General features: G+C 35.7%; 98 protein-coding genes, 9 tRNA genes, 2 rRNA genes and 2 riboswitches (1 of these 111 running past the window's edge). Of the genes, 64 read left to right on the top strand and 45 right to left on the bottom strand.

Annotated features, from left to right (window positions below; genetic code table 11):
* From FHP05_RS10460 to FHP05_RS10475, 4 genes are all read left to right on the top strand, one after another.
* Positions 1-101, top strand: a 23S ribosomal RNA gene (locus FHP05_RS10460); the annotation flags it as partial.
* A 99-nt stretch (positions 102-200) separates the two neighbouring features.
* A 5S ribosomal RNA gene (gene rrf, locus FHP05_RS10465) occupies positions 201-316 on the top strand.
* 80 nt (positions 317-396) lie between these two features.
* Positions 397-471: transfer RNA gene (locus FHP05_RS10470), tRNA-Asn, on the top strand.
* A gap of 7 nt (positions 472-478) precedes the next feature.
* Positions 479-551 (top strand) — tRNA-Thr (locus FHP05_RS10475).
* 212 nt (positions 552-763) lie between these two features.
* On the opposite strand, the gene FHP05_RS10480 is transcribed toward FHP05_RS10475, so the two are convergent.
* The 7 genes from FHP05_RS10480 to selD all read right to left on the bottom strand — a co-directional run bounded on the left by FHP05_RS10480 (position 764) and on the right by selD (position 6636).
* Positions 764-928 carry a tyrosine-type recombinase/integrase gene (locus FHP05_RS10480; RefSeq protein ID WP_147668236.1) on the bottom strand — a complete coding sequence of 55 codons (165 nt, stop codon included), beginning with the start codon at positions 926-928 and terminating at the stop codon, positions 764-766.
* A gap of 12 nt (positions 929-940) precedes the next feature.
* Entirely contained in the window at positions 941-1294 is a 354-nt protein-coding gene (locus FHP05_RS10485; RefSeq protein ID WP_147668019.1) for a DUF2178 domain-containing protein, read from the bottom strand.
* Positions 1284-1523: a helix-turn-helix transcriptional regulator gene (locus FHP05_RS10490; RefSeq protein WP_147668021.1), complete on the bottom strand. Its 240-nt coding sequence runs from the start codon at positions 1521-1523 to the stop codon at positions 1284-1286. Before FHP05_RS10490 ends, FHP05_RS10485 begins: the two co-directional genes overlap by 11 nt.
* A gap of 534 nt (positions 1524-2057) precedes the next feature.
* Positions 2058-3296, bottom strand: coding sequence for an MFS transporter (locus tag FHP05_RS10495; RefSeq protein ID WP_230973990.1), 1239 nt, complete (start codon positions 3294-3296; stop codon positions 2058-2060).
* 472 nt (positions 3297-3768) lie between these two features.
* Positions 3769-4302, bottom strand: coding sequence for a CueP family metal-binding protein (locus tag FHP05_RS10500; RefSeq protein ID WP_147668025.1), 534 nt, complete (start codon positions 4300-4302; stop codon positions 3769-3771).
* A gap of 219 nt (positions 4303-4521) precedes the next feature.
* A complete protein-coding gene (locus FHP05_RS15380; protein WP_191126322.1) occupies positions 4522-4677 on the bottom strand; it encodes a hypothetical protein in 156 nt (51 codons plus the stop codon).
* Between the two features lie 909 nt (positions 4678-5586).
* Positions 5587-6636, bottom strand: coding sequence for a selenide, water dikinase SelD (gene selD / locus FHP05_RS10505; RefSeq protein WP_191126323.1), 1050 nt, complete (start codon positions 6634-6636; stop codon positions 5587-5589).
* A 98-nt stretch (positions 6637-6734) separates the two neighbouring features.
* Here selD and selA point away from each other — a divergent pair, with 98 nt between their 5' ends.
* The gene (gene selA, locus FHP05_RS10510; protein ID WP_147668029.1) at positions 6735-8135 is read left to right on the top strand and encodes an L-seryl-tRNA(Sec) selenium transferase; all 1401 of its coding nucleotides are present in this window, start codon (positions 6735-6737) and stop codon (positions 8133-8135) included.
* A 33-nt stretch (positions 8136-8168) separates the two neighbouring features.
* Here selA and FHP05_RS10515 read toward each other — a convergent pair.
* Positions 8169-8265 (bottom strand) — tRNA-Sec (locus FHP05_RS10515).
* A gap of 68 nt (positions 8266-8333) precedes the next feature.
* Here FHP05_RS10515 and selB point away from each other — a divergent pair.
* Entirely contained in the window at positions 8334-10202 is a 1869-nt protein-coding gene (gene selB / locus FHP05_RS10520; RefSeq protein ID WP_230973985.1) for a selenocysteine-specific translation elongation factor, read from the top strand.
* 210 nt (positions 10203-10412) lie between these two features.
* Here selB and FHP05_RS10525 read toward each other — a convergent pair whose 3' ends face one another.
* From FHP05_RS10525 to FHP05_RS10535, 3 genes are all read right to left on the bottom strand, one after another.
* On the bottom strand, positions 10413-11393 hold the full coding sequence (locus FHP05_RS10525; RefSeq protein ID WP_147668031.1) for a lactate/malate family dehydrogenase: 981 nt from the start codon (positions 11391-11393) through the stop codon (positions 10413-10415).
* A gap of 408 nt (positions 11394-11801) precedes the next feature.
* Positions 11802-14822: an efflux RND transporter permease subunit gene (locus FHP05_RS10530; RefSeq protein ID WP_191126324.1), complete on the bottom strand. Its 3021-nt coding sequence runs from the start codon at positions 14820-14822 to the stop codon at positions 11802-11804.
* Positions 14823-15126: 304 nt separating this feature from the next.
* Positions 15127-17202 (bottom strand): catalase, encoded by a 2076-nt coding sequence (locus tag FHP05_RS10535; protein ID WP_147668035.1) that lies wholly within the window; start codon positions 17200-17202, stop codon positions 15127-15129.
* 320 nt (positions 17203-17522) lie between these two features.
* Between FHP05_RS10535 and FHP05_RS10540 the strand changes: the two genes are divergently transcribed.
* Positions 17523-19238 (top strand): methyl-accepting chemotaxis protein, encoded by a 1716-nt coding sequence (locus FHP05_RS10540; RefSeq protein WP_191126325.1) that lies wholly within the window; start codon positions 17523-17525, stop codon positions 19236-19238.
* Positions 19239-19289: 51 nt separating this feature from the next.
* Here the strand turns inward: FHP05_RS10540 and FHP05_RS10545 are convergent, their stop codons facing one another.
* The 4 genes from FHP05_RS10545 to exaC (FHP05_RS10560) all read right to left on the bottom strand — a co-directional run bounded on the left by FHP05_RS10545 (position 19290) and on the right by exaC (FHP05_RS10560) (position 23930).
* The gene (locus FHP05_RS10545; RefSeq protein WP_147668039.1) at positions 19290-19952 is read right to left on the bottom strand and encodes a LiaF transmembrane domain-containing protein; all 663 of its coding nucleotides are present in this window, start codon (positions 19950-19952) and stop codon (positions 19290-19292) included.
* A gap of 201 nt (positions 19953-20153) precedes the next feature.
* The gene (exaC, locus tag FHP05_RS10550; protein WP_147668041.1) at positions 20154-21674 is read right to left on the bottom strand and encodes an acetaldehyde dehydrogenase ExaC; all 1521 of its coding nucleotides are present in this window, start codon (positions 21672-21674) and stop codon (positions 20154-20156) included.
* 351 nt (positions 21675-22025) lie between these two features.
* Complete coding sequence (locus FHP05_RS10555) at positions 22026-22388, bottom strand: DUF779 domain-containing protein (RefSeq protein ID WP_147668043.1); 363 nt, start codon at positions 22386-22388, stop codon at positions 22026-22028.
* Positions 22389-22409: 21 nt separating this feature from the next.
* Positions 22410-23930 (bottom strand): acetaldehyde dehydrogenase ExaC, encoded by a 1521-nt coding sequence (gene exaC, locus FHP05_RS10560; RefSeq protein WP_147668045.1) that lies wholly within the window; start codon positions 23928-23930, stop codon positions 22410-22412.
* A gap of 531 nt (positions 23931-24461) precedes the next feature.
* Between exaC (FHP05_RS10560) and FHP05_RS10565 the strand changes: the two genes are divergently transcribed.
* The 8 genes from FHP05_RS10565 to FHP05_RS10600 all read left to right on the top strand — a co-directional run bounded on the left by FHP05_RS10565 (position 24462) and on the right by FHP05_RS10600 (position 37865).
* On the top strand, positions 24462-24818 hold the full coding sequence (locus FHP05_RS10565) for a cupin (RefSeq protein WP_147668047.1): 357 nt from the start codon (positions 24462-24464) through the stop codon (positions 24816-24818).
* Positions 24819-24885: 67 nt separating this feature from the next.
* A riboswitch (TPP riboswitch) is annotated at positions 24886-24986 on the top strand.
* 148 nt (positions 24987-25134) lie between these two features.
* Positions 25135-25824, top strand: a complete 690-nt coding sequence (gene tenA / locus FHP05_RS10570; RefSeq protein WP_147668049.1) for a thiaminase II — start codon at positions 25135-25137, stop codon at positions 25822-25824.
* A 556-nt stretch (positions 25825-26380) separates the two neighbouring features.
* Positions 26381-26998 (top strand): YitT family protein, encoded by a 618-nt coding sequence (locus FHP05_RS10575; RefSeq protein ID WP_147668051.1) that lies wholly within the window; start codon positions 26381-26383, stop codon positions 26996-26998.
* A 266-nt stretch (positions 26999-27264) separates the two neighbouring features.
* Positions 27265-28227, top strand: coding sequence for a sulfonate ABC transporter substrate-binding protein (locus FHP05_RS10580; protein ID WP_147668053.1), 963 nt, complete (start codon positions 27265-27267; stop codon positions 28225-28227).
* Between the two features lie 15 nt (positions 28228-28242).
* On the top strand, positions 28243-29007 hold the full coding sequence (gene ssuC / locus FHP05_RS10585; protein ID WP_230973986.1) for an aliphatic sulfonate ABC transporter permease SsuC: 765 nt from the start codon (positions 28243-28245) through the stop codon (positions 29005-29007).
* An 18-nt stretch (positions 29008-29025) separates the two neighbouring features.
* Positions 29026-29808, top strand: coding sequence for an ATP-binding cassette domain-containing protein (locus tag FHP05_RS10590; RefSeq protein ID WP_147668055.1), 783 nt, complete (start codon positions 29026-29028; stop codon positions 29806-29808).
* Positions 29809-30130: 322 nt separating this feature from the next.
* Entirely contained in the window at positions 30131-32161 is a 2031-nt protein-coding gene (locus tag FHP05_RS15590) for a methyl-accepting chemotaxis protein (protein ID WP_147668057.1), read from the top strand.
* A gap of 808 nt (positions 32162-32969) precedes the next feature.
* Positions 32970-37865: a S8 family serine peptidase gene (locus FHP05_RS10600; protein ID WP_147668059.1), complete on the top strand. Its 4896-nt coding sequence runs from the start codon at positions 32970-32972 to the stop codon at positions 37863-37865.
* A 137-nt stretch (positions 37866-38002) separates the two neighbouring features.
* On the opposite strand, the gene FHP05_RS10605 is transcribed toward FHP05_RS10600, so the two are convergent.
* On the bottom strand, positions 38003-38848 hold the full coding sequence (locus FHP05_RS10605) for an MBL fold metallo-hydrolase (protein WP_147668061.1): 846 nt from the start codon (positions 38846-38848) through the stop codon (positions 38003-38005).
* 365 nt (positions 38849-39213) lie between these two features.
* Here FHP05_RS10605 and FHP05_RS10610 point away from each other — a divergent pair, with 365 nt between their 5' ends.
* Positions 39214-39543, top strand: a complete 330-nt coding sequence (locus tag FHP05_RS10610; RefSeq protein ID WP_147668063.1) for a YolD-like family protein — start codon at positions 39214-39216, stop codon at positions 39541-39543.
* 66 nt (positions 39544-39609) lie between these two features.
* Here FHP05_RS10610 and fabI read toward each other — a convergent pair whose 3' ends face one another.
* On the bottom strand, positions 39610-40383 hold the full coding sequence (fabI, locus tag FHP05_RS10615; protein ID WP_147668065.1) for an enoyl-ACP reductase FabI: 774 nt from the start codon (positions 40381-40383) through the stop codon (positions 39610-39612).
* Positions 40384-40732: 349 nt separating this feature from the next.
* Here fabI and FHP05_RS10620 point away from each other — a divergent pair.
* From FHP05_RS10620 to rocF, 10 genes are all read left to right on the top strand, one after another.
* Positions 40733-40807: transfer RNA gene (locus tag FHP05_RS10620), tRNA-Glu, on the top strand.
* Position 40808: 1 nt separating this feature from the next.
* Positions 40809-40884, top strand: a tRNA-Thr gene (locus FHP05_RS10625).
* A 49-nt stretch (positions 40885-40933) separates the two neighbouring features.
* Positions 40934-41018 (top strand) — tRNA-Tyr (locus FHP05_RS10630).
* An 11-nt stretch (positions 41019-41029) separates the two neighbouring features.
* A tRNA-Gln gene (locus FHP05_RS10635) sits at positions 41030-41102 on the top strand.
* Between the two features lie 291 nt (positions 41103-41393).
* A tRNA-Lys gene (locus tag FHP05_RS10640) sits at positions 41394-41466 on the top strand.
* Between the two features lie 272 nt (positions 41467-41738).
* Positions 41739-43028 carry a hydroxymethylglutaryl-CoA reductase, degradative gene (locus FHP05_RS10645; protein ID WP_147668067.1) on the top strand — a complete coding sequence of 430 codons (1290 nt, stop codon included), beginning with the start codon at positions 41739-41741 and terminating at the stop codon, positions 43026-43028.
* On the top strand, positions 43025-43987 hold the full coding sequence (mvk, locus tag FHP05_RS10650) for a mevalonate kinase (RefSeq protein WP_147668069.1): 963 nt from the start codon (positions 43025-43027) through the stop codon (positions 43985-43987). Before FHP05_RS10645 ends, mvk begins: the two co-directional genes overlap by 4 nt.
* 78 nt (positions 43988-44065) lie before the next feature.
* Entirely contained in the window at positions 44066-45043 is a 978-nt protein-coding gene (gene mvaD, locus FHP05_RS10655) for a diphosphomevalonate decarboxylase (RefSeq protein ID WP_147668071.1), read from the top strand.
* Positions 45044-45056: 13 nt separating this feature from the next.
* A complete protein-coding gene (locus tag FHP05_RS10660) occupies positions 45057-46157 on the top strand; it encodes a phosphomevalonate kinase (protein WP_147668073.1) in 1101 nt (366 codons plus the stop codon).
* Positions 46158-46302: 145 nt separating this feature from the next.
* Positions 46303-47205, top strand: a complete 903-nt coding sequence (rocF, locus tag FHP05_RS10665) for an arginase (RefSeq protein ID WP_147668075.1) — start codon at positions 46303-46305, stop codon at positions 47203-47205.
* Between the two features lie 65 nt (positions 47206-47270).
* Here the strand turns inward: rocF and FHP05_RS10670 are convergent, their stop codons facing one another.
* A complete protein-coding gene (locus FHP05_RS10670) occupies positions 47271-47444 on the bottom strand; it encodes an aspartyl-phosphate phosphatase Spo0E family protein (protein WP_147668077.1) in 174 nt (57 codons plus the stop codon).
* 275 nt (positions 47445-47719) lie between these two features.
* Here FHP05_RS10670 and sigW point away from each other — a divergent pair, with 275 nt between their 5' ends.
* From sigW to FHP05_RS10725, 11 genes are all read left to right on the top strand, one after another.
* The gene (sigW, locus tag FHP05_RS10675; protein WP_147668079.1) at positions 47720-48283 is read left to right on the top strand and encodes an RNA polymerase sigma factor SigW; all 564 of its coding nucleotides are present in this window, start codon (positions 47720-47722) and stop codon (positions 48281-48283) included.
* Between the two features lie 13 nt (positions 48284-48296).
* Positions 48297-48950 (top strand): zf-HC2 domain-containing protein, encoded by a 654-nt coding sequence (locus FHP05_RS10680; RefSeq protein WP_147668081.1) that lies wholly within the window; start codon positions 48297-48299, stop codon positions 48948-48950.
* Between the two features lie 381 nt (positions 48951-49331).
* Positions 49332-50156 (top strand): diadenylate cyclase CdaA, encoded by an 825-nt coding sequence (gene cdaA / locus FHP05_RS10685; protein ID WP_147668083.1) that lies wholly within the window; start codon positions 49332-49334, stop codon positions 50154-50156.
* Complete coding sequence (locus tag FHP05_RS10690; protein WP_147668085.1) at positions 50149-51369, top strand: CdaR family protein; 1221 nt, start codon at positions 50149-50151, stop codon at positions 51367-51369. The genes cdaA and FHP05_RS10690 overlap by 8 nt, the downstream gene beginning before the upstream one ends.
* A 76-nt stretch (positions 51370-51445) precedes the next feature.
* Positions 51446-52792 carry a phosphoglucosamine mutase gene (gene glmM / locus FHP05_RS10695; protein WP_147668087.1) on the top strand — a complete coding sequence of 449 codons (1347 nt, stop codon included), beginning with the start codon at positions 51446-51448 and terminating at the stop codon, positions 52790-52792.
* Between the two features lie 98 nt (positions 52793-52890).
* The gene (locus FHP05_RS10700) at positions 52891-53565 is read left to right on the top strand and encodes a response regulator transcription factor (RefSeq protein ID WP_147668089.1); all 675 of its coding nucleotides are present in this window, start codon (positions 52891-52893) and stop codon (positions 53563-53565) included.
* 9 nt (positions 53566-53574) lie between these two features.
* Positions 53575-54954 (top strand): sensor histidine kinase, encoded by a 1380-nt coding sequence (locus FHP05_RS10705; protein WP_147668091.1) that lies wholly within the window; start codon positions 53575-53577, stop codon positions 54952-54954.
* Positions 54955-55067: 113 nt separating this feature from the next.
* Positions 55068-56582 carry a spore germination protein gene (locus FHP05_RS10710; protein WP_191126326.1) on the top strand — a complete coding sequence of 505 codons (1515 nt, stop codon included), beginning with the start codon at positions 55068-55070 and terminating at the stop codon, positions 56580-56582.
* A 19-nt stretch (positions 56583-56601) separates the two neighbouring features.
* On the top strand, positions 56602-57792 hold the full coding sequence (locus tag FHP05_RS10715) for a Ger(x)C family spore germination protein (protein ID WP_147668095.1): 1191 nt from the start codon (positions 56602-56604) through the stop codon (positions 57790-57792).
* Position 57793: 1 nt separating this feature from the next.
* Entirely contained in the window at positions 57794-58024 is a 231-nt protein-coding gene (locus tag FHP05_RS10720; protein WP_147668096.1) for a hypothetical protein, read from the top strand.
* 12 nt (positions 58025-58036) lie between these two features.
* Entirely contained in the window at positions 58037-59140 is a 1104-nt protein-coding gene (locus FHP05_RS10725; RefSeq protein WP_147668098.1) for a GerAB/ArcD/ProY family transporter, read from the top strand.
* A gap of 63 nt (positions 59141-59203) precedes the next feature.
* On the opposite strand, the gene FHP05_RS10730 is transcribed toward FHP05_RS10725, so the two are convergent.
* Complete coding sequence (locus FHP05_RS10730; protein WP_147668100.1) at positions 59204-60784, bottom strand: peptide chain release factor 3; 1581 nt, start codon at positions 60782-60784, stop codon at positions 59204-59206.
* Positions 60785-61097: 313 nt separating this feature from the next.
* On the opposite strand from FHP05_RS10730, the gene FHP05_RS10735 reads away from it, so the two are divergent.
* From FHP05_RS10735 to FHP05_RS10760, 6 genes are all read left to right on the top strand, one after another.
* Entirely contained in the window at positions 61098-61769 is a 672-nt protein-coding gene (locus FHP05_RS10735) for a peroxiredoxin (RefSeq protein WP_147668102.1), read from the top strand.
* A gap of 12 nt (positions 61770-61781) precedes the next feature.
* Positions 61782-61982, top strand: a complete 201-nt coding sequence (locus tag FHP05_RS10740; RefSeq protein ID WP_147668104.1) for a hypothetical protein — start codon at positions 61782-61784, stop codon at positions 61980-61982.
* A gap of 185 nt (positions 61983-62167) precedes the next feature.
* On the top strand, positions 62168-62569 hold the full coding sequence (locus FHP05_RS10745) for an NUDIX hydrolase (protein WP_147668106.1): 402 nt from the start codon (positions 62168-62170) through the stop codon (positions 62567-62569).
* Positions 62570-62672: 103 nt separating this feature from the next.
* A complete protein-coding gene (pabB, locus tag FHP05_RS10750) occupies positions 62673-64433 on the top strand; it encodes an aminodeoxychorismate synthase component I (RefSeq protein ID WP_147668108.1) in 1761 nt (586 codons plus the stop codon).
* A gap of 159 nt (positions 64434-64592) precedes the next feature.
* Positions 64593-65123 (top strand): GrpB family protein, encoded by a 531-nt coding sequence (locus tag FHP05_RS10755; RefSeq protein WP_147668110.1) that lies wholly within the window; start codon positions 64593-64595, stop codon positions 65121-65123.
* A gap of 88 nt (positions 65124-65211) precedes the next feature.
* Positions 65212-65895, top strand: a complete 684-nt coding sequence (locus tag FHP05_RS10760) for an RluA family pseudouridine synthase (RefSeq protein ID WP_147668112.1) — start codon at positions 65212-65214, stop codon at positions 65893-65895.
* A 58-nt stretch (positions 65896-65953) separates the two neighbouring features.
* Here FHP05_RS10760 and FHP05_RS10765 read toward each other — a convergent pair whose 3' ends face one another.
* The 3 genes from FHP05_RS10765 to FHP05_RS10775 form a co-directional block, all read right to left on the bottom strand.
* Positions 65954-66844, bottom strand: a complete 891-nt coding sequence (locus FHP05_RS10765; protein WP_147668114.1) for a putative RNA methyltransferase — start codon at positions 66842-66844, stop codon at positions 65954-65956.
* A gap of 60 nt (positions 66845-66904) precedes the next feature.
* A complete protein-coding gene (locus FHP05_RS10770) occupies positions 66905-68650 on the bottom strand; it encodes an ABC transporter ATP-binding protein (protein WP_191126327.1) in 1746 nt (581 codons plus the stop codon).
* A gap of 440 nt (positions 68651-69090) precedes the next feature.
* Positions 69091-71268 carry an MMPL family transporter gene (locus FHP05_RS10775; RefSeq protein WP_147668116.1) on the bottom strand — a complete coding sequence of 726 codons (2178 nt, stop codon included), beginning with the start codon at positions 71266-71268 and terminating at the stop codon, positions 69091-69093.
* A 239-nt stretch (positions 71269-71507) separates the two neighbouring features.
* Here FHP05_RS10775 and FHP05_RS10780 point away from each other — a divergent pair, with 239 nt between their 5' ends.
* From FHP05_RS10780 to FHP05_RS10790, 3 genes are all read left to right on the top strand, one after another.
* Positions 71508-72269, top strand: a complete 762-nt coding sequence (locus FHP05_RS10780; protein WP_147668118.1) for an arginase family protein — start codon at positions 71508-71510, stop codon at positions 72267-72269.
* 223 nt (positions 72270-72492) lie between these two features.
* Complete coding sequence (locus FHP05_RS10785) at positions 72493-73752, top strand: cytochrome P450 (RefSeq protein WP_147668120.1); 1260 nt, start codon at positions 72493-72495, stop codon at positions 73750-73752.
* Between the two features lie 236 nt (positions 73753-73988).
* On the top strand, positions 73989-75404 hold the full coding sequence (locus FHP05_RS10790) for a LysM peptidoglycan-binding domain-containing protein (RefSeq protein ID WP_147668121.1): 1416 nt from the start codon (positions 73989-73991) through the stop codon (positions 75402-75404).
* A gap of 41 nt (positions 75405-75445) precedes the next feature.
* Here the strand turns inward: FHP05_RS10790 and FHP05_RS10795 are convergent, their stop codons facing one another.
* Positions 75446-75901, bottom strand: a complete 456-nt coding sequence (locus FHP05_RS10795) for a YaiI/YqxD family protein (protein WP_147668123.1) — start codon at positions 75899-75901, stop codon at positions 75446-75448.
* 170 nt (positions 75902-76071) lie between these two features.
* Between FHP05_RS10795 and FHP05_RS10800 the strand changes: the two genes are divergently transcribed.
* The gene (locus FHP05_RS10800; RefSeq protein WP_407923437.1) at positions 76072-78708 is read left to right on the top strand and encodes a calcium-translocating P-type ATPase, PMCA-type; all 2637 of its coding nucleotides are present in this window, start codon (positions 76072-76074) and stop codon (positions 78706-78708) included.
* Positions 78709-78765: 57 nt separating this feature from the next.
* Here the strand turns inward: FHP05_RS10800 and thrB are convergent, their stop codons facing one another.
* Genes thrB through FHP05_RS10815 form a run of 3 tightly spaced genes read right to left on the bottom strand, consistent with a single transcriptional unit; the run spans position 78766 to position 82012 of the window.
* Entirely contained in the window at positions 78766-79656 is an 891-nt protein-coding gene (gene thrB, locus FHP05_RS10805) for a homoserine kinase (protein ID WP_147668127.1), read from the bottom strand.
* Positions 79653-80714 carry a threonine synthase gene (thrC, locus tag FHP05_RS10810; protein ID WP_147668129.1) on the bottom strand — a complete coding sequence of 354 codons (1062 nt, stop codon included), beginning with the start codon at positions 80712-80714 and terminating at the stop codon, positions 79653-79655. The genes thrB and thrC overlap by 4 nt, the downstream gene beginning before the upstream one ends.
* The gene (locus FHP05_RS10815) at positions 80711-82012 is read right to left on the bottom strand and encodes a homoserine dehydrogenase (RefSeq protein ID WP_147668131.1); all 1302 of its coding nucleotides are present in this window, start codon (positions 82010-82012) and stop codon (positions 80711-80713) included. Before FHP05_RS10815 ends, thrC begins: the two co-directional genes overlap by 4 nt.
* Before the next feature lie 395 nt (positions 82013-82407).
* Here FHP05_RS10815 and FHP05_RS10820 point away from each other — a divergent pair, with 395 nt between their 5' ends.
* The 3 genes from FHP05_RS10820 to FHP05_RS10830 all read left to right on the top strand — a co-directional run bounded on the left by FHP05_RS10820 (position 82408) and on the right by FHP05_RS10830 (position 84636).
* On the top strand, positions 82408-82860 hold the full coding sequence (locus FHP05_RS10820; RefSeq protein ID WP_147668133.1) for a DUF2512 family protein: 453 nt from the start codon (positions 82408-82410) through the stop codon (positions 82858-82860).
* Between the two features lie 242 nt (positions 82861-83102).
* Entirely contained in the window at positions 83103-83957 is an 855-nt protein-coding gene (locus FHP05_RS10825) for a sensor histidine kinase (protein WP_147668135.1), read from the top strand.
* A gap of 22 nt (positions 83958-83979) precedes the next feature.
* A complete protein-coding gene (locus tag FHP05_RS10830; protein ID WP_230973987.1) occupies positions 83980-84636 on the top strand; it encodes a response regulator in 657 nt (218 codons plus the stop codon).
* 42 nt (positions 84637-84678) lie between these two features.
* Here the strand turns inward: FHP05_RS10830 and FHP05_RS10835 are convergent, their stop codons facing one another.
* The 7 genes from FHP05_RS10835 to FHP05_RS10865 all read right to left on the bottom strand — a co-directional run bounded on the left by FHP05_RS10835 (position 84679) and on the right by FHP05_RS10865 (position 91516).
* On the bottom strand, positions 84679-85389 hold the full coding sequence (locus FHP05_RS10835; protein WP_230973988.1) for an ABC transporter ATP-binding protein: 711 nt from the start codon (positions 85387-85389) through the stop codon (positions 84679-84681).
* Positions 85382-86203, bottom strand: coding sequence for an ABC transporter permease (locus tag FHP05_RS10840; protein ID WP_147668138.1), 822 nt, complete (start codon positions 86201-86203; stop codon positions 85382-85384). Before FHP05_RS10840 ends, FHP05_RS10835 begins: the two co-directional genes overlap by 8 nt.
* A gap of 100 nt (positions 86204-86303) precedes the next feature.
* The gene (locus tag FHP05_RS10845; RefSeq protein WP_147668140.1) at positions 86304-86888 is read right to left on the bottom strand and encodes a nitrous oxide reductase accessory protein NosL; all 585 of its coding nucleotides are present in this window, start codon (positions 86886-86888) and stop codon (positions 86304-86306) included.
* Positions 86885-88183, bottom strand: a complete 1299-nt coding sequence (locus FHP05_RS10850; RefSeq protein WP_147668142.1) for a right-handed parallel beta-helix repeat-containing protein — start codon at positions 88181-88183, stop codon at positions 86885-86887. The genes FHP05_RS10845 and FHP05_RS10850 overlap by 4 nt, the downstream gene beginning before the upstream one ends.
* 206 nt (positions 88184-88389) lie before the next feature.
* Positions 88390-89649 (bottom strand): ATP-binding protein, encoded by a 1260-nt coding sequence (locus tag FHP05_RS10855; protein WP_147668143.1) that lies wholly within the window; start codon positions 89647-89649, stop codon positions 88390-88392.
* Positions 89650-89855: 206 nt separating this feature from the next.
* Positions 89856-91088, bottom strand: coding sequence for an MFS transporter (locus tag FHP05_RS10860; RefSeq protein ID WP_147668145.1), 1233 nt, complete (start codon positions 91086-91088; stop codon positions 89856-89858).
* Positions 91089-91093: 5 nt separating this feature from the next.
* Positions 91094-91516, bottom strand: coding sequence for a MarR family winged helix-turn-helix transcriptional regulator (locus FHP05_RS10865; RefSeq protein WP_147668147.1), 423 nt, complete (start codon positions 91514-91516; stop codon positions 91094-91096).
* 150 nt (positions 91517-91666) lie between these two features.
* On the opposite strand from FHP05_RS10865, the gene FHP05_RS10870 reads away from it, so the two are divergent.
* A complete protein-coding gene (locus FHP05_RS10870; protein WP_147668246.1) occupies positions 91667-92716 on the top strand; it encodes a DUF3900 domain-containing protein in 1050 nt (349 codons plus the stop codon).
* A 47-nt stretch (positions 92717-92763) separates the two neighbouring features.
* Here FHP05_RS10870 and FHP05_RS10875 read toward each other — a convergent pair whose 3' ends face one another.
* Both FHP05_RS10875 and FHP05_RS10880 read right to left on the bottom strand, forming a co-directional pair.
* The gene (locus FHP05_RS10875) at positions 92764-93918 is read right to left on the bottom strand and encodes an AI-2E family transporter (protein WP_147668149.1); all 1155 of its coding nucleotides are present in this window, start codon (positions 93916-93918) and stop codon (positions 92764-92766) included.
* Positions 93919-94048: 130 nt separating this feature from the next.
* Positions 94049-95215, bottom strand: a complete 1167-nt coding sequence (locus tag FHP05_RS10880; protein ID WP_147668151.1) for an MFS transporter — start codon at positions 95213-95215, stop codon at positions 94049-94051.
* Between the two features lie 316 nt (positions 95216-95531).
* Between FHP05_RS10880 and FHP05_RS10885 the strand changes: the two genes are divergently transcribed.
* Positions 95532-96320 (top strand): squalene/phytoene synthase family protein, encoded by a 789-nt coding sequence (locus tag FHP05_RS10885; protein WP_230973992.1) that lies wholly within the window; start codon positions 95532-95534, stop codon positions 96318-96320.
* 141 nt (positions 96321-96461) lie between these two features.
* Here the strand turns inward: FHP05_RS10885 and FHP05_RS10890 are convergent, their stop codons facing one another.
* The 8 genes from FHP05_RS10890 to thiW all read right to left on the bottom strand — a co-directional run bounded on the left by FHP05_RS10890 (position 96462) and on the right by thiW (position 104396).
* Positions 96462-96905 carry a hypothetical protein gene (locus tag FHP05_RS10890; protein ID WP_147668155.1) on the bottom strand — a complete coding sequence of 148 codons (444 nt, stop codon included), beginning with the start codon at positions 96903-96905 and terminating at the stop codon, positions 96462-96464.
* Between the two features lie 180 nt (positions 96906-97085).
* Positions 97086-97904: a GNAT family N-acetyltransferase gene (locus FHP05_RS10895; protein ID WP_191126328.1), complete on the bottom strand. Its 819-nt coding sequence runs from the start codon at positions 97902-97904 to the stop codon at positions 97086-97088.
* A 395-nt stretch (positions 97905-98299) separates the two neighbouring features.
* Positions 98300-99577 carry an isocitrate lyase gene (gene aceA / locus FHP05_RS10900; protein WP_147668159.1) on the bottom strand — a complete coding sequence of 426 codons (1278 nt, stop codon included), beginning with the start codon at positions 99575-99577 and terminating at the stop codon, positions 98300-98302.
* Positions 99577-101184, bottom strand: coding sequence for a malate synthase A (gene aceB, locus FHP05_RS10905; RefSeq protein WP_147668161.1), 1608 nt, complete (start codon positions 101182-101184; stop codon positions 99577-99579). Before aceB ends, aceA begins: the two co-directional genes overlap by 1 nt.
* Before the next feature lie 486 nt (positions 101185-101670).
* Entirely contained in the window at positions 101671-102291 is a 621-nt protein-coding gene (thiE, locus tag FHP05_RS10910) for a thiamine phosphate synthase (RefSeq protein ID WP_147668163.1), read from the bottom strand.
* An 8-nt stretch (positions 102292-102299) separates the two neighbouring features.
* Positions 102300-103067, bottom strand: coding sequence for a hydroxyethylthiazole kinase (gene thiM / locus FHP05_RS10915; protein ID WP_147668164.1), 768 nt, complete (start codon positions 103065-103067; stop codon positions 102300-102302).
* A complete protein-coding gene (thiD, locus tag FHP05_RS10920) occupies positions 103064-103870 on the bottom strand; it encodes a bifunctional hydroxymethylpyrimidine kinase/phosphomethylpyrimidine kinase (RefSeq protein ID WP_147668166.1) in 807 nt (268 codons plus the stop codon). Before thiD ends, thiM begins: the two co-directional genes overlap by 4 nt.
* Before the next feature lie 19 nt (positions 103871-103889).
* Entirely contained in the window at positions 103890-104396 is a 507-nt protein-coding gene (gene thiW / locus FHP05_RS10925) for an energy coupling factor transporter S component ThiW (protein WP_147668168.1), read from the bottom strand.
* 87 nt (positions 104397-104483) lie between these two features.
* A riboswitch (TPP riboswitch) is annotated at positions 104484-104596 on the bottom strand.
* A 325-nt stretch (positions 104597-104921) separates the two neighbouring features.
* On the opposite strand from thiW, the gene FHP05_RS10930 reads away from it, so the two are divergent.
* The 8 genes from FHP05_RS10930 (at position 104922) to panC (ending at position 111864) form a co-directional block, all read left to right on the top strand.
* Positions 104922-105959: a LytTR family transcriptional regulator DNA-binding domain-containing protein gene (locus FHP05_RS10930; RefSeq protein ID WP_147668170.1), complete on the top strand. Its 1038-nt coding sequence runs from the start codon at positions 104922-104924 to the stop codon at positions 105957-105959.
* Between the two features lie 110 nt (positions 105960-106069).
* Positions 106070-106918 carry an ABC transporter ATP-binding protein gene (locus FHP05_RS10935; RefSeq protein ID WP_147668172.1) on the top strand — a complete coding sequence of 283 codons (849 nt, stop codon included), beginning with the start codon at positions 106070-106072 and terminating at the stop codon, positions 106916-106918.
* A complete protein-coding gene (locus FHP05_RS10940; RefSeq protein ID WP_147668173.1) occupies positions 106915-107628 on the top strand; it encodes an ABC transporter permease in 714 nt (237 codons plus the stop codon). Before FHP05_RS10935 ends, FHP05_RS10940 begins: the two co-directional genes overlap by 4 nt.
* Before the next feature lie 183 nt (positions 107629-107811).
* Entirely contained in the window at positions 107812-108555 is a 744-nt protein-coding gene (locus tag FHP05_RS10945) for a MerR family transcriptional regulator (protein ID WP_147668175.1), read from the top strand.
* A gap of 39 nt (positions 108556-108594) precedes the next feature.
* Complete coding sequence (locus tag FHP05_RS10950; protein ID WP_147668177.1) at positions 108595-109233, top strand: hypothetical protein; 639 nt, start codon at positions 108595-108597, stop codon at positions 109231-109233.
* Positions 109234-109341: 108 nt separating this feature from the next.
* Entirely contained in the window at positions 109342-110217 is an 876-nt protein-coding gene (locus tag FHP05_RS10955) for a Rossmann-like and DUF2520 domain-containing protein (RefSeq protein ID WP_191126329.1), read from the top strand.
* Positions 110177-111004, top strand: coding sequence for a 3-methyl-2-oxobutanoate hydroxymethyltransferase (gene panB, locus FHP05_RS10960; RefSeq protein WP_147668181.1), 828 nt, complete (start codon positions 110177-110179; stop codon positions 111002-111004). The genes FHP05_RS10955 and panB overlap by 41 nt, the downstream gene beginning before the upstream one ends.
* 14 nt (positions 111005-111018) lie before the next feature.
* A complete protein-coding gene (gene panC / locus FHP05_RS10965; protein ID WP_147668183.1) occupies positions 111019-111864 on the top strand; it encodes a pantoate--beta-alanine ligase in 846 nt (281 codons plus the stop codon).
* A gap of 65 nt (positions 111865-111929) precedes the next feature.
* On the opposite strand, the gene FHP05_RS10970 is transcribed toward panC, so the two are convergent.
* Positions 111930-112002, bottom strand: a tRNA-Ala gene (locus FHP05_RS10970).
* A gap of 223 nt (positions 112003-112225) precedes the next feature.
* Between FHP05_RS10970 and FHP05_RS10975 the strand changes: the two genes are divergently transcribed.
* Positions 112226-112615 carry a hypothetical protein gene (locus FHP05_RS10975; RefSeq protein WP_147668185.1) on the top strand — a complete coding sequence of 130 codons (390 nt, stop codon included), beginning with the start codon at positions 112226-112228 and terminating at the stop codon, positions 112613-112615.
* Positions 112616-112619: 4 nt separating this feature from the next.
* On the opposite strand, the gene FHP05_RS10980 is transcribed toward FHP05_RS10975, so the two are convergent.
* Positions 112620-113657: a YeiH family protein gene (locus tag FHP05_RS10980; protein ID WP_147668187.1), complete on the bottom strand. Its 1038-nt coding sequence runs from the start codon at positions 113655-113657 to the stop codon at positions 112620-112622.
* Positions 113658-113769: 112 nt separating this feature from the next.
* Between FHP05_RS10980 and FHP05_RS10985 the strand changes: the two genes are divergently transcribed.
* From FHP05_RS10985 to panF, 3 genes are all read left to right on the top strand, one after another.
* Positions 113770-114666 (top strand): LysR family transcriptional regulator, encoded by an 897-nt coding sequence (locus tag FHP05_RS10985; RefSeq protein ID WP_147668189.1) that lies wholly within the window; start codon positions 113770-113772, stop codon positions 114664-114666.
* Positions 114667-114765: 99 nt separating this feature from the next.
* The gene (locus tag FHP05_RS10990) at positions 114766-115044 is read left to right on the top strand and encodes a YhdT family protein (RefSeq protein WP_147668191.1); all 279 of its coding nucleotides are present in this window, start codon (positions 114766-114768) and stop codon (positions 115042-115044) included.
* Positions 115041-115343, top strand: partial view of a sodium/pantothenate symporter gene (panF, locus tag FHP05_RS10995; RefSeq protein WP_147668193.1) — the beginning only. The gene runs 1140 nt beyond the window's last position; the window shows 303 of its 1443 coding nt (coding positions 1-303); the start codon lies at positions 115041-115043; the stop codon falls past the right edge of the window. The genes FHP05_RS10990 and panF overlap by 4 nt, the downstream gene beginning before the upstream one ends.

Here is a 115343-nt window from a genome sequence, read left to right on the forward strand (position 1 = left end):
GTGAGTAAGATCCCTCAGAGACGATGAGGTTGATAGGTCCGAGGTGGAAGCGTGGTGACACGTGGAGCTGACGGATACTAATTGATCGAGGACTTGACTAGATACATTGTTATTGATAAATGGTACATTTCTTATTTGGTTTTCAAGGTATAATTCTTAAAAACCTTATAGTTAAATAAGTATTTACACAGACAAATTTGTCTGGTGACGACAGCGAAGAGGCCACACCTGTTCCCATACCGAACACAGAAGTTAAGCTCTTCAGCGCCGATGGTAGTTGGGGCATAGCCCCTGCAAGAGTAGGACGTTGCCGGGCATTTTTATTTGATTTTACATAAAACGTATGATAGTATATCTTTATACAATGATTCAAAAGAATAATTTCATTTCTATGATTCCACAGTAGCTCAGTGGTAGAGCAATCGGCTGTTAACCGATTGGTCGTAGGTTCGAATCCTACCTGTGGAGCCATTTTTATGCTTCCATAGCTCAGCAGGTAGAGCGCTTCCATGGTAAGGAAGAGGTCGCAGGTTCAAATCCTGTTGGAAGCTTATTGATGGAAGGCTTGTATCCCAAGGGGTACAGGCTTTTTTGTTTGTTTAAAATTATTATAATATAGCTTATTTTGTTGTCCTATTGTTGTCCAATTTAAAACAAAAGAAAAAACACCATATAAATATGATGTTTGAAATCGTTTGTCGGCGAACGATTTAATTTTTCCGACGTTGAAAATTTTATATATAATCTTCATCTAACATATCAGCTATTTTTTGATCTGCTTCTTCCAGGTAATACCGTATATATTCATGGTGGCTTTTATATTGGCATGTCCTAAACGTTTTGAAATGGAATGGATGTTTGCATCTTTATTAATTAAATAAGTTGCAGCAGTATGCCGTAAATCGTGAAAACGCACCTTTTCCTGTATATCAGTCTTTAATTAAGAAAAATCCTTTTTATATTGAACAGCTAGGTATATTCCTGAAGCGATAAATGCAATCCCATATTTAAATAAGAAGAAAATTTGCCACATATACTCTTTCGGGAAGATCAGGTCGCAAAATATTATTCCGAATAACATAATGACGAGACTTTTTGATTCTATTTGTTTTGTTCTTTCGTCAGCTTCGCCTATTTTTCTTAGAAATCCAAACAGTAGAATCAATCCAACTAAAAGCAATACAAAACCACTACCAAGAAGCATATTCCAATTACCAGGTGATGCTTCTGCCCAAGTTTTTAAAGGATCAAAGATAGCACTTGATATTTTGGATGAGAAAGATTCATTTTTCATTTAGATCATTTCCTTTCTTATAAGTAAAAATATCGTTCACATCTACGTTAAAGAAGTCAGCTATTCGAAAAGCTAAAATAAGAGAAGGAGAGTAATTATTTTTTTCCATAACATATATGGTTTGTTTAGATACTCCTACAGCATCAGCTAAGTCCTTTTGAGACAGCCTTTTTAAAACTCGATGTTCATAGACTTTATTTTCAATATAGTCCCTATTCCTTTTTTTCAAGATTAGCACCTTCCTTTTAAACTACACTTATATATTAAATTAATATTTGATAAAAGTAAAGTAAACTTATACAAAATAAATAATAAATTAGATTAGACCCTGAATTATTAGAATCTAATTTTATTTCTTTCGCTCATGTTACTTGGTTCATTTAATATTTACACAATTATTCAGACATGACCCTTTTCCTTCTGTATATACAATAATAGATAAACTTTTATTGATTACATGTAACTGCTCCCTGTTTTAGTTTGAGTGACGAGACAGTGGCGACTTCTTGGTTATAAGCCGCTATTTTTATCTATAAATGCCGACATTTTGACGGCAAATACGGTATTATTAAGTTTCTTTGTCAAAAGACGTTGATGACGAATGAAAGAAGCAACGCCGAATTATCAGCATTGCTCTTCATAGTTTGTCGGTTTTGTATTTTTATATCGTTTTCTGATTTTTATTTCCTTCGAACAGGAAGCCAAATTTCACTATAAGCATAATCTTTTTTATTCTCATCCATTTATGCATGGAGATTTTTTCTTAATTCGCCTGTCTTTCTTTCATCCGCCTCCAAATAATGATAGCAATTAATAAGATTGCCAAATATGTTCCGAGAAAGCCGAGCATTGCATAACTGGAATAGGCCACAATGATACCAGATAATAAACTACCAGCGGTTCCACCTAAGGCAACCCAAACATCAACAGATCCTTGTGTTTTTGCACGGATCCGCATATTTGTTGAATCCACGATAATCGCCGTTCCACTAATTAATCCGAAGTTCCAACCAATACCTAATAAGATGAGGGCAAATGCCATCCAAAATAGAGACTCGCCTGGTGCAAAAGCTGCCATTAATCCAGAAATTGCTAGTGTTATACCAGAAGCGACGACCATGACATGACGACCGATTGTATCAACTAATCGACCTGTCAAAATAGAAGGTAAGTACATTGCTGCAATATGTAACCCGATAACAATACCGACTGCTGTTAAGCCAGTACCATGTTCCTGCATATGAATGGGCGTCATTGTCATAATTGCGACCATCACAACATGTGAAAGCACAAGTACAAGTGCACCTACAATAATTCCGACGCGGTTGATTGCGGATTGTCCCCCTTGATTTGCTTCTTGTACCATATTATTTGTCTGTTTTTCTTGTTCCTCAGCAATTGCCTTCGCTACTAAAAATGGATCTGGTCGTAAATAAATGAATAATGTCAGACCAGCTAAAATGTATGCTGCTGCCGCTAATATAAACGGCCCTGCTAATGGAGGAATACCAATTGCCACTGCGACATTTCCCATAGGTGTTATTAGATTGGGACCTGCCACTGCTCCTAGCGTTGTTGAAACCATGGCGATACTTACTGCTGTTGCTCGTTGTTTTTCACTTGCCAAATCAGCACCTGCATATCTTGCCTGTAAATTAGTAGAGGTACCGGCTCCATAGACAAATAATGCAAAAAAGAGGAGCCAAATATTGTTGATAGCAGCTGCAACGATGACACCAATTGCTCCTATCCCACCAGCAATAAAACCTAAAGACAATCCTTGGCGCCGACCAAAATGCTGTGAAAGTCGTCCTACTAAGAATGCGGATAAAGCAGATCCAAGTGTAAATAAAGCGGCTGGGAGTCCTGCATAACTTGTCGTCCCTAACATGTCTTGGGCAATTAATGCACCAACGGTAATTCCTGCCGCAAGCCCAGCTCCACCAAAGATTTGTGATATCACTACAACAATCAGTGTCCGTTTATATAATTTTTCTTGCATTTCTGTAGAATGTATATATTTCGCAAACGTTGGCGAACTATTTCCACGCACCATAATCTCCCCCAACAATTCAATGAAGTTATATAACCAATTTATCCTATTTCAACATAGAATCATATGTATTTGCTTACTATATGGGGATTACTTTCATTTTTGATGATAGTTCATCTCTACCATACGGAACCCGGGGGATGGAGTCATTTTTTGATATTGAAAAGTGTAATTACCACGACTCAGCGCATGATTTTGGACCAGAAGATAATAAACATGTTATTGAAGATTCCTTTTTTCTTTTTGTATGTACGAATCTTCCTTTTACTTAAATGAGCCTTTTCACCTAAACAATTCGTACGAATCACCGATAAATAAAGATGGATTATAGAGGCCCTTTGAGTACATTAGTAATGTTTAAGTTAATAGGTAATTTCCTTCATAAGAAAAGCACCTATTTTAAGGTGCTTGTTCGTTCTATCTATGATAATTGCATTGTCGTAATACATGTGCCATCGTCTTGAAAAGTAGAGATTTCTGATTCCACTTCTTTTCCTTCATGTGTGATTTTTACACGAAAAGCTTTATCACGTGGGAGCCATAAATCAATAAATCCGTTTTCAAGGGATTGCTTCGTTTCATCAAGTACGATATTTCCTTCTGTGTCTTCAATATAAATATCAAAGTCTTGATTAATCATTTCTCCCTGACAACCTGTTAAGCTATGATTTGTGCATGGATGGGTTTCATTGACAAAAGGAGCAATGGAAACAAAAAACTCATCCTCAGGCAATTCATAAACTGTCTCTTTTTCTTTATCATCTGTCACAATAAGTTGTGTGGAAGTGATAGAAGCCGATTCGTCCTCGATATTCCCTACACTATAATCATGCACTAATTCTTTAATATCTTTTACATCATTGTCTTTTGCTGTGGATTCTTCGTTGGTATTACCATTACAACCGATTAACAAAACAGAGGCTATTAAAGCAATGATAGCCATTTTTAATTTCATAAAAATCAACTCCATTTTATATTTCTAATTTGTATTATACCATTACTTTTCGAAAAAATATTTAATTAGTAAAATCCAACATCTATATATAAAAAATATAATCATTTGACGAGCTTGATAGAGAATCAGTAGAATATTTTTTTGTTTTTTTCAATACAAAAAAGCTGCACAAAAAAATGTGCAGCTTTAACAAATAACATGTTCACGCAGAGGTTAGACTTATACTAGTTTATATTCACCAAAACCGAATACGCTTTTTACAAAATCTAACTTAGAGTTTTCGAAATATGTTGCTTGACCTTTGTCAACAGCAAACTTTATACCATCAACTTCTGTAACGGAATCATTAGGGTTCGTTGACTCTACCAGAGCCAATTGTAGTCTTGGGCCCCCTCATCCAAAACCCATATTAATGCGAATGTAAGATTCTTTCATTTCTGGTGACAGATCTTTTAATTCTTCTTTAATTCGTTCGATTGCTGCTTCTGTAACTTGAATCATCAAATATACCACCTTTCTGTTATGAATTAATTGTATTTGTTTTTCGTATTAAGAGCATATTTATGATGTTATAGTGTATGAATCATCATCGTATTTATGATTTAGTCTTTTCCCATAGCAACAGTCTTATCCTTGTGAAAAATGTCTTATAGGAATAACTTTGAAATTAAAATGACGACTCCTACCAGGAGCCAAATAAGTACCCCAGGTCATATCGGAGGAAATTTCCTTTGCGAGGGGTCCTTCTTATTAATCCCTCATCCTCCATTAAGATTACAATCTTTTTTATTCTCTTCCACCTTCATCACGCTCCTAATACACCATATTCCTAGATAAAGATAATACATATAGGGCTATGAGTATTATAAGATGTAAAAAAATATTGGTCAACTAATTGATTCCCAAATTTTATTCATTCCCATTTTTCGCATAAAACCTGGAATCGGTCATGATTAACTTTTTTTGTCCCCGTTTTCCCTACGAAACATGGAAATGGTTATGATTAACTTATATTCGTTCCCACTTTCACGCAAAATCTTGGAAACAGTCACGAATAGCAGTTATTCATTCCCATTTTTCGTATAAAATCTGGAAATGGTTATGATTAACTTATATTCGTTCCTACTTTCACGCAAAATCTTGGAAATAGGAACGAATAGCAGTTATTTGTTCCCGTTTTTATAAAAAATCATGAATACGGGCACTTAGCATATTCATCTTTCACTTTAGTCAGTCATAAAGATGATTCAATCGCAATTCTAGTGATCAAAGGTGTAAAGGGAGTTATTCGTTGACATAGATTGCTTTTTCTTTCTTCTTAATTACTTCTCCGATTATACTTGCCTGGATAGAATGTTGCTTTCTAAGATGGTGAATAAATGCATCTGCTTCTTGCTTTGGTAAACTTATCAGTAATCCACCAGATGTTATCGCGTCGCATAAGATAACTTGCTCGACAACTGAGATGTTTTCTCCATATTCAACAACATCTTCTAACCAACGATGATTTTCCCATGAACCTGCGGGGATGACCTTTTCTTCAGCAAGTTCTTTCGTTCCAGGCAAAATTGGGATATGTTTATGATCAATAACGAAGCTGACATCGCTCTCTCTTGCCATTTCATATGCGTGTCCGAGTAGTCCGAACCCAGTTATATCTGTTACAGCGTTTGGGTGGAATTTTTTCAAGCTTTCGGCAGCATATTTATTTAATGTACACATGACTTCTGTAACTTGGTCAATTATTTCCTTTGGTAGAAGACCTCGTTTTATTGCTGTAGTGAGAATTCCGACTCCGATAGGCTTTGTTAGTAAAAGGGTATCACCAGGTTGTGCACCACTATTTTTAAAAAATTCATTTGGATGAACAATACCTGTGACAGAGAGGCCGAATTTAGGTTCACGGTCATCGATAGAATGACCACCAACTACATGTGCACCTGCTTCTTTCACTTTATCACTGGAGCCTTGTAAAATCTTTGCTAATACATCAGGGCCAAGTTCATTAATCGGATATGCGACAATATTTAACACGGTTTTGGGCGATCCTCCCATGGCATACACATCACTTAGTGAATTGGCAGCCGCAATTTGGCCAAATTTGTAAGGATCATCTACTATAGGGGTAAAAAAATCAACAGTTTGTATCAGCGCGATGTCATCTGTCAGTTTATACACACTGCCATCATCCGCATGATCTAACCCAACAATTAAGTTAGGGTCACTACTTTCTTTAGGTAAATAACGCAAAACTTGCGCTAGGTCTCGTGGACCGATTTTGCATCCTCATCCAGCTTTTGTAGACAACGCTGTTAGTTTAAGTTGATCTGCCATAATGATACCCCCCTTTGTATAATAAAAATAAATATGTCATAATAAAAGTATAGTTTGTCTGATTGAAAAAAGCGAATAAACGAATTTGGATGGTGTACATGATGAACATACTTCGCCATTTACCAGCTATTCATCAATTAAAAGCACATGCACGTTTTTCTCAAATAGCTTTAAAACTACAAATTTCTGAAGATGTGCTTACTGAATGGCTGCATGAACAAGTGGACATGATTAGAAATAAAATAAGAAACAAGGAATTAACGGATGAAACATTAGATAGAAATAAATTAATGGAGCTTATTATGGATGAGCTTGAGAAAAAAGCACTTAGACTTTATGAAGATAATTTACAGAGGGTAATCAATGCCACTGGTGTTGTTTTACATACGAATCTTGGCAGGGCACGTTTGAGTAAACAGGCGATCAATCAGATTACCAATATAGCTTCTTCCTATTCTACCCTTGAGTATAATTTGTCAACTGGTAAACGGGGATCAAGACATGATATTGTAGAGGATTACTTGAAACAAATAACAGGTGCTGAAGCAGCGATGGTTGTAAATAATAATGCGGCTGCTGTCTATTTAGTTCTAAAAGCGATTGCTACTGATAAGGAGGTTATTGTTTCTAGAGGGGAGCTCATTGAAATTGGTGGTTCTTTTCGAATTTCTGAAGTTATGGAAGAAAGTGGAGCAACATTAGTAGAGGTAGGAACAACCAATAAGACGTATGCAAGTGACTTTGAAAAGGCAATAACAGAAGATACAGCATTACTAATGAAAGTTCACAAGAGTAATTTTTCATTAGTTGGATTTACGAAAGATGTGGATACAGATGATTTGGTTGAGATAGCAAGGAAACAACATATCCCTATTTATGAAGATCTCGGTAGTGGGACATTATTTAATTTTAAAAATGAGCAAATCGGCACAGAACCAACTGTTCAGGAGAAAATAAAAACAGGGATTGACATTATTTCTTTTAGTGGGGATAAACTACTCGGAGGACCGCAAGCAGGGGTCATTGTAGGGAAAAAATGCTTTATTGACAAAATGAAGAAAGATCAGCTTGCAAGAGTTCTACGAGTCGATAAATTCACCTTGGCTGGACTGGAAGGAACATTAAAATCCTATTTAAAAGGCCAAGAAAAACAGGAGATTCCGACTGTTCGTGATATTATAGAACCGCGTGAATCTGTATTAGAAAAGGCAAATGTGTTTATAGAAAAGATGAGATCGAGTGATACAGGTTTTGTCTTTTCTATAGATCTTGGTAAGTCCAAAGTTGGTGGTGGAACGATGCCTGATGTAGAGATTGATACTTATGTGGTGAAAGTAAAACATAATCAATATACAAGTGCGGAACTAGCTGAAAAACTGCGATATTATAAAATACCTATCATTGTTAGAGTGAAGAACGAAGAAGTAATACTTGATTTTAGGACGGTTCATGGTGATGAATTGGATGTAGTCATAGAGGCATTTTTGCAAATGCAATAAGAAAGGGAAGGTTATACCACTTTTTAATAGAATTGGCGGGATCGTGTGGGAATCGAACCCACCGAAGACGACACGCGCCTCCCAGTTGGTTTTGAAGACCAAGGAGAACACCAGTACCTCATCCGACCCCGTGTAAGTATAAAAAGTGCTAAAACTATTATATAACTATATTAACTTTTTAAGCAAGAGGTGAGCTTTTTGAGTAATTATTTCACCATAGGAATGGCAGGACATATTGATCATGGAAAGACGGCTTTAACAAAAGCATTAACAGGAATACAAACAGATCGATTAAAAGAAGAAAAAGAAAGAAATATCTCAATAGAGCCTGGATTTGCTCCATTTATTCAGGAAGATGAACTTGAAGTATCCATTATTGATGTACCAGGACATGAAAATTTTATCCGACAAATGATTGCAGGTGTGGCTGGGATTGATATGGTACTACTGGTTATTGCAGCAGATGAGGGAATCATGCCACAAACAAAGGAACACTTGGATATCCTTACATTATTAGGAATTAAAAATGGATTTGTCATCATTACAAAAGTCAATCAAGCTGAACAAGAATTGCTTGAAATTGTTCTAGATGATGTTAAAGAAAATATAAAACAAACCTTCCTAGAAGATGCTCCGGTTTATTTTGTGGATAGTCTATCTATGAAAGGTATCCCTGAATTAAAAGCCGCTTTACGAGAGAAGTTGCTAAATATCACCAAAGAGGAAAAAATAGCTTCCTTTCGTTTACCTATTGATCAAGTTTTTACTGTGAAAGGTCAAGGAGTTGTCGTGCGTGGCACAATTTATGATGGAGAGGTAAGACAAGGAGAGCGTTTAAAACTACTACCAATTAATAAGGAAGTACGTGTGAGACAAATTCAGAGGCATCATAAACAAAAAACGGTTGCTTCAGAAGGTCAGCGTACAGCAATCAATCTAGGGGGAATTTCTTATGAAGAAGTTTCCAGAGGTGATGTTCTCGTAGCGGATGACTTTTTTTCTGTTTCTGATCGGATCGATATAGTGTTTAATCCATTAAAAGATGTGAAATATAAAATAAAACAGCGACAGCCAGTTAAAATCCATATTGGAACAGCAGAGGTTATGGGGAAAATTATTTTTTTCGATCGGAATGAAATTAATATAGGAGAATCTGGAGAAATACTTTGTCAACTTCAATTGAGTGAAGAAGTTGTTGTAACTAGGGGGGATCGGTTTATTGTAAGAAGACCGACTCCAATTGAAACCCTTGGTGGTGGCTGGGTGATTGAGCCAAATGCGACAAAACATCGCTTCGGAAAACAAACGATGGAACAGCTATCCCTTAAAAAAGAAGGATCAGCGAAGGACCGGATTCTGTCCTTGATAAAGGAAAGTGCTATGTTAACCCATGCTGAAATATTAAAACAAGCTGCAATTTCTGAAAAGGAATTAATGGAAGTTAAAGACAATTTATTGGAAGTGGATAGAGAAATCTATACCCTTCCTTCTGTATTTAAGCATGTGAAGGATAAAATAACTCTTTTAATAGAGAACTTTCATAAACAATTTCCAATGCGTACTGGAATAAATAAGGCGGGAATTCTATCTGAATTAAATCAGTATCCTGTAAAGTTAATTGAATTCACTTTAGAAGAATTAGGAAATAAAGAATTGATTAAGAATACCGACCAATATATTTCATTGTATGATGTAACACCTTCACTGCCATCCGAATGGAAGAAGCGACTAGAACAGGTGGAGAAGGAATTAATTATGCAAGGTACAGAAACGGAAAAATGGGCTGACCTGATGAATAAGCATAAAATTCCTTCAGATATTCAACATGAATTTTATTATTTTTTAATTAACACACAAAGAGCACATATATTTGATGATGATAGACTTATATCCAAAACAGCAACAAATCAAGCTGTTAGAAAGCTAGAAGAGCATACCAGTTTTGAGGATTTCAACCTGCAAACTGCAAGAGAGGTTTTACAATTGACTCGGAAAAATTTAGTTCCTTTACTGGAATTATTTGATACTTTGGGATATACAAATAGAGTAGGAAATTCTAGAACTTGAATGAAGAAAGAATAGGATAGTTTCCATACTATAAGATGGCTAGATTGCACTGTCATTTAGTAAATCGCATGAAAAGGAAAAATTAAAAATAACAAAAACCAACTTTCCAAAGGTGGCGACCCCCAAAAGTTAGTTTTTCAACTCTAACTTTTGGGTCAGGTCCAAATCAAGCAAGTTGGTTTTTGTATTTTGGTTAAGAAAAGCTAGGCTCTACTTTATATATCCTTTTCCGGTTTCAGCAACTTTCATCGTTTCCTGAATATACTTTGCTGATTTATGTAGTAGTTCTAATTCTCTCTCATCTAATTCTATTTCCAGTTGTTTCTCTACACCATTTCGTCCAATAATGCATGGCATGCTCAAAGCGACATCTCCATGATAGCCGTATTGTCCTTGTAAGGTGGTGGAGACAGGGTGAACACTCTTTTCATTAAGTAGGACGGCTTTCGTTAACGTGATTGCCGATTGGGCGACACCAGCATTTGTCCAGCCTTTTCCGTTTAAGACATCATAAGCAGATTTCACTACTTTTTGACCAAATTTTTCCCTATCTAAAGGTTCCTTTCCTACAAAAATGCTGTCTAATTCTTCTTCGCCAAAACCTTGCACATTTAACCGGCTAAAAACTGGAAAAGCAGTAAGTCCATGTTCGCCCATCATATATCCGGTTACACTTTTAGGGTCGATATTGTAATTATTAGCGACAACATGACGTAAACGTGCTGAATCTAACATCGTTCCTGTTCCGAAGATGTGTCCTCTTGGATAATTAAATTCATTTTCTGCAATATAAACTACAGTATCTAATGGATTTGTAATGAAAATGATAATCGCTTCTTTAGTGTATTCAGTAATGCCCTCCATCACTTCACGAACTACTTTCCCATTTTCCATTGCAAGCATGGCCCGATCTGGGGTTTCGTTGTCTTCTGTCTTTATTATACTCGGTCCTGCTGCACAAATAATCACATCAGCATCTGCACAATCCGCATAATCTCCTGCGTATACATCAATATTCGTCATATAGGGAAGGGCGGTGGCATGTGCCTGGTCTAAAGCCTCACCAAATGCAATGTCTTTATCCTTATCAATTACGACAATTTCTGAAAAAAGCCCAATCTTCATGGCATCAGCTAATACGTAAGAGCCAACATGTCCAACTCCGATAACAGCTAATTTGTTTGTTTTCATTTCTTTTCCTCCATTCATTTATCATGCAATATTTTTACGAATACTTCCTCTAAAGTAACACTCAGCTTGTAAATATGTATGAATAAGCTCTATTGAGGTAAGATTTTACCTGAGCATCTTATTTATATATTTTATCATAATAGATGGACTATTCGATAATGTGGATATCTATACTATCTCTTTAAGAAAGATATTTAACGGAATTAAGCAAAGTAAAGGTGATAGATAAGAAGGAAAAAATTGGATAAGAAGAATTGGTCCGTTTTAATAGGTGCTACCGAAAAAGTAAAGTCTCGATAAAGTAAAAAAAGGTTGGCAAATGAGTGGGAATCGTTAATTGACGTCATTTTCATTCAACAAAAAAGTGACACCCCCATGAATGTCACTTTTTAATCTGCCTTATCTATTTTAAGCAGGTTGTTGGCTGTCTTTCTTCCTTTTTCCTTTAGGTTTTCTAGAGAACAACCGGAATACAGCTGGAATTAGTATAAGTGTAATCAATGTTGAAAACAATAAGCCTGAGATAATAACGGTTGCTAGTGGTGCCTGGTAATTAGCTGATTGTCCGGATGCTAGTGCTAATGGGAGCATTCCCCCAGCTGTTGTGAATGTTGTCATGAAAATCGGACGAATTCTATCTTTGCCAGCACCTAGCAATGCCTCTGTAGTTGATTTTCCTTTAATTCGTAATTGGTTGGCGCGATCAATTAACAAAATAGCATTGTTTAACACAATTCCAACTAACATAATAATTCCCATTCCAGACATCATATTTAATTCCATTTGCGTAAGGAATAGTCCCAAAATGACCCCGATTAATGTTACTGGAATAATCGCCATAACGATCAAGGGTTGACCAAAATGGTTAAATTGGACAGCCATGACGAAGTATACTAAAAGTATGGAGAGGATAAAAACAAAGCTTAGATCCATCATTAGATCCTGTTGCTCTTCTAAATCTCCTCCTAGACTGATGGTATATCCTGCTTCTGTATCGATGTCTTTTATTGTATTTTGTACTTCACGGTTGATGGCTCCTAAATCTTTTCCTTCTGTATCAGCAAGTACAGATATATATCGCTTTCCATTTTGATGTGAAATGGTTTCTGGTACTTTTTCAGTGTCAAGTGTAATGAATGAAGCAAGTTTCTTTTCACCATCGGTTGTTGGTATTTTCAAATCAAGTACAGACTTTTTACTGTCTATTTTCTCTTTCCACATGGCAAGCATTGGAATTTTTTCATTTTGCTCTGTTGTTAGTTCACCAAGTGGTATTTCTGTAAATGCAATATCAAGCCGGTATTTGACATCTGTTGGGTTTAGCCCTGCCTCTTCTATGGCATCGATTTCTAGTGAAAGGTATTCCACATTGGACAATTGATCCATATCTGTATTGATACCAACAATGCCCTCTATTTCTTCTAATTTTTCCGTCGCTTGATCTGAAAGCTCTTTAAGCTTAGTAAAGTCTTCACCATTAATTTGTAATTGGACAGGATATTGCGACTGGCCATTCATGATACTTTGTACAGAGAGAATGGGTTCGTGTTTTTCTAATGCTCGTAATTTTTGCATGATTTTATCGGTTACTTTTTCTTGTTCTTGGTGGATATCTTCTCCTTTTGTCATCTTGATAATGGCAATAAAAAAGTCGCCTTGGTCTAAGAGATAATTGGTGTCAACATCTTTAATTGTTTGTAGTTCTTTATTAATCTTTTTGGCAAGTTCCTCCTTTTCTTTACTCGGAATATGATCCAATTCAATCATGATTTCGGTATAGCGTTGGAACATTTCCGGCATGGTGTTCATTGGAATTTTCGCCACGAGTGCAATCGAAATACCAAAAAGAACAACAAATACGCTAATCAATGCCAGGGAACGTCTTTTTTTCTCAATAATCCAACCGACTGTTTTTTCGTAAATATCCAGCAGCCAGTTTCCTATCTTACTTTCCTTTTCTTTACGCTTTCGTACTTTCATAAACTTCTCGGCAAGGGTAGGAATTAGTGTAAAAGCGACTATAACCGAGCTAATTAATGTGATAGCGACTGTCATGGATAAGATGATTATATATTTTCCTATATCGCCACCGATAAGTCCGATGGGTACAAAGACGACGATTGTCGTGAGCATGGAAGCGATGATTGCAGTTGCTACTTCTTTTGATCCAGTCAGAACAGCATCTACACTAGGTAACCCATCTTTTTTCTTGCGGAAAATGGATTCTAATATAACGATGGAAGCATCTACCATCATTCCAATTCCTAGCCCAAGTCCGATTAATGTTAACATATTTAAACTATAATCTAAGAGCCAGATAGAGAGAATAGTTAGTAAAATGGATGTTGGTATGGATAAACCGATGATGAATGTTGCTCTAAAGTTTTGTAACATCAGTAATAAAACGGCAATTGCAATGGCCCCACCAATCAATATATTCATCGATACATCATCTATCGCATGTTTTACGAAGTCACCATGTGCAAGGAGCTCATTTATTGAAAAGTCACTATTATGTCCACTAGCACGTATTGCATCAATCTCCTTACGCACCGCATTTGCCATGTCAATTTGATTGACATTCGATGCCCTTCCAATTTGGATAAAAACAAAATCCTTCTTCCCGTCTTTCCATACGAAAGTTTTGTCTTGAGTTTCGTTCCGTGTGATATCTGCAATTTTCTCTAAATGTATTTCTCCAGATTCAGTTGGGATGTTTAGTTGTTTTAAATCATCGATATTTGTAAGTGGTGTCTGCCATCTCAGCGATGGGCTTGTTGCTTCTGATTTCAGTTCCCCAAGTGTGATATCTGTGTTCATTTGTTGGATAAGTTCGGTTACTTGAGTCATATGTAACCCGTGTTTATTCATTTCCTTTTGTTTGAAGTTAATATCTATGGAGGGTTGTATCATACCAGTAAGTTCTACTTGATCTACTTCTGGAAGTTCTTCTAGGCGGGGTTTTATGATTTCTTTAGCAAAAGTGGACATTTCCTTCATATCGCCACCAGAAATATCAAGAAAAAATTCATACTCCGATTCTCCACCCAATTGAGCTACATACGTATTGGTAATATCGGGTATACCACTGGCAAAGGCATTCGCTAGAGTATCTATTTCTCTTGTCAATTCACCCCCACGATTACGTTCAAATGTTACGATAATGGTACTTGCTCCAGGGCTTGTTGTGGAGTCTGTTTTCTTTACTCCTTTTATTCCATCAATTCTTTGTTCTAATGGGGTGGTGACTTCTTTTTCTACCTCAAGAGAATTCATATCTCCTGCATCTAATGTAACAATTGCCATGTCAAGCCCTACACTTGGGTTCAGTTCTTTATCTAATTTAGATAAGGCATATCCCCCAAGTACCATAATGATGATCATCGTCAAAATAATCATTACTTTTCTTTTTAAAATGAATTTCAGCAATGCAGTAATCATCCTCTCTAAAATTAGTAATCAGGTCAATTGTATGTACGTTCTCGTATAACATTCCAAGATTTAAAAAATACTGAATCAAATTATATGATGTGTAAACAAGAGGGAGTATATATGGTGTAGTGGAAGTTCTAAGGAATTATAAAACGTATCATTACCAGACCTATTTTACTTACGTGTAAAGTTTATATAGGTTTCAATTTTAGTGAAAATATATATTTTTCAAAAAATTATACCCATTAATATAAAAAAGTCGTCTGATTTACTCAGACAACTTTTTGAAAATCTCATGATTTTATCGTCTGTCCCAAAAGCGTTGCTGGGCAATGGCCTTGACAAACTCTTTCCCAAAGTTTGGGTTGTTTTTGGCAAAAACCACTCCGGCTAAGTTGTTTGCATCAGATGGTTGGATATACAAATCAGCTGTTGTTGCAATACCAATTGGTTTATAGTGTTTATATGCCTCATTTAGGAAATTTAGGATATTAGAGCGGATTTTTCCTTCGCTTTCTGGACCTCCTCCAACAATATAGATGGAGTCATACAAGACTGGATAAGTCGAAATAAATGGTGTATCAACTTTGAGTTTTGTACCATCTGTTCCTGTGACCGTCCCCATATTTTCACTGATGATGTCCATAAAAACACCGTAGTGTTCTAATGTCTCTAGTGCATTTTTAACCTCTTGACCATTAAAACCGTCACCAATTAAGACAGCGACTTTTTGTGTATATGCATAATGTGGTGTGTTATGTGGATTAAGGGATGGGGAGCTTGCGGTTACTGGAACATTTGCTTTGGTTGGTGGTTTTACTCCTATGCTTTTGGCGATGGCTGTTGCCATTTCTTTATCCACATTGGCAAACATATCGACAACTTGCTGGCGTACAGATTTACTTTTTACATATCCAAGATGAAAATTAAATGTCTCTACAATAAGCTGTTTTTCAACAGGTGGCATACTATTCCAGAAAAGCCTTGGCTGTGAAAAGAAGTCAAAGAACGATTCACCTGGGCGCTCCCTTGTGATATGCCCATCTACTTCTTCAGGATAATGCGCATAACCACCTTTTTCTGGTGGTGTCTCTGAAGGTGTATTGTTTGCTAAAGAGTTTTTATGATAGTTAACGGAATCTACATCAATTCGATATTTGGAATAACTGTCTCTTAGATTATAGTTCGTTTCTACAATTGGCTTATTAACCGGTATTTCATTAATATTTCCTGTACCAAGTCGGTGATAATCTGTATCTCGATAGGCAAATGATCTACCTTGTAAGACGGGGTCATTTGTAAAGCCGATTCCTGGGACAACGGTTGATGGATCAAAGGAAGCCTGCTCTTCTTCAGCAAAATGATTATCGACCAATCTATTCAATGTCATTTTACCGATGATTTCCACTGGTATAACTTCTTCTGGCCACAGCTTTGTATCATCTAAAATATCAAAGTCATACTTGAATTCATCTTCTTCTTCAATTAGTTGCACACCTAATTCATATTCTGGATAAGCCCCCTTCCTAATTGCCTCATGTAAGTCACGTCGGTGGAAGTCTGGATCAACCCCTCCGATAATATTTGCTTCGTCTAATAATAATGAATGGACACCAAGTACAGGCTTCCATACAAATCGAACAAAAGTTGATTTACCTTGCTCATTAAGAAAACGGAATGTATTGACTGGCCAAGCTTCCATCATTCGCCAGCTTTTTGGCCGGCCGCGACTGGACATTAGCCACATAATAAAATGCGCAATTTCTTGGTTATTGGCGACATAATCCCATGCATTATCATGTGCAACAGTAGCTTGCGGGACAGCTGTTCTCGGATTTGGCTTCACTGCATGCACAAAATCGGCAAATTTCATTGCATCCATAACAGAGAAGACAGCAAAGGAAAGTGCCAGCATGTCATAATTTCCTTCTTGTGTGTAAAATTTAGTTGCGAAACCACGTATATCGATAGCCGTATCCTTAGATCCCTTACTTCCGATGAAGTTGGAAAATCGAACGAATACAGGTGTTTTGGTACCAGGTTCCTGCAAAAAATGAGCTCTTGTGACATGATTCATAGATTTATATAATTCAAATTCCCCATATGCCCCGTCGCCTCTTGCATGAACTACCTTTTCGGGTATTCTCTCTCGATTAAAATGTGATTGCTTTTTATAAAAATGAAAATCCTGAAATAATGCTGGCCCTCGCCTTCCTGCTCGTAACGACCATCGATCATTGGAAATTTTCATTCCAGCATCACTGGTCATTTTCTCGCCAGGGCCCGTGTTTTTTTCATAGTATTTTTCTAACTGCTCCTCTTTCTCATCTTCATTAATATTCTTTTGATGTCTCGACGATGATTTATCTTTATCCATATAATCACCCATCCTAGTTGTTTTTTAAACTCCATTTATATACTTATGATTGATTTAGGAATTTAGAACATTATGTTTCAAAAAATGGATGATGGTACACATTTCTTCTTGAAAATAATATAGGAAGGGAAAAATAAACTTGTTATAAAATAATGAACAACTATTATAAGTCCCGTCCTTTTTTAGGATAGACCTAAAAGGTAGTCATTTACACCCATATGATATTTGTTTATCTGGGTATAAAGTGTTATATTTACTCATATGTATTTATTTATATTGAGCGAATAGTTCTAAATTTTTTAAAAGAAAGGATACAGATAATGGCTAGGAAAAATGCAATTACATTCAGATTAGGTATGATTATTATGGGAATTCTTCTATTCTGTATTATCATTATCTTTTTCTCGATGTATAGGGCAAATTACAAAGAAATTTCTAAAGCAGCTGGGGTAGAAGCCTACGGATGTGCGAATATTACAACGGCACTTGTTAATCCAAGCGATATTGCTAAAATTAAATCCGGTGATAAAGAAACAGCTGCAAAAGTTGGGGAAGACATTAGTTGGACCATTCAACATAAGGGAATATTTGAAGGACAATATGTGATGGATCTTGACCGTACTCTTTTGGCAGTAGATGAAAACATGCTGGAACAAGGATTTGAGGTTGGTGATACATTTCATATGAGTGAAGAGGATTTGGAAACACTGAAATTAACCAAGGCACCTGTTTATTCCGATGTTTATGAGTTTGGTGGAATGAAGCGTTTGACAGGTTATGCGCCAATATTTGAAGACCATGATCCAGATAAAGATATTGTAGCCATTAGTGCGATTGACTTTGAGTCTAGCATTCTACAAACCCGCACATGGGATATGATTAAGGGGAGCTTTTTTGTTGCAATCATTCCTATTTTGCTTGCAGGTGTGATTACGATTTTTCTAATCAGGAAGACAACCGCACCTTTACATAAAATTACTCAGTTTGCCAATCGCGTTGCAAAAGGAGATTTAACAGTAGAAAAACTGCCTGTTAAAGGAAACGATGAAATAACTCAACTTTCAAAAGACTTAAATATGATGACAGATAATCTAAAATCTATCATTGGAGATTTAGCATCAAGTTCTTCACAAGTAGCAACAACGTCCGAGGAATTAACTGCTAGTTCAGAAGAGATTTCTGCTTCAGCAGAGAGTAATTTAACTGCCGTTTATCAAGTTAAAAATGGCTCACAAAAGCAAGTGCAGATTATCCATGATACCAATCAAACCCTTTCAACAATCGCCTCCAAGACAGACGTGATTAGTGAAAAAACAAAAGAGCTAAATACACAGTCACATACTGCAACAGAAAAAGCTGCATACGGGGGCACAATAGTTGACCAATCTATTAGTCAGATGGATACGATTAATGAGAAATCAAGACATTTATCTGAATCTGTAAATCAATTAAATAAAAAATCAGGAGAAATCAATGATATTATTACAATCATTACGAAAATATCAGAAAAAACTAATTTACTTGCTCTAAATGCATCTATTGAAGCTTCCCGTGCAGGTGAGAGCGGAAAAGGGTTTGCTGTTGTTGCTGCTGAAATACGAAACTTAGCAGAACAATCATCTGCAGCAACTCAGAAAATTAGCAATCTCATTCATGAAGTGCAGCTCGGTACAAAAGAGGCGGTAGAGGAAACAAATGAAAGTATCGAATCTTTAAAAACAGGTACAACATTAATTCGAGATGCTGGAAATGCGTTTTATGAAATCAATGATGCGATTGATGAAGTGACAACAGACATAGATACAATCAATAGGGATCTCCTGCTCATTGCTGGTGAGGTAGAAAATATTGTTCAATCCATGGAAAGCATTGAGATGATTTCAACAGAAAGTGCTAATAATACAGTAAGTGTATTAACTCAATCAGAAGAACAGACAGCAGCAATTGAAGAGATGAGTACATTAATGGAAACATTAACCGAGATGGCTGAGGAACTGAATAAGCGAACATACCAATTTAAACTTCCAGATGCTTAAAAACTATGGACGGATGGACAGAATTTGCCTTTCCGTCCTTTTGATATATGCTTAATCCCTGATTTCAACTCCCCCAAAAGCTGCTAAACAATTTATTTTTAATAGGGGCAGGTCTTCGTGATTATCGTTCATACGATTTTTTAGTTTGTTTTCCCATCCTCCAAAAATAGGGATACCAGTAGTTTCTACACGTACATTGTCAGGTATGGTAATAGAAATCCCTCCGAATAATGCTGTACAATCAAGGTGAGCACCATCATCAGAAATAATTATATCTCGCAAATCAAGCTCTACTCCACCAAATACTGCGGTAACACTACCACCCTGGAAACTTTCTGACTCACTTCGAATGTCCACTCCTGAAAATAGAGAAAAGGTTTGAATAGTACGGTTTGCATGGTGCTTTGCCTTATGGTTAAATTTGGAGAAAGTAAAAACCAAACCGATTAAAATTAAAATGACTGGCCATAGAAACGCAGTTAAGTCGATTTCAATCCATTGGTCCACCAAAATAAAACTCCCAATAAAGACGAATAATAATCCGGAAAGATAGGAGTAAGTAGAACGAAAAATATGAATGATACCAATGATGATAAAAATAAGTGGCCACCATATCTTTAGAACAGTTAAAAAGTCCCATATATTCGCTTGCTGTAGTAAAAAGCTAAAACCAAACACAATCAAAAATAGGCCAATCCAATGTTTTCCTGACAAATATATAACCTCCCGTCCCTCATATGGATAAAATTAAAAGCACAATAAGTGGAGGATCAACAGCCAGTAAAGGCCCGATTCGTTCAACTAACAATCAGTGGGAGAAGAAAAAACCTCTCACTGATTGAAGTTTCACTTTATGAGTTTTAATGCACTTTCAGTTGCAAAGACATGTTCTACCGTTGAGTTTCTCTCTTTCTATTAAAAGAGCCCTAGGGAATTTTGTTTGTAGTTTGTCAGAACACTTTTAGTTTCTTGATAGAGTTCTAATGTTTTTGCATGGGTTTCGCGACCAATACCTGACATTTTATAGCCACCAAATGTAGCTCCTGCTGGAATTTCGTTATAGGTATTTGTCCAAACCCGTCCTGCTTGAATAGTACGACCAGCACGATACGTAATATCTACATTACGGGACCATACGCCAGCCGCTAGACCATAAGAGGTATCATTTGCAATCTCCATTGCTTCATCGAAATCTTTAAATGTTGTAACAGCAAGAACAGGTCCAAAGATTTCTTCTTGGAAGATACGCATTTTATTATTGCCTTTGAAAATTGTTGGTTTGATATAATTACCATTTTGCAAATCTCCATCAAAATGGTTTTCTCTACCACCAATTAAGCATTCAGCACCTTCGTCTTTACCTAATTTAATGTAAGAAAGAATTTTTTCTTGTTGTTCACTAGAGTTTTGGGCACCTATCATGACTTCTGTGTCTAATGGGTTCCCAACTTTAATGGATTTCACACGTTCAAGTGCACGTTCCATAAATTGATCATAAATTGATTCTTGGATTAATGCACGAGAAGGGCATGTACAAACTTCCCCAGTATTTAATGCGAACATAAGGAAGCCTTCTATTGCTTTATCTAAATAGCCATCATCTCTATCCATCACATCTTCAAAGAATATGTTCGGTGATTTACCACCAAGTTCAAGAGTGACAGGGATAAGATTTTCTGTTGCATACTGCATAATTTGCCGACCGACTGCCGTGGAACCTGTAAAAGCAACTTTAGATATACGTGGGTTAGTAGCAAGTGGTTTCCCTACTTCGACACCAAAACCATTAACTACGTTTAGTACGCCTGCAGGTAATAAGTCATGAATAATTTCCATAAGAACCATAATAGATGCTGGTGTTTGTTCAGCTGGCTTTAAGACGACACAATTACCCGCTGCTAAAGCTGGAGCAAGTTTCCAGGAAGCCATAAGAATAGGAAAATTCCAAGGGATAATTTGTCCAACAACGCCTAATGGTTCATGAAAGTGATATGCTACTGTATCATGATCTATTTGAGTAATCCCACTTTCTTGTGCACGAATAACACTTGCGAAATAGCGGAAATGGTCGGCAGCCATTGGAATGTCCATATTTAATGTTTCACGTACAGCTTTTCCATTATCCCAAGTTTCAGCTACGGCAATAGTTTCTAGATTTTCTTCCATGCGATCTGCGATTTTATTCAAAATAAGTGCACGTTCAGCTGGTGAAGTTTTACCCCAGGCATCTTTTGCGGCATGTGCTGCATCTAATGCTAATTCAATGTCTTCTGCAGTGGAACGTGCCGCTTTCGTAAATACTTCGCCGGTTACTGGTGATTTATTTTCAAAGTATTGTCCTTTTACAGGCGCAACCCATTTACCACCAATAAAATTATCATACTTTTCTTTGAAGTGAACAATAGCTCCTTCGGTATTCGGATTTGCATAAATCATATTATTACTCTCCCTTTTATTATAATGAAAGCTTGCATTACTGTATGAATATGTTAGCATTTCTGAAGTTATTCATATAACCTGTTTTATACTTTTGATTATTCATCTTAATAAAGTAATTCAAACAATATGCTACACATTGTATAAATCAGAAAAAGTGGAAGTAAAACATGAATCTATTGTGTGGTTAGATATTGACAATGACGCTTGTTAAAGGGAAAAAGTCTCTATGTTGGTTATTCAGTAAGATATAAAAACTTGTTAAGAATTAGGATGTTACAAAGGACTGTTCAAAAATAAAAAAGATGTCTCAATATGCTTAATTTCTTAGCATTTGAGACATCTTATATCTTATAGGAGTTTTTTTATTTCTTCGTATTCTTCATCTGAGAAAACACGAGATCTTGTTATAAAATGGCGTTCTTCTACACTATCAAGTGAGAATGTTGCACCTCGTCCTTCGACAGCATCAATGATTAATTGGGTGTGTTTCCAGTAATCATATTGACTTTTATGAATATAAAACGGTACATCACCGATTTTTCCAAGAAGAACGTCAGAATCTCCTAGTTTGAAATCCCCATCTTTATAGCACATTGGGGCAGAGCCATCACAGCAACCACCTGATTGATAAAACATGATTTCGCCGTGTATATTTTTAATCGAATCAATTAATTGTAGTGCTTCATCTGTTGCAACAACACGTTCTACCATAAATGGACCTCTCCTTTCGATTTAGAAGAATCCTTGAGGTTTTCGATCGTAACTGACTAATAATGTTTTTGTTTGTTGGTAGTGTTCCAACATCATTGCATGGTTTTCACGGCCGATACCGGATAATTTATAACCACCGAATGCTGCACCTGCTGGATATTGGTGATACGTATTTGTCCAAACACGACCAGCTTGGATTGCACGGCCAGCACGATAAGCAATATCTCCGTTACGTGACCATACACCAGCACCTAAACCATAAAGTGTATCATTTGCGATTTCCATTGCTTCGTCAAAGTCTTTGAATGTTGTAACAGCAAGAACAGGTCCAAAGATTTCTTCTTGGAAGATACGCATTTTGTTGTGTCCTTTAAATACGGTTGGTTCGACGTAGTTACCATTTTCAAGGTCACCATTTAGACGGTTTTCTCCACCACCGATTAGACATTCAGCACCTTCTTCTTTACCAAGTTTCATGTAAGAAAGGATTTTTTCTTTTTGTTCATTAGAAGCTTGTGCACCCATCATCACTTCTGTATCAAGTGGGTTACCGATTTTAATTGCTTTAACGCGTTCCAATGCACGTTCCATAAATTTATCATAGATAGATTCTTGGATTAATGCACGAGATGGACACGTACAAATTTCTCCAGAGTTTAATGCGAACATAACTAAGCCTTCGATCGCTTTATCTAAAAATTCATCATCTTGATTCATCACATCTTCAAAGAATACGTTTGGTGATTTACCACCAAGTTCAAGTGTAACAGGAATGATATTCTCTGTTGCATATTGCATAATTTGACGACCGACTGCAGTTGAACCAGTGAATGCAATTTTTGCAATACGTGGGTTTGTAGCTAGTGGTTTACCAACTTCAATACCGAAACCATTGACTACATTAAGAACACCAGCTGGAAGTAAATCTTGGATTAATTCTACTAATACCATAATAGAAGCTGGAGTTTGTTCTGCTGGTTTTAATACAATACAGTTACCTGTAGCAAGTGCTGGAGCGATTTTCCATACACCCATTAAAATAGGGAAGTTCCATGGAATAATTTGTCCAACAACACCTAGTGGTTCATGGAAGTGATATGCTACAGTGTCATTATCTAATTGTGTAGTACGTCCTTCTTGTGCTCGAATAGTACTAGCAAAATAGCGAAAATGATCAATCGCTAAAGGAATGTCTGCATTTAATGTTTCACGTACAGCTTTCCCGTTGTCCCAAGTTTCAGCTACTGCAAGCTTTTCTAGGTTTTCTTCTAAACGATCCGCAATTTTATTTAAAATGAGGGCACGTTCAGCTGTGGAAGTTTTGCCCCAAGCATCTTTAGCTGCATGTGCCGCATCTAATGCTAGTTCTATATCTTCTGCTGTGGAACGAGCAGCTTTTGTAAATACTTCACCTGTCACCGGTGATTTATTTTCAAAATACTGTCCTTTTACAGGGGGAACCCATTTTCCACCAATAAAATTATCGTATTTTTCTTTGAAGTTAATAATGGCCCCTTCAGTATTAGGATTTGCATAAATCATAGTTGTTTCTCTCCCTCTTGATGTTAGTGAAACAAAGGATATGAATGCGTGTACATTGCTTATATAATCATCCACAAAGTTTGTTTCCTGTTTTATAATGCTCCTATTTTTTTGAAAAAACAAGTGATATGTTTTGATAAAATGAATGCTGAAATACTATATTATTTGTGTTTGTAATGGCATTAAATTCATATATATCAATGAATATGGTAATTATAAATTTTAACTTTCATTGTTTCGTTTTACAATAATTACCTGCTTCCTTATATTTAGCTTTTAATTATTTAAAATTATTACTCTTTAGGTATTGTTTCAAACCCTATTTAATCTCCTAGTTTATTGCTGAATTATATGAGGATTATAAAAATTTATTGTGACTATGATATTATATAGGAAAGTTTGACATAATCTTTGAGTAGAAGATGGTGAAAATATGGATCATATGAATCAAAAGTTACAAAAGCGCATAATCAATCTGTTGTAAAAGAAATAAAAAATAGAATGGGAAAATTACAGAAGGAAAGTGAATAAATGGAGATTTATAGTTTTGAAAAGAAGGTAGGGAAAAAGATTACGAAATATGATTCCGACTTTGTGATGAACAAGATTCTACATACAGAAAATAAGACACATATTGCTTGTATGCACCTAAAAGCGGGAGGAATTGTTGGCCTGCATGAGGCGATTGTTCCGCAACTTTTGCTTGTCGTACAGGGTGAAGCAACTGTAACTGGTAAGGACAATCAAAGCAAACAAGTATATGAAGGAGATGCTGTCTTTTGGGAAAAGGGTGAGCTCCATAAAACAGTGTCTAAACATGGAATGATGGCGATTGTAATAGAAGGGGAATCGCTTAATCCAGGTCTCTATATGCCAGTAGATTCATGAACAATAAAAACTACAAATTTTTTGACAAACATCTTTTACTATGTTTAGCTAGATAGTAATTGAATATACGAATCACTAGGGGAGCAATTTATTGCTGAGAAAGACATGTCTTGACCCTTTGAACCTGATCTAGTTCATACTAGCGTAGGGAAGTGTAGCTATCAGTACGTGATGTAGTATCCGTCAACTCTATTATTCTACCATCCCCTATTTTTAGTGGATGGTTTTTGTTTTAATTCTGTATAAGACTGTCTGCCTAAGCTATTCTCCTCCTTTGATTATGATATTCAATAATACATAGAAGGAGTGGTGTATGATGTTATTCACAGATCGATTATTTAAAAAGGTTGAGCCTGTTTGGAATAGTTATTTAGAACACCCTTTTGTAAAAGGAATTGGGAAGGGTACGGTTGATAAAGATAAATTTATTCATTATATGAAACAGGATTATGTTTATCTTATTGAGTATTCCCGTGTCTTTGCAATTGGAAGTGCGAAAGCGCAAGACTTAAAGACGATGACTATTTTTGCAAACCTACTTCATGGTACGATGAATTTTGAGATGGATTTACATCGTGAATATGCTGCTAAATTTGGTATATCAAATGAGGAATTAGAGGCAACGGAACCATCTGCAACCATGACCGCATACACCAGTTATATGATTAGCCAATCCCAGCTTGGCGGCGTAGAAAATGCAATTGCCGCTGTATTAGCTTGTGCGTGGAGTTATAATTTTATCGGTAAAGAGCTAGCTACATGGCCTGGAGCAAAAGAACATGATTTGTATGGCAATTGGGTAAAAATGTATTCATCTGATGAATTTACGAAAATTGCGGAGGACTGCAAGGATTTAATAAATGATATTGCAAAAGATAAGCCAGAACATGAATTAAAAGTATTAGAAGATATTGTACTTAAAACGAGCTATTTTGAATATATGTTCTGGGACATGGCAGAGAATATTTCCATGTGGCCTGTGAAGGAATTAAACACACATATGTAAAAAAGTCCTTAGTGGATAGACTTCCCATGGTGTGCCTTTAGTGAATAAACTTTAAATACTTGTCTTTCTGAGGCTGAGACAAAATGTTATGAACCATAAATAAAACCGGACGTTTTTCGATGAACGTCCGGTTTTATTTGTTTTTTACTTATCTACTTTAATGGAACGCAAACATCTCCTAATATGTCAGCTTTCCTCAAAATTGGTGAGGATTAGAGCGTAAGCGTTCCCTAATGTCCCTGTTTCCTCCAAAATGGGTAAAGAATAGAGCGTAATCGTTCCCACTTTCTTGATTTCCCCCAGAATAGGTAAAGAATAAAGCGTAATCTTCCCCTGATATCCCAATACTTTCAAATGGAGTAAAGATACGCGTATAACATCTCTAATGTTCGGCTTATTTATTGTGACTCCGATTTTGTCCTAACTTTTTTTATGATACACAGTTATTCCCTTGTCATGATTTTTAACTAATTAGAATAAGTATGGTGAGGAAGGATTGTCCATGGTTTAAATGTATACCAAAGGAAAGATATGTATTAAAATGAGGTGGGTCCTTATGAATGAATTTCTAAAAAAAGGAGTAATTGTATTATTAGGTGGGATCATTCAAGGTTTGGGAATGGGGTTGTTTTTGTTTCCCCAATCCATTCCATCTGGTGGTGCGGGAGGTATGGCGATATTATTCAATCATTTTTTCAAGCTCCCAATGGGACCTGCTTTATGGATTGTAAACTTTTCTTTACTGTTGTTCGGAATCATGTATCTTGGTAAGCGGTTTGCTGTATGGACTGTGTTTGGTATGACAATTACCTCGCTCTCTATTCATTTTTTCGAAGTTTATTTAATTATCCCTGAAAGAAATCTTCTGTTTGATCTTATTATTGGCTCGGTTACTCTTGGAATAGGAGTAGGTCTATTGATGCGACAAGGAGTTTCTAATGGTGGGGTTGGTGTACTTGCTTATATGTTAGCTTTTAAACGGAATATTTTACCAGGAAAACCATTGTTTTTCTTTAATTGTTTGATTTTTTTTATAACTGCAGCAGTTATTAGTTGGAAAATTATCTTTCTCGCCTTGATAAGTCAATGGATGTCAACGAGGATAGTCGATATCATTTATAGTTATCCATCTTATGAAGTATATACGCTTGATTGGCGTAATAAAAAAGCATGAAGTTGATCATTACTTAGATTATGATGACTTTATGCTTTTTTTGTTATCATTTTCCTTTTACCTCATGGATTAGCGAAATGTAGTCTCTTTCCCTCAAATAGCTTTCTTCTACAAAGAATGCCATCCTATAAGGCATGAATAATGTCATCTATTTTTTTAGGTCTATCTTATTTAATTTCATACAGACAGGAACCTACCTCTTATTTATACATAGGCTAACATCAGTATTGTTTCTAATTTCTGAAAAAAGGATGGGAAGAGGTAGTATGAGGAAAAAGTTCACTATAGTATGTTTTAGTTTATTATTATTCTTCGTGGTAAGTCTAACAGCTTGTAGTGAAAGTGAATTACAATCTGCTGAAGCAAATGAAGAAAAATTAGTTCGTATAGGATATCAGAAAAATGGTCAACTTGTTATTTTAAAAGGACTTGGCATGCTGGAGGAAAGGCTCGGACCTTTGGGGTATAAAGTGGAGTGGAAGGAATTTCAATCTGGTCCAGCTTTAATGGAAGCAATCAATGCAGGAAGTATTGATATTGGTAGAACTGGAAATACACCAGTTATCTTCGCTCAAGCAGCAGGATCCCCTTTTGTGACTTTGGCAGCAGGGAAACCAAAATACTATGGAAGCGGTATATTGGTATCGAAAAATTCCTCGATTCAATCTGTAGAAGATTTAAAGGGAAAAAGAGTAAGTTTTGCGAAAGGATCTAGTTCGCATTATTTGATTGTAAAGGCTTTAGAGAAAGCTGGTTTAATGTATTCTGATATTACTCCGTCTTTTTTACAACCTGGGGATGCACGTGTTGCATTTGAACAAGGGAAGGTAGATGCAATGGTAGTCTGGGATCCTTATACTGCTTCTACAGAACTTCATTCAGACGGCGTATTACTTACAAACGGAGAGGGATTGACAACAGATCGTGATTTCTTTATTGCGACAGAAAAATTTATTACAGCTCATCAAGATATCCCAGAAATCGTCATCGAAGAAGTAGAAAAATCGTCAGATTGGGCTAATGAGAATCACGAAGAATTAATTGCTATGCTTGCGCCAATTCTTAATCTCGATGAGGAATCTTTAAAAGTTGCAGTGGAAAGACGTGTATATGGGGTAGACGATATAACTGAAGAAATTATCAATGAGCAACAGGATATTGCAGATATGTTTTATGACTTGGATATTATTCCTGAAAAGGTGGATGTTAGGAAAGTCATGGAGGAATAAAGGAGTGATGAACGGTTGAAACAATGGATAAATAAATTTTCAATAAAAATTATACCGTGGCTTGTTCCGTTATTGTTACTAATCAGTTGGCAATTTTTATCATCGATTGGAGTAATCCCAAAAAGAATCCTGCCCGCACCAATGGAAGTTATCCAAGCTGCACAGACCCTTATGTCTACAGGGGAATTATATGAGCACATCACTGTTAGCTTGGGGAGAGCACTTTTTGGATTCTTTATCGGAGGATTGATTGGATTTTTGTTAGGAATATTTAATGGGATATCCCGCTATTCTGAACTTCTTTTTGATACTTCTGTGCAAATGTTAAGAAATATACCACATCTAGCATTAATTCCTCTCGTTATTTTATGGTTTGGAATTGATGAAACTTCTAAGGTGTTTTTAGTCGCATTGGGTGTGCTATTTCCAGTATATATTAACACGTACCACGGAATTAAATCGGTGGATAAAGGATTGATTGAGATGGGAAAGGCATATGGCCTTAAAGGTAGGGCGCTATTTTTTACGGTTATCTTTCCAGGAGCCATGTCCTCCATTCTTATAGGTATTCGATTTTCGTTAGGGGTTATGTGGTTGACATTAATTGTAGCAGAAACAATTTCTTCCCATTCCGGAATAGGTTATATGGCCATGAATGCTAGAGAGTTTATGCAGATGGATGTCATTGTTTTAAGTGTTGTACTTTATGCATTGCTTGGTAAATTATCTGATGTCATTGCCAAATATTTTGAAGGAAAATTACTAAAGTGGGATATTTAATGAAAGTGGGGGAAATAAATGCCGATTGCAAGAGAACGAGAGATTCACATTCGACTAGAGGGTGTTCAAAAGTCCTTCTCAGAGTTGGAAGTGTTAAAAGATATTAATCTTGAAATTCAAAATGGAGAATTTATTGCCATTGTTGGTGAAAGTGGTTGTGGAAAAAGTACACTTCTACGATTGTTAGCAGGTCTGGAAAAACCTAGTAGTGGGGTAATAAAAATAAATGAATCCCCTTTACAACAATTAAATACAAATGCACGGTTAATGTTTCAGGATGGCCGATTGCTTCCATGGAAACGAGTGATTGATAATGTTCATGTAGGAATTCCAGATGGAAAAAAAGAAAAGGCAAGGGAAGCTCTGTGCAATGTAGGACTTGAAAATCGTGCAAAAGATTGGCCGAGAACACTGTCCGGGGGTCAAAAACAGCGAGTGGCCCTAGCACGAGCATTAGTAAATGATCCGAATTTGTTGTTATTGGATGAACCATTAGGTGCACTTGATGCACTTACTCGGATAGAAATGCAAGATTTAATTGAATCCCTTTGGCAATCAAGTGGATTTACTTCCATTCTTGTTACCCATGATGTAGAAGAAGCTGTCGCCATTGCAGATCGTGTCATTCTAATAGAAAATGGGGTTATCCGTTTGAATCGACAAATTGATTTAGAAAGGCCTCGTCAGCGTACAAATTTAGAATTCAGGTTGTACGTGGAAGAAATTATGGATAACATAATGAAACGAAAAAAATCTAATATACACCCTTTGAAGCAACGCATTCTAACGGCTAGTATGTAAATGTTATTCATTAAATCCTTCATTTAGTTATATTTATCAAACACCTGTCTTTCTGGTTATTCTGTTGGTACAGAATAAGATTAAATTTATTTACTTCGCTCACAAGGAACATTATAAATTCCTGATGAAGGTATTCATATTTATGTGATTCTACCGATAAAGATACTAGGATAAATTTTAAAAGTATTATAAGAATTAGATGCTTACGGTCATTTAGGAGAAGTACTACTAGAGGGAGGTTAACATACAGCCATATTCATTAAATCTTCTATAAAAAGCATCTTAGAAAGAGAACGTACATGAGAAGGGGAAAGTCATTTTTATGAACAAAACAAAAACAAAACAAAAACAAGGAATTATTTATAAAATAAGCTCTTTTTATAAGAATTCCCTACGAAATCAAATTTTAATACCTTTTATTATTCTTATTCTATTCACTGGTGGAGTTATCTCCTTTGTTAGTTTTAATTTTAGTGTGAAGAACACAACAGAAGAATTATCAAAGAATGTTGAAGGGCAAATGGTTAGTTTGAATGATACGTTTGAAACTTTCTTTTCAAATATAAGCAGCACATTAAATCGTTATACATCAAATGAAATGATGACAGGATACAATTCGAAAAACAGAGCCAAAGTGGAAGAATACATCCTAGAGACACAGGATGCACATGATGAAATAGGTTTTTTATACGCTGGTACGGAAACAGGAGATACACTTCCACAGGGTGATTTAGGTGAAGATTATAATCCGAAGGAAAGACCTTGGTATAAAGATGCTGTAGGAGCGAATGGAGAGATAGTGTGGTCTGAGCCATATAAAGATGTTGAAACAGGTGATCTTGTTGTTACCGCCTCAAAGGCATACTACAATGGTGACAAATTAGTTGGAGTTATGGCTGCTGATGTATTCATCGATACACTTATTGATATGGTTAACAAGATTGAAATCGGAGAAACTGGTTATGCCGTCATATACGATAAAAATGGAAAATGGATTACACATCCTGAGAAAGAGAAAATAGGTAGGGACGAATCACAAACGAGTTACTATCAAGAAATGGTGGAAATAGGTAACCAAGGAATCGTTGAATATAATGTGGATGGAAAGGAATTTACCATGGGGTTTGTTAAGAATCCTACGACAGATTGGTATTTACTTGGTGCCGCAAATAAGGTGGACTTTAAGAAACAAGCACAAGCCATCTTTATCCCAATTGCTATCACATTAATTATCGTGACCTTGATTGCGATAGTTGTGACTCTGTGGATTACAGGAAAAGTTACAAAAGCAATTAAAACAGTAATGGAAAGAATGAAACTTATTGCCAATGGCGATTTAAGCCATCCTCCGCTTGAAATAAAATCAAAAGATGAAGTTGGCCATCTTGTTCAAGCAACAAATGGTATGAATGAGCATATGCGTCATCTTTTACATCAAATTAATACAGTAGCAGAAACTGTTTCTAGTCAGAGTGAAGAATTAACCCAATCGGCTGGAGAGGTAAAGTCAGGATCGGAACAAGTCGCTTCTACAATGCAGGAACTGGCGTCTGGTTCAGAAACCCAAGCACATAGTACAGGTGATTTATCTGCTAATATGCAGTCTTTTGCCAATGAAATAGAAGATCTTAGTGAAAATGGCGATCAGATTAAACAATTTTCAAATGAAATTATTGGTGCTACAGCAGAAGGAAGTCAGTTAATGGATGCTTCGAAAGAACAAATGGAAATCATTGATGAAATTGTTCATGATGCTGTGAAAAAGGTGGAAGGGCTAGATGTTCAATCCCAGGAAATTTCCAAATTAGTTAACGTCATTCAAGATGTTGCAGATCAAACAAATCTTTTAGCACTAAATGCTGCCATTGAAGCTGCAAGGGCAGGTGAACATGGGAAAGGATTTGCAGTTGTTGCTGATGAAGTGAAAAAACTTGCTGAGCAAGTATCTGATTCTGTAACAGATATTACTGGTATTGTTACAAAGATTCAACAGGAATCAAGCCTAGTAGCAAACACATTACAAAATGGTTATCATGAGGTGGAGCAAGGTTCAACTCAAATTGAAACAACCGGTGGGAAATTTAGTGATATCAATACATCCATTTTAGAAATGGGAAAAAGCATAGATCTTGTTGTCGATAATTTAACAAGTATTTCAGCAAGAAGTCAGGAGATGAATCGTTCTATTGAAGATATCGCAGCAATATCGGAAGAATCAGCTGCAGGTATAGAAGAAACATCAGCATCCTCGGAGCAAACAACTGCTTCGATGGAAGAAGTAGCACAAAGCTCACGAGGTCTTGCCAAATTAGCCGAAGAATTAAATGAATTAGTCCTTAAGTTTAAACTGTAATAAAGTATACTGAAAAATTATATACATTTTATCGCAGATTAACTGGCTGTAAGACCCCCATTTCAAAAATTCGAGATACTCAAGAATTATAAGTGGGGGATCAACATCCATTAAAAGGCCCGATTCGTTCAGTTCAACTAACAATCGGTGGGAGATGAAGAAAACTCCCACTGATTGAGGTTTCATTTTATAAGAGACAGTCCCGTATGTTGTTAATCAACGGGGCTGTCTTTTTTTAACCTTTTAAAGTGAATATATTCATGCTAAGGAATGATACGACCTAACTTTATTGTTTTTTAATGAGAAATAGGTATTTATACCTAATTCATTTGTCGAAAAGAACATAAATTTGTCGAAGTGAGCTAAAAGTCTCTTTAAAGAAGGGACGTTTGGCACTTGTTAAATTATTACGGAATATATAGTATTTATTATAAATTGTGAAAATTATACATAATTAATATGAATATTGGTCACTGTACAACAGAATAAGACAAAAGAACTCTTTTAAGGGACGAGCATTGTCACCTAAAAAAGTAGTCAGTATCCCAGTGAGGATATATCCCGTGTTTAGGAGATTTTCTATTCACCGCAGATTAACTGGCTGTAAGATCTCCACATCAAGAATTTGAGCTACTCAAGAGTTATAAGTGGAGGAGCAACAGCCAGTAAAGGCCCGATTCGTTCAACTAACAATCAGTGGGGGGGTGAAGAAAATTCCCACTGATTGAAGTCTCACTTTATATACTTTGGGAGGTGATGGTAAAGGATAGAACAATCAATAAAAAATAAGAAATAGGAGGGAATATGTTTGAAAAAGAAACATTTTGCTAGATTAATTAGTAGTATTTTAGTTTTCGCAATGATTTTTTCTCTTGTTAACCCTTTATTTGCTTCAGCCGAAACTAGCACTGATCAACTTACTAAAAAATTAAATGTTGATAAGAGAATTTCAAAATTGAAAGAGTCCATGAAACAACGTGAAAGACAACTTGCCAATGCCCCAATGATAGATTCTAGTTTAGAAAAGATTAAAGGGGATAAAAAGGTGGACGTTATTGTCCAACTTACTGAAGTACCAGTAGCGTTTGAAAAAGGAAAGAATATTATTCAGGGGAAATCACTTTCTTCTGCAAAATCTACAAATCTTAAAAAGAAAGTCATCTCTGAACAAGCCAGATTTGAAAAACTATTAAAGATGGAGAAAATTTCATTTAAAAAAGGGTTTACATATAACCAAGCTTTTAATGGAATGTCTTTAACGGTAAAAGCGGATGACATCGAAAAGTTAGCAAATATAAAAGGTGTTGTAAGTGTTCATCCGGTAGAGGAAGTTCATGCACTTGAAGTTAATAATGATGATACGATGACACCGAACATGGTTGATAGTGTTCCACATTTGGATATTCCTGCACTCTGGGAAAAAGGTGTCGAAGGTGAAGGAGTTAAAGTAGCTGTTCTTGACACTGGAATTGATTATGAACATCCAGATTTGAAGGATGTATATAAAGGTGGATATAACTTTATTCCACATAATAGTGACTATGCTCGTGATCGTGCTGATGATGATCCATATGAGACTACACCAGAAGACAAGCCAGAACATATGCCAGAGTTTCTCCCGACTGGACAATCATTCTATACTTCTCACGGAACACATGTAGCTGGGACAATTGCAGCACAAGGAACCACTGAACATGGCATTAAAGGAATTGCACCAAAAGTAGAATTGTATGCCTACCGTGTTTTAGGTGCCTATGGAAGTGGTGCGACAGACGGTATTATGGCAGCTATTGAAAAGTCCATTGAAGAAGACATGGATATTATAAACTTATCGCTAGGTGGGGGTAGTAATAGCCAAAATGCACCTGATGCGATTGCGATTAATAATGCAACAATAGCTGGTATTACGGCAGTTGTTGCTACCGGTAACAGTGGGCCAGGACGTGGAACAATAGGTAATCCCGCGACTGCTCCGTTAGCGATTTCAGTAGGAAACTCTACCTTACCTGAAGTAACGTTACAATCAACTGTTGCAGTGGAAGCAGGAGATTATAGCAATGAATCAGATGTGAACCTAATGGCTTGGACTTATGGTTCTAATCCGAAAGATGCATTGACTGGGGAATATGATGTTGTTGCAATTCCCGGTGTAGGAAATCCTAATGATTTCAAAGATCTTGATGTCGATGGAAAAGTAGCACTAATCTCTCGGGGAGAAATTCCATTTGTTGATAAAATTGCTGCTGCCAAAGAGGCTGGTGCAGTTGCAACAATCATTCATAATAATGAAGGCGAAGGTCCTGCAAATGTTAGTTTAAGCACTGCATTTGATTATATTCCAACGTTTGATATGGCAACATCTGAAGGTGAAGCACTTCGAGAAGCATTAGAGAAAGCAGATAATCAAACTGGAAAAGTAATATTTAGTAATTATAAGGAATCCCAAACAGCCGGTGACGAAATAAATGACACCAGTTCTCGTGGACCATCTACACCTAATTTTGATATTAAACCAGATGTATCTGCACCTGGTACTAATATCATGTCAACGGTTCCTGCATATGGAAAAGATAATCCAGATGCAAATTATGAACATGCTTATGATCGTTTTACAGGAACAAGCATGGCTACACCCCATGTAGCAGGGGTTGCAGCATTACTATTATCTAAGAACCCAGACTGGACTCCTTTTGATGTAAAAGTAGCGATGTCCAATACGGCAAAACAATTGGATACGAATAAGTATGATGTGTTTGCCCAAGGTCCTGGTTTAGTACAACCATTGAAAGCAGCAAACGCTGGAGCTTTAGCATATGCACTAGATACAACCGTTTCTGGTTCAGAAGAAGTTGAACACGAAAAAGGAACTGTAACATTTGGTAGAGTTGAGGCAAATCCAGAAAAACAACAAACGATATCAAAACAAATTGTCGTAAGAAGTATGAATGGTCAGTCTGATAATTTTGATGTAAATGTTGATGTTATAAAGGCTGGAACCGGTGACATGGCTGATGCTAGTGTGAGTGTTGACAAGTCGTCATTTACATTAAATGGTACAGAGACACTTGATGTTACTTTAGCTATACCTGCCGGTGAAGGAGCACCAGGAAATGAATTGCTCGGGTACATCCAGATTACGGGTGGAAAAACAGAGATGCTTTTACCATTTGCTGCTGAATTTTCCGGGGCTTCAACAGAAGATCCGTCGGGATTAGAGTATTTTGAACTTCAAGACTATGTAATTTCACCAAATGCTGATGGGAAGTTTGATGAAACCGAATTACATCTTGGACTATCACAGGATGAAGACTTAATGTCCATTGAGCTGTGGGATGCTGCAAATCCATTTGGTGGTGAATTCGGAGATGGATATATTGGACTCTTAGCCCTACAAAGTTTAACAGCTGGAGATTATATCCTACCGATTGATGGGACATATGTTGATTGGGGTACAGAAGAAGAAACTGATATTCCTGAAGGTGTATATACAATTGATTATAATTCATGGGATTTATCAGGTGGGACGATTGAAAACCTTGCTTATGATGGGCCATTTTTTGTAAAAACATCTCAATCTGACGTTTCATTTGCTGAAATAGAGGATGAAATTGAAGGTGCGGAATATGAAATAACTGGTGCTATCGATGATAAGTTTATCGACTTCAAATCAACTGTAGAAGATGTGTTTGGTGTTGAATATGATGTTAATGATTATTTAGAAGTTGGCTATGAATTAAAAGATGAAAACAATGAAGTGGCTGAAAAAGAGGCTGTAGTATTAGAGCAGGATGGGGCATTTACTATATCTCTATCTGATCTTACAACTGGTGACTATACATTAATACTAAGTGTTAATGATATTGCGGCAAACGCTGTACAAGAAGAAGTGGAATTGAAAATAAGCAACGAACCAGAAGATCCAGAGGAACCTGAGGAACCGGAAGTGCCAGAGGAATTCACGATTTTCTTATCTAAATCAACGAAAGAACCAACAGAAGGTCCAGTTACAGTAACAGTTGAAACAGATAGTAAATCAGAACTTAAGGAATTAAAGTGGTTAGAAGGCGAAAAATCTGTGGAAGACTTTGCAGAAGCAGGAAGTGATATTGATATAGAAGCTATGTCATTTGATATTTCTGAAAATGGTGTATACACAGTTTACGCTAAAAATAGTGATGACGTAGAAGCAGTTCAAACGATTGAAATTACCAATATTATAGATTCAGTCCCTGCTGAATTTACAGTTTCATTATCCAAATCAACGGAAGAACCAACAGAAGGTCCAGTTACAGTAACAGTTGAAACAGATAGTGAACTAGATCTTGTAGAATTGAAATGGCTGGAAGGTGAAAAAGCTACGGAAGATTTTTCAGGTGCAGGAAATACCATTGACTTAGACACGATGTCATTCGATATTTCCAAAAATGGGATATATACAGTTTACGCTAAAAACAGTGATGATGTGGAAGCAATTCAAACAGTGGACGTAACTAATATTTTAGATCCTGACCAAGGAGATATTGACTTTTCATTAGAACTTTCTACAAAAGAGCCAACAGAGGATCCTGTTACCGTAACGGTTCAAACAGATGAAGAACTTGTTGCACTAAAATGGCTAGAAGGTGGAAAGACAATTGAGGACTTTGCTGAAGGAGGTCATGATATTGACCTAGAAACAAAGTCATTCGAAATTGATGAAAACGGAATGTACACAGTTTATGCGGAAAATAGTGACGGTGAAAAAGGTGTTATATCCATTACAATTAGAAATATCACTGATTCTGCTCAAGAGGAAATTAATGTAACGTTGACTCCTTCTGTAACTGATGAGACAGAAGGTCCAGTTGCAATAACAGTTGAAACAGATAGCGAATCAGAACTTGTAGAAATGAAATGGCTAGAAGGAGAAAAGGCTGCTAAAGACTTTTCTAATGCAGGAAATAATATTGACTTTGATTCCAAGTCATTCAATGTAGCAGAAAATGGCATCTACACAGTTTATGTAAAAAATAGTGATGGTGTTGAAGCGGTACAAACAATCGAGGTAACGAATATTGTTGATCCTGTTCAGGAGGAAATAAATGTAACATTGACCCCTTCTACAACAGATAAGACAGAAGATCCAGTTACAGTAACAGTTGAGACAGACAGTGAATCAGAACTTGTAGAGTTGAAATGGCTGGAAGGAGAAAGATCTACTAAAGACTTCACTGATGCAGGAACTGATATTGATCTTGATTCCAAGTCATTCAATGTAGCAGAAAATGGCACCTATACCGTTTATGCAAAAAATAGCGATGGTGTTGAAGCAGTACAAATGATAACCATAAGTAATATTACAGAACCAGATCAGGAGCAACCTGGAGATGATGACGAAGAGGAACAACCAGGTGACGAAGACAAAGGCGATGGAGATAAAGAACAACCAGGTGATGAAGATAAAGACGATGGAGATAAAGAACAACCAGGTGACGAAAACAAAGACGATGGAAATAAAGGCCAACCAGGTGACGAAAACAAAGATGGAGCAGCTGATGATGACCAAGTAGGAAATGATGTTACTGAAAGTACGGATAACGGAGAAAAACTACCAAACACAGCAACTTCAACTTACAATCATCTTGTATTAGGAGCAATATTAGTTATGGTCGGTCTTCTTGCAGCATATATTCAATATAGAAAAAAGCAAAAAATGAATATGTAAAATATCAATCCTGCCATTATCATTGGAACATGATAATGGCAGGTATTTTTATGAAATAATATGGCAAGGGAAATTTATCGCAGGTTAAATGGCTGTAAGACTTCTATCGATTGAAGTTTCACTTTGTATTATTTACTCTAATTTAAATATTTTCCGTATGATGGAATTGCAATCGTATCAAATTCGCGTACCAGTTTTTGTAAATCATTTGTAAGTTCTTCCCCACTCATTGGAAGCCCATGTCCTGTTACGGCAATCTGAGGGTTCAAAGTTACTAACTTTTTCACGGAATCCCAAGCTAGTTGCCAATCCGTAGTTAAATATCTAGGTGGCCCATTAATTTCTTTATGTTGAGTTAAAACTTGAAATAAAGCATCTTGTTTCACGGTGATAAAAGCGTCTCCAACGATTAGAAGCTGATCTTTTTCTCTGAAAAAAGAAACATGTCCAGGGGAGTGTCCAGGAGTATGAATCCAGTGGAAACCATCCATATATGGAACACTGCCATCAGAGGGTAATGCTTGAACTTTGTTTCCTAGTTGAATCGGTTCGGTAGGGAATATGGGTGACATTTTTGCAACAAGCCCACCTTCTACACTGGCATCTGGTTCTGGATAGCCTTTTTCTCCTGTCAAATAAGGTAACTCTAATTGGTGTGCATAAACAGGAACGTTCCAATATTCCACTAATTCAATAATTGCTCCAACATGATCAAAATGACCATGCGTTAAAATGATGGCATTTGGCTTTGCGTTTGCACCAAATCGCTCTTCTATAACAGAAATAATTTTATCTGCAGAATGAGGCATTCCGGCATCAATTAATACAAAGTTATTTGTTGCAGGATTACCATACAAATAAATATTAACAATTTGAATGGTATACAGATATAAATCAGATAATACCTCAATTCCAACACCGCTTCCGATGGACGATGCTGGAATATATTTGTGATCCTTCCCATAATGCATTTGTTTGTCCATGTAGCTTATCTTCCTTCCTAATTTTATTTTAACAGTTTTATTTTCTCTACTTTTGAAAAAAATAATCAGAGCAGTGTATTATATTCTTCACTTGAAATGGGAACAAATGTTCTGTATGATAGAGGAGGGAGGGGAACAAACGTGCATATTCAGGTTGCTAAATGTATAAAGTATAATAAGGATGCAAATATGTTATATATGTCTGAACAGGGAAAAATCACAAAAAGGAGAATTAGAATTGTTTGTATGAAGGGTGATTATTTTAAGGCCTATTGCTATTTACGTAAATCCAATCGTTTGTTTAAAACAAACAATATATTAGCTCTTTTACCCATTATGAATAAAGAGAGAGGGGCTGTATAAAAATGAATAAACATATAAAAGACCGTGGGACAAAAAAATGGACTTCTTTAATGTTGCCAGAGCATGTAGAGCAATTAAAGCAGGTATTTGCTGAAGAGAAAAGAGAAGCAAAACCTATTTTAGATGAGCAATATAAAATGGATATAAATAGGAAACTACAAGATGCCTTTGTTTTACATGATGAGGTGGAGATTACGTATTATGCTCATTTTAAAAGAAAAAAAACAGTTGGGAAATTATTATCTGTAGGGCAAGGGTATATTCGTTTGAATAATGATGAACGAACAAAAATAACTTTTGATAATATATTAGACGTAGAAATATGCTTATAATTTACGTAAGTATAAAGAATAAAAAAAGAGCAACAAACGAAAAAGTATTGTTGCCCCATTAATAGCTTATCCAATAATATGGTATCCAGAATCAACATGAAGTACTTCGCCAGTTACCCCACGTGAAAGGTCACTTAAGAAGAAGAGGCTGGCATCACCGACTTGATCTTGGTCAACGTTGCGACGAAGTGGTGATTTCTCCTCAATAATGGAGTTGATTTCATTAAATCCAGATACACCTTTTGCAGAAAGGGTACGAATCGGTCCTGCTGAAACAGCATTTACACGAATTCCATTCTTCCCAACATCTTCAGCTAAATACCTGACACTTGCTTCAAGGGAAGCTTTTGCAACCCCCATAACATTGTAGTTCTTTACGGCACGCTCAGAACCTAAATATGTCTGGGTAACGATACTTCCGCCTTCTGTCATTAGTGGCTTGGCTGCTTTAGTAACTGCTACAAGTGAAAATGCACTTATTTCTTGTGCTAAAAGAAAACCATCTCGTGATGTATCGGAAAAGGCACCTTTTAGATCATCCCGATTAGCAAAAGCAACGGAATGAACAACACCATGAATCACACCAATATCGTCTTTTATTTTTTGAAAAGCATTTTGAATACTTTCATCGCTTGCAACATCACAGTTGACCATTTGTTTTGCTTCAACATTATGCTTTTCTAGTAGCTTTGTTAGCTTTTTATAGGATCGTTCTTGTCTATTGGTGAAGATTAAGTTTGCCCCAGCATTATGCAGAGATTTCGTAATTCCCCATGCAATACTTCGTTCATTGGCAACACCCATCACAACAATATTTTTTCCTTCTAATAGTTTCGTCAATTAAATGACACCCCCAAAAATAATTTCCTTTATTAATTATAACCTAATATTAGTATCTACAGAAGGAAATATCACTAAAATACTTTTGATTTATAATTAGGGAAGCATTCACACCTTATATGGATAGAGGAAAGGGGGAGTTATATAAATTAGGACCTAGTCTCAAAAAGGGATATAACATAGTATTATAGTATAGATAAAAAAATAAGATTGATCCGGCTGGAAGCTTTGATTTATAGCTATTTTTAGGGATGGATGTATATTTTTATAAAAAAATGTCAAAAAACCCTTTACAAATTTTAAAAACCTGTATATAATATAAATCGTTGACTTTTTAAATTATACATACGGCCCGTTGGTCAAGCGGTTAAGACATCGCCCTTTCACGGCGGTATCAGGGGTTCGAATCCCCTACGGGTCACCATGCCGGCCTAGCTCAATTGGTAGAGCAACTGACTTGTAATCAGTAGGTTGGGGGTTCAAGTCCTCTGGCCGGCACCATTTAGATTTAAAATGTATAAAATAGATGTTATAGTTACAGAATATATATGGAGGGGTAGCGAAGTGGCTAAACGCGGCGGACTGTAAATCCGCTCCCTCTGGGTTCGGGAGTTCGAATCTCTCCCCCTCCACCATAATATTTCATTGGGCTATAGCCAAGCGGTAAGGCAACGGGTTTTGGTCCCGTCATTCCCTAGGTTCGAATCCTAGTAGCCCAGCTTTTTTTTATTGCAAAAAATAGGTGATGTTATCGAGTAACCCCGATGCAACAATCATCATTGAATAAGCAATAAGAAGCAGGGGTCATCAAGAATAAGAATCAAATAATAAAAGATTTATTTCATTTTTAATCCGAGCCATTAGCTCAGTTGGTAGAGCAACGAGCAAAGCATCTACCGAATAAGCTACGAGTAACCCCGATGCATCAATCATCATTGAATAAGCAATAAGAAGCAGGGGTCATCAAGAATAAGAATCAAATAATAAAAGATTTATTTCATTTTTAATCCGAGCCATTAGCTCAGTTGGTAGAGCACCTGACTTTTAATCAGGGGGTCACAGGTTCGAATCCTGTATGGCTCATCGTTAATTTTAATATGTTTTGAACAATAAACAAGGTGTAAAACCTTGTTTATTTGCATTTTATGGTGTTTTTTTGCATAATTGAAGAGTGATTATAACTTTAGAATTAAAATGCGTGGTCTCTACTGCGTAAAACTCCTTTTTGTATTATAATTTAAAGTAGTATACAAAATCTAAAATAGAAATATATTTATAAGGAAATAATAAAGCCAAGATGCTCGAACTGCAAGGATTCGATAGGAATGATAAACACAAAAAAAGGATGAGTAGATATGAAATCTTCCAGAATTCCCGGTTTTTATAATAAAACCATCCAAGAACGGAGGGAGATTTTACGAAATCTGAATAGTTTTAATGAAGAGGAAATAATAGCTCTTGATTCCAATCAGTCTTTACCAGTAGAACTGGCTGATAAAATGATTGAGAATGTTGTTGGAACATACCCTTTACCATTGGGTCTTGGTTTGAATTTTTTGATCAATGGAAAAGACTATGTGATTCCTATGGCCATTGAAGAACCTTCTGTCGTTGCATCAGCAAGCTTTATGGCAAAGATTATTCGCGATGCAGGTGGATTTAAAACAGAATCAACAGGCAGAACGATGATTGGTCAAATTCAAGTAGTTGGTTGTGCAGACTTCCAACTTGCAAAAGAAACATTACTAAATCATAAAGAAGCATTAATAGAAGCTTGTAATATCTCCTATCCAAGTATCGTCAAACGTGGTGGCGGTGCAAAAGATATGGATATCCGTATATTAAATGAAACATCTGAATCTAAATATGAACAAATGCTTGTTTTGCATATGTATATTGATACGTGTGATGCAATGGGAGCAAATATTATTAATACAATGGTGGAGTCAATAGCTCCAACTGTAGAAGAGTTAGCAAATGGAAAAGTTTATTTGCGAATTCTGTCAAATTACGCGGATCGAAGTGTGGCCAAAGCAACTTGTGTGATACCGCCTCATTTATTGGTCGGTGATGGATATTCTGGTGAAGAAGTGCGGGATGGTATTGTACATGCTTATGAATTTGCAGCATCTGATCCATACCGTGCGGTCACGCATAATAAAGGAATTATGAATGGAATAGATCCAGTTGTTATTGCAACAGGGAATGACTGGCGTGCAGTTGAAGCTGGTGCACATGCCTATGCAGCACGATCCGGAGTATATACATCAATGACAACCTGGTTCATTGATGAAGTAGGAAATTTAGTTGGTGAATTAGAACTTCCAATGTCAATTGGTACGGTGGGAGGAGCGACACGCGTACATCCAATGGCAAAACTTTCTCTAGAGATTCTTGGTACAGAATCAGCAGAAGAGTTAGCACAAATTATTGTGGCAGTTGGTTTGGCGCAAAACCTTGGAGCATTAAAAGCGCTCGTCACTGATGGTATTCAAAAGGGACATATGGCATTACACTCACGCTCTGTTGCGGTTGCAGCAGGGGCTACTGGGGAGATGATTGACATGATTGCAGAACAATTAGTTGAAGAAAGAGAAATCCGTGTTGGTAGAGCAAAAGAACTGGTGGAACAGTATACAAAATGAGTGCAGAAAGAGTAGCAGCTACGGAGCGATTAGCAATAGGGTTGGCTCATAGTAAACTTATTTTGATAGGGGAACATGCAGTTGTACACGGACAACCTGCAATCGCGCTTCCCTTTCCATTAATTGGAGTCGAATCAGTTATCGAATATGTACCAGGTGCCTGCCAAATGGACAGTACCTTTTATCATGGTCCATTACATTCTGCGCCAAACTCACTAAAAGGAATCGTAAAAAGTATTCAGGCTACATTATTACATCTGAATCTACCAGAGAGAGATTTATTAATTCAAATTAAATCTTCTATTCCACCAGGAAAAGGGCTCGGTTCTAGTGCATCTGTAGCTATCGCTGTTGTTAAATCACTATTTGCTTATGCAGACCAGCCTTATTCGAAAGAGGAATTGCTTTATTTAGCAAATATTGCCGAAAAACATAATCACGGGGCACCTAGTGGAATTGATACATTAACAATTACTTCAGAATGTCCTGTTTGGTTTGAAAAGGAAAATCCTGTAGATTATATTAAACTTAATGATGATTTCCATTTTATTGTCGCAGACTCAGGAAATATTGGTGACACACGCACAGCTGTAGAATCTGTAACCAACCTATTAAAGGCAGCGCCAAAGATGATTCAAAGTAAAATCGAACGCTTGGGAGAATTGACGTATCAAGCGAAAGATGCACTAGAAAAAGCTGGCAAGCAATTCTTAGGTCAGTTATTAAATGAAGCACAGAAAGAGCTGGAAGCTTTAGGGGTAAGTGATGAAGCATTAAATAAATTAATTAATTTTGCTCGTCAAGAAGGAGCGTTAGGGGCAAAATTAACAGGTGCAGGTTATGGTGGTTGTATCATAGCTTTAGCACAAAATGAAGTACACTCCAGACAACTTGCTGAAAAGCTAAAAAAATTTGGTGCAGATGCAGTATGGCCTTTTGTATTAAAGAAAAAAGATTAATATGATATATGAAGTAAGAAAAAGCAGGTGACGATTCCCCTGCTTTTTCCACGAATAAGGGTGTAAAGGAGATAGGAAATGAAAGCGACAGCTAAAGCGCATACAAATATCGCTTTGATTAAATATTGGGGAAAGCGTGATGAAGCATTAATTTTACCAACAAATAATAGTCTTTCCCTTACACTTGATGGTTTTTATACAACAACAACTGTTGAATTTCGAGAAGAATTGACACAAGATATTTTTTATCTAAATGATGAGTGTATCAGTGGTATTCCATATACCCGTGTAAGCCAGTTTTTAGATTTGATTCGGGACATAGCTAAAAAGCCTAACCTTTTTGCACAAGTGAAGTCTACAAATCACGTACCAACTGCAGCAGGCTTTGCTTCTTCTGCCTCTGGTTTTGCAGCTTTAGCATCAGCAGGTTCCCAAGCAATTGGTTTAACATTAAATGATCAGGAACTATCACGATTGACAAGACGTGGTTCAGGGTCTGCTTGTCGTTCTATTTATGGTGGTTTTGCCGAATGGGATAAAGGAGAAAAAGAAGATGGATCTGATTCCTTTGCTGTACCAATTGCTCCCCAAGATTATTGGGATATTCGTGTTGCTGCAGTTGTGCTGCATGCCGATATGAAGAAGGTCTCTAGTCGTGTCGGGATGAAACGAACAGTAGACACGTCACCATTCTTTAAAGGTTGGGTAGATAGTATCCCTCAAGATTTAAAGCAGATTAAATCAGGAATTTCAGAGCGTGATTTTGAAAAAGTTGGTTCTGTTGCAGAAGCAAATTGTTTAAAAATGCATGCGACAACGTTAGGAGCAAACCCACCATTTACATATTGGCATGATACAACATTTACTGTGATGCAACATGTTCAAATGTTACGGAAAAAAGGAATTCCAGCCTATTTTACAATTGATGCAGGTCCAAATGTGAAGGTACTTTATTTACCAGAAAACGAAGAACAGATAAAGCAAGAATTAGAAAGTATTCCTGGTGTAACAGATGTCATTCTAAGTAAATCAGGTCAGGGAATAACCTATATATAAAGGGTGAAAGAGTTTGTCTACATCAATTTTGACGATTAAAACTCCTGGGAAACTGAATATAGCAGGAGAATTTGCGGTCCTCGAGCCGTATAAAAAGATGGCTACAATGGCTGTTGATCGGTTTGTTTATACGACAATTTTATCCAATAATAAATGTCTATTATCATTGGATAATTTCGATCTTTTAAACGTGGAATGGACATTTACAAAACAAAATGTTCATATAATGTCAGAAGATAAGCGAGTTTCTTTTGTAGAGAGTGCGATGTCGATTGCAATTCGCTACTTAGAAGAAAATAAATTTTCTTGGAGTCCATTTAAATTATCCGTAAATAGTGAGCTTGCTGACAAATCTGGGGTAAAGTACGGTCTTGGATCAAGTGCCGCTGTTTCTGTGTCTGTCATTACGGCAATTTTACATAAATTTCTACAAAAGAAGCCAGACCCTTCTTTAATTTTCCGTTTGGCAGCTATTTCCCATGCAAAAACACAGGGAAACGGCTCGGGGGCAGACGTTGCAGCATCTTCCTTTGGTGGGGTGATTGAGTATTCTTCTTTTCAAGCATACTGGTTAAATGAAGTATATCAATCAACAGATCAAGTAATTGAATTAGTTAAAAGAGATTGGCCATTTTTGTCGATTCGTCCCATTCAAATTCCAGATCATGTTTATATATGTATTGGCTGGACAGGAAAGCCTGCATCAACACCGAAACTTGTCGATAAAGTGCTCCAATTAAAACAAGATAATCCGACAAAATTTGCCCACTTTTTAACCGAGAGTGAGCAGGCTGTGGAGAAATTTATGAACGGAATGCAGGCAAGTGATATTCCACTTATTCTAGAGGGAATTAAGCAAAACAGAATGGCGCTCCGCACAGTAGGACAAAATGCAAATGTGGAAATAGAAACACCATCATTAAGTAAATTATGTGATTTAGCTGAATTGCATGGTGGAGCCGGAAAGCCTTCTGGGGCAGGTGGCGGAGATAGTGGAATTGCATTTATGCCATCTGAAAGTAGTGCAAAAGCACTTATGAAAGCATGGGAACAAGAAGGAATTAAGCCACTAGATTTAAAAATAAGTACTTCTGGCTCAATAATCTTGGAATAATTGTTTATTTCATACTAAAAATCAGGGGAATTCAGCCCTGATTTTTTATTTTCAAAAAAAACAACATGTATATATATACAGAAAATTGTAGAGTTGAGTCAGTCCTATTAATTCCGCTAAAATAAATGAGAAGGGGGTATTTTCTATGAATAAAAAAATATCAATCATTGGAGTTCCGATTGATTATGGACAAAGTCGTCGAGGAGTTGATATGGGTCCGAGTGCAATTCGCTATGCCGGGGTGTCTGATCGACTTGAAAAATTAAATTATGTTGTCAATGATTTAGGAGATGTACCTGTAACGCAATTAGAACAGTATAAGAAAAAGAATACGGATAATCTAAATAATTTAGAACAAGTTATTGAAATAAATGAAAACGTTGCCAAAACGGTGGATCAAGAAATGCAAAATGATTATTTTCCTCTAATCTTAGGTGGGGATCATAGCATGGCATTAGGAACCATAGCTGGAGTGGCGAAGCATTATCAAAGTCTAGGTGTTATCTGGTATGATGCACATGGTGATTTAAATACAAATGAAACATCACCATCTGGAAATATTCATGGGATGCCACTTGCAGCCACATTAGGAATCGGTCATGATAGATTAATTAATATTTATGGATATACACCAAAAGTTAAACCAGAGAACATTGTAGTTATTGGAGCACGGGATTTGGATGATGGTGAAAAAGAGTTAATTAAAAAGGAAAATATTAAAGTATATACTATGCATGAAATTGATCGAATGGGGATGCCAAAAGTAATAGAGGAGACCATTTCCTACTTGAAAGAACGAACAGATGGAGTTCATTTGAGTTTGGATTTAGATGGGTTAGACCCAAGTGAAGCACCGGGGGTTGGCACACCAGTTATTGGCGGCTTATCATACAGAGAAAGCCGTTTAGCAATGGAGATGCTCTATGAGTCTAATATAGTCACTTCAGCTGAATTTGTTGAAGTAAACCCGATTCTGGATGAAAAAAATAAAACCGCTAGATTGGCGGTAGGTCTCATCGGTTCTCTATTTGGTGAAAAATTAAAATAATCAATCTCTTATTTAAAAAACATCTGGCTAACGGATGTTTTTTTATATGAAAAATAAAAAGGAAGTCAGTATTCTATGTTTCCTTTTTGACTTGACATGTTTTCTTGTAATTGGTTTAATAGTTTATCGAGCTCTTTGCTTATTTTTATAACAGTATTAGAAGTAAAAGCGTGATTTGCACTTACAGCAATCATCTTTGCGCGGCACTGTTCAATTTCTTTTAATAATATTTGTGTCATCACACTGTCCCCCCTATCCAATATCATATATTATGTAATTATCCGATTTTTTTCAAGAATAAACACTTTATTTTATAAAAAGATTTAAAATCAGTGATGTTCGTCACATGTTTTAGTGTTAAAATTATACTAAAGACTTATTTAAATTGAATCAATGTAAAATATGGCGGTAGATATCATCCGTTTATTAACTTTCATAAATCATTATTTTTTTGAAACCTTTCAAGAAGGTAATTCGTATTAATATTACCGCATGATAAGCGGAGGTACTTTAAATGGACTATATGATTAGAGATAAGATAAAAAAAGTAAAAAAAGGTGATCAATCTGCTTATGAAGATATTGTTGTCCTGTTTCAAAGCAGAATATACCATCATTGTTATCGAATGTTAGGTAATGCACACGAGGCGGAGGATATAGCGCAAGAAGCATTTATACGAGCGTATGTAAATATTCACTCGTATGATGATAAACGAAAATTCTCAACATGGTTGTATCGTATTGCCACGAATTTAACCATTGATAGAATCCGAAAACGAAAACCGGATTATTTCCTGGATGCGGAGATTAAAGGAACAGAAGGATTAAACATGTATTCGCAATTAGCAACGAAAGACCGTTTACCTGAAGAGGAAGTTCAGGGAATGGAATTACAACATCATATTTATCAGGAGATTGCGAATCTCTCACCTATTTATCGTAGTATTATTACATTACGTTATTTAGAGGAGTTTTCACTAAAAGAAATTAGTGAAATTATGGATCTCCCACTAGGAACTGTTAAAACGCGAATTCATCGAGGTAGAGAAGCTTTACGGAAAAAGCTTCGTCACGTGTAAAGGAGTGATCCACTTGGATTGTAAAAATGAAGTGGTTGAATTAATGCATGAATATTTAGATGGGGATATAACAAAAGAAGATGAAACCAAGTTAGGCAAGCATTTAGAAGGATGTAAAGCTTGTCAACAACATTTTCATGAGCTAAAAAACACGATTACCTTAATTAAAAGTACAGTTGAGACAAAAGAGGTACCACCAAAATTCACGGAGAATGTCATGAAAAATCTCCCAACAGAGAAGAAACGTGTAAAATATATGCGTTGGTTCCGGGCACATCCAGTTCTTACAGCAGCTGCCATTTTTTTCGTCTTTTTATTTAGTGGGATATTATCCACATGGCATCAAGATACTAGGTTAGTTGTTTCAAAACAGGAAGATTTAATTATTAAGGGAGATACCGTTATTGTACCAGAGGGTGTAACGGTCGAAGGTGATTTGGTTGTGAAAAATGGTAACTTAAAAATAGATGGAACGGTAGATGGAAAGGTAACTTTAATAAAAGGAAAATTAATTCAAGAGGACTCAGATGAAGTATTGGATGGGGAAAACCTTATGGCCTCTGCAGGAGAAGTGAATGGGGAATTTGAAAGTGTTAACAAAGTCTTTGAGTGGATTTGGTATAGTTTCAAAAGTCTAGTTGAAGGTATCTTCTCTTTTGATTCTTAGATTTGATGATGTGATAAGTGTCTAATAATGTATGTCAAACCTGGTATGTATCATACCGGGTTTTTTTCAATAAAAGCTAGATGCGCACTGGTCTTCTATCGGCTAAATGAATCCACATTCCTGGTTTTCATCAATTTTAGGTATTCATACCATCAAAAGGTCATATATACATAAAAGAAAAAGAATTAGAAATTAGCTTTTTATTACGTTCATTTTTGTAAAGAAAAAGATAATTTAGGTAAAAACTTCTTATTGTAAATTCCTTAATTTAGGGAAGTAAATGAAAACTTAAAATTTCCCGTATGAGGTTAGTCATATAGGCATTTTGTGGTATAATAAGTAATATTACATATGAAAATACAAAATAAAGGATGTGTGAACATGCTTGATGGGGAACTAAATATATTAAACCTATTAAAGATTGTAATTGATATCGGCCTCGTCTGGTATGTTTTATATAAATTAATCATGCTAATTAGAGGTACGAAGGCAATTCAGTTATTAAAAGGGATTGTTGTTGTCATTATTGTACGCTTAATTAGTATGTTTTTTGATTTACAAACAATTCAATGGTTGACAAAGCAGGCATTGGAATGGGGTTTTTTAGTTATTATTATCCTATTTCAGCCAGAACTTAGAAGGGCATTGGAACAGCTAGGAAGAGGTAATATTTTTGTAAGAAGTTCCAAGTCAGAGGAAGAGATTTTAGACACCATTATTGATGATATTGGTAAAGCTTGTAGCTATATGGCCAAACGGCGAATTGGTGCATTAATTACGATTGAAAGAGAAACTGGAATTGGGGAATACACCGAAACAGGTATACCAATTAATGGGAATTTAACCCATCAGTTATTGACGAATATTTTTACACCGAATACCCCATTACATGATGGTGCTGTTATCATAAAAAACGAGAAAATTATAGCTGCGGCATGTTATTTACCATTATCTGAAAGCCCACTTATTTCGAAAGAATTGGGAACGAGACACCGGGCCGCAATGGGTATTAGTGAAGTAACAGATGCTTTAACGATTGTTGTTTCTGAAGAGACTGGCCAGATTTCTACGACGAAAAATGGTGAATTAAATCGGGAATTAGATGAAGAACAATTAAAAATCATTTTACGAGATAATTTATTCTTGAATTTAAAATCCCCTGAAAAGAGCAAAGCATGGAAATGGAGGGGAAAAAAGGATGGATAATTGGTTCCAAAGTAAATGGTTTGTTCGGGCAGTAGCTTTAGTAATGGCTGTTTCCTTGTATTTTGTTGTTTATACAGAAGAGGAACCTACATCAAGGGATGTTGACTTTTTTGGTAACACGGACGAGACAGAGATAATGGAAGATGTACCTGTCAATGTTCGTATCGATACGGAAAAGTTTGTTGTAAGTGGTGTTCCAGAAACCGTTTCTGTAACTGTCGAAGGCTCAAATAGTGTCGTAAAAAGAATTATTAAACAGCGAAACTTTGATATATATGTTGATTTAACAAAGCTTGGAGAAGGTGAACATACGGTTGAAATAAAGTATGAAAATATTCCAGAAGAATTAGATGTATTTATTGAACCAAAAACAATTGACGTTATTATTGAGGAGCGTTCAACGAAGAATTTCAAGGTGAATGTTGACTTTATTAATCAAGATCAGTTACCAGTGGGTTATGAATTAGGCGAATATAGTGTCGAACCAGAAGAGGTCGCGATTACAAGTTCAAAAAGTGTTGTTGATAAAATTTCCTTGGTAAAAGTATTTGTAAATGTTGCTGGCTTAGAAGAATCAATCAAAAATCGTGAAGTACCAATCAAAGTATATGATAGTCAAGGAAATGAATTAAGAGTTCGAATTGAGCCGGAAAGCGTGCTTGTCTCTGCTGATGTAATTAATCCTAGTAAAGTAGTGCCTGTCATGGTTAAAACAAAAGGGAAACTTCCAGATGGATATACGCTTACATCGATGAAGGCAAATGTAGAAGAAGTAGAGATATTTGGTACAACAAAGAAACTATCGGAAATAAATGAAGTCGTCGCAGAACTCGATTTATCAGAAGTAAAGAAATCTGACACTGTCCGTACAAAATTGAATTTACCAGAAGGTGTAGTTGCCCCAGAATTAGAGCAACTAGAAGTTTCTATTGAATTAGAACAAGAAAAGGTCATTAAGGAAGTACCAGTGAATGTTCTTCATTTAGAAGAAGGACAAACAATTGAGTTTAATCAACCAAAAGAAGAAAAAATAAATATTTCGATTGAAGGTAATGAATCAGCTATCAGGGAGATTACGAAAGAAGATTTACGTGTCTTGATTGATTTAGAAGGTCTAGATGAAGGGGAGCATCGTGTTCCTATAGAAGTAGAAGGGCCAGAGAAAGTGACGATTAAACCAGAATATGATGATATTACAGTTGAAATTAAATAGGAATTGATTTACTTCATTCAAACCAAGGAATATTCCCTGTTTGTTAAAGAGGAAAGTAAAAAAAGGAGAGGAAGAAATGGTTAAATTATTTGGTACAGACGGCGTACGAGGTGTTGCAAATGATGAATTAACGCCTGAGCTAGCTTTTAAATTAGGACGTTTTGGCGGATATGTACTTTCGAAGGATTCGACAAAACCGAAATTTTTAGTTGGTAGAGATACACGTGTCTCTGGACATATGCTAGAAGCTGCGCTTGTTGCTGGTCTGCTATCGATTGGTGCCGAAGTGATGCGACTTGGAGTGATTACAACACCAGGAGTGGCTTACTTAACGAAGGCTACAAGTTCACAAGGAGGTATTATGATTTCTGCCTCTCATAATCCTGTAGAAGATAATGGTATTAAATTTTTTGGCCCAGATGGCTTTAAACTACTTGATAATCAAGAGGATGAAATTGAAAATTTAGTGAAGGCTGAGGAAGATAGTCTCCCGCGCCCTGTAGGTGAAGATGTTGGTATTGTAGGTAATTATTTTGAAGGCAGTCAGAAGTATCTTTCTTATTTAAAAGATACAGTCGAACATGACTTTGCAGGTATGAAAATTGCTCTTGATTGTGCACATGGTTCAGCATCAAGTCTTGCAACACATTTATTTGCTGATTTGGAAGCAGACACATTTACAATTGGTTCATCACCGACTGGCTTAAATATTAATGATAATTGCGGCTCAACACATCCAGAAGCATTACAACAATTCGTCCTTGAAAAAGAGGCAGATATCGGTCTAGCTTTTGATGGAGATGGGGACCGGCTAATTGCTGTGGATGAACAAGGAAATCTGGTAGATGGCGATAAGATTATGTTTATTTGTGGAAAATACATGAATGACAAAGGTTTCTTAAACCATCATACGGTTGTTTCTACTGTTATGAGTAATATCGGGTTTTACAAAGCCTTGGAAGAACATGGTATGAAAAGTGATCAAACTTCTGTTGGAGATCGTTATGTAATGGAAGAAATGCGAAAAGGTGGATATAATCTAGGTGGAGAACAATCTGGGCATATCATTTTCCTAGACCATATTACAACAGGTGATGGCTTATTATCTGCATTACAACTTGTTAATGTTATGAAGGATACGAATAAATCTCTTTCTGAGCTTGCTTCTGAAATGCAAGTATATCCACAAGTATTAAAAAATGTAAAAGTTGTAGATAAACACGAAGTAATGAATAATCAGCAAGTATTGGAAGCGATACAGGAAGTTGAGGCAGAACTAGGAGAAGATGGTCGAGTACTTGTAAGACCTTCAGGAACGGAACCACTTCTACGTGTTATGGTAGAAGCAGAAACAGAGGAACAATGTGAGAAATATGCAGACCAAATTGCAACGATTATTGACAAATTATTTGGTTTTAAATAATGTTTTAAAAACTGTCCATTCGTCTACTAGACATGGGCAGTTTTTTTAACTAATATGAAGCATGTAAAGAAACAAACCCATCATAGGAGCTGATAGTCATGTTAACGATTTTGGTTGTTGATGATGATCAACATATCCGTGAGTTATTGCGCTTTTATTTACAAAAAGAAGGTTATAAAGTACAAGAAGCAGAGGATGGACTACAAGCAAAAGCAATTTTGGAAAAAGAAAATATTCATGTTGCATTAGTAGATATAATGATGCCGAATATGGATGGGTATACTTTATGTGAAGAAATACGAAGCCTCTATAATATTCCAATCATGATGATTACTGCAAAAGGAGAAATTACAGATAAAGAAAAAGCTTATACCCTAGGAACAGATGATTATATTGTAAAACCGTTTGAACCAAAGGAAGTTTTGTTTCGTATAAAAGCATTATTACGTCGATTTCAAATGGTTAATGAAGATGTGATTCGAATTGGAAAAATCATTATTAATCGTCATAATTATGAAGTCGAAGTAGGAGAAAAGACAATGGTTCTTCCCTTAAAGGAATTTGAATTACTTGCTCAATTAGCAAATTATCCAAATCGATTGTTTACAAGGGAACAATTAATCGCTTTGGTCTGGGGGATAGATTTCACTGGAAATGACCGAACAGTAGATGTGCATATTAAACGATTACGAGAACGATTTTCTAGCAAAGATCATGGATTTGTTATTAAAACAGTAAGAGGTTTAGGATATAAATTGGAAGAAACGAATTAGGAGGTCCATATGCGTACCCTATATGTTCGGATTATTATGATGACAATGGTGATTATGATTGGAAGTGCAATCATAGCCTTTGTCGTGACAAATCTGTATTATCACCATTCTTTAAAACCTAAAAATGACCAAAAAATCACCAAAATTGCTGAAAATGTGGCAGAAATTTATGATGAAAGTCGTTTTGAAGATATTCGTGATTATTTATCCACATTAACAGTTTTAGGTTACCAATTTTATATAGTAGATGATCAAGGAAATGGTGAGCTTTTAGGCGCACCATTTCGGAAGTATAATATAACGAAAAAAGATGTGGAAAAGGTTATTTCTGGGGAAACATACCATGGAATTCGGGATAACTCCTGGAAATTATTTGTGACTGGTTTTTTTGATAATGAATTAAAAAATACAATCGGTGTCCCTATCCAGCGAAAAGGCGAAGTGTTGGCCTTGTTTGTTCGTCCAAATACGGTCCAGCAATTTGGAGAGATGCGTTTCTTTTTAGCAGTGGCAGTAATAGTCATGTTAATTGTTAGCTTTTTATTAATTCTTACGAGTACTTCTTTTATTGTACGTCCAATAAAAAAGCTTACAGAAGCAACAAAGAAAATAGCAGCTGGAAACTATCATGTAAAATTAAATGTAAAACGTCGTGATGAAATTGGGCGCCTTGCGAATGATTTTTCTAAAATGAGTGATAGTTTGGCTAAAACGGAAGAGAGTAGGCAGGAATTTGTTTCTAATGTATCCCATGAGATTCAATCACCATTAACATCTATTCAAGGGTTCTCACAGGCATTGCGAGAAGAAGATTTACCAGAAGAGATGCGTCACCATTACTTGTCAATTATAGAAAAAGAAAGTAAGCGTCTGTCTGCCTTAAGTAAACAATTATTGACTCTTTCTTTTTTAGATAGAGAGACAGATCACAAGGAAAAAATACCTTTTGATATTGCGGAACAGATAAAAGAAGCCGTATCTTCGACAGAATGGCAATGGCGTCAAAAGGAAATAACCATTGAAATGGATATTTCAAGGTCGATTATTGAAGGAAACCCTCGTCTCATGCAGCTTGTTTGGATTAATTTAATAACCAATGCTATTCGTTATACAAATAACTATGGAACAATTGAAATTATTACAATGAATGATAAACAGAATGTCACCATTCTAGTAAAAGATACTGGAATTGGGATAAGTAAACAGGATATCCCTCATCTATTTGAGCGCTTTTATAAAGTAGATAAAGCCCGAACACGTAAGGATAATAGTACAGGGTTAGGTCTTTCTATTGTGAAGAAAATTATTGAAATCCATCGTGGTACCATTATGGTGGAGAGTGAACTTGGGAAAGGAACGGTATTACAAGTGACTTTACCGAGAGAATAACATATAGATAACAGACTTATGGCGATTATTCCATAAGTCTTTTTTATGTATAACGTATCTTTTTTGAAGCAACCTAACGAGGAATATGGATTTTAACAATGGGGGTACTTACCTTGCGTTTCTTTAGAAGAAAAAAATATACTAAATCTTTTTTATCCAACCAAAAGAGAAACCAAAAAAAGGTAAGCTCTTTTCAGTCATTGGAAGAAATTAAACAGGAATTTAAACAATATTTTGGTGAACAAGAGGGGATAATTTATAGAAAAATTATACTTCCACATATAAATCAAAAGAAATGCTTACTTATCTTCATTAGTGAAATTACAAACCAGGACTATATTTCCGACCAAATAATTCAACCAATAAAAACAATGAAAAAGCATGAGGTAACTTCTTTTATAGCATATTTGGAAGAAAATATATTGACAACAGGAGATATTTCAACATCGAATGAAATTACGACACTTTTTGATAATTTATTAATGGGTAAAGCACTTTTATTTATTGAGGAGGAACAAGAGGCCTTATCCATTTCTGTTGATGAATGGAAAGGTCGTTCCGTAGAGGAATCCCCAGCAGAAACGGCTGTGAGAGGTCCAAGAGAAAGTTTTACAGAAAATATGAACGTAAATAAGGCATTGATTAGAAAAAGAATAAAGTCAAATAAATTACGCTTTAAATCAACCCGTGTGGGAAAATACACGCAAACAAATGTTAGCATTGTTTTTATTCAAGGAATTGCGAAAAAATCTTTAGTAAAAGAAATAGAAAAAAGAATAAATAAAATTGATTTAGATGGTGTGGTTGGTAGTAATATAATTGGGGAAAAAATAATAGAACAACCGTATGCCATTTTACCAACTGTTGGAAATACAGAAAGAACAGATTCAGCTGCTGCATTCTTATTAGAAGGAAAGGTTCTTATTATTGTTGATGGGACACCCTTTTTGCTGGTCTTACCAGTTGCTATGACGCATTTTTTCCAAACAGCTGAGGATTACTATTCACAGTCCATTTCTGCAAGCCTCATCCGTATATTACGCTTTTTTGCATTTTTAATTACATTATACGCTCCTTCTATTTATATTGCCTTAACTACTTTTCATCAGGAAATGATTCCAACAATGGCTGTCTCAAATATTGCGGCACAAAGGGAGGGAGTACCGTTTCCAGCATTTTTAGAGGCATTTATGATGGAAGTAACATTTGAGATATTACGAGAAGCTGGGGTAAGGATGCCAAAAATGGTTGGCCAAGCGGTATCTGTCGTTGGAGCTATCGTTATTGGTCAGGCCGCTGTTGATGCTGGATTTGTTTCAGCTGCAATGGTAATTGTTGTTGCTATTACAGCAATAGCTAGTTTTGTAATACCTAGTTATAATATGGCTAATTCTGTTCGTATATTACGTTTTATTATGATGATTTTTGCAGGGAGTTTCGGTTTTTATGGCATTATGATTAGTACATTTATGATTGTTATCCATTTAAGTAGTTTACAGTCATTTGGAATGATTTACACAGCACCAATTTCTCCCTTTTATAAACGCGATCAGAAAGACACATTTATTCGACTTATACGTACGACCTTTTCATCAAAAGGAAAGGCATTAAAAGAAAATAAAGAGTAATCCTTAGGGGGTGTTCATCATGAAACGATTATTTTTCATTTTCATTTGTTTATTTTTGTTGACAAGCTGTTGGAGCAGAAGAGAATTTAATGAGCTTTCCATTGCATATGGCTTAGGTATTGATAAGGAAGATGGAGAATATATAGTATCAGCACAGGTAATTAATCCAGAACAAATATCAGGCCAAAGCCAGCAGTCACAGGGTGGTGGATCCAGTTCCCCCGTTCTTTTATATGAAGAAAGAGGTAAGACATTATTACATACCATTCGAAAAATGTCGAAAACATCTCCAAGAAAAATTTATGTAGCCCACTTATATATTTTAGTAATTGGAGAGAAACTTGCTAAAGAGGGATTGGGTGACACACTTGATTTCTTGTATCGAGATGAGGAATTTCGTAATAATTTTTACATCATTATTGCAAAAGATAGTAAAGCAAGAGATATTTTATCGACAGCAACTCCATTTTCTGTTTCTCCATCGGAGGAAATTTTTAATCGACTTCAATATTCTAACAAGAATTATAGTCCTACAAAAGCAACATATATAAAGGAATTTATTACGAAAACTTTAACTGATGGAGTAGAGCCTGTTGTTCCAAGTATCCTATATAGGAAGCCAAATCAGTCTGGAGAAAAGGATAAATCTGTGCCGGAGCCATCCTTACCAACAGGTAATGCAGCCGCTTTCCACAATGATAAATTAATTGGTTGGCTAAATGAAAATCAAGCGGATACGTATAATATTATTACGAACAATGTAGAAAGTGGTATTTATGAAATTAAATGTGATGAAGAAGAAAAGAATAGTAGCTTAGAATCGTATTACACAAAGACGGAAATAAAACCAATATATAAAGAAGGGCCAAAAATAGAACTTCAAATAGAAATGCGCGGAACAATTTCGGAATTAAATTGTAATCGAGATATAGATACAGAGGGATATCGTCAAATGGAAAAGAAATTTGCTGCTGATTTTGAAAAACGGTTATCGGATAATATAAAAGATATTCAAGAGGATATTGGAGTCGATATTTTTGGTTTTGGTCGTGAATTTTATCGAAAAAAACCAAAAATATGGAAGAAGTATAAGGATAATTGGAATGAAGTTTTTAAAACAATGGAAATTGATGTGAATGTTACTCTACAGATTACTAATACGGATACAATAGAGAATTCGTATTTAAATAAATTACGTGGGGGAAATTAATATGCCATTGTTTATAGCGATTGTATCAATCAGCATTATCCTCTTTTTTGATACGGATGAATTAAAAAAGGAAGGGATAAAAGAAAGGAAGATCTACTTTGCTACTCTATTTCTTTATTCCATCTTGAGTATATTAGAGTGGGTGGTTGGGATGGAGAGGATTCAGTTATTGAGATGGATTTATGACAAACTTGCTTTTATTGAGCAAATTTATTTGTTCTTAGAAAAATAAGGAGGGATTTATTTGCAGCTCGAAAAAATTGGTTCGCAGCAATTCTTTGTTATGGCACTACTTTATACGGTGGGGAATGCGATTCTTCTGATTCCGCATCCAGTCATTAAATTCGCAAAACAGGATGCATGGATTTCCTCTTTATTTGCATTGTTGTTTGGTTTATTTTTAGTTTATATATATTTAAAGATATACAGTTTTTTTCCCGGATATACTTATACACAAATACTGGAACATACATTTGGATTGTTTTTTGGGAAATTACTTGCAATTTTTACATTGGTTAGTTTTCATCTATTACTACTGATTGTTATTATCCGAGGGTTTGCAGATTTTATTGTTGCTCATCTTTTGAATGAAACACCGGTAAGGGCGATTATCGTCTTATTATTTATTACGATGGCATATGCGGTGAAACAAGGTATGGAAGTGATTGCTAGAACAGCACAAATTCTTGTTCCTATTGCAATTTTTTTCTTCTTATTTTCAATGATTTTTCTATTAAAGGAGGGGAGTATAGAAAATTTCCTACCAGTAACAGTGAATGGTTGGATACCAATTGTTAGAGGGGCAATACCAAATCTCGGGTTCCCTTTTATGGATGTATTTGTACTAGTGATATTATTCAACTATGTGACACCAAGAGAAAAGCTTGGAAAATCGCTATATTTAGGTGTTTTTATAGGGGGAATGATGGTAGTTATTGCCATCTTTTACTCTATTTTTGTGCTTGGGGTGGAATATTCAGCAACAAAGATTTATATTCCTTATGTATTAGGTGCACAAATTAAAATAGGTGATTTTATTCAGCGGGTTGAGGTTATCATTGCAAGTATATGGATTATTTCAACCTTTATCAAAATATGCATTATACTGCTTACACTTGTTATTGGTACGAAGCATGTGTTTCGGACGAAAGGGTATCGAATTTTCGTATTACCGACTGCTTTACTAGCTATTTCCCTATTAGATGTTTTTATAGCTGATAGAAGTTATTGGGATATTGTTGAAAAAATCTGGCCATTCTATGCATCTATATTTACAGTGATTATCCCAATTGTTGTTTTACTTATAAATGGAGTAAAAAAAGTTATAAATGGTAAAGAGTCTACATAATGGTTTTTAGAATGGAATGAAAAAAACCATTATGTAATTGATACAAAATGGTTATTAATGTGGTTATTGAATTTGATTATATTGATTGACATCAAATAAATCAATCAATTCTATTTTCGGATGCTTATCTTGAAACCATCTTAATGAAAAGTCATTTTTAAATAATACAAGATTATTGTCTTCCCGATCACGAACAAGCATATTACGTTCATCAAATAGAGAATCATCTACTTGTTCTTTCTTTAACCATCGTGGGATTCTTTCACCAATGGATTCAAATAATACGTCTACATGATACTCCTCTTTCATGCGGGCTTGAAATACTTCAAACTGTAATTCACCAACAGCCCCAAGGATGTATTCTTCTGTTCGATTCCTTTTGAATAATTGAATGGCACCCTCTTGGACAAGTTGTTCGATCCCTTTTTTATATTGCTTTGATTTCATGACATTTTTTGCAGTTACTTTCTTAAATATTTCTGGTGGGAACTTCGGTAATTCATCATATTCGAAAGCTTGTTTTCCTTCAATTAGTGTATCACCAATTCGATAAATATTTGGATCATAAATTCCAATAATATCTCCAGCATATGCCTCTTCAACTGTTTCCCTGGAAGATGCAATAAATTGTTGTGACTGTGATAGTTTCATGTTTTTACCAGTTCTTGCTAACTGTACACTCATTCCACGTTCAAATTTCCCAGAACAAACGCGAATAAATGCAACACGATCACGATGTGCTGGATTCATGTTTGCTTGAATTTTAAAGATAAACCCGGAGAAGTCCGAATTGTTTGGCTGGATAATTCCCTCTGTCGATTTTCTTGGTCCTGGTGGTGGGGCCATGGTAAGAAATGTATTGAAAAATACTTCTACACCAAAAGGGGCGATTGCACTACCGAAAAAGACCGGTGTTTGCTCCCCGGCTAAAACATCCTCTAATGAAAATTCATTTCCTGCTTCCTCCACCAACTGAAGTGTTTCCTCTGCTTCTTGGAACGTTGGATTGGAAGATATATCCTGATATTCATTTAGTTCTTCAAAAGGAATGTATGTTTCTTCTTCATTTCCTTTAAATTGTACAAATTGTTTACCATAGCGGTCAAACACACCTAAAAACTGTTTACCCATTCCGGCAGGCCAATTCATTGGATATGTTTGAATGTTTAAGATGTCTTCGATTTCATCTAATAATTCAAATGAGTCTCTTCCTTCCCGATCCAATTTATTAATAAATGTAAAGATGGGGATACCTCGCATCCGGGCAACTTTAAATAATTTAATGGTTTGTGGTTCAATCCCTTTTGTCGAATCTATAATCATGACAACACTGTCTACAGCTGTCAGTGTTCGATACGTATCTTCACTAAAATCTTCATGACCTGGTGTATCTAAGATATTAACTTGATAGTTCTTATATGGAAAATTCATCACACTAGATGTAATGGAGATACCTCTTTGCTTTTCAATGTCCATCCAATCAGAGGTAGCGAATTTTCCTGATTTTTTTCCTTTCACTGTACCTGCTGATCGAATAAGATTTCCATACAGAAGTAATTTCTCAGTTAAGGTCGTTTTTCCGGCGTCTGGATGCGAAATAATCGCAAATGTACGCCGTTTTGCAATTTCATCTTGAATTGTCATTATAAAAAATCCCTTCTTATTTTATATTATTTTGTATGATTGGTTTTAATAAGGGACTTTGTATCACATGGCACTAATTCTCCTTTATTGATATTCTTAACGAAGGAATACTAAAAAAATAGCATGATTCTTATATACATGTCAATAAACTGTTAATATTCTTCCCGTTTTAACAGGAACTTATAGGGTAATATGGTATGTGAAGGTATAAATAAATATATTCATTGTCCAAGTCATTATGTTTGACTATATACCGGGTGGTGTATATACTAAAGTTGTTAATTAAAATAATTATTATTTAGGAGGAGTTACAATGAGTGAAATAAACAATGTATCAGAAGAAAAAGTAGAAGTAAGATCCTTACCAAGGATTGGTTCGAAGGCGCCTGATTTTGAAGCAGTGACAACACATGGTACGATTAAACTTTCAGATTATAAAGATAGTTGGCTCATTCTCTTTTCTCATCCTACAGACTTTACACCGGTATGTACAACTGAATTTGTTGGTTTTCAAAAGATATATCCTCAATTACGCGAAATGAATACAGAATTATTAGGTTTAAGTATTGATAGTGTACATTCCCATATTGCCTGGGTACGTAATATTAAAAAGAATTTTGATGTCGATATTGAATTCCCAGTCATTGCAGATTTGGACATGAATGTTGCTGGAAAATACGGTATGATCATGCCTGAAGAAAGCTCTACAGAAGCATCAAGAGCAGTATTTGTGATTGATGATAAACAAGTAGTTCGAGCAATTATTTATTATCCACTTTCAACAGGTCGTAATATGGACGAGATGGTTCGTCTTGTAACAGCATTACAGGCTACAGACAAACATAGTATTGCAACACCAGCTGACTGGAAGAAAGGCGATAAGGTAATTGTTCCACCTGCAACTACAACAGAATTAGCAGAAGAACGTGCGAATGATGACAGCTTGGAATGTATTGACTGGTATCTCTGTAAAAAAGATTTATAAGGAGTTGGACAAATGACCTGTGTAAATGATAAAGGACAACTCAGTCCCACACAACGGAAATTATTAGAGGTAATTGATAATAACTCCTTATCCATTGAGAAAATATCTGAACAAACAGGACTTCCAATGTTTAAAGTGCGTAGTAATTTACGTGAGATGAACCAAAATGGTATTATTTTGGAACAAGATGGGTTGTATCGTATAAATCCATAATTTATATAAAGTAATGAAATGAATTAAGAAAGGACTGCCCTTTTGATTTGCTTCAATTGGGCAGTCCTTTTTTTATTTCGCCCATAGCTGCATTAATATTCTCGCAGAATGAAGTTTCTTTTTAGAAATCTATTGTTTAGCAATAAGTATGATAAAATAACATCATAGAAGAAAGGGAGATAAATATGGTTAACAACATACCACGAGTAGGTGTTGGTGCTGTTATTCTTAATGAGAAACAAAGTCATGTGTTACTTGTATTACGTAAAAAAGCCCCAGAAGCAGGGTATTGGAGTTTACCTGGTGGGAAAGTTGAATTTATGGAAACCATTGAACATGCTGTTAAACGCGAAATAAAAGAAGAACTAGGAGTAGACATCCATCTCGAAAATCTATTATGTGTAACGAATCATTTGTTGCCAAATGAGCAAACGCATTGGGTCGCGCCGACTTTTATTTCAACGATTCATTCTGGGATAGTTCGCAATATGGAACCAGATAAATTAGGCGATGTCCAATGGTTCCCCTTGGAAAATTTGCCACAAAAGATAACCATGACGACAAAAAATGCCTTCAAATATATATAATAAATGAAGAAGAATAAAAAACATACTTATTTGAAAATCCATTTTGACGAAAAAAGCAGTGGTAATATCATTTTTGAAGTTATAGAAGGAGAACGAAAAGCCAATGAACCAGGAAAAACAAAACCAAGTATATTTACATTTTGAATTTGCTGATGGTGAAAAAACTATCACTCCCGTCATTTTTACTCAACCTAAGGAAATTATTGTAGCAAATAAGGTGGAGGAAGTATATCAAGCACTGGAAAGGGTGCAGCAAGCTGTAGACTCTGGTTTCTATGCTGCAGGATATGTGGCATATGAAGCAGCAGCTGCATTTCATCCTACATATAACACAATTAATAGCAATTTACACCAGCCACTCGTTTGGTTTGGTATCTTCGATCGAATTACCAATCAATCGTTACACTCAAGAATGGATTATCGTTTAAGTAATTGGATCCCTAATATAAGTAAACAAGTATATAAAGAAAAATTTTCAACCATTCAACAACACCTTCGTAAAAAGGCTACCAATCAGGTGAACTATACGATTCGAATGCACGCTCATTTCGAAGGGGATGCGTTTTCATTTTATGAACAATTAAAACGGGCACAAGCAGCAAATTATACTTGCTACGTCCAAACAGAGGAACATCATATTGTATCCGCTTCTCCGGAATTATTTTTCCGTATAAAAGAAGGAAAAGTCATTACCCGACCTATGGCAGGTACAGCTAAACGAGGAAAGACACATGAGGAAGATAAGAAGAATCGAGAAGCTTTACGCCAATCAGAAAAAAATAAAGTAGAAAATAAATTGATTGTCGATTTATTATGTAAAGATTTGGAGCATGTTGCTAAGAAAGGTACAGTGAAAATACCACAACTATATGAAATCGAACAATACCCAACCGTTTTTCAAATGACTTCTACAGTAACAGCAGATTTGAAAACAGACTCCCATCTAACAGATATTTTCCAGGCCCTATTCCCTTCAGCATCTATGACAGGGGATCCGAAAGATAAGACAATGGAAATTATTAGGGAAGTAGAGACTTCCCCACGTGGTGTCTACAGTGGTGCGATTGGATATATTACCCCTCAACAGGAAGCGGTATTCAATGTACCAATTCGAACAGTTGTTATTCATGATGAAACAGGTCATGCGGAATATGGAGTTGGTGGAGGAATAACGATAAATTCTACATCGGATGATGAGTATGATGAAATTTTGACAAAAGCAGCAGTGCTGAAAGACAAACGGTCAACATTTCAATTACTAGAAAGTATGCGATTGGAGAATGGGGAGTATTTTCTTTTTGAAGAACATTTGAATCGGCTTGTTAACTCTTCGCAATATTTTAAAATACCAATAGAAATGAAGTATATAATAAACGTCTTAGATGATTACGCAAATAAACATACAGTAGGTGTTCAGAAGGTTCGGTTACTTGTTTCAGAAACAGGATCTGTTCAAGTAGAAGGCGAAGAAATTAGTTTGGCTAAAAGCACCTCACGTCCTGTAACAATTGCCACATCACCAATTATGAAAGAGGATATTTTCCTATATCATAAAACAACGAATCGAAGTGTTTATGAAAATCATAAGGTAACAGAGCAAGATATCTATGATACGCTACTTTGGAATGAAGAGAATGAATTAACGGAATTTACGAATGGAAATCTTGTTGTCGAATGGGGTGGGAGCTATTACACCCCACCTGTTTCATGTGGTTTATTGCCAGGTACATTTCGCTCCTATTTGTTAAAAGAGCAAATAATTGAAGAAAAGATTTTGAAGAAAAACGATTTAGGAAAATTTACCCGTATTTGGTTTATTAACAGTGTAAGAAAATGGGTTCCGATACATATCATTGGATTGTAGAAGTAGTCGAGGTCCTCTAATTAAAAAGGAACGAACCTTTATGGTTTCGTTCCTTTTACTATGTCTATTATATCATAATATTCCTACTATTTATAGACTGTTTCTTATCTAGGGTAGGTGCTAACATAAGGTTTATAAATGGAGAAAGGGTGTTGTAAGGTGGAGTTAGGATTAAAGCGAGATGAAGTGCGATTAGTAGATTATACCCCCAAGTGGAAGGATGAATTCCAAAACGTAAAGAAAGAGATTATTGAAAGTTTGCATCTAAAAGAAGAGCAGGTGGAGCATATCGGAAGTACATCGATTCACAACATGCCAGCAAAACCCATTATAGATATTGTGGTAGGGGTAGACGATTTAGCAGGAGTTGACGACGATGTTATTACAGGATTAAAATGTATTGGTTTTTTGCGACTTCGAGTAGAGCGTCCCAACGAAATTGTCTTTGCTAGATTTAAAGATGATACGTATATGGAAAAAACACATTATATACATCTAACGGACTATCAAGGCGAACTTTGGCATAATTTACTTTTTTTCAGGAACTTTTTAAATGAAAATGAACTGGCGAGATTAGAATATAGACAGTTGAAAGAAGCTTATGTCAGCCAGTTTTCTACGGGAATAAAGCAATATACAGATTACAAAGAGAAGTTTGTTAGGGATATCTGTGCAAAAGGAAAAAGATAAAATCAGTAAGTCCATTATGAACACTTCTAAAATCGGTCTGATAATCTATGTTATGATGGAGTTATTATCATGAAGGAGATCGTTATGTATGGATATTCCAATTATTTATGAAGATAATCATTTGTTAATTGTAGAAAAACCTGTTAATGTACCTGTTCAACAAGATCGGTCGAAGGATAAAGACCTGCTATCTCTATTGAAGCAGGACATTAAAGTACGCTTTAATAAGCCTGGAAATGTTTATTTAGGGCTTGTTCATCGATTGGATAGACCAGTTGGTGGAGTGATGGTATTTGCGAAGACTTCTAAAGCGGCATCCCGACTATCTGATGTAATTCGGAGGCAGGACTTTGGTAAGAAATATTTGGCCATTGTACGTGGAGCACCGAAGAAAAGAGAGGATACATTAACCAATTATTTAGTAAAAGACCGGCGCAAAAATATTGTTTATACGACTTCTGCGAAAAACAAAGATGCAAAAAAGGCAGTATTAGATTATCATGTGCTTGGTCAAAAGGATGGACTAAGCCTTATTTCTATTCAGTTACACACAGGAAGGCCACATCAGATTCGTGTTCAATTTGCAGAAATAGGATGTCCACTTTATGGTGATCAAAAATATGGACAACATGTCAATCAACCAGGGGAACAAATCGCTTTATGGTCAGCTTCCATTTCATTTGACCATCCAACAAAAAAAGATAGACTGGAATTTACATCCAAACCACCAAAAGCGTATCCATGGATCATGTGGTCCGATATTATTTCATGAATATGTACAGGGTGGAAAGTTGGGGTTAAATAAGGTCAAATAAATTCTGCAATGGAATTTATTTGACTCCTACTAGTATATCTAAATCAACAGTAATTTTCTTTTCATTTATTTCTTTTAAAAAAGCATCCATTCTTTCTTTTGAAATATTCCAAGTTAGTGGTGTCATATGAAGAAGTGACTTCATTGTTTGACGGGAAAGGATAGTCGTATAAGTAAGTCTAAACCGTTCATTTAAATGGAAATGCTTTTGAAAATGGTTGACCGTCTTTTCATTCGAATATGTTTTTAAATTCTCTTTCTCTATAAAAGCTTCTCTTAATTCTTTTAAGTAATTACTCTGTGGGATGACTTTAATTAATAGCCCATTTGTTTTTAATAATCTTTCAAACGCTTCATAATTTGACGGTGACAGGATATTTAAAATAACAGCAAATTGTTCATCTTTAAATGGTGCATTTGCGATATCTGCAACAGCCCAAATGTGATCTCTTTCTTGTTTTGTTGCTTCAATTATTCCCTCTTTCGAAAGATCAATTCCAATACCTATTAGCTCTTTCTTGGTTTGCGATTGAATAATTTTACAAATTGAGGATAAATGAGAGCCTTCTCCACACCCCATATCGACTACAGTGAATGTTTCTGGATAATCATTCAAATGGTCTATAATAATTTCAGAAACCTTCTGTAGCAAAGGATTAAAAAATTTGTTTTCTTGCATTACTTCTTTCCTGGCTTGGAAAAGTTGTTTATCGTATTTTGTTTTTGCTTGTTTTGTTGCTAAATTTACATATCCCTGCTTTGCGATATTAAAGTCATGATTGTTCAAACAGACAAGGCTTTGTAAGTTCTTTACCTGGATTGAAGCATGACATATCGGACAACGAAATAAGCGTGAAAATTTGTCCATATATGTCGCAGCTTTTACACGCTTACTTTGTTTTTTCATAGGAAATTCCTCCATCTATTTGTAATATAAATACGCCTCAATAAGAAGCGCATTTATATTTTAAGTTAATTGTTGCTCTGAAAATTCACGGTATAGTGGATGCTTTTTTATTAATTCGTCATGTGTACCTGCACCAGTTATTCTACCCTGATCAATAAAGATAATTTTATCTGCATCGATTATCGTTGATAGCCGGTGTGCAATAACAAATGTAGTACGCCCTTTCATTAGGCGAGATAAAGCCTCTTGTACAACTCCCTCTGATTGACTATCTAAACTAGCTGTTGCCTCATCCATCATTAAAATTTTGGGGTCTCGTAAAAAGGCACGTGCAATTGCAATTCGTTGTCTTTGACCACCAGATAGCTTAACACCACGTTCTCCAACTTCTGTATCGAGTCCTGATGGAAATTCTTTAATAAACTGATCAGCATAGGCAGATTTCGCTACTTTCCACAATTGTTTGTCTGATATCTGTTCATCCTCTAGACCGTAACATAAATTATCACGAATGGTTCCAGCCATCATCGGACTATCTTGGGAAACATAGCCGATTTGACTACGCCATGATTGTAATGATAGTTGATGAATTGGCGTGTCGCCGATTAATATATCCCCACGCTCTGGTTCATAATAACGTTCTAATAGACCGAACATGGTTGTTTTTCCACTTCCACTAGGACCTGCAAAGGCAATCATTTCTCCTGGATTCGCATGAAAAGAAATATCTTGTAATACAGGATTTTCATCTTGGTATGAAAAAGAAACATGCTTTACCGTGATTGGCTGATTTGAAATGTCCAAATCTAGACCATCTTGTCCATTCTCGAGTGGTTTCTCGAGAATTTCAATAATCCGTTCTGTTGCTCCTTTTGCTTTTTGGAGATTGGTAAAAAACATGGCAAAGGATGTTATTGGCATAATAATTTGGAAAAGATATAGTAAAAAGGCAACCAATTCTCCAGTTGACATCGTATTACTAGCAACACGCATGCCGCCATATGAAATGATAATGACGATGACAACCATCATGATTAAGTTCATGAGTGGTCCAATAAAGGCATAAATTTTCGCTTCTTTAAAACCGAGATTTAATAATTTACTTATTCCTTGATATCCCTTTTTCTTTTCCGTTTTTTCTGCATTGGAAGCTTTCATTAAGCGAATTTCTCCAAGTGTTTGTTGGACATCTCCAGTAAATACCGCTGTTTCATCTTGCATTCGTCTCGATATTTTTCCCATCCTTCGACCAAGCGGGATCATAATAAAAATGGTTACTGGAACAGATAAAAGCATAATCAGCGTCATTTTCCAATCTAAAACAAATAAAATAATGACCGCACCAATGATGGAAATAATCCCGGAAATAAATTGTGGGAAATGATCGGAAACTAAATCCTTCACAACACTTGTATCATTAACAACGCGACTAACCGTTTTTCCACTGGATGTCGTATCAAAATATTTAACTGGTAGTCGAATGAGTTTATTCCACATCTTTTCGCGAAGCTGGGCAACAATTTTATGTCCGACAGCAGCTAACCAATACATGGAAAGACCATTTATAATGGCTTGAATAATAAATATGATCCCAATAGCTATAATCATATTAACTTGAAGCATATTAATTGAAAAATGATCAACTAAGTTTTTCGTTAACAAAGGGACAACCAGACCGGTTAAGGTAGTTATCACACTTCCAATTAACCCACCAATCAACATGAGTTTGGGAATTTCTGTTGATAGTATAAGTGAGAAAAAAGGTTTTAAACTCATATTTTTATTGTTTGATTTTGCTTGTGTCATATGTAAATACTCCTAAAAAATATATTTCTCATTTATGAATAGTATACTATTTTAGCTGGTATTGCGAAATTATATGGTTCATTTCGTTGATTATTGCGAAGATATTTTTTTTCAAAACTAGGGTACATCCTCTTCACTTTAATTGTTCCTAGAACTCCATGCAATCACAAAACAGGTAATGAATAGCGTATAATCATGCCCAGGATTCCATGAAAAATCAAAATAGGTAACGAATATTGCTTAATCATGCCCGAGATACCATGAAAAGTCAAATCAGGTAATGAATATCTTTTAATTGTTCCCAAAATTTCATGAAGAATCGAAATATGTAATGAATAGCCTAAGTTATGCTCGAAATCAGGCATAATGAAAAAAGGCGAACCTCCCGTCATATGTATGTACGATGAGATTCGCCGGATCTAAGTTGAAATCATAGAATTCTATTTTTTTCGATGTGTCCAGATTAAAATACTTGGAAATAGAAAACCTCTAATAATAAAGGTATCTAATAAAATACCAAAAGCCATAGCAAACCCAAACAGAAACAATTCTTCCATTGGTTGTGTCATTAGTACGGCGAAGGTTGCAGCTAGAATTAACCCCGCGGATGAAATGACTCCACCAGTCATGGTTACCCCTTCTGCGACAGCTTCTTTCCACGGTTTATCTTTTGCTATTTCCCGGATTCTAGAAACAAGCATAATATTGTAATCAATCCCGAGTGCTACCATAAAGACAAATGTATATACTGGTAAACGATATCCAATGGATTCATAGTCAAGTAAATAGTGAAAAATTGTCCAACTAAAACCTAATGTTGCTAGGTAGGATAAGAGAATAGTTCCAACCATTAAAACAGGTAATAATATAGAACGAGTTTGAAAAGCAAGTACAATAGAAACTAGAATAATCACAAGGGAGAACAAGACAATGATATCTCGTTTATTCATCTGTTTTATATCTAATTGTTCTGCAGTTTGCCCTCCAAAATGTAGTTCATAATGACTTGATGAAAAGCCACTGCTAGTAAGAATTTCATCAGCTTGGTTACGAAGCGATTCTATTGTCTGTAATGATTCTAGCTCATAAGGGTCATTTTTTAGTGTTAATGTAAACTTAATTGCCTTTTTCGTTTCAGATAGGAAATTTTGGGCAGATAGATCCTCATCTCTCATCTGTTTAGTTATCTTGGGACTGACATCATTAATGTTTTCCATATCCAACAGCTGTTTGTGTAGTTTTTCGCTATTATTTAAGAATGTGTCATCCATTTCTATTTCTTGTTCTGATTCTAAAATAATCGTAACTGGTGCAAGCATCCCCGCAGGATAATTTTCTTCCAATAATTCAAAACCTTGACGTGATGACATATCATCTGGAAAAGACTTTAACAAATTAAAGGAATACGTAATATTTGTTAATTGAAAAGCACCAACTAATAAAATAGTAAGTAGCATCACTGCAATTGATCTTGGATATTTTTTAATCCAGCCACCTATACGTTTCCAAAGTGTGACAGTAGACTTTTTATCCATTTTTACTTTCGGAATAAATGGCCAAAAAGCACGACGACCCATTACAGCGAAAATACTTGGGATGAGTGTTAAACCAGCGATGGCAATAATAAACACTGCAATAGAAAAGACAGGTGCAAAATGATTGTACGGTTCAAAGACAGTAGAAAACAACGCCAACATCGCTAAGAATATGGTTCCACCACTAAAGAAGATTGGTTCAGAAACATGAGTCATTGCTTGAACCATCGAGTCATATTTTGATTGATGTTTAGTTAATTCCTCACGATATCTAGAAAAGACAAATAAACTATAGTCTGTAATAACTGCAAACAATAGAACAAGCATAATAGAAGTTGCTTGACCATCAATGGTAAACCAGTTCAATTTACCAGAAATACCTAATACGCCATCAACAACCACATACACGATACCAGCAATAATAAGTGGTGTAATGGCAAGTAATGGTGAGCGGTAAATTAGGATAAGAATAATAAAAATAAGAATGACCGTTGCAATCATTAAAATAAAATCACCGTTTTTAAATAAGGTAATTGTATCAGCAGAAATTCCAGCAGGTCCAGTAATTTCAAACTGTAAATCACTCATAGGGATAGATTCTACATATGTTGTTATAGCATCTAATGTCTCATGTATTTCATTTGATTCAAGATCTTTTTTCAATGTGACATTAAATAAAAGGGTTGTTCCATCCTCTGAAAACATTTGATTTTGCACTTTTTCTGGAAAAGAGTGGAATGGTAATGCTTTTTGAACATTTTCTGGTTTGTCTGAAGAAGCAAGCCACTTACTCAGTTTTGTAATGTTTTCTTTATTTTTGTCTGTTATCTCGTCATCACTGTGAAATACGAGTAAGGCGGTTAAACCATCTTTTGACGGAAAATATTGTTCATCCAATTCTTTGGCAATTTCAGATGGTGTATCACCTTTTACACTTCCGGATGAACTGCTTTCTTCATAGTCTTTAGCAGATGGAGCGAAAACACTAAAAAGAAGAGCAGTAATAATCCAGATAGTGAGTGTCCATTTTGCCCCTTTTTTACTACTTGTAAATTGAACTATCTTTTTAAAAGGGTTTAGCATGTTGCGTCATCTCCCATGTATTAATATTTTTAAAGGTGTTGTTAGTATAAGTACTAATAACTTTGATTCAGTCTTATTATAGAAACTGGTTGTGAATACAAAATGAATATAAAATGAACGGAATATGAACGGAGTATTTCAGATCTTAAAAGTTCGTAATGTGTTGTATTTCGTTGGTGCGTTTATGGAGAGTAGTATAATGGAGATAGAAACTGTTTTCTTTAGGAGGGAACGGTAAAATGGCAAAACAAGCAACAGTATTAAATTTTGATGATACGTATGTGGAACAACCCTTTCTAAGAGGAAGCGATATGGAATGGATTGATCTAAGAAATATAAACGGTACGAATTTAATGTGTGAAAAGGAAACATTATTCAAAATTCAAGCTAAATTACAAGCACGAAACGAGAAGGGGATTACGTTTTTTGGTAGTGGAAATTATCATTATGTCACGTATTTATTGTTAAAAGAAATCCAGACCCCGTTTCATCTTGTCTTATTTGACCATCATTCAGACATGCTTCCTAGCTTAGATGCTTTCTTAATTTCCTGTGGATCTTGGGTATTAGACTCACTAAATCATATTCCCCTTTTACAGAAAGTATTTTTAATCGGTGTCCATGAAAAATGGAAGAAATATATTCCAGAAAAATACAATGATAAAGTACATGTCTATTCAGATTCTGAAATAATGGACTGGAAAACTTTTTTCTGGGAATTAAAGGCATATCCTGTTTATATCAGTATTGATAAAGATGTTCTTCATCCATTAGAAGCAATGACAGCATGGGATCATGGCCATGTTAAACTGAAAGAATTAGTAGAAGTAATGATAGAAATTTCTACAAAAAGTCGCATAATCGGCATAGATGTTGGTGGAGAGTATCCATATAGATTGACAGATAGTTATTCCTATCATGTAAGAGAGGCAATAAGGAAGAATGAATTTGCCAACCAAGTAATTTTTAAAACTGCAAGGAAATGTTTGACAGCCTCTTAATGCATGGGATAAGGATTTTGAAAGTTGATTATTCGTAAAAAGTACTTGAAATTCATTGATAAACAAAGTCTCTTCCTTTTATTTAGAAAGAGACTTTTTGCTGTGATTTCATACGCTCCATACCTTTGATGTATAAATGTAATTGTATATGAAATAAAATAAGGGATATTTTAAAGGGGAGAGAATCATTGTAGAAAACATAACGGAAAGGAATTGTTTATCAATGGGTTATCGAGAACAAATACCAATTGATCATGGATTCGATCATAGTGTAGCGCTTTTATTGGAAGGGTACCAATTTATATCCAATCGTAGGCATCGCTTTCAATCGGATATTTTTGAAACACGTTTACTAGGGGGCAAGAAGGCAATCTGTATTGCTGGGGCAGATGCGGCAATGGTTTTTTATGATGAAGAAAAATGTACTCGTCATCAAGTTGCACCGAAAAGAATACGACAAACCATTTTTGGTGAAAAATCGGTTCAAACGTTGGACAAACAGCCACATGAACACCGAAAACAGCTGTTTATGGATGTGATGAACCCGAAACAAATGCAACAATTAGAAAAAATAGTAGAGAAACAATGGAAGGTATTTCTTAAACAATGGGAACAAAAGAAGACAATCATTCTGTTTGAAGAAGTGCAAAAGTTATTAACCATTAGTGCGTGCCGTTGGGTCGGTGTACCATTAAAAGCAAAAGAGCTCACATTACGTACAAATCAACTGGTATCCTTATTTGATTCCGCAGCCGCAATTGGTATAAGACATTGGCAGGGAAGAAGAGCGCGTAATCAATTAAATTTATGGATAGAGCAAATGGTGGAACAAGTAAGAAAGGGGAAAATACAACCTAATGAAGAAAGCCCTTTATATCGATTTGTCTGGCATCGGGATGAACAAGGAAAATTATTACCTCCTCGAGTGGTAGCTGTGGAAATAATTAATTTACTGCGTCCTATTGTTGCTATTTCTGTATATATTGCTTTTAGTGCATTGGCCATTCATGAGTACCCAGATGAAAAAGGGAAATTAATGGAGAAGAACGATCAATATTTACATATGTTCGTTCAAGAAGTTCGGCGTTTCTATCCCTTTTTTCCATTTGTAGTGGCAAAAGTTAGGGAGGATTTTTTATGGAAGGGGCATGATTTTCGAAAGGGAAACTTAGTATTACTTGATCTCTATGGTACAAATCACCATCCGTCATTATGGAAAAAGCCAAATGAATTTAATCCAGAAAGATTTAAAAATTGGGAAGGCGGGTTATTTGACCTCATTCCTCAGGGCGGAGGGAATTTTGTTAAAAATCATCGCTGTCCAGGAGAATGGTTGACCATTCTAGTAATGAAAATAAGTATGGATATGCTAGTTAATTACATGGAATATGATGTTTTAAAGCAAAACTTAAAATATAGCATGATCCGGATGCCTACCTTTCCGAAAAGTGGTTTTGCCCTATCTAATGTCAGGAGCAAATAGTGTCTATCGTGCCCAAAATCCAATGCACCATGAAAAGCGGTAACGATAAGATTTTAATCGTGCCTAAAATTCAGCGCACCATGAAAAGCGATAATGATAAATTTCCATTTTCTAGTGCTGTTCTCTCCAACTTCCCATTATCATTGATGATTAAAAATATAAAGGCATTTGTCACATGGACAAGTGATACATGAATAACATGGGATGAGAAAGAACCTAAAATGGAGGAATAGAACATGCAAATTCATGTCGTGAAAAGTGGGGATACACTGTGGCAAATTTCAGAGGTGTATGGTGCAGATTTGAATCAAGTTATCTTAGCTAATGAAATCAACAATCCGAGTACGCTTGTTGTTGGGCAAACATTGGTTATTCCAGAACCATCTCAAGAGTATGTTGTTCAGAGTGGTGATCAATTATGGAGAATTGCTCAAATGTACGGTGTTTCTGTTCAAAGATTGGCAGAAGTGAATAATATTTCAGATTCAAATCTCCTATTTGTTGGTGATGTGTTAGAGATTCCTAGTGTCGAACATGTTGTTCAAGCAGGAGAAACATTGTGGCAAATTGCAAACCGTTACGGCACAACTGTAGAAAGTCTTATGCAAATAAATCAAGGTATCTCTCCTTCGCAATTATTCATTGGCCAAATAATACAGATTCCAGCAAATAATAAACCTGTGGCAGAGGTAAATGCCTACATTACGGATACAACAGAAAGTGGCAGGGAGGAAGTGTTAAGATTAGGTAGACATTTTACGTACTTATCCCCCTTTATGTATGCCATTACAGAACAAGGAACGCTTCAAGGGTTGCAGGATGAACTTATTTTAGAAGCGGCAGATCGAACAAATACAGATAGCTTATTAGTTATTACGAATTTGGATGAAGCCGGTAATTTTAATTCTGACTTGGCTGCGACGATTTTAAGAAACCCTGATTTACAAGACCGATTAATTACAAATATTTTGGAAATCATGAATACGAAAGGTTATTCCGGGCTTAATATTGACTTTGAATATGTTTATCCAGAGGACAGAGAAAATTATAATGCCTTTTTACGACGTGTTGTCGAGCGTTTACATCCACAGGGATATGTCGTTTCGACCGCGGTTGCGCCAAAGGAAAGTGGTGATCAAGAAGGCCTCCTTTATGAAGCACATGACTATGAAGCACATGGAGAGATTGTTGACTTTGTCATTCTAATGAGTTATGAATGGGGCTGGGCTGGTGGTCCACCATGGGCCATTGCTCCAATCAATAAAGTAAAAGATGTGTTAGATTATGCAGTAACCGTTATACCACCTGAGAAAATCTTAATGGGAGTACCCTTATATGGTAGAGATTGGGAGATTCCACGTCAAGAAGGTACTTTTGCTCGAACAATAAGTCCGGAACAAGCGATTGATTTAGCGAGAAAATATAAAGTGGCTATCCAGTATAATGAAACATATCAAGCACCATTCTTCCATTATGTAGATGAAAATGGCCAAGAACATGAGGTTTGGTTTGAAGATGCTCGGAGTATGCAAGCAAAATATGATGTGGTGAAAGACTATAATTTACGTGGAGTTAGTTACTGGGTACTTGGTCAAAATTTCCCACAAAACTGGCCAGTATTGCAAAAAAATTTTCAAGTAAGAAAGTTGTAATAATGAGGGATAGAAGCACCTCCTGATATGAGGTGTTTTTCTTATCTGTTTTTTTCAATATTTGAAAGAAGTGTGTGCAATCGTTCTTTAAAGACTTTTTTGTCCTCATCTGTAAAGGGTTTCGGTCCTTTTGTTCGCTGCCCAGCTCTTCTGGCTTTGGCACTAAGATGACGTGTTTGTAGGAGCTGATTGATATTATTTGTTGTATATTGAAAACCTTTGTGATGTAATACGATACAATTTTTGCTTAGTGCAAGGGAAGCGAGTCCGTAATCTTGTGTAATAATGATATCATTTGCGTTAGCAAGTTCTATAATTTTGTAATCTGCAGCATCTGCCCCAGACTCAACGTAGATGGTTTTAACGTAATCTGGATATTTTACATGTGAGTAATGGTCGAAACTTTTAACAAGTGTAACAGGAATGGAAAATTTAGCTACGGTAGAAATTACAATATCTACAACTGGACTAGCATCAGCATCAATATAAATTCGCATAGTATGTTATCTCCTTATATTTTTTACATCATCAAATAGCAACATTATTGTCATATTTAGTCTGAATGGATATATATACCTTCTAAAAAGGTTTTGTTTAGATTATTATATTGGTAAAATAAGGGTATTACAACAATGATGAATTTTAATAAAAAAAGTAGGTGGAAAGATTGAGTGAGTCTGAAAAGTTACATACAAATGTAGAAACAGGACTTACAACAGAAGAAGCACAGAAGCGTTTAAAGGAAAATGGCCCGAATCAATTTGATGAACATCAAAAGGATTCTATTCTTGTCCTTTTATGGCGACAAATGAATAGTATGCTGATTTATATTCTAATTGCAGCCGCAATGATCTCTCTTTTCGTTGGTGAAATGGCAGATGCCATCATTATCTTAGCGGTGATTATTTTAAATGCTGTTATTGGTGTAATTCAAGAAGCAAAAGCTGAAAAGGCATTAGAAGAATTAAAGAAAATGTCTACACCAAAAGCAGTTGTAAAACGAGATGGTGTGATCCAAGAGATTTCTTCTGAAGAAGTGGTTGTTGGCGATGTTGTTATTTTAGATGCAGGTAGATTTGTCCCAGCAGATATTCAATTAGTGGAAACGGCTAATTTAAAGGTGGAGGAATCATCTTTAACAGGAGAGTCGGTCGCGGTTGATAAAGACGCAACATGGGAAAGTTTAAATAAAGATGTTCCTTTAGGCGACCAAAAGAACATGGCCTTTATGTCCACACTAGCAACATATGGTAGAGGAATAGGAATTGTCGTTCGAATAGGAATGGATACAGAAATTGGTAAAATTGCCAAGATGCTAGCCAATAAAGAGAAAGAAATGACACCACTTCAGAAAAAATTGGATGAAGTAGGAAAAGTCCTTGGTATTGGTGCGCTTGCCATTTCAGCAGCATTATTTTTAATCGGTTTTTTACAAGGGCGAGAAATTTTAGATATGTTCCTAATTGCTGTTAGTCTTGCGGTTGCTGCTATACCAGAGGGATTGCCTGCCATTGTAACGATTGTACTAGCTCTTGGTGTCCAACGCATGATTCAACAAAATGCAGTTATCCGTAAACTTCCAGCAGTTGAAACACTAGGTGCTGTTAGCGTGATTTGTTCTGATAAAACAGGAACATTAACACAAAACAAAATGACCGTAACAAATGTGTATACAAATGATACGTATCATGATATAAAAGATATTTCTTTACAGAACCCGACAGTCGAACGAATGATGCGTGCGATTACACTATGTAACGATGCAACAGTGGAGGCAGACAAGCAAACAGGGGATCCCACTGAAATAGCTTTAATTGAAGTAGCTGAAAAACTAGGGATGAATAAGGATGAAACGGACTTAGACTATCCGCGAATGGATGAACTTGCCTTTGACTCGGAAAGAAAAATGATGTCAACCGTACATCAGGAACAAGACATGAAAACAGTTTATGTGAAAGGTGCAATTGAATGTTTATTACCGAAAATAACGGAAATAGAAGTTGAAGGAATCCGACGGCTGATAACAGATAAAGATCAGGAGAAAATTGAAAAACAAGTAGATGAGATGTCGGAAAAAGCACTTCGGGTATTAGGGGTTGCCTATAAACCATCATTGAAAGAAATGGATAAAGCAACATATGAAAAAGATTTGGTTTTCCTTGGGTTAACAGGAATGATTGATCCACCACGTGAAGAAGTAAAACCATCTATCGAAGAATGTCATGATGCAGGAATACGGGTTGTCATGATTACTGGTGATCATCAAAAAACAGCACTTGCTATTGCAAAGGAGCTACATATTGCAGAACATGAAGATCAGACAATGACAGGTGTTGAATTAAATGAACTGAGTGACACTAAATTAGTGGAAAAGGTTGACTCTATTCGCGTATTTGCAAGGGTTTCCCCCGAGCATAAAGTCCGTATTGTTCAGGCATTAAAGAATAGGGGTAATATTGTTTCTATGACAGGGGATGGTGTAAATGATGCCCCTTCATTGAAAGAAGCGGATGTTGGTGTAGCAATGGGGATTACAGGAACAGACGTGGCCAAGGGTGCAGCAGATGTTGTGTTAACAGATGATAACTTTTCAACGATTACCCATGCTGTTGAAAAGGGGCGAAATATTTATAAAAATATTAAAAAGTCTATCCTATTTCTATTATCATGTAACTTAGGGGAACTAGCAGCTCTCTTTATCGGTATTTTACTTGGTTGGCCAGCACCACTTACTGCTGTTCATATTTTATGGGTAAATCTAATTACGGATACAATGCCAGCAATTGCGCTTGGTGTGGATCCAGATGACCCAGATGTGATGAAGGAAAAGCCGCGTCCAGCTACTGAAAAAATATTTTCTAAGCGAAATATATCATTCAGTATTGGTAATGGATTACTTATTGGTGTTTTAACATTATTTGCTTTTATGGAAGGGTTAAAAATTTATACAGGATCAAGCACCATGTTAACGATGGATTTAAAACATGTATCAGATGAAGCACTAATTCATGCACAAACAATGGCATTTATGACGCTTAGCATTTCACAATTATTCCATTCTTTTAATTTAAGAAGTGAGCGGAAGTCGATTTTTCAAGTTGGTATATTCAAAAATCGTTTATTAGTTTTCGCTTTATTATTCGGTATTTTGATTCAAATGGCTGTCGTTTATACACCATTATTTAATACATGGTTCCATGTTGTTCCGTTATCATGGGAGGATTGGCTATTTATTCTTGGATTATCTATCTTACCGATTGTATTTAATGAAGTTGTAAAAGGAATTAGAAGGGTTTTTGACTAAATTTAAAACCTGACACACCGGATTTTTGGTATGTCAGGTTTTTATATTGGGAAGTACTTATAAAACGCGTAACCCGTCGTAATCGATTTGTAATGCTTCCACTTGATAATTTGGAAGGACTTTTGCCATTCTACGGGTGATTTCTTTGCTTTTATTTGGTGATACAAAGGAAATCATCGTTGGTCCTGCTCCACTAATGATAGTTCCATAAGCACCATTTTGTTTTGCTTCGTAACGAATCATATCATAGTCTGGTAGTAACTTTTTTCGAAAGGGTTCATGAAAAATGTCCTGTTCCATAAACTGACCAGCGCGTTCATAGTCTTCTATCATTAAAGATGCAATCATCATATTACTGATTCCACTTCCTAGAGTTGCTACATTTCTATCGTAATGGGATGGTAGAACAGAACGAGCTTGTTCTGTACTTAGCTCAAAACTAGGAATATATGTAACGACATCAAGTGGGATTTTTTGTAATTGTAATGCTTCGATTGTATGATCTTCTTTTTGCAAGCTAAGAACAAAGCCTCCGAATAATGCAGGAGCAACATTATCTGGATGGCCCTCAATCCCCGTAGCAAGTTCTAGTTTTTCATTCTTTGTTAAATGTAAATCTCCTATTTTATTGACTAGTTCAATACTAGCTAGAATAGCAGATGCACTACTTCCTAGTCCTCGAGCTAAGGGGATTTGGCTATTAATTGTTAGTTTGCATGGCGGTAGTTCCAAATCATATAATTCACTTATTTGCTTGATTGTTTGATAAATAAAATGTTCCTTGTAATGAGTAACCTTAGGTAAAAGGGAGGAAGTCTGTATCAATTCCCATGTATCATTTCGTTCGATTTGTAAAGTTAAATAGCGATTAAGGGATACACCGATTGAATCAAATCCTGGCCCCATATTTGCAGAAGTAGCAGGAACAATGATTTGAAAAGACCTCATTTCAATACCTCGTTTTTCAAAAATGAAGTAACTGTTTCTTCATCATTTGGTAACGAAAAAGATTCGATATGTGAGGAATCTATTGCTGTTTGTGGGTCTTTCAAACCATTTCCTGTAAGAACTGCAACAACTTTACTGCCAGAAGGGATATTTCCTAATTTACATTGTTCGATTATCCCTGCAATGGAAGCACATGAAGCAGGCTCCGCGAAAACACCTTCCGTTTTTGCAAGTAATTGAAATGCTTCTTGAATCTGTTCATCTGATACAGCGTCAATCATTCCGTTTGATTCATCTCTTGCATCTACAGCTAAATGCCAACTTGCTGGATTACCAATTCGGATGGCGGTTGCTATGGTTTCAGGTTCTTGAATAACGGTATCTTTTGTAATAGCTGCTGCACCTTCTGCTTCGAAACCGAATATTTGGGGAAGACCAGTGTTATTTTTCTCGTCATATTCCTTAAATCCTTTCCAATAGGCACTAATATTTCCCGCATTACCAACTGGAATGGATAGGATATCTGGGGATTTCCCTAGCGTATCACAGATTTCAAATGCAGCTGTTTTCTGACCTTCTAACCGATATGGATTCACTGAATTAACAAGTGTAATTGGTGTTGTTTTACTTACTTTTTGTACCATTTGAAGGGCATCATCAAAGTTTCCCTCAATTTCTACTATTTTTGCTCCATACATAATTGCTTGAGCAAGTTTCCCCATGGCAACTTTTCCTTTTGGAATAACAATCCAAGCATTGATTCCAGCTTTTGCTGCATAGGCAGCAGCAGATGCAGATGTATTTCCGGTAGAAGCACATATAACTGTTTTACTACCTCCTTCAATTGCCTTAGCAACGGCAAGAACCATGCCACGATCTTTAAAGGAGCCAGTTGGATTTATCCCTTCTACTTTTCCATATAGTTCAATTCCTAGTTTATTAGATAGATTGGAAAAGTGGATTAGTGGTGTATTTCCTTCATGTAAAGTTAATATTGGTGTATTTTCATTTATTGGTAAATAGTCTTTATAATATTGTAATAATCCGGGCCAATTCATTCTTCTACCTCTCCTTCTACGCGGTAGTAACTTTCAATACTTCTTAAGACATCCATATCTTGTAATTTCGAAATAGCATTCATGAAGTTTTCTAAAGATGTATGATGTGTTACTAAAATGATTTCAGCACTTTGTTGTTTCTTCATGGGTGTTTGTAAAATGCGTTTAAAACTAATATCCATATCCTGGAATAACTGTGAAATATGAGCGAAGCTTCCGACTTCATCTTTTACATGCAATCGAAGGAAAAATTGACTATATTGTTCATTTGGTGGTGTCATGCCTTTCTTTGAAGGACCTTCGATAATTGTTTTTCCATTAACACCTAGTTGAATGTTCTTTGCTACCTCTATTACATCAGACATAATGGCGGTGGCAGTTGGTAGGCTACCAGCCCCAGGGCCATAAAACATCGTTTCTCCTACAGATTTTCCTCTTACATAAACTGCATTATATTCGTCTTTTACTCCGGCTAATGGATGACCTTTAGCAATGAAAGTCGGTTGGACACTTATTTCTATCGTGCCATTATTAGACTTCGCTAATCCAATTAGTTTCATTGTATATCCTAATTGTTTTCCATACTCTAAATCGACTAAAGATAAATTATTTATCCCATTTGTTTCTATGTCAGAAAGCTTGACATTCGTTGAAAAGGCTATTCTGGATAGAATTGACATTTTCCTTGCTGCATCAAGTCCTTCAATATCTGCTGTTGGATCTGCTTCTGCAAATCCAAGTTCTTGAGCATCAGCTAAAGCTTCCTTGAAGGGAACGGCTGATTCTTCCATTTTCGTTAAAATATAGTTTGTTGTGCCATTAATAATTCCCATGATTTCTTTAATTTCATCTGCCGCAAGTCCATCGTTGAGACCTCGAATAATCGGAATACCTCCTCCAACACTTGCTTCATAAAGGAGATCACATCCATTTTGTTTCGCGAGTTGGTGTAATTCTGGACCATAAAGTGCAATTAAGTCTTTATTAGCTGTAACAACATGTTTTTTATTTCTTAATGCCTGCTGAATATGAAGTTTAGCTTCTTCAACACCACCAATTACTTCAATAATAATGTCAATATCTGCATGATTTAACACATCGTTGGCATCAGTTGTCAGTACTTCAGAATCAATTTCTATATCCCGTTCTTTCGCCTTATCTTGCACTAATATACGTTCAATGGATAGGTGGTTCCCTGTTTTTTGGTAGAGTGATTCTTTATTTTCCATAATCATTTTTATTACACCAGAACCGACTACACCTAAACCGAGGATACCAACCCCTATTGTTTCAGACATTCTTCACATCCCCTTTTTGTTCCCGTTATAAATACAAATGTTTACCTATAAAGGACATTATACCGTTAAATAGCTAATAAAAGCAATGGTTATGGAAAAAATAATACATTTCTGATTAAAAAGCAACTTATTTTTGGAAATTGTGTAAATTTTATCGCAGGTTAACTTTCTGTAAGGCCACATTTCAAGAATTCAAGGAAATCAAGAATTATAAGTGGGGGTGGCAGCAAGTCAAACGTCCGATCGTTCTAGGGCCTTTATTTTCATGTCTTACGGTACTAACAATCAGTGGGGACGAAGAAACTCCTCACTGATTTAATTTTCACTTTTGTATAAGTTATAATTTTCCTGTTTTTGTTCATACTAATACAAACTAGAAATAAGGATGGTATTGTATGGAACATATGAAAATATTAGGTATTAAATTTGCGGTTATCTTTGTTATTGTGTTATCCATGTTTGGAATTTTTGACCATATGCCAATCGTAAACTTGTTTTGGATTTCTCTGTTAACAACAGCTGTTTCCTATGTTATTGGCGATCTCTTCCTTTTTAAATGGTTTGGAAATGTCGTAGCACTAGTATTAGATTTCGGTTTAGCATTTGTGATGTTTTGGTTTTTAGGAAATTTCTTTATTGGAACAGGGTATCCCGTTATTCCAATGGCATTTTTTGCAGCATTCTTCTTCTTTTGTAGTGAATTATTTGTTCATGGATATATGCTACATTTATTTTCTGATACAGATAAACCTGTGGAAACTCGGGATTTTCGTACACTCAAGGAATTGCAAGTAGAATTCGCAGATGAGGCAGATATAGAAAAATCACAAAGCGAAGAAAACAAATAAAATCCTATTGATTGAAGGTACTAAGCACTTCTATGGTAATTTTGCAAATGAAACATTTTTGAATTTTAACCGGAAAAGATAGAAAAAATATCGAATAATCATGGCTAATGAAAAGCAATCCGATTTGAGGATTGCTTTTTTTATAAGAAGATGTGTTTTTCATTGCGGTTCTATTGTGTGAATTCTGTGTTGTTCGATTATAATAGAATGAGACAATCAGTTTTCTGGGGGGGAATCGTTCGATGGATGAGAAACGGAAGGGGAGTAAATTAACATATAAACAAATAAAAACGCTCATTTTACTTATTCCGACAGTAACGGTTGGATTATGGGAATATATCCGCCATGAATATTTATTACCATACATATCCATGGATTTAGGGAACTGGCTTACTCCGGTTATTGTGCTATTTGTTACCTTTACATTGTTAACACGTTTTTTTAAGAAAATGGAATGTATCCAAGAGGAATTACGAAGTGAAAGAGCAGAACGGGCTATGTTAGAAGAACGAGAAAGAATTGCAAGTGAGCTTCATGACGGATTAGCTCAGTCATTATTTCTTTTGTCGATTAAAGTACAGCAACTCGATCATTTAGAGGTAAAAGAAAAGGATAGGGAGTTGTTTCATGATTTAAAGCAAAACATCCATCATATTCATGATTATGTAAGGCAAGGAATTAATCACTTAAAATTACCTCCACATGTTATGGACGAGCCTTGGCTTGATGCCATTCATAAACAAATTGACACATTTGAGAGTGAATCTGGTGTTAAGGTGACAAAAAAGGTAGATATCGAAGAGGAATATATATCAACAAAAGAAAAGGTAGAAATATCATCATGCCTTGGAGAAGCTTTAATGAATATTCATAAACATGCAGAAGCAACAAACGTATGGATTGATTTTACTATTCAATCAAGTAAGAAACAGCTTCGTATTGTTGATAATGGGAAAGGTTTTATAAAAAGAAATTTACAAAAAAAGGATGGCTACGGAATTGAAATGATGCAAGATCGTTGTGAGCGAATTGATTGGACAATGGAATTAATCCGAAAAGACGATAAGACTATTGTGCTATTTCAATCAAATAGTTAGGAAATAACGAAGGGGTGGAATGATGGGGAAATTAATACGTGTCTTGATTGTTGATGATCACCCGATGGCAAGACAAGGAATTCGTGAAATCTTAAAAACAGATCAATCATTTTATATTGTTGGTGAAGTGGCAACAGGTAAGGAAGTAAGTGCAAAAGTAGCCGAATTGATGCCTGATTTAATATTAATGGATATTCATTTACCAGATGTAAGCGGATTAGAAGTAACACGTCAAATAAAGGCAACTTACCCATATGTAAAAATTGTCGTTGTCACGGTTTCGGATGATTTTACTAACCTTTTTGAAGCGATTAAAAACGGTGCTCAAGGTTATTTATTGAAAACAGTAACAAATGATTCATGGATTACTTATTTGAAAGCAGTTGTAGCAGGTCAAGCGCCTATTTCCAAACGATTAGCCGAGGAAATGTTAAAGGAATTTACAAGTCATCAGGAACGTTTTGAAGTGGAAGGAGATGTATTATCTAAACGGGAACGGGAAATTTTAACATGGGTTGCTCAAGGTTATACAAATCGTGATATTTCTTTAGGACTTGAAATCTCAGAGTATACGGTGAAAAATCATTTGAAAAATCTATTCCAAAAGTTACATCTTAATAATCGTGTACAATTAGCAAAATATGCATATGAAAAAGGCTATGTAAAAGGAGACGAATAATTCCCTCTATCATCCTATACTTTGCGATGATAGAAGGGTACGTTAGTTAGTTTGTTGTAGTAATTGTTGAAATGTTTCATAGAGGCCAATTTCCTTATAGTCTTGAACAAGCCCTTTACTCATGACTTTTCCATTGTATAAAAAAATGACTTCATCGGCTATTCTTTCTGCAACATGTAAATCATGTGTAGAAAAAATGACACCTTGGCCTCTCTGGTTTGCCTCTAAGATCATATCACCAAAGGTATTCACCCAAAAGGGATCTAGGCCGTTTGTTGGTTCATCTAGGACGAGGAGAGGAGGATTGGTTAGGAGGGCTTGTGCCAATAACATTCGTTGTCTCATCCCCTTGGAAAATGCACCCATTTGTTTATTAATATGTTCTGTTAAGCCGACTTGTTCTAGGACTTCCTTTATCCGACTTTGCTTTACTTTTTTCAATGCAGCGTAGAAATTAATCGTTTCTTTTGCTGTTACAGTCTGTTGAAATTGAAAATCATCTGGCATATAGCCAATTTTAGATAAATAATTCTTTTCATTTTTCTTCCTTGTGAGACCATCAATAGTAATATTTCCTTGTGTAGAACGAGTTAGGCCAACAATCATTCGGATTAATGTACTTTTCCCTGCTCCATTCCCACCACAAAGTGCAAGTGTTCTTCCCTTTGCTAATTGAAAAGAAAGTTCGTGAAGAATAGTTTTATTTTTTATTGTTTTTTCTACTTTTTTAACATCTAAGATAAGATTACTCACGTCTATCCCTTCTTTCCCAAAGAAATGCACCAATTAAAATCATGATAATAATCCAAATACTAACAACTCCAATAAATATTGGTGTACCGAAAGCGCCGTTTACCCATGTGACCCATTGATTGTATTCTGGCCCAAATACAGAGCCTGCACCTAGTTTCATCATGGAAAAGATACGTACAAGTTCTGCAGGATTTAGGAAAGTACTAATTTCAAGGATAAAGTATAGTACGGAATAAGGTAATAGACTTAAAATACTAATTAAAAGAAGTGGCCAAATGATAATCGTAATGAACCATATGGCAATTCCACCAATTAATGCTTGCCAACGATTTTTTGCTATTGCTCCTATCGCAATAGAAACTCCTAAATAAATAAGTGCAAGTAGGCTTGAAAAAACCCAAAAGAAAATTAATGTTTCTAAAGGAAAGCTTTTTCCAAATAAAAAGGCAATTAATCCTGCAAAACCAAAACTAAATGCGAGCATTGTTAATAGAATAACTGCTAGTCCAAGCCACTTTCCCCAAAGGAAGGAGGTTTTTGATAAGGCGTATGTGGATAATAACTCCCAATGCCCTGTCTCTTTTTCAACAGCGATGGATACACTTCCTAATAGAAGGGTGATTAATGGGAGCAAGTATAAGGTCATATTCATCATTGTTCCGGTCATATCTGTATAACCTTCTGTAGAATTTACGCCTGATTGTAATAATAAAATAGCAACCGTAAAAATAGATAACAAGATAAGAAAAGAATAGGTCCAAGAATTTCGAAAACCTAGTTTAATTTCACGTTTTGCAATCGTTAATGTATGCAATCATCATCAGTCCTTTATGTTTCATACATATGATAAGTCTATAAAGCTACTAAGGAGAAATGGATTTACCCCTATCGAAATAGGGGTAAAGTTTAACATTTTATTCTTTGTCCTCGTCATCATGGCTATCATGCTCTTCGTGATCATCATGCTCATCATGATCGTTATCATCTTCATGCTCATCATGCTCATCGTGATCACCGTGATCACCGTGATCCATCATATCCATATTCATTTCCCACTTATGTTCTGCTAGTTCATCAGCTGTCATTAATTCACCTTTACCTTCTTTGTCGATTAATTCTTCAGCGTCTGCTTTATCTTGGAATGAATAGACACCATATGCCATAGGTGTTTCAAATTCACTATCATATGCAAATGTTGCATCTTTTATTTCTAGCCATTCTTCTGAGTTGTAATCGCGAACAAATTCTGCTCCAATTTTATCCTCACCGTTTTCATCTTTCCATTTAAATAGACATCCAAGGTCATCAAACTTTAACACTTTACCATCTTCTAGAACAATTTGTGTAGCATGTTGGTTGTCAGGTACAGCCATACTACATACGTCACAAGTATCTTTTTCCTCATCAATTGCTTCAGCTTCATATTTATCAGATCCACAAGCAGAAATAACAAATGTTAATGTGATTAAAATCATTAAAAATATACGAGATTTTTTCATTGTTTTTTAACTCCCATCCATATAATTGTCGTACTAACAAATAATAAAAACAAACTAAAACAAAGAACATAGAGTGAATAGGTCTGTTCATTTGTAACCGACTCCAATGGGTTTACCATTAGAGGTTTGTCATCTGTTAACCATTGATCTGTAGGTGCATTAAAAAGTTGTTCTAAAAAGTGCATACCAGGTGCCTGAAAGAAGATTTGATATGGTGGATATTCCTTCGTTAAGGTCAAATAGAATGGGTCAACCGTATAGCTTAAATTACTAAACCCGTCTCCATTTGTATCCAATCTTGTGTGATCTCCCCAATAATTCTCATTTGTTTTATTATTGGAGCTTCTTTCTGCTTGCCCTTGGACAACATTTGCTAATAAGGCATTTTGGTACATATTATTATCAGTTGATTTTAAAAACTGTGTCCCAACATAATTATCTTTTAGTTTATTTAATGTGATTTCATTGTTGGTAGAGTTCTCGACAAATAAACCAATTTTGTTATTTGTAATGGTGTTATGGGCTACATAAGCCTTTTTTACATCAAATAATAGTAATCCAATGGACTGGATGCTTTTTTGATTATATTGTAGGTGATTATTTTCTACATTTGTTCCCTCTGTGCCCATTATCATCATGCCACTAACATTGAAATAGGAATAATTATGCTGGATATTCGTTCCTGTTGTAAACATTAAATGATAACCATAACGTGAGTTAGTTACTTCGTTATTGAAAATAGCGTTTTCTTCGCTCTTTTCTAAATAAATTCCATCTTGTACATTAGATATATTGGAATACTGGATTGTATTATTGTTGGAGTCCCATAAATCGATTCCATTTCCTCGCTCCGCAAATGTAACTGCTTGATTTCCAGTTATGTTTATATTTTCTAATGTGTTATTTTGTGCTTCATATAATTGAATTCCAACTCCATTGGTTTGGATTGTGAGATCCTTTAGTTCATTATTTTTCCCATTGATATACACTGTTTCATCTGTAGGTGTACGTTGGTCAATGAACGTCATATTCTCTATTACGGCTTGATCTGTTTGAATGGCTAATGCAGGTCCTTTCCCATCAGAAAGAATAGAAACATCTTTTTCTCCTTTGATGTGAATTGGTTGATCAATCGTGGCGCCACCAACATACTCACCAGGTGGAAGTTCTAGAACATCCCCAGGTTTTGTTTGATTAATCAAGGATTGTAACGATGTTTCTCCATCTGCTGCATAGACTGTTTGGCCAAACAATATCATAAGTAAAATAATGGCTGCAGAAAGAAATTTTTTCATAAAAATCTCCTTTTCTTCAATGGGCACAATTCCATCATAGCATGGACCTTCCTTGCCTTCATGACTCTTAAGGGCTATAAAATGTGTTCAAATTTTAACATTTTGTGAACTTTTGTGCTTAAATCACAAAATAAAACATAATTTAGCAAGAGTATACTTAAAAAGCTTTATGCACAATTCTTAATATCACCCATTAAACTTAAACTTTAAAACCCCAATTTATGGGTGTAATCATCTGTATTCCAATCTTGTTTTTCTGTACGACGTTGATTTTCCAATAAATCATCAACAATTTTATCAATATTAATCGGTTCTTCATAATGCCACTGAAGAGCGATTGACATATATACTTCATTTAATTGAGCAATCGAAAGCCCTTTTGTTTTTTGAATCAAATGATGGAGTACACCTTCATCGAGAAATCTCTCTAATCCCTTTTTACGTAAGTATAATTCTCGTAATGTATCATCTGGTTGTTTGATTTCATATGCACGATCAAAACGTCCGGCACGATTAATTAATGCAGGGTCAATTTGTTCTGGATAGTTTGTTGTGCCAATCAGAAAGATACCTTCTTTCGATGTTGCACCATCTAAAGCATTTAAAAATGCGGACCGTGCATAATCTGGCATGGACTCGATATCTTCAATGACCAAGACCATCGGTGCCATCTTCGTTACGGTAGAGAATACTTCCTGAATGGAATAGCTTGATGTATTTTCTGTGATTTGCCAATAAACGGTTGGTGCAGACACACTTCCGGCAATGGATTTCACTAGTGTTGTTTTTCCATTTCCTGGGGTACCATATAGAAGAATACCCCGTTTATATGGAATATCATATTTTTTGAAAAATGATCCACTTTTTAAGAAGAATTCATCAATCGAGCGAAAAATATCTGTTTTCATATCATCATTTAAAAGAACATCCGCACGTGGTACTTGATTCGTTATTTTTTCCCGGTGACGGACAACACCGTCATCCGTATCTGTGAAAATAGTAATTCCCTGTGTCATAGATTGACGTTGTGTTTCAATCATATCTTGTAAAAAGAGGAGCATACTTTCATCATCTTTAGCAAAAATAAAATCCTCTTCGAAGTCTTCATGATTTTGATAAATTGGTATACGAACCATTGCTACACCATGCTTTTTAAAATAAAAGATATTATTTATTAATGAGGGAATAACACGGTAATTTTCCTCAGAGGTATAATAAACAGTTCCTGTACTGACATGATCATAGACACTTGCTATTACCTCTATTTCCTTATCATTTTCTTGAAGCATTTGTTTGATTGTTCCAAAGATTGATTGGAGCTCTTCCTCACTTTGATATTGTTTTACTTCCGTGTTTAAATGTTTCTTTAGAATGTTTTTTACCTTTTTTACAGCAGTTGCATAGTCATGGTAATGTGGGTTCATTTCTCGTCTTTCTGGATAGGTGATTAAAGGATTTTGTTTCATAATTTTAGTACCTCTCATATTTTCAGCATAATTTGACCATATCATATCATATTTTTCTCCATATTTAATACACTAATTTCTAACTTTTAATGAAACTTTTATCAATCTATTACGATAGTATCTGACAACAAACGATTTGGAAATAGCTTAATTTTAAACAGGGCATTTTCATATCGCTTTTATATGAAAATGCCCTGTGTTTATTTTTACGGTGATACTTCTTTTTGAAGTGGATTCTTTTGTTCCCTTTTGATCTTTTGTTTATCTTCCTTTTGCTTTTTTCCATGTAATAAATAGTAGAGTCCTATACTGATAAAAATAAAAATACTAGTATATAAATAAAGTTTACTTAAACCAGTATACCCAGCAACAATACCTAATACAAAGGAACCAACCCCTATTCCACTATCAAAAAAGGTAAAGAAGGTTGCAGTTGCTACTCCTCTGCGACGGGGTTCCACATTATTAATCGCGATTGTTTGAATAGCTGGGCCAATCGTACCATAACCGACACCAATTAAACCACCAGCAAGTAAGAATGTAACAGGGTTTGTCGTTTGACTCAATAAAAGGACACCTATTCCGTAGATGACAATGGATGGGTAGAGGATGAAGTTTTCTCCATATTGGTCAAAAGCTCTACCTGAGAAGGGCCTGGAAAGAATTAATAATGCAGCATATGCAACAAAGAAAAGGCTAGCTGTTTTTTCCATATTGATTTCGATTGCATAAATGGAAAGGAATGATAAAACACTAGCATAAGAAAATGAAAGAATCCCAGCCATGATTGTGACACCAAGCACTTTTCTTTCTATTAAATCATCTAATTTGAAGCCTTTTTTGGTGGCCGGAATTTGATAGGATTGGGGTGCTTTTTTTGGTAATTTCGGAACCATTGCAGCAATAAGAGCAAATAAGGAAAAGAAGGAAGTGATAATAAATAATATCTTAAAAGTTGTAAATTGAATAATGGTTAATCCAAGAAATGGACCGACGACCATTGCTAGATTCATAAACAACGCATAATAGCCCATTCCTTCCCCACGGCGTTCTTGAGGTAGAATATCTGCAACAATTGTTCCTAGAGCAATGGTAGCAATTCCAAAGCCAATTCCATGAACCGCACGCAATATCAATAATAATGTGAAATTATACGTGACTAAATAAAGAATGGTTGCCACAAGATAAAGGATTAAAGAAAAATAAAGCATTTCCCGTTTTCCATAAACATCTAATAGTTTTCCTGTAAATGGACGAATAACAACAGCAGCGATTAAAAATAAAGTTACAATTAATCCAACTTCTGCTTTGTTCCCACCTAAATCATTAATAGTGTAGATTGGTAAAGTAATCATTAAAATATAAAACGGTAAAAATAAAAAAAAGCTCGATAACGAGATTCCTAAAAAGTCTCTCGTCCACAGCTTCGGTCTTGACAAATATGTCACTCTCCCTTACTTAAATTATTATTTATTTTTTGAAGAATATCTAGAATATCTTGTTGCTCCTTTTTTGGAATATTTTCCAAAACACGCGCTTCAAATTTTTCTATTTCTTGTTTCCATGTTGGATACGTATTTTCGGCTTTTTTTGTTAACTGGATTAACTTTTCTCGTTTATCAATTCCAGTCTTCCGCTCGACCAAGTCAGCTTTTTCTAACCTAGAAATTGTGCGGGTAATTGTTGGGGCTTCTACACTTAAGTAATAGCAAATCTGTGCCTGTGTAATAGGTCCATATTCTTTTAGAAGAAAGATAATTGCCCATTGCGAACGATAAATGCCGAGTGGTGCTAGCTGGCGATCTAGTTGTTTGGAAAGTTGCCGATTGATTTGAAAGAAGTGATGGAAAAGGTAATCGTCTAACATAATTGGATTCACTCCAGGGAAACAAGATAGTTACCTAGGTAATTATCTAGGAAAGCAGATTAGAAGTCAATTTAAACTATATGTATATTCTAATAAATTGACGAAAGGGCCGCTCTTTTTTATACTTTAAAAGGATAGAAGGTGATGAAACTGGATTTTAATATACAATTTTTATCATTTTACGTGATTCAAATAGAAGATGACACGAAACAGTTAAAACATTATCAAACACTTGATCATGAAAATTATGAGATGAACTCCTTACGGGATTTCTTAGATGGAGAATTAGCAAAGATAGTTAAGCGAAAGGTCGAACGCCATGGAAAATCAGAATCTAGTCCAACAAAGATAGGCCGATTTGTAGTCGAACCTGGGCATGAATTAACTTCTAATCCTAATTATAATTTATTCTCAAAGGTACGATTCGCCGACTCTGTTGAATCCTTCCGTGAAGCGACAAATAAGATAGCTGAAATGTATTTAGAAACGAGTGCTGTCCGAGGTGGAGCGTTTATTATCACGACAGCAAAATTAACAAAGTTCTTTGATGATCCATTTCTGTTTATTTTAAAATGTGACTTTGAACCGAAAGTAGCTACTATTACAGATGAGGCAACATTGATACATCAGGTGGAAATGGCTATTACGACGAAAAATATGAAATCCATTCAGTATCCATACATGCCAGAAGAAGGGATGATGGACCAGGCAGAAGTAAAAGTACATCAAGCTTCCCATGCAAGGTATTTCGAGGATTTTCTTAAATTTGTTGAATATGAAAAGTCAATGCCAGAAATTGTGAAGACACAAGTAGTTCATATGGTACAAGAACATATTGATGAAACCTATCCAGAAGAAACAGATGAGAAGGTAGAACTAGAAGAAGCTTTGGAAGAATGGGCGGTCACACCAAAACGAGAAATACAAGAACGTTTTACAACAGAGCAAGTGGTAGAAGCAACTTCAGAGATTGTGGAACACGCACCAGAAGTAGAGTTAAAGATGAAGATGGATCATGTTTCTATTAAAGCGATGCTTTCTGACTTCGGTGATATCGTTCATTTAGCCAAAGTAAATGGTCGATACGTGCTTGTTGTCGAAGCAGAAAACATTCATTTTGAAAAAGGGTTCTCTCCAATTGAATTCCATAAGCCAGATGATTTGATGACGGTTATGGATAAGGTTGTTAATAAAAAGTAAAGAAAGCACAAAGTTTCATCAAAAAACTTTGTGCTTTTCATATATCTTTATTTCTCTTTTAGCTTGTAGTGGCCAGAATCATTTCCGTAAAACCGATTATATCGTATTTTAAATTTATCATAGATATATTGAACAAGAACTTTTACTATAGCATAGCCAGGTATACCTAGGATAACACCGATGATACCAAATAAATTCCCTGCTACAAGTAAAACAATAATAATGGTAAGTGGATGAATTTTCATTGTTTTTCCCATAATATTTGGTGAAATGAAATTTCCTTCTAAAAATTGAACAGCTACCCAAACAATCGCTAATTTTAGTAGCATAAATGGGGAGTGGACAATCGCAATAATAATCGCAGGTGAAATGGCAATTGTCGGCCCCAAATAAGGAACAACACTTGTTATAGCAGCAGTTAAAGCTAAAATAATCGCATAATCTAAACCAATAATTAAATAGCCAATATAAAGTAGAATACCAATACAAGACGCGACAATGATTTGTCCTTGGATATAGGATCCCACTTGTTCGTCCATATTTTTCAAAATATAATCCGCATCTTTTCTAAATTTAGGCGGTAGTAGATGTAAGCAGTATTCTTTAAAACGTCCTCCATCTTTTAATAAGAAGAACAGGATAATAGGAAATGTAATCAAGGCGACAACAACATTAGTCACTGTAGATGCGAAGTTCCTAACACCTTCATAGGCTCCTCCTATATAAGCACCAACTTGACTTGGTAAATCACTTAGATTTTCGATAACCCATTGATATCCTTCATCATAGTAATCACCTAAAATGGAAGTTTCCATCCATTCTTGAATTCCCTTTCCCATTTGATTTAAATAAGATGGAAATGTTCGTATTAAGTCTTTTATCTGTGTTTCAATCACAGGAGCTGTAAGCAAAACAAGCCCTGTTAAAATCCCACTTATCCCTAAAATAAGAATAATAATTCCCCAGATTCTTTTAATCCGCAGTCGTTCTAATAAATTAACGATTGGATTTAACAGATAAAAGGCAATAAATGCTAAGATAATTGGTGGTAAAAGAGTAGAAAAAATGGTTATGATAGGATTGAAAATAAAAGATACTTTATGATAAACAAAAATAGTGATCCCAATCAGTATAAGAATAATAAGACCAAATACTAAGTCACGACCACCGATAAATTTCATAAAACGGCTAGAAAATTTCATAAGGATCTCCTTTATATATCTAACTAATCATTTTTATTGTGTAAGTGAGTTAATTACACTTTATTATAAAGTAAATATGTAAAATATTCCATTATGCTAAAAAGAAAGAATGGTCAATGAACCATTCTTTCTAATGTGCATGATATTTATTTGATAAAACATTTCGGCTATACATGGAAATAACAGCAGTAGCTAGGGATAGAAGTACTAGTATCCCACCTATTGTTGCATTATGAACTACTGAAGTTTGCTCAATGACGATTCCTCCAATGAATGACCCAAAAGCAATTCCAAAATGTAAGGAAGAATTATTTAAGCTTTGTTGAATATCGGATGTATCGGGGGATGCTTCAATTAGAAAGCTTTGCATTGCTGGTGAGAGTGCCCAGCTCATCACACCCCAGATAATTAAGACGATAAAAAAGACTGGTAATATTGATGTTGTATGTGGTAGTGCGAAAATAGCTGCAGCAAAAAGGATGATTACTCCCATAATGGTTTTCCTTACCCCGAATGTATCTGCCAATGTTCCACCAAAACCACCACCACTCACAGCGGCAATTCCGAAGATTAAATAAATGGTGCTAATCCAGTTTCCAGAAGCTCCCATTGTAGATTGTAAAAAAGGATTTAAGTATGCATAAATGGCTGTGTGTCCTGCTAAAAATAAAAAAGTCGTAATGTGTGCAAATAGAATTTTTCTATCCTTTAATGTAACGATTTGTTGTTTAATTGGAATAGAAGGCTTTGGTGTAACTCTTTCCATGAAAAAGTGAACCCCGATAATTGATAACAAAGTTAATAAGCTAACTAGTATAAATGGAGCTTTCCAACCGAGTGTATTTCCTAGTATCATTCCAAGTGGTACACCTAAAACTAAAGAGGCACTTACTCCCATCGATACAAGCCCAATGGCCCGTCCCCGATATTTTGGTTCTACCAGCCTTGGAGCCATTACTAAACAAAGAACAATTAGAAGTGCTCCACTTGCTGAAGAAATGATTCTGCCAAGAAAAACAATTCCATAGGAAGAACTTAATATTGTAATAATGTTTCCCACAAGGAAAATATATAGAGAAAAAAGTGTTAATCGTTTTCGCTCTATGTTTGCTGTTGCGATTAAAAGAACGGGTCCTGCAATAGCAAATATAAGGGAGAAAATGGTGATTAGAAATCCGGCTTTTCCTAGACTAACTTGTAAATCTGTAGCAATTAAATCGAGAATCCCACCGATAATTAGTTCCACCATTCCTACAATAAATGATACAATCATTAAAAAATATACACGTTTATCCATATAAAAAATCCTTTCTATTAATAGCTTCTGTTTCCTATCTATCGGCAGTATGAGTTTATAAAGAAGATAAACTTCTCTTTCAACTACTTTCATTGCTATATTAGCATAACTAATATTTTTATCCTTCACAACAATTATAACTAGTTTTTTTTAGGCAAGAATTACTTGAAAAAAGTAATACTTTTAACTATATTTTGTCGAATTTGTCAATTATGATTCTTAATCAGGAAAAACTTCTCTGTTTCTGTTATACTTTATATACCTCGCTATGATTGAAGGAGGAACTTCATTGGATAAAAAATTGGAAAAAGAAGCGATGCATGTTTTAAAGTTAACAAGTCGGACTTTTTATATACCGATCAAATTGTTGAAACCGAAATTACGAAAAACGGTTGGTTCGGCTTATTTATGTATGCGTGCAATTGATGAAATAGAGGATCATATTCAATTAGAATCGGAAATAAAACAGCATTTATTACGTGAAACAAGTCAATTGTTAAAACAACAACCGTTTGATAAAGGAAAATATCAATCACTTATTCAACCGTATGAAAAGTATTTACCAGAAGTAACCATTCGATTAGGGGACTGGATAGACTTTTGTCCAGACGAAATCACTGGCACCGTGACAGATGCAACCAGTGTGATGGCAAATGGTATGGCAAAATGGGTTGACAAAGGTTGGAAAGTAAAAACAGAAGAGGATTTAGATGAATATACGTATTATGTTGCGGGACTAGTAGGTATCATGTTATCAGATATTTGGAAATGGTATGACGGAACAACAACTAATCGGGAACTTGCAATAGGTTATGGAAGAGGGCTACAAGCAGTAAATGTCCTTAGAAATGTTGATGAAGATAGAGAACGAGGTGTCCAATTTTTCCCCGATAGCTGGACAAAAGATGATATGTTTGCATATGCAGAAGAAAACTTACGAAAAGCTGATGCATATATGAAAGATATTAAAACAAAAAACATACTGCTATTTTGTAAAATCCCCCTCGCATTAGCGAAACGAACATTAAAAGCGTTAAAACGTGGACAAGAAAAAATGACCCGTCAAGAAGTAGAAGAGACGGTTGAACAAATTGTAAATGAATAAATTCAACCAACTGAATAGAGGGAAACTTTTGCGGCTAGTTTTGTCACACCCTTTATATAAATGGGAGAAACCTCGATGTATGAGCTGCAGTCCTGATAAATGAAAAAACGTGCTCGTTACAAAAATACGAGCACGTTTTTTTTAAAAACATTGAAATGAATTAATTCGGTCTAGGTCAATTCCAAAATAGACCCATCTAAAAAATGACCATCGATAACCAGCTACAGAACGACGTCCAACAAAGGTTGGGTAGAACCAAAAAGAGTTACCATTATCTAGCCAAATATACGTGAATCGATAGCGACATCCACGGATTGCTCCAGGATCAATCGCATATGTTTGAAATTTCGGCTGCTGTGGAGTGAATAATGGTGGTGGAGTTGTTGGTGGACCATCTGTTTGCGGCTGGTTATATGGATCAGGTCCACCAGGGAAATTGTTTCCCCCAGGAAATCCAGGATCTCCCGAGCCCCCAGGAAAACCAGGTGGGCCAAACATCCCTCCTAGGTTATTAAAAATTCGCTCATCTTGGTTATATTCATCATCATATGGATGAAAAAAACTTGGGTACTTATCATTGTTCATTCTATTTTACCCCCTTAAAAATTCTTTCTCTTTACTATATGGGTAATCGGTCTAGAAGGGGATTAAAAATAGGAAAAATGGGCATTTTTAGCACCTTGATTTAGGATATTATAAAAACTCCCACCTTGAAGGCGGGAGTTGACTTATATTCGCAATCATGCTGTATCACACCGTTTTGGGTTATGTTGGAACTCCAACAAGTTCAGTGTTTTCATATATTTTTAGATTACCAATCGATTGAAAGCCTGCTCGTTCATAGATTCCCTTTCCTTCTGGTGAAGCTTGAAGAACACAGTATTCTCCATTGTTTTCCTTAGCATCATGAAGTAAGTATTGAATTAATGCGGTACCAATACCTTTGCCTCTAACTTCTGGTATTGTTGCAATATCATACATACCAACTGTTGTATCCGTAAACATTAAAGATCCCGTTGAAACAACTTCACCTTGATAGATTCCAACGTATGGTTTGTATGGGGAGGATCTATCTAGTAAAAGATCAGTTATTTTGGAAAAATAGGTTTGAATGTACTGTGGTTCAGGATTTTCATATAAATTGGCAATAATATTTCCAAATTGTTGAGCCTCATTTTCTGTAGATATTTCTTTTAGAATTAAATCATCTCTATCTTGTATCGAAATTTGCTGGTCCTTTAATTCTGCAACCATTCCAATATATGGGGTGTGGTATTCCGTTAAACCAATATCATGTATAATTTCTCTTGTCTCTTTTTCATCTTCCCAGCACCACATATTAATTGGAAAATCTTTATCATTAAAATGATCCATTTCTTTTTTTATAGTGTCTTTGGATGGGGTTTTTCCTTGTTCGGGTAATGTAATAATATTGAAGTTATACGTAGGGATACCAGAATCAACACGCACGAGATCTTCTGTTTCTTTGACATGCATATTGTTCATTCTTCTTGCATTGTGAGTTACCTTTGCTGTTAGATTATTTACCATCATCTTTCGGTACTCTTTTTGTTCTAAATCCACGTTACTTTCATCTCTCCTCATTAGTTTTTTTATGAATAATTATTCCTCTCTTGTTGAGAGAAACTCCATAAATCTAAGTCTTCTTTATCGTATAATGATATTTTTCTTTATGCAAATGGGATTTTAGGGTCTGATTACATGTATTCTATAAGATTTTTGAGGAAATATATTCTTTTAGTAAGTAGAGGTTAAAAAATCCAATTTCTTTCGCTTATATGGACAGAAATGAAACTATTTTCAAAAAACAACAAAAATAATGTTAAAGTATACTGGATGAAACGCTTTTCACCAAGTAACTTGATTAAAAACAGATTTATGGAAGGAGGGAAAGAAATATCTCCTAGTAAAAATAAAAAGTGGGTCATTGTATATTGACCCACCTATACATAATTATTTTATTTCGTAAATTGTTCCTCTTCCGTTGAGCCTTTTAAAGCGATTGTTGATGAAGAACCACCAGAAATAACTTGAGCTACCTCATCAAAGTACCCAGTTCCAACTTCACGTTGGTGACGGGTTGCCGTATAGCCATCTTTTTCGCTAGCAAATTCTGCTTGTTGTAATTCGGAATAGGCAGCCATTCCATGATCTTTGTATTTACGAGCAAGTTCAAACATGCCATGATTTAATGAATGGAAACCAGCTAGTGTAACGAACTGGAACTTGTAACCCATTTTAGCAATTTCTTTTTGGAAATTGGCAATTTCTTGATCGGATAATTTTTGCTTCCAATTAAACGATGGAGAACAGTTATAAGCAAGTAATTTATTCGGATATTTTTCGTGAATAGCCTCTGCGAATTGTCTCGCTTCTTCAACATTCGGTTCAGAAGTTTCACACCAGATAAGATCAGCATATGGAGCATAGCTTAATCCACGAGCAATTGCCTGCTCAATACCAGCTTTTGTACGGTAAAATCCTTCAGATGTACGTTCACCTGTTATAAATGGAGCATCAGCTGGATCAATATCACTTGTAACCATGTCTGCTGCATTTGCATCCGTACGTGCAACAATAATAGTTGGAGTTCCCATTACATCAGCAGCAAAACGAGCTGAAATTAGGTTACGAATAGCATCCTGCGTCGGTAGTAGTACTTTACCGCCTAAATGACCGCATTTCTTTTCCGAAGCGAGCTGGTCTTCGAAATGAACACCAGATGCTCCAGCTTCAATCATTGCTTTCATCAATTCAAAAACGTTCAATTGACCACCAAATCCAGCTTCAGCGTCAGCAACGATAGGAGCAAACCAATCGATTTCATCGTTTCCTTCTGAGTAATGAATTTGATCAGCACGCTGTAAAGCCTGGTTAATTCGTTTTACAACTTGTGGAACACTATTTACAGGGTAAAGACTTTGGTCAGGATACATCTGTCCAGCAATGTTTGCATCTGCTGCAACTTGCCATCCACTTAAATAAATGGCTTTTAGTCCAGCTTTAACTTGTTGCATTGCTTGATTTCCAGTTAGTGCGCCTAATGCATGAACATAGTCCTCATTATTAATTAGTTTCCATAATTTCTGGGCTCCTCTTTCAGCGAGTGTATACTCAATATCAAGAGACCCTTTTAAACGGATAACATCCTCTGCTGAATATGGTCTTTCAATGCCTACCCATCTTAAATCATTATCCCATTCTTTTTGCAATTGATCGATACGTGATTGTCTCATTATTTATTTCCCCCTTCAATTAATTGACCGTATGCCGGTATCGTTAAAAACTCTGTAAATGTATCGTTTTTTACAAGATCAGTAAAAATGGTTGCAGCTTTTTCATAAGCACCTTGTGAAAAAGCTTCTTCACCAACTAGAGATTTTATTTTTTCCATTTCTTTATTGAGAATATTATCAAACAGTTCAAATGTAATTTTACGCCCATCATCAAGTTTTCCTTCTGGATGGCGAATCCATTGCCATACTTGGGCACGAGATATTTCTGCTGTTGCTGCATCCTCCATTAAGTTATAAATTGGAGCAGCACCTCTACCTTCAAGCCATGAAGCAATATATAAAATACCTACATTAACATTTGTGCGTAAGCCTTGTTCTGTGATTGGCCCTGTTGGAATTTCTAGTAAGTCTTGAGCGGTAACAGATACATCTTCCCGTTTATTTGAAATCTGATTTGGTGTTGGCATATTTTCATTAAAAACATCTTTTACAAGTTGAACCATTCCAGGGTGTGCGACCCAAGTTCCATCAAATCCATCCCGCACTTCTCGCTCTTTATCTTGACGAACTTTTCGGAATGCCTCTTCATTAGCAGCTTCATCATTACGAACTGGTATTTGTGCTGCCATTCCACCGATTGCAGGTGCATTTCGTTTATGGCACGTTTTTACAGCTAGTTGTGCATATGCTCTCATAAAAGGAACTTCCATTGTTACAAGTGATCTGTCAGGAAAAACAACATTTTCATCATTCTGAAATTTCTTGATAAAACTAAATATATAATCCCAACGACCACAGTTTAAACCAGCTGAATGTTCTTTTAATTCATATAAAATTTCATCCATTTCAAATCCGGCTGTGATGGTTTCAATGAGTACAGTTGCCTTAATTGTACCTTGAGGTATACCGAGCTCGTTTTGGGCGAATACAAATACACTGTTCCATAATCTAGCTTCTTGGTGATTTTCTAACTTAGGTAAATAGAAATAAGGTCCTGTATTACGTTTTAATAATTCCTTTGCATTATGGTAAAAATATAGACCAAAATCGACTAAACTTCCTGACATTGGTTGCCCGTCAATTAATATATGTTGTTCATTAAGATGCCAGCCACGAGGTCTAACAATCAAAACGGCTGTCTCTTCATTAAGTGCATAAAACTTGCCATTTTCTGCCTTGAAATCGATTTGTCTGCGAATAGCATCCTTTAGGTTGATTTGGCCATTCATCATATTTTCCCAACTTGGTGCGGTTGCATCTTCGAAATCAGCCATGAAACATTTGGCACCAGAGTTTAGTGCGTTGATAATCATTTTCCTATCAACAGGTCCGGTAATTTCTACTCGGCGATCATGTAAATCTTTTGGTAAAGAATTTATTGTCCAGTTTCCTTCACGAATAGTTTTGGTTTCCTCTAAAAAATGAAGTGTCTGACCTTCGCTTATTTTTTGTTGTAGTTCTTGGCGGGTTTGTAGAAGGTTTAGTCGTTGTTGATTAAAATGGTAATGGAGTTTTTTTAGGAAATTTAAAGCATCGTCAGTTAAAATTTCATTAAATCTAGAATCATAAATTCCCTTAATTTCGATATTCATATCTTTTGTTAACATTGTTTAATAATATCCTCCTTTTTTGTTATGATACAAAACCAACAAAATAATAATGTTATATAACAACCTTGGCAAAAAAATTAGTCTTCTCTTTTGGATAGGCAATATTCACATTCCGTTGTGTAGCTTTTTTCATCTATTTGCCCACCGCATTCTGTGCAAACATTATTATTTCTAAACATGATGACACCCCCTTAATATATAACACATTTTAATATATCTTATGCTGTTATATTACAGTATATACCCTTTATTTAAAAATGCAACAGTTTTTATCAGATTATTTATAAATTTTTCAAAAGATAATTAAATCACAATATTCCGATGTGGGTGAAAACCAAGTATATCAAATGGTTGGAGAGGTATTTATTCGAAATTAGAGATAAAAAATACACCCTACCAAAATATTTTGGTGGGGTGTATTTTGTGAAAGTTTCTGTATAGGAGAAAGGTGATTCAACGAAACTTACTGATAAAACTCTTGTTTTATAATTTTTTTACTGTATCCATAATATTTTTTGCTTTAGTAATGGTAGAAACGACAGCCACTCCATTAGCACCAGCTTTCACTATAAGCGATGCATTGTCTGGATTAATACCGCCAATTCCGACCATTGGAAGTTTTGGGTGTTTTTTTCGTAACGTTTGAATCCATTCCAGACCAACGGGAATCTTGCCTGGTTTTGTAGCTGTTTTATAAATGGGACCTGCACCGACATAATCAATTAATTCAATGGGACTGTTATTTAACTCTGTTTGATTGGATATGGAAAGGCCAATGATTTTATTAGGATATTGCTCTCGTATTTTTTCAACAGGTGTATCTTTTTGTCCAACATGAACTCCATCGGCATCAAGAGGCTCAATCAAATCTACATCATCATTGACAATAAATAAAATATCGTATTCTCGGCATATTTCTCGTAGCCTTTTTCCTAACTCAATTTGTTTTTCACCTGTTAGAGAATATTCTCCTTTTTCCCGATATTGAAAAGTAGTGATTCCAGCTTCGGCTGCTTCCGTTAAAATTTCTTCAGGACTTCTATTTTGACAATCTTGACTTCCCATAACAAAATACTTCCGTAATTGTTCAGCTAATGATTTCATTTCAACATTCATCCTTTCAATGTAACAAATGGATAGGATAGTGCATCGACAAAATGGGAAAGAAATGTTCCAGGACCCTTTACATCTCGTTGTGATGCAGCATGTTCGGCGGCAAGTCCGTAGAATGTGACTGCTGTTACTAGCTGTTCTTCAATTGGATTATCTGTTGTTAAACATGCTCCAACAATAGAACCGAGTAAACAACCACCACCAGTTACTTGTGTTAAAAATGGGTGTCCAGTTGTATTTTGGATAACTCTGTTTCCAGTGCATATGATATCTGTTTTTCCAGTTATGACAATGCTAGTGTTATACTTCTTAGCTGCTTTTGCAGCAATTTCTTCCACATTTCCACTTCCAATGGAATCAACACCTTTTACCTTCCACGGGACATCAACAAGATGGGCGATTTCCCCTGCATTTCCTTTAATTACAGTAGGCTGAACTTGTTCTAAAACATATTTAATAGTTTTGGAGCGAAACGGCGTCGCTGCAACACCAACTGGATCGATTACAAGTGGAATATGATGTTTATTAGCAGTTTTTCCGGCGATAATCATCGCCTCAATTTCATCTTTTGTTAAAGTTCCGATATTCAAAAGCACACAGTCTGAAGCTTGGGCCATTTCTTCTGCTTCTTCCTTTTCACTTGCCATAATAGGACTTGCACCAAAAGCAAGCACACCATTTGCAACGAAATTTTTTACAACTTGATTCATGATGTGATGAATTAGTGGATTTTTTTCTCGGGCTTGTTCTATAATTTCTGGATTCATTGTTTTATCTCCTCCATTCTTGGTGCGAAATGGTTGGTTGGACCACTACCATGACCTAAATCAAATGAATGCATGATTGCCTTTGTGATATAATCCTTTGCCTGTTTTACGGCGTTATATAATGAATCCCCTTGGGCTAAATAAGCTGTAATCGCAGCTGATAAAGTACATCCAGTGCCGTGTGAGTTTGTTGTATCAATTCGTTTGGCTTGGAAACGGTGGATAGCCTCTCCGTCATAAAGGAAATCAATCGCATCGCCTGTAAAATGTCCTCCTTTTACAAGAGCAGCTTCGGCGCCATAGGTATGAACAATTAATTTTGCAGCCTCCTGCATAGCCTCTTCCGATTGGATGGTAATCCCTGTTATATTCTCTGCTTCCGGAATATTTGGTGTGACAATTGTTGTTAATGGTAGAAGTTCCTCGCGTAAAAACTTCTGTGCATCTGTTGCAATAAGTGGATCCCCGCTTGCCGCAACCATAACCGGATCCATCACATAAGGAATATGTAAGTCTTTAATTTTTGCCTTAATTGCTTCCATCATATCGATATTGGCAATCATCCCTGTCTTAAATGCGTGAATCGGCATGTCATTAATCACCGAATCTAGTTGTTTTTGAATCATGGAAAGTGGTATATGATGAACATCTTGAACACCTGTTGTGTTTTGGGCAACAACGGATGTAATGACAGACATCCCATATGTTTGTAGTTCTTGAAATGTTTTTAAATCTGCTTGGATTCCAGCGCCACCACTAGGATCTGTACCAGCAATGGTTAATGCACATGCTACATTTCTCATAATAAAAGCCTCCTAATTTTTATTTTAATCTGCTTACTTCGATTTGTTTTAACAGATTGGCAGATTTCATACGGGAAACGATAAACACTCCGATGAGTGCACCAGAAATACTACTTGTTAAAAAGGATGGGAAGAAGAATAGTGCACCAAATGATGTTCCCATAAAAACCTTCGCGAATGGGACAGCAACTAACGAAGCGAAAATCCCAGTGCCAACCATTTCACCAAAAGCAGCCCAGCCAATTTTTCCATATTTTTGATATAAATAACCTGCTAATAATGCACCAATCATCCCACCTGGAAATGCAAGTAGTGATCCAAGGCCAAATAAATTCCGAATAAGCCCAATCATAAAAGCAATTGTAACTGCAGGAATGGGACCGAGTGTAACTGCTGCAAGAATATTTACCGCATGTTGAACAGGATATGCTTTGGCAATACCAGCTGGAAACCAAAGAAATTGAGAACCTAAAACACCAATAGCAATAAGAACTGCCATGATGGTAATTCGTCGTGTTCGGTGCATGCGTGGTACACCTCCTTTATTTTCATAAAAAAAGTCAGGTTCATGTTTATGAACCTGACTTCATTGTCGATTTGAAATAGATAGACATCGCTCGTCTGACCACTTCCCTCCGCTGGTATCATCCAGATCAGGTTCAAGAGTTAGAAAACAAATGGTTTTCCTCTCAGCCCTTCTGTGTAAGGGCACCCCTAGTAGCTTCCATATAGATTTATGAAATTGTCCCCCTTAGCGTATCATAGAAAAATAATTTTGTCATTTCCCTGGAAAAATGTGGTTGTTGGTTTAATGTTTCCGGAAAGTGTGGAAGTAAGTAAAGAGATAACGTTAACCATCTCAATATCACCAGAAAAGCGTTAGATCCCAGAAAAACAATTACATTGAGGAGGAAAATTGCATCATTCAACATTATTTTTGCTCCATTCATCCCAGTATTGGTCGTTTAGTATCCAAAATATATATTACAAAATGTTGCCTAATCAGGTATTATAAAAATAGAGAAAATTGTCTCATTGGAAAGGTGATTTTATGGAAGTATTATCGATGGAAGATGTTGCAAAACATGAAAAAGATACTGTTTTATTTCCTGACTTTAGTTTAAAGGTTTACAGGCAAGGTGTCACAGCTATCTATTCTAGTTTAAATGTTCGTCATGTATTATTAAATATGCTAATTGGGAAGCATTCGGTCACATCTGGTAAAATTTTCGTTCAAAATGAAAGTTACAATATAAATAGACGTGCATATCTTGCACAAATTGCTGTTTGTTTCTTTGAAGAAGGGATGTATGAACGGTTAACGATTATGGACTGTTTAAAATTTTACCAAGGCCTTTATCAGTCCAAACAAACGTTTGAACAAGTATTGCAATGGACCCAATTAGAGGATAAAACACACACAAAAGTAAGTAAACTCACATTTTCTGAACGTAGACGGGTTCAATTTGCTAAGGTCTTATTACAAGATGCCGCACTTTATATCTTTGAGGAAGCAGATTTAAATGTCGATTTGGAAACGAAACGTGTTTTTTCTACTATCATTCAAAAACTACAAGAAAATCAAAAAGCAATCCTTATTCTAACAGGGAATATGGAAAATGCAATCTCGGTAGCTGATGAGGTTTATCGCTTAGATGAGAAGGGGCTTTATAAAGTAGAAATTGATGAAGGTAAAGACGAAGATGTAAAGAAAGAAGTGCCAGATGCAGAAGAGAAGGAACAGACTTTTAAATTCCATAAAATACCTACGAAGATTAATGAAAAGATGGTTCTGTTTGACCCTCCCGAAATTGATTATATAGAAAGTAAGGACGGCCAGGCACATTTATATATAAAAGGAGAAGCTTTTCCAACAACATTTACATTAAATGAATTGGAAGGTCGATTACATTATTTTGGATTCTTCCGATGTCACCGCTCGTATATTGTAAATTTACAAAAGGTTCGTGAAGTAATTACGTGGACGAGAAATAGTTTTAATTTAATTTTAGATGATCAAGCAAAATCATCCATACCATTATCAAAAGGAAAGATGGCCCAATTAAAGGAAATATTAGGCCTGAAATAAGTTCCATTCACCTCGAAAAATGCTCCATTCATGGAAAATATACTGCTAGACCAATGTTTTTCCTCTATTCTAGATTTACAAGCAAATGGAAATCACAAGGAGGAAAAATGATGGAACAAATTATTAAAGTGAAGTCATTAGCAAAATTTTTTGGGAATTATCCTGCATTGGAGGATGTTCATTTTGAAGTAAATAAGGGAGAAACATTCGGATTTCTCGGACCAAGTGGTTCCGGAAAAACAACAACAATTAAAATTTTAACTGGACAGTTGTTGGCTACTTCAGGAGATGCATTTGTATTTAATCAACCAACTGCTTCATTAAATAAGGCAAAATATCGAAGGAAGTTCGGTGTCTTAACAGATAATAGTGGGTTATACGATCGGTTAACCATTTATGATAATTTAAAATTATTTTGTGACCTTTATGACGTACCTGCCAAACGTATCAATAATGTGTTAGAGATGGTGAACTTAGAAAATGAACAGAAAAAAATGGTATCTAAATTGTCTAAAGGGATGAAACAGCGAGCACAACTGGCAAGGGCCTTCTTACATGAGCCAGAATTATTATTTTTAGATGAACCGACATCTGCATTGGACCCTGCGAATTCTAAACATATTTATGACGGGCTTCGTGAGCTAACAAAGGGAGGAACAACCATTTTTTTAACAACACATGATATGCATGAAGCGGAGACATTATGTGATCGCGTTGCATTTCTCCATAAAGGAAAAATCCAATTATTGGATGAACCGAAAAAACTTCGGCGTCAATTTTCAGACTCTTCTTTACAAGTTTTATTAAAAGATGGTCGTGAACTTTTATTACCAGGTGGACCTAATGGAGCAAAAGCTTTATATGAACATATGCAAGCTGACAAAGTTGTATCTATTCATTCAAATGAACCAACTTTAGGAGACATTTTCGTGGGAATTACAGGGAGGGAACTTGTATGACTTTTTCAATGAAACGTGTATTGGCTATATTTAATAAGGATTTAAAGGACTTATCTAAAAATATGTTTGTATCTACATCGATTCTAATGCCTTTGGTGTTAGCAGCAATATATGGAAGAATGGCTGAAGATCTCTCCATAGAATCCTACTATCTTGTCATTAATCTTGCCTTTACAATGACAGCTACATTCATTCAATGTGCAATCATCGCTGAAGAGAAAGAGAAAAACACATTACGTGGTTTGATGTTATCACCTGCAACTATTCCAGAAATTTTTAGTGGAAAAAGTTTAGTAGCCTTCTTGTTATCAATAGTAACAATCGTTGTATCTAGTATATTCATGGAATATTATCCAGAAAATGTCGCCTTGGTTGCTGTTGCAATTGTTGTTTCTACACTATTTTATATTGCATTAGGAACATTACTCGGTTTATTAGCGCGGTCTGTTGTAGAGGCTTCTGTTATTATTATGCCTGTAGTATTCTTGCTAGGATTTGGTTCATTCATAGAAACACTAATGGACAAATATCCAATTCTTCACTTTGCAGAATATCTTCCAAACTTGCAATTGATTGAGTTTGCTACAAAAGTGCAAGCAGGATCTGGATTGACAGATGTATGGTCACATTTAAGTGTTATTACGGCTTGGTTTCTTATTGTATCATTTCTTACTATTGTCATTTTTAAAAAGAAAGAAATCGATGCGTAGTAGTAGGAAAAACAAATGGTTGTTTCATAATCTTAGGGCGTTTATTTAACGCCTTTTTTAATTGGGATTATTCTAACCTATCAAGTATATTGATTCTTAAATATAATAAAAAGTTGAAACTTACGTAACGTCATTTTGTATACTATAAATATAAAAATGATCTATGGAAAGGTGTGTGAATATATGCTGTCCATTAAAGAAATTACGAAACAAACTGGTATCACTGTCAGAACACTTCGATATTATGATGAAATCAAATTATTAGTACCAGCAGGGAAAACAGAAGGAGGTCATCGGTTATATGGGGAAAAGGAATTAAAAAAATTACAAGAAATTCAATTTTTGAAAATGTTAGGATTTAGCTTGAAGGAAATTAAAGAAATGCTTTCAGATAAAACGAGAGATTGGCAGGAGGGATTACAAAATCAGTTGCAATACGTTATAAAAGAGAAAGAAAAATTAGCCGAAATAGAAAAAACATTAATTGGCTTAATGAATGGAATAACAATTGATGGCGATGTTAATCTTAGTGAAGTTCAAAAAATGATTCATCTTTATCAAGGAAGTTATGAAGAAAGAAATGCATACCGGGATCAAATGTTTTGTGAAGAAGAGAAAGTGTTATTAGACCTACTACCAAATATGAATAGTAGAGATTCAGACTCATTGGAATGGGTTCTATTACTAGGTCAGTTGAAACAACATCTGGATAAAGATGTCACTGCACCACAAGTTCAAAAGATTATTCAGCGAATGTACGAAAAGACAATCGAAACATTTGGTGATAATGATGTGTTTTTTAACAAGTTATGGGCTGTTCGAAAATCACCAGAGAAGTCGAAAAAAATGGGGTTTTATCCTATTGAGGATGAGGTGTTGGATTTTTTCGAGAGAGCTTGGCAAGTATTTGAATCGAAACAAAAATAATAATCGGTTGAAGAATTTTAAGTGGAAAGAGGTTTGTTTATGACATTTTTAATAGAAAACCAATGGGCTATTTTTATTACGTTGGAAGTTAGTGCACTCATCTGTTTATTATTATTTGCCGTCGTGCGCTATGCTTTTACAAAAGTGCGATTTAGTTATACGTTTTTATTTTTGTTTATTGTAATGATTTTATTAGAGGCCTTGCTTGCTTATCTGGTGTATTTGGAGACAGGGGAATTTACGACATTTCAAATTGTCATTATGATTTTTATCATATATGCAGGAACATTTGGGGTTAGTGACTTTAAGCGGATGGACCGCTGGGTAAAGGATAAAGTTGGGAAATGGAAAGGAATTGATTTACTAACCGAAAAAGACCGAGAAATCATGGCCTATTTAAAGGATCCGAAAGTGATTGCAAGAAGAGCACGTTATTGGTTTTATGCACATACTGTCGTCTTTATTTCTGCTATTTACGTGTTTTGGTTGTTGTATGGGAATGATAGTTATTCCCTTGATTATTTTATATTGAACTTAGAGTGGTATGGGGATGAATTATTAGAACCGCAACCATTTACAAGTGAATTAATCACAAACATTGTTCGGGTTTGGGCAATTGTCTTTGTTGTTGATTCGATTATTAATTGGTCTTATACATTGTTTCCGAGTAAAAAGTAAATGTATTGACGGTATCTCATTTAAAGAAGGTATCGTCTTTTTATTTACTGAAAATCAGAAAATTATGTTATGATTTATGTGTCTTTATTTATTGAAGGAGTGCTCGAGATGAAGATAGGTTTTATAGGTGCTGGAAAGGTTGGCTGTTCTTTTGGGCTATTTTTAAAGAAACGGGAATTTCAGATAGTTGGCTATGCTAGTCAATCAATGGAATCAGCTAGTTATGCAGCAAATCTGACAGACAGCTCGGCTTTAAGTTTTAATGAGCTTATCAAACAATCGAATTATATTTTTATTACGACACCAGATGACAGAATAGAAGATGTATGGAATCACATGCTAGATTTTGATTTACGAGACAAGAAGGTTTTCCATATGAGTGGTTGTCTATCTTCATCTATTTTTACGAACAGTGGGGAAAATGGTGTTTTAGGTTATTCGCTTCATCCTTTATATTCATTTGCAGATAAGAAATCATCCGATTTAGGGGAAGTCGTCTTTTCTATAGAAGGAGACCATATAAGTGGTATACATGCTTTCTTGGATCAGTCGAATATCCGTTATTTTGTATTGGATAAAAAAAAGAAAGCCCTATACCATGCTGCTGCAGTATTTGTTTCCAATTATGTCGTTGCATTGGCAAAGATAGGAGAAGATTTGTTATTAGAAAGTGGTCTAGACAAAGAATTATCTATTGTTGGGACTCTTCCCTTAATGGAAAGCGCTTTATTTAATATGAAGAAAAAGGGTATTAACCATGCTTTAACAGGCCCAATTATTAGGGGAGACTTAAATACGATACAAAAGCATATCGAGGAACTTCCTACATACAAAGAAATCTATAAACGTTTAGGATTGGTTGCTTTACAAATTGGTAGTGAGACAGGAGATTTGTCTGATAAAAAAACAGAAGAAATATATCAAATATTAAGGAGCGATTGCAATGAAAAAGACGGTAGCGACATTTCAGGAAATGAAAGATAAAAATGAAAAGATTACGATGGTAACTTCCTATGATTATTCGATGGCAAAATTAGTAGACGGTGCTGGAATAGACGGGATACTAGTTGGCGATTCGTTAGGAATGGTAACGTTAGGATATGAGGATACACTATCTGTAACAATGGATGACATGGTACATCATACAAAAGCAGTTAGCCGAGGAGTAAAAGATGCTTTCATTGTGGCAGATATGCCTTTTTTATCCTATCATTTGAATACAGAAGAAACAATTAAAAATGCAGGTCGATTGATTCAGGAGGGACATGCCCATGCCGTTAAATTAGAAGGAGGCATGGATATTTTAGATCATGTAAAAGCGATTGTTAAAGCACAAATTCCTGTTATGGGACACATCGGTCTAACACCTCAATCTGTTAATGTTTTTGGAGGATTTAAAGTACAAGGGAAAAGTAAGGAAAAAATACAGCAACTTATCGATGATGCAAAAGTTTTGGAGGATGCAGGAGTTTTCGCCATCGTAATTGAAGGTATCCCTGGTGAAGTTGCTCGTATCATTACGGAGGAAGTGTCAATACCAACAATTGGGATTGGTGCTGGTAAATATTGTGATGGGCAAATTTTGGTTGTTAATGACATGTTAGGCATGTTTTCTGATTTTGTTCCGAAATTCGTGAAACAATATAAGAACCTGAAAGTGGACATCCATGAAGCTTTTGAAAATTACATAACAGAGGTAAAAGCGGGGACTTTCCCAGAGGAACAACATACATTCAAAATAAACAAAGAAATAATAGATGAATTTAAATAGCAGGAGAGATAAAAATGATTGCAATTAACTCCATAGATGAACTAAAGGCAAATCTAAAAGCATGTAAAGAAAAGGGCTTATCCATTGGATTGGTTCCTACCATGGGCTATCTTCATGAGGGGCATCTTAGTTTAATCAAAAAAGCAAGAGAAGATAATGATATCGTCGTTGTAAGTATTTTTGTTAACCCAACCCAATTTGGCCCGAAGGAAGATTTTGATCAATACCCAAGAGACAGACAAAAAGACTTAGAAAAATGTGAAGAGAATCAGTGTGATTATGTATTTTTACCTCAGGTCAATGAAATGTATCCGGAGGGTTTCTCTACATATGTAGAGGTGGAAAAATTAGGACAAGTGTTATGTGGTGAGTCTAGACCGACCCATTTCGAAGGTGTAGCAACAATCTTAACCAAATTGTTTAACATTACAAAGGCTGATAGAGCATATTTTGGACAAAAAGATGCACAACAATTAATCATTGTTCAAAAAATGGTTAAAGATTTGAATATGGATATTGAAATCATTGGTTGTCCAATTGTTCGAGAAAAAGATGGACTAGCACTAAGTTCCCGAAATACCTATCTAAGTGAAGAAGAAAGAAAAGATGGCCTACTATTATATGAATCTTTAGTAAGGGCGAAGGAATTAATAGATGGTGGAGAGAGAAATGTTTCAACAATAAAACAAGAAATGAAAGGTATTATAAATCGAGGGAAAAATAGTGAAATTGATTATATTGAATTTGTTAATGGCAAAACATTGGCACCTGTTTCAGAAGTAAGTGGAAATGTATTGATCGCAATTGCCGTACAGGTAGGAAATACTCGTCTGATTGATAATGTGATAATTGATGCTTAATAAATAAGGAGTTTAGACAAATAAAAAGCGCACATACATTAACGTGTATGTGCGTTTATACATTATGGAGCATATCGGGCTTGAACCGATGACCTCCTGCATGCCATGCAGGCACTCTCCCAACTGAGCTAATGCCCCGTATGTCAATTTTTTAACCAAATTATATTATATAATGAATCTCAGGGTTTTGCAAGGGGCATGATTATTGGATGTGTCACATTTAACTCAATTATATTTTAATGTATATATAAATCGGGTTTAACTGAATGGAAGTATGTTGGATGCCCGCGAAAGCGAAATCTAGCGAAAATCGGTCAACCAACCGCCGATTGATGACCACAAAAGCGAAACCCAGTGAAAATTGGTCAACCAAACGCCGATTGATGCCCGTAAAAGCGAAATCCGGCGAAAATCGGTCAACCAACCGCCGATTGATGCCCGTAAAAGCGAAATCCAGCGAAAATCGGTCAACCAAACGCTGATTGATGCCCGCAAAAGCGAAATCCAGCAAAAGTCGGTCAACCAAACGCCGATTGATGCCCGTAAAAGCGAAATCCAGCGAAAATCAGTCAACCAACTGCCGATTGATGCCCGCAAAAGCGAAACCCAGCGAAAATTGGTCAACCAACCGCCGATTGATGCCCGTAAAAGCGAAATCCACCAAAAATCGGTCATCCAAAAGCATATAGATGACCGAAAAATTAAAAAAGCGCAAATATTGGTCACCAATCCCACACCGCTACACGACTAATTCACTATAAAATAATAAATGCCAACACAGAAAGGAGCACAGACGTTATAAGCATCGCCATAAAAGGGCGCAATGCCTTGGTACGTAAGCTTTGAAGATTCACACTTAAACCAAGCCCGACCATAGCGGCGGTTAAGAGCCATGTTGAGATAGAGTAGATGCCATTCATCATGTTTTCGGATACTGGAATGGACTTTCCAAAAACGAATGTCCCTAACACACTCATCATGACAAACCCAAGTAAAAACCATGGAAATGTTATTTGTTGTTTTCCCTTAGAAAATCTTCCTGTTCGTTTGACTATAAAAATGATAATAAAAGACAACGGTATTAACAAAAATACCCGACCAAGCTTTGCAAGAAGAGCCATGGCTAATGCATCTTCACCAGCTGGTTCAGCCGCTAAGGCAACATGTGCTAGTTCATGTAGACTCATCCCAGACCATATTCCATATTGAATATCGGTTAAAGGCAAAAATGGTTTAATAAGGATATAGAGAATCGAGAATAGTGTTCCAACGAGTGCAATCATTCCCACACTAATTGCTGTGTCTTCATCCTCCGCTTTAATAATTGGTGCAATAGCGGCAATTGCTGCTGCACCACATACCCCTGTACCAACTCCAGCTAATAGAGAAATGGTTTTATCAGCTTTAAAAACTTTTGCTAAATACATTGTAAAAAGAATGGCAAAAGCAATGACAATCATGTCTTTCGCTAAAAGTCCTAGTCCATCGCCAAGTACGGTATGAATATTTAAACGAAGTCCATATAAAATGATAGCCACCCGAAGCAAGACTTTTGATGAAAATGTAATACCAGGTCGTAAAAATTCTGGGTAACCGAAAATTTGACTATAAATGATTGCAATAATAATGGCGGTTGCTAATTGGCCCAGATAAGAAAAACCAGGGATAAAGGTTAACATAAACCCTAAAAAGGCAATAAAAAAAGTAAATAAAACACCAGCAATCCATCTAAAAGGAAAAGACACACTAGCTTCCTTTTTCGCTCGCACATTCGAATCGTGTTCACGTCCCATTAAAAACACCTCCACTATAATCGTATTACAGTATTTATAATAACGAAAATAAATCATCATTATGATTATCATAAGCAATCTTATATAATAGAACAACAAAGGAGGCGGACGCATGGACCAACAACTACAAGTCTTTGTTACGGTAGCAGAAAAGAAAAATTTCACACGAGCTGCAGAAAAACTACATATGACACAACCAGCCGTTAGCCAGTATATTCGTCAGTTAGAAGAGGAAATTGGTACAAGATTATTAGAACGGACAAATAAATATGTGCGCTTAAATAAGGCGGGGGAAATTGTTTATCATCATGCAAAAGAGATATTAGGAATCTATACGAAAATGCAACATTTGGTGGATGATTTGATCCATCAAACAAAAGGGTCACTTTCGATTGGAGCAAGTTTCACATTTGGGGAATATGTACTCCCTCAATTAATCGCCCAATTACGACATACATATCCAGATATTCAAGCCTCTGTTTTAATCGGAAATACAGCTAAAATTGCTGATTTAGTTATGGCGCATCAATTAGATATTGGAATTGTAGAAGGAGCATTTGAAGGTAAACAATTAAAAGAAAGAAAATTTGCGAAAGACGCGATGTATATTATTGCTTCAGCTAACCATGTGTTAGTCAAACAAGAAAAAGTGACTCAAGCCGATTTGGAAAAAGAAATGTGGATTATTAGAGAACAGGGTTCAGGAACAAGAGAAGCAACGATAAGTATGTTACAAGATATCGGGATTTCACCAAAGGAGCAGATGACTTTTAGTAGTACACAATCTATTAAACAAGCAGTAGAAGCAGGACTTGGTATTACATTATTATCAAAATGGGCTGTTCAAAAAGAATTGAAGGCAGGAGATTTGAAAATCATTTTTGTTCAAGGGCTTCCATTCTACCGTTCTTTCTCTATTATTACGAGATCACCTTTTCAAACAAAGGCATTAGAAGTGTTTGTTACATTATTGGAAAATAATGATCTCTATCAATCTTATTATTCATGATTACTGTTTGGGATAAGATAGGTAAATCTAACCGTTTACAAAATAGAGGATAATAGGATATAGTTATCATAATATAAGAGAAATTAGGGGGAAGAAGACGTGAAAAAACAGAAAGAGGACAACCGATTTAAAATCGCCAATCGGGAGGCACTTATTGGGGTTGGATTAGTCCTTTTTAATTTTATTTGGTGGTTTGGTTTCGCCTATGGAATGGGAAGTAAAGATCCATCACAATATACATATGTTTTCGGTCTACCAGCATGGTTCTTTTATAGTTGTGTCGTTGGATTAATTGTTATGGTAGTGCTCGTCATATTTTTCGTTAAAAAGTATTTTGTAGAAGTTTCTTTTGATGATAAAGGGGATGATGAGAAATGAATTGGCAAGCACTAATTCCCTTAATTATTATGCTTATTGTCATGTTTGGAATTGGATTATGGGCTAGTAGATATGTTCGTACTTCTACAGACTTTTTGCAAGATTACTTTTTAGGTGGTCGGAGTTTAGGTGGATTTATTTTAGCAATGACAATGACGGCAACTTATGGAAGTGCTAGTAGTTTTATAGGTGGTCCTGGAGTTGCCTACACACAGGGCCTTGGTTGGGTGTTACTTGCCATGTCACAAGTGGCAACAGGATATTTCGTGTTGATGATTTTGGGTAAGAAATTTGCGATT

It is taken from the genome of Cerasibacillus terrae (assembly GCF_008039555.1).
Taxonomy (GTDB): Bacteria; Bacillota; Bacilli; order Bacillales; family Amphibacillaceae; genus Cerasibacillus; species Cerasibacillus terrae.

Coding starts and splice junctions, on each gene's coding strand:
- FHP05_RS10815 (WP_147668131.1), bottom strand. CDS start 82,012: ATGTCTGAAACAATAGGGGTTGGTATCCTCGGTTTAGGTGTAGTCGGT.
- FHP05_RS10955 (WP_191126329.1), top strand. CDS start 109,342: ATGAAGATAGGTTTTATAGGTGCTGGAAAGGTTGGCTGTTCTTTTGGG.
- sigW (WP_147668079.1), top strand. CDS start 47,720: ATGGACTATATGATTAGAGATAAGATAAAAAAAGTAAAAAAAGGTGAT.
- FHP05_RS10580 (WP_147668053.1), top strand. CDS start 27,265: ATGAGGAAAAAGTTCACTATAGTATGTTTTAGTTTATTATTATTCTTC.
- FHP05_RS10485 (WP_147668019.1), bottom strand. CDS start 1,294: ATGAAAAATGAATCTTTCTCATCCAAAATATCAAGTGCTATCTTTGAT.
- thrC (WP_147668129.1), bottom strand. CDS start 80,714: ATGAATTGGCCCGGATTATTACAATATTATAAAGACTATTTACCAATA.
- FHP05_RS10590 (WP_147668055.1), top strand. CDS start 29,026: ATGCCGATTGCAAGAGAACGAGAGATTCACATTCGACTAGAGGGTGTT.
- FHP05_RS10790 (WP_147668121.1), top strand. CDS start 73,989: ATGCAAATTCATGTCGTGAAAAGTGGGGATACACTGTGGCAAATTTCA.
- FHP05_RS10730 (WP_147668100.1), bottom strand. CDS start 60,784: ATGACAATTCAAGATGAAATTGCAAAACGGCGTACATTTGCGATTATT.
- thiW (WP_147668168.1), bottom strand. CDS start 104,396: ATGCACCGAACACGACGAATTACCATCATGGCAGTTCTTATTGCTATT.
- FHP05_RS10985 (WP_147668189.1), top strand. CDS start 113,770: ATGGACCAACAACTACAAGTCTTTGTTACGGTAGCAGAAAAGAAAAAT.
- FHP05_RS10855 (WP_147668143.1), bottom strand. CDS start 89,649: ATGAAACAAAATCCTTTAATCACCTATCCAGAAAGACGAGAAATGAAC.
- FHP05_RS10945 (WP_147668175.1), top strand. CDS start 107,812: ATGCTGTCCATTAAAGAAATTACGAAACAAACTGGTATCACTGTCAGA.
- thrB (WP_147668127.1), bottom strand. CDS start 79,656: ATGAGGTCTTTTCAAATCATTGTTCCTGCTACTTCTGCAAATATGGGG.
- FHP05_RS10775 (WP_147668116.1), bottom strand. CDS start 71,268: ATGCTAAACCCTTTTAAAAAGATAGTTCAATTTACAAGTAGTAAAAAA.
- FHP05_RS10935 (WP_147668172.1), top strand. CDS start 106,070: ATGGAACAAATTATTAAAGTGAAGTCATTAGCAAAATTTTTTGGGAAT.
- FHP05_RS10500 (WP_147668025.1), bottom strand. CDS start 4,302: ATGAAATTAAAAATGGCTATCATTGCTTTAATAGCCTCTGTTTTGTTA.
- FHP05_RS10690 (WP_147668085.1), top strand. CDS start 50,149: ATGGATAATTGGTTCCAAAGTAAATGGTTTGTTCGGGCAGTAGCTTTA.
- FHP05_RS10795 (WP_147668123.1), bottom strand. CDS start 75,901: ATGCGAATTTATATTGATGCTGATGCTAGTCCAGTTGTAGATATTGTA.
- FHP05_RS10555 (WP_147668043.1), bottom strand. CDS start 22,388: ATGGTAGAACGTGTTGTTGCAACAGATGAAGCACTACAATTAATTGAT.
- FHP05_RS10535 (WP_147668035.1), bottom strand. CDS start 17,202: ATGGATAAAGATAAATCATCGTCGAGACATCAAAAGAATATTAATGAA.
- FHP05_RS10760 (WP_147668112.1), top strand. CDS start 65,212: ATGGATATTCCAATTATTTATGAAGATAATCATTTGTTAATTGTAGAA.
- thiE (WP_147668163.1), bottom strand. CDS start 102,291: ATGAAATCATTAGCTGAACAATTACGGAAGTATTTTGTTATGGGAAGT.
- FHP05_RS10715 (WP_147668095.1), top strand. CDS start 56,602: ATGAAACGATTATTTTTCATTTTCATTTGTTTATTTTTGTTGACAAGC.
- FHP05_RS10780 (WP_147668118.1), top strand. CDS start 71,508: ATGGCAAAACAAGCAACAGTATTAAATTTTGATGATACGTATGTGGAA.
- FHP05_RS10525 (WP_147668031.1), bottom strand. CDS start 11,393: ATGAAAACAAACAAATTAGCTGTTATCGGAGTTGGACATGTTGGCTCT.
- panC (WP_147668183.1), top strand. CDS start 111,019: ATGATTGCAATTAACTCCATAGATGAACTAAAGGCAAATCTAAAAGCA.
- exaC (WP_147668045.1), bottom strand. CDS start 23,930: ATGATTTATGCAAATCCTAATACTGAAGGGGCCATTATTAACTTCAAA.
- FHP05_RS10865 (WP_147668147.1), bottom strand. CDS start 91,516: ATGTTAGACGATTACCTTTTCCATCACTTCTTTCAAATCAATCGGCAA.
- exaC (WP_147668041.1), bottom strand. CDS start 21,674: ATGATTTATGCAAATCCGAATACCGAAGGAGCTATTGTTCACTTCAAA.
- panB (WP_147668181.1), top strand. CDS start 110,177: ATGAAAAAGACGGTAGCGACATTTCAGGAAATGAAAGATAAAAATGAA.
- tenA (WP_147668049.1), top strand. CDS start 25,135: ATGTTATTCACAGATCGATTATTTAAAAAGGTTGAGCCTGTTTGGAAT.
- FHP05_RS10740 (WP_147668104.1), top strand. CDS start 61,782: ATGACCTGTGTAAATGATAAAGGACAACTCAGTCCCACACAACGGAAA.
- FHP05_RS10845 (WP_147668140.1), bottom strand. CDS start 86,888: ATGAAAAAATCTCGTATATTTTTAATGATTTTAATCACATTAACATTT.
- aceB (WP_147668161.1), bottom strand. CDS start 101,184: ATGTTAACAAAAGATATGAATATCGAAATTAAGGGAATTTATGATTCT.
- FHP05_RS10940 (WP_147668173.1), top strand. CDS start 106,915: ATGACTTTTTCAATGAAACGTGTATTGGCTATATTTAATAAGGATTTA.
- aceA (WP_147668159.1), bottom strand. CDS start 99,577: ATGAGACAATCACGTATCGATCAATTGCAAAAAGAATGGGATAATGAT.
- FHP05_RS10950 (WP_147668177.1), top strand. CDS start 108,595: ATGACATTTTTAATAGAAAACCAATGGGCTATTTTTATTACGTTGGAA.
- FHP05_RS10880 (WP_147668151.1), bottom strand. CDS start 95,215: ATGGATAAACGTGTATATTTTTTAATGATTGTATCATTTATTGTAGGA.
- FHP05_RS10700 (WP_147668089.1), top strand. CDS start 52,891: ATGTTAACGATTTTGGTTGTTGATGATGATCAACATATCCGTGAGTTA.
- thiD (WP_147668166.1), bottom strand. CDS start 103,870: ATGAGAAATGTAGCATGTGCATTAACCATTGCTGGTACAGATCCTAGT.
- FHP05_RS10890 (WP_147668155.1), bottom strand. CDS start 96,905: ATGAACAATGATAAGTACCCAAGTTTTTTTCATCCATATGATGATGAA.
- FHP05_RS10645 (WP_147668067.1), top strand. CDS start 41,739: ATGAAATCTTCCAGAATTCCCGGTTTTTATAATAAAACCATCCAAGAA.
- thiM (WP_147668164.1), bottom strand. CDS start 103,067: ATGAATCCAGAAATTATAGAACAAGCCCGAGAAAAAAATCCACTAATT.
- selA (WP_147668029.1), top strand. CDS start 6,735: ATGATGAACATACTTCGCCATTTACCAGCTATTCATCAATTAAAAGCA.
- FHP05_RS10705 (WP_147668091.1), top strand. CDS start 53,575: ATGCGTACCCTATATGTTCGGATTATTATGATGACAATGGTGATTATG.
- FHP05_RS10875 (WP_147668149.1), bottom strand. CDS start 93,918: ATGAAATTTTCTAGCCGTTTTATGAAATTTATCGGTGGTCGTGACTTA.
- FHP05_RS10540 (WP_191126325.1), top strand. CDS start 17,523: ATGGCTAGGAAAAATGCAATTACATTCAGATTAGGTATGATTATTATG.
- FHP05_RS10930 (WP_147668170.1), top strand. CDS start 104,922: ATGGAAGTATTATCGATGGAAGATGTTGCAAAACATGAAAAAGATACT.
- FHP05_RS10670 (WP_147668077.1), bottom strand. CDS start 47,444: ATGACACAAATATTATTAAAAGAAATTGAACAGTGCCGCGCAAAGATG.
- glmM (WP_147668087.1), top strand. CDS start 51,446: ATGGTTAAATTATTTGGTACAGACGGCGTACGAGGTGTTGCAAATGAT.
- FHP05_RS10830 (WP_230973987.1), top strand. CDS start 83,980: ATGGGGAAATTAATACGTGTCTTGATTGTTGATGATCACCCGATGGCA.
- FHP05_RS10785 (WP_147668120.1), top strand. CDS start 72,493: ATGGGTTATCGAGAACAAATACCAATTGATCATGGATTCGATCATAGT.
- FHP05_RS10720 (WP_147668096.1), top strand. CDS start 57,794: ATGCCATTGTTTATAGCGATTGTATCAATCAGCATTATCCTCTTTTTT.
- FHP05_RS10770 (WP_191126327.1), bottom strand. CDS start 68,650: ATGACACAAGCAAAATCAAACAATAAAAATATGAGTTTAAAACCTTTT.
- FHP05_RS10610 (WP_147668063.1), top strand. CDS start 39,214: ATGAATAAACATATAAAAGACCGTGGGACAAAAAAATGGACTTCTTTA.
- mvk (WP_147668069.1), top strand. CDS start 43,025: ATGAGTGCAGAAAGAGTAGCAGCTACGGAGCGATTAGCAATAGGGTTG.
- mvaD (WP_147668071.1), top strand. CDS start 44,066: ATGAAAGCGACAGCTAAAGCGCATACAAATATCGCTTTGATTAAATAT.
- rocF (WP_147668075.1), top strand. CDS start 46,303: ATGAATAAAAAAATATCAATCATTGGAGTTCCGATTGATTATGGACAA.
- FHP05_RS10605 (WP_147668061.1), bottom strand. CDS start 38,848: ATGGACAAACAAATGCATTATGGGAAGGATCACAAATATATTCCAGCA.
- FHP05_RS10820 (WP_147668133.1), top strand. CDS start 82,408: ATGGAACATATGAAAATATTAGGTATTAAATTTGCGGTTATCTTTGTT.
- FHP05_RS10885 (WP_230973992.1), top strand. CDS start 95,532: ATGCATGTTTTAAAGTTAACAAGTCGGACTTTTTATATACCGATCAAA.
- FHP05_RS10850 (WP_147668142.1), bottom strand. CDS start 88,183: ATGAAAAAATTTCTTTCTGCAGCCATTATTTTACTTATGATATTGTTT.
- pabB (WP_147668108.1), top strand. CDS start 62,673: ATGAACCAGGAAAAACAAAACCAAGTATATTTACATTTTGAATTTGCT.
- cdaA (WP_147668083.1), top strand. CDS start 49,332: ATGCTTGATGGGGAACTAAATATATTAAACCTATTAAAGATTGTAATT.
- FHP05_RS15590 (WP_147668057.1), top strand. CDS start 30,131: ATGAACAAAACAAAAACAAAACAAAAACAAGGAATTATTTATAAAATA.
- FHP05_RS10765 (WP_147668114.1), bottom strand. CDS start 66,844: ATGAAAAAACAAAGTAAGCGTGTAAAAGCTGCGACATATATGGACAAA.
- FHP05_RS10980 (WP_147668187.1), bottom strand. CDS start 113,657: ATGGGACGTGAACACGATTCGAATGTGCGAGCGAAAAAGGAAGCTAGT.
- FHP05_RS10565 (WP_147668047.1), top strand. CDS start 24,462: ATGGAGATTTATAGTTTTGAAAAGAAGGTAGGGAAAAAGATTACGAAA.
- FHP05_RS10495 (WP_230973990.1), bottom strand. CDS start 3,296: ATGCAAGAAAAATTATATAAACGGACACTGATTGTTGTAGTGATATCA.
- FHP05_RS10745 (WP_147668106.1), top strand. CDS start 62,168: ATGGTTAACAACATACCACGAGTAGGTGTTGGTGCTGTTATTCTTAAT.
- FHP05_RS10575 (WP_147668051.1), top strand. CDS start 26,381: ATGAATGAATTTCTAAAAAAAGGAGTAATTGTATTATTAGGTGGGATC.
- FHP05_RS10735 (WP_147668102.1), top strand. CDS start 61,098: ATGAGTGAAATAAACAATGTATCAGAAGAAAAAGTAGAAGTAAGATCC.
- FHP05_RS10825 (WP_147668135.1), top strand. CDS start 83,103: ATGGATGAGAAACGGAAGGGGAGTAAATTAACATATAAACAAATAAAA.